Origin of the sequence: Pedobacter sp. ok626, from assembly GCF_900100435.1 — a bacterium.
Taxonomy (GTDB): Bacteria; Bacteroidota; Bacteroidia; order Sphingobacteriales; family Sphingobacteriaceae; genus Pedobacter.
Genome location: NZ_FNEX01000017.1, coordinates 1 through 115,343, shown reverse-complemented (window position 1 = coordinate 115,343; position 115,343 = coordinate 1). Strand labels below are relative to the sequence as shown.

Here is a 115,343-nt window from a genome sequence, read left to right as displayed (position 1 = left end):
TTGCTCAAGGCATTGTTTAAGCAAGAGCGAAATAGAGATAACAAATACTGAATTTACAAAAGAAATAATATAAAATTATGGTAGAGGTAAGACCAGACGAAGTATCGGCAATTATCAGGCAGCAATTGGCGGGCTTCAAATCAGAAGCAGAACTTGAAGAAGTTGGTACCGTATTGCAAGTGGGCGATGGTATTGCCCGTGTTTATGGTTTAACTAAAGTTCAATCGGGCGAGTTAGTTGAATTTGAAACAGGCTTGCAAGGAATTGTTTTAAACCTTGAAGAAGATAATGTTGGTGTGGTACTTTTGGGCCCATCTGACAAAATCAAAGAAGGTGATACTATTAAACGTACTAAGAAAATCGCCTCTATCAAAGTTGGTGAAGGTATGTTAGGTCGTGTTGTAAACACAATGGGTGAACCAATTGATGGTAAAGGACCAATCATTGGCCAAACTTATGAAATGCCAATCGAGCGTAAAGCTCCTGGTGTAATCTATCGTCAGCCAGTAACTGAGCCTTTACAAACAGGTATCAAAGCTATCGATGGTATGATTCCAATCGGTCGTGGTCAACGTGAGTTGGTTATTGGTGACCGTCAGATTGGTAAAACTGCGGTTTGTATCGATACTATCATCAACCAAAAAGAATTTTACGAAGCAGGTAACCCTGTTTACTGTATATATGTAGCTTGTGGACAAAAAGCAAGTACAGTAGCTAACATCGTTCGTACTTTAGAGGAAAACGGTGCAATGCCTTATACTGTAGTTGTTGCAGCTTCTGCTGCTGAGCCAGCTCCATTACAATTTTATGCTCCATTCTCTGGTGCAGCAATCGGTGAGTTCTTCCGTGATACGGGTAGACCAGCTTTAATTGTTTATGATGATTTGTCTAAACAAGCTGTAGCTTACCGTGAGGTTTCTCTATTGTTACGTCGTCCACCGGGTCGTGAGGCTTATCCAGGTGACGTGTTTTATCTTCACAGTCGTTTGTTAGAGCGTGCTGCAAAGATCAACTCAAACGATGAGATCGCTCAAGCAATGAATGATTTACCTGAATCATTAAAAGGTATCGTTAAAGGTGGTGGTTCATTAACTGCGCTTCCTATTATCGAAACTCAGGCTGGTGACGTTTCTGCTTATATCCCAACTAACGTAATTTCGATTACGGACGGACAGATCTTCTTAGAATCTAACTTGTTCAACGCGGGTATTCGTCCAGCTATTAACGTAGGTATCTCGGTATCACGTGTAGGTGGTAATGCTCAGATCAAATCGATGAAGAAAGTTGCTGGTACATTGAAATTAGATCAGGCTCAATACCGTGAGTTAGAGGCTTTCTCTAAATTCGGTTCTGACCTTGATGCAGCTACTAAATCAGTATTAGATAAAGGTTCACGTAACGTTGAGATCTTGAAACAAGGTCAATTCTCTCCAATGACTGTTGAGAAGCAGGTTGCGATCATTTATATCGGTACTAAAAACTTAATGCGTTCTGTTCCTGTAGATAAAGTAAGGGAATTTGAAGTGGAATATTTACAACAACTTGAGCAACGTCATCCTGAAACTTTAAGCGCTTTAAAAGCAGGTAAGTTTGATGACACGATCACAGGTGTATTGGAAACTGTAGCTAAAGAGCTTTCAAGTAAATATTAATATTAGATCTGAGATAAAAAGAGAATGGCTAATTTAAAAGAAGTAAGAATTCGTATAGCGTCAGTGCAATCTACACAGCAGATTACCAAAGCCATGAAAATGGTTTCGGCTGCTAAATTGAAACGTGCTACCAATGCTATTGTACAATTACGTCCCTATGCTACTAAATTAAAAGAGATCTTAGGAAATCTTTCAGGTAGCTTAGAAGGATCATCATCACCTTTTATACAAGAACGTGAGCCTAATAAGGTATTAATTGTAGTAGTTTCTTCTAACCGCGGTTTAGCGGGTGCGTTCAACATGAACGTAATTAAAACTACGAACAACTTAATTGCCGAAAAATACAGCGAGCAGTTGAAAAGAGGTAATGTAAGTATCGTAGCCATTGGTAAGAAAGCTCAGGATTTTTACGAGAAACGCAATTACAGCGTTATTGGCAACAATAGCGATGTATATTCTGCTCTTACTTTTGAAAATGTAACTAAAATCACTGAAAGCATTATGGCTGGATTTGAAAAGGGTGAATTTGATAGAGTGGAATTGGTTTACAATAAATTTAAAAACGCTGCTGTTCAACTTTTAACGACAGAGCAATTGTTGCCTTTGCCTAAAACGGCGCAAGAGGAAACAGCTGTAAAGGAAATGAACGTTGATTATATTCTTGAGCCTTCTCAAGAAGCGATCGTTGAGCAATTGATTCCTAAGTCGATTAAGACGCAATTGTACAAAGCGGTATTGGATTCACATGCTTCTGAACACGGAGCACGTATGACTTCAATGGATAAAGCAACTGAGAATGCTGGTGATTTGATTAAAGCGTTAAAGCTTTCTTATAACCAGGCACGTCAGGCTGCGATTACCACAGAGCTTACAGAGATTGTAAGTGGTGCGGCTGCATTGAACGGTTAATAAGCGTAAGCATAATGTATAGAGCCCTTATCAGCAATGATAAGGGCTTTTTTGTTTTATTAATATAAGTTCGGAATGATTTTTTCTTTAGGGTACTTCACAGAATAGCTAATTCTGATCTTTTGTGAACTAGCTGGTTTCATATTTAAATTCCAGGTCAGCATTCCCGATTCCTTATCTACTTCTGCACCATTTGAACTGAGTAATTCGACTTCCATATCCTTATCCGTTGATATTGGATACTGATCTTTAAGCTGTAAGCTTATCGCTTCTTTTTTGTTATTTCTTACCGTTATTTCATAGGTAAAAGTTTGTTTCTTATTACTTCCTATTGTTTTTACTCCCGTTTGCTCAGCTATTTTCTCACGTTTGATAATGATCTTTTTATCACGGCCCATACTCAACTTTAAGGTATCGGTTAAGGCATTTGGATTGATATAGGATTTTCCGATGTAGCTATTTTCGAAGATGAGGTTTGCCTCTCCAGGTAAAAGATTTAGCTTTTCGTAATCTGTAATTTCGGCCATTAAGAAAGCGTCGTTATCTACTTTAGGTACGCTATAATATTTGTATGAGGCCGGTTGAGTTGATTCTTTGAGCATTACACTATGTGGCTTGCTGTTGGAAGCAATATCATAGGGGATATCGATATCAAATACAACATTCAATTGGTTTTCAACTTGCGTGAATTGCGGCGCTGCTTGACTCATGGCGGTGACCACCACTTCTTTGAGTTCATATTTATCTACACTTCCGATCATCATCCCAGAGGCTTTTCCTTTTAGTTGTTTTGCGAATTGATTTTGGGGTGATCCAAATTGTAGAAACCAGGAAGATAATAATGGAGCGGTCCCATTTTGTGTAGGATTGCCGGTAGAAAGACTAAGCTTAACCTTTTTCCAGTCTATGCCTGTATACTGACTTATGCTGGCTTTATAAAGAATCTTTAAGGGTGAAGCTGTATTCTCCGTTCTAAGGTCGTAAAGCGCTTGCCATTGCGCATTAGGTGATAAGTAGCTCAGGTTAAAATCTGCATTAACTGGCTGTGTGGTCAAAACATTGATGATCACTTGTCCGGTTGTGCCAGATTTGTCCTGGCTCAGTTCCTGTAATTGCTTTTGCAACTTTGCAATTTTTCTTTGCCAGCTTTGCTCTGTTTCTTGCCAGGTAGCAATGCTATTGCGGAGTTCAAGTTGTTTGCTTTTATAGTAATCTGCAACTTTGATCAACTCATTTACATTTACTCCAGTATTGGTGCCGCCAACAGTCTGGTTTTTATCTAATAGCACCAATAGGTTCGCATCAACGATGCTTTTATTTTGAACTTTAACCAATTCTCTTTTGGCTACAGTCAGACTATCCTCAATGATCCGATAGGCGGGGCTATTATTGTCTTGTTTTAAGTAATCTTTGCTAAAGCTGGTGGATAGGATCGTAACACTTGGGGGAACGTTGATCTGAATACTGTTTTCATCTAGTGTATTGGCGATATTGGTAATTACTATTTCGCTCGTGCCAGTAGGGATGTTAATTCGGGCTTTATGATTCAATTCAGCACCAGCGCGATAAACAGTTGCCGATTCCAATACCGCAGGAAATAAACGGGGTGATTGCGCTTTTATGATGCTTGTGCTTAAAGCGATAAGCAAAAATAGATATATCTTTTTCATGGATCTTGTTTTTAAAAGAGATGCATGTTTGGACTATAATCCATAATTGAGCTATTATTTTTTGTTGCACCGTAACTTATTTAAAAAGTAATAGATTAAATACTACTTTTTTGGTAATTAATATTATTTTTGTCCCATAATTATAAATAGCATGGAAGAGAGACCACTACACAATACACCTAGCATGAAAAGAGCTAACGAGACTTCGATTTATACAATGATAATTTTGGGTGTCCTAATCGGTATTGTAGGTGTTTATTTGCGTTTTGCAGGTGATTCAACTACATTGTCAATTGTTTCTTGGGCAATCTTAGCGGTTGGTACTGTAGTAGCATGCAAAGGCGTATTTAAAATATTGGCTGCTTAAGCAGTAAAAAATATATTATTAAAATTGAAAGAGGCCGTATCATTAATCAAAAGATGATGCGGCTTCTATTTTTTGTAATCTTTGAGATCCGTCTTGAGTATTTGCTTACTATGCCTTTTTCTTTGAATATTTCTTAAAGTGTACAAAAAACAGCTTTTCTAAGCTGCTTTTTTCCTAATATTTTGTGCAATTGCCAATAATCCCCATTCAATTTCCACTTTTTGTTTACCTCTGAGCATGAAGCGGCGGAACCCGTGGTTCTGTTTGATATTGGCAAAAACAGGTTCTACATCATAACATCGTTTCTTTCTATGACTGATGCCCTGCTCTGTATTGAGTAGACGATGTGCTTTTTGCTTATGCCTTTGCAGGTTTTCATTAATTTCTATTAGACGGTTGCCTTTAGACTTGTGGCAAGCCCCGTTTAGCGGACAATTGTTGCAGTTTTTGGCTTGATATCTCCTGATATGCTGCTCGAATCCACTTGTAGTACGTTTTTTAACTGTTCCCACAAAGTCCATGCTTTGCCCCATTGGGCAGATGTAAGCGTCCTTTTGTTCATTGTAAAAAAGCTGATTTGTTGCAAAAGGATATTTCTGATTATAGCGTGCATTTTGTTGTTTGTCAAACATGTTAAATTTAACAAAAGACTCCACCTGTTTTTGCTCCAGCAGGGTGTAGTTCTCTTCTGATCCATAACCGGCATCAGCGGTAAGGATCTTTGGGGGACGATTGAAGCTGTTCTCATGTTGTTCCAGATGTGATTTTAAAGTTAAGATGTCTGTAGGATTGGAGTGAATGGTGTAGTTGACAATGAACTGGTTTGAAGTGGATATCTGTACATTATAAGCCGGTTTGAGCTGTCCGTTACGCATATGATCTTCTTTCATTCTCATAAAAGTTGCATCCGGATCAGTCTTACTGTAACTGTTGCGTTCAGCGAGTATTTCTTCCTGATGCTCATACTTATTAATAGTCTCGGGATAGTTTTTAGTAAGGTAACGGAGCTTTGCTTTGGTCTTTTTATCAACCTGATCATTGTTAGCCAGCACTTCATTCAGCTTATCAACTGTTGCCTGGATGCTTTCGGGACTTACGGTTTTAGCCGTAGGTGGTTCGGGCAATAAATCTTCCACCGTAGCCACACTCTGGGCATAATTCCAGATCTCATCCAGTTGCTTTTTCATCTTCGCTTTATTGGTCTGGATAGATTTTTTCCAGACAAAAGTGTACTTGTTGGCATTCGCCTCAATCTTGGTTCCATCGGTATAAACTTCATCAATACTCAACAATCCTTCTTCAGCCAGATATTTGACCACTTCTTCAAATACACTACGCAAAGCATGTTTTAAACGGGCACCCCGAAATCGGTTGATCGTATTGTGATCCGGTTTACTCATACCACTCAACCACATAAAAGGAACACTTTCCCGGCAGGCTATGGCCAGTTTTCTGCTGGAATAGGTATTGGTCACATATCCGTAGACCAATACTTTTAAAAGCAATATGGGATGATAGTTAGATGCGCCCCTGATGTGGTAGGCATTCAACAATGGTTCTACATTGATCACATTAATAATCTTGTCGACAAGTCTTACAGTATGATCTGCTGGAATCAACTCATCGAAGGTAGGCGGAAACGCCATGAGTTGATGCTGGTAATAAGGCTTAAAAACAGGTTTCTTATTGGCCATATTTCGTATTGATTATATCATAAATATATGAAAATCAGTAAGTTAATCCAAATTTAAAACCATAAAAATCAACTTAAATTACTAATAATCAAGATGATCAAACTGCAGGAAAAACAAAAGAGCCTATATCATCGATTTATGATACAGGCTCTTTTTTTGTAATATTTATGTTATCCAATTTTTTTAAGGTTACTTATTATCGCATCTGGTATTAAGGTAAAACATACAACCTTTAACAATATGAAAAAATATTTAATTTATTGCGTATTCGCAATGACGGCTTTCGGCTGCAACAATGCGTCGAAAATGGGTGAGTCTGCTGATATCCTCAACAAAATTGAGAACGGAGATACTGTAATGGAGTCGAAGATCATTAAGACGGCTGATATGAAGTTTAGAGTGAAAGATGTTCAAAGTACAAAAGAAAAGATTTCGGCAATACTAAAAACAGAAGGCGGGGCCATAGGAGAGGTTTCTATTATCAGCAATATTCAAAATACAGAAAAGGTAAAGTACAGTACAGATTCCCTGCTAGAACTGACAGCTTATCGCACAGAAGGCCTGATGGTGGCCAGAGTTCCTTCGGAAAAGTTGGATGATTTTACTAACCAGGTAGCAAGAATGGCCGTTTTTGTAGACCATCAGTCGTTGAAGTTCGACGATCAGAGCCTGAGTTATCTTACGAGCGAGTTAAAGAGTATCAATAGGGAGGAAGCCGTAGCTCAATTAGAAAAGAAAGCTAATAAAAAGAAGGAAGTCATAGCTTCGAAAGATGTAAGTAAGAGTTTGGCACTGAAAGATGAATACGTAGATCAGAAAGTGAAAAATATGTCGATAAATAGCCGGGTTCAATATAGCGACGTGACGCTCAACTTCTATCAGGACCATACGGTGAAACAGATTGTTGTTGGAAATGATAACCTTTCAGATTATCGTCCACCCTTTTTTCAACGTGTAATTATAAATCTACAGGGTGGCTGGTTTATCTTTAAAGAATTCATCTTAATGTTATTAAATATCTGGTCAATACTTGTATTGATAGCCGCTGGATATTTTGTTTACCGGTATTATAAAAGACAGAGAAAGCTTATTTAATCCGCTTTTTATTGTCACTAACAAAGGATTCCCAACCGGAGTAGGTTTTTCCCTTACCACCGGTTGGGATTTTTTGAAAAGAATGACATACTGCAACAGCAAGTCCATCTGTAGCATCTAAAAACTCTGGTGTTTCCTTAAAATTTAATAATCTTTGGAGCATAGCCGCCACCTGCTCTTTTCCGGCACTTCCGTTTCCTGTAATGGATTGCTTGATCTTCCTTGGTGCATATTCATTGATGGGAATATTTCGCGATAGTGCAGCTGCCATTGCAATTCCCTGGGCACGGCCAAGTTTTAGCATTACCTGTATATTTTTTCCGTAAAATGGGGCTTCAAGAGCTACGGTATCTGGTTTAAATTCGTCTAGTAGTTTTATTGTTTTTTCGAAAATGCGTTGTAGCTTTAAGAAGTGGTCGTCCAGATGGTCCATTCGGACAATCCCCATAGTGATCAGTTCAATTTTACTTCCTTTCTCCAGAATAACCCCGTACCCCATAATCGAGGTACCTGGATCGATCCCCATGATCACCCTTTCCTTTTTTTCAGCCAACATAGAACAATATTAAGCATATTTGCACAGAGTAAAAGCAAAAATATTGACATCCAATTATAAAAAGGTACTTTCATACATTCTAAAGGGCGCAATTGTCGTATTTGCATTTTGGTTTGTATATAGGAAACTTTCCTCCAATGAGAATTTAGCAGCGTTTAGAAATTTGCTAAAACAGATTCCGATACAAGAAATTATTCTGGTACTTGGGGTTGTTTTTTTACTGATGTTGCTGAACTGGGGATTGGAGGCTTTGAAATGGAAGCGACTAATTGCCAGAGTGGAAAGGATCAGTGTATGGCGGGCTATTGAATCTGTTTTTTGTGGTTTAACCTGGGCAGTATTTACCCCCAATCGGATTGGTGAATATGGAGGACGGGTATTTTTTCTTTCTCCTAAACGAAGGGTTATTGGGGTTGTAGCCATGGCTGTAGGTAATATCGGGCAGATGGTGCTGACCAATGTTTTTGGGGCAATCGCTTTATGCGTATTTATTTACCGTTTTGAACCTATTGATTACAGACTTTTTTATGCGCTGATTGCCTTAGCCGCAATGTTCTGTGCTTTCTTTATCATATTTTATTTCAACATCAAATGGTTGAATGGGATTTTGCTTTCTATGCGCTTTACCCGGAAGTACAAGAAGTTTTACAGCATCCTAGCCCGGTACAGCAAAAAGGAACTCTTAAATATTTTGTTGTTCTGTTTGGCGCGCTATGTCGTATTTAGCACGCAATATTTTATTCTTTTCTTTTGGCTGATACCAGAAATTCATTACCTGGATATTTTTATGATGGTAAGTATTCTGTTTTTTGTCCAATCGACGCTCCCTTCTCTTGATCTTTTTGATATAGGGGTGCGGAGTGTTACCGCCTCTTACTTTTTTAGTTATATAACAGGTCATCAAGTAGCCGTTATTGCATGTACTGCAAGTATTTGGCTCATAAATATTATAATTCCTGCTATATTAGGTTCTTATTTTGTGTTTAAACTCAATTTTTTTGGAAGTATTCAGCGTAATTAGTTATATCTCATCTGTTTTAACGGTTTTATACATCATGGTGGTCATTACTTTCATCAAAGGATGGCATAAGTTGGTGTATTTTAAACCTAAGACTACCGTTTTAAACACTAAAGTTTCTATCCTCGTGGCTGCCCGTAATGAGGCGCAAAATATCGCGAAGACAATCGAAGATTTGATTGCTCAGGATTATGATCGGGGACTAACCGAGATTATATTTATTGATGACCACTCTACTGATCAAACAGCTGCAGTTATCGATTCTTATGCATCCCAAGGTGTAAAATTGATCCGCTTAAACGAGGACCAGCCGCTTAACTCTTATAAGAAAAAGGCGATACAGACAGCGATTGCCCAGGCTACCGGGACTTTGATCATTACTACGGATGCAGATTGCAGGATGGGACCAAATTGGCTGAAGACCATCGTAAGTTTTTATGAAGAAAAGAAGTATAAAATGATTTCTTCGCCCGTGGCTTATTTCGAAGAAAAGAGCTTTTTTGAACGTGCACAAACACTGGAGTTTTTATATTTAATTGGCCTTGGTGCCTCGACGATAGGGAATAAAAGGCCCTCTACTTGTAATGGGGCTAACCTGGCTTACGAGCGGGATGCTTTTTATGAAGTGGGCGGATTTAAAGGGATTGATGATCTGGCTTCTGGTGATGATGAATTGTTGTTGCATAAAATGGCAGCGAGATTTGGGGATGCCATAGGTTTTTTAAAGCATTCGGATGCAGTGGTTTTTACGCATGCCAAAGCGACATTAAAAGAATTTATTCAGCAACGAAGGCGTTGGGCTTCTAAAAGCACGAGGTATAAAAATAAGTCGATCATTGTATTGGGTGTTTGTATCTGGTTGTTTAACCTAAGCATCCTGGTAAATATTGGTTTGGGCATTTTTGATGGCTTTTATTTCAAATTAGCTTTAGTTCAGTTGTTGGCAAAAATGGTTGTTGAATGGCTGTTTTTATACGATGTGACTGCATTTGCAAAGAGAAAGAGTCTGTTGGTGCTTTTGCCAGTATTGAATGTGTTGCATATCTTGTACATTGTGTATATCGGTATTGCGGGGAATAGTGGAAAGTACAACTGGAAAGGTAGAATGGTAAAATAATGGAGATCAATAATAGTCCTTCAAGCAAAATATGGAAGCGTTTTAAGAAAAATAAAATGGCTTTTGGAGGATTGTTATTTATTTTAACCATGAGCTTAATGGGAATTCTGGGCTATCTGATTACACCGGATAAAAGTCCGATGGCAAATACCATGCACCTACAACTCAGCAATAAAAAGCCAGGCAGATCTTTCGACTTTTTAATCATCAGCAGGAAAAACAACATTGAAAAAGTGAATTTTCTGGAATTGATGTTACATGGTCAGGAAGCCGATTTTAAAAGTATTCCGATAACTGCTTACCGTGAAGTAGGGGATAAGGTTTATGTGAGGGAATATATTGGTGATGACGAACAGGCAGAAGAGTCTGAATATCCAAAGTTATCATCTAATCAACAATATCGGCAAACGTTTTGGCTAGGTACTGATACCTATGGCCGGGATATGTTGAGCCGTTTGATTTTGGGAATTAGAGTTTCTTTGTCGGTGGGCTTAATGGCAGTCCTTATTTCTCTTTTTATTGGGGTATGTCTGGGTGCTTTAGCCGGTTATTTTGGCGGAAAAACGGATGCGTTGATCAGCTGGTTTATGAATGTGATTTGGTCATTGCCTTCTTTACTCTTGGTTATTGCCATCTCATTTGCATTAGGAAAGGGATTTTGGCAGATATTTATTGCTGTGGGTTTATCTACCTGGGTGGATGTATCGCGGCTTGTACGTGGACAGGTTATGGCTTTAAAAGAAGTTGAATTTGTAGAGGCTTCTAAGGCACTAGGCTTCTCGACTTCAAGAACGATTATCAGACATATTCTTCCCAATATTGCCGGGCCTATTCTTGTGGTGGCTTCTGCTAATTTTGCTTCTGCTATTTTGCTCGAAACAGGATTAAGTTTTCTCGGATTTGGTGCGCAACCGCCGATGCCGAGCTGGGGAAGTATGATTAAGGAGAATTATGGCTATATCATTATGGATGCCGCTTACCTTGCACTTTTACCCGGGTTAGCCATTATGCTTACGGTTTATGCATTTAATTTATTGGCTATTGGCTTGCGTGATGCTTTTGATGTTAAATCTCAAAATATATCTGTATAGCTTAGCTTCAGAATTTACTAACTTTGACCCATATGTTATTAAACTGTTTTCAGCTAGAAGTATTAGAAGCCGGATGTGATGAAGCGGGAAGAGGTTGTTTGGCAGGACCGGTATTTGCCGCTGCTGTAATTTTACCGCCCGATTTTGTTGCCGGTGAGTTGAATGATTCGAAAAAGCTGAGCCACGAACAACGTAATAAATTAAGATTGATCATAGAAAAGGAGGCTATAGCTTGGGCTGTTGCTGAAGTTGATCATATAGAAATTGACAAGATCAATATCTTGAATGCCTCTTTTTTGGCGATGCACAGGGCTATCGATAAATTGAATATTAAGCCTCAATATTTGAGTATTGATGGAAATAGGTTCAAAAAATACAAGGATATTCCACATGCTTGTATCGTAAAAGGGGATGGCAAATATTTAAATATTGCCGCTGCTTCAATCCTTGCTAAAACGCATAGGGATGAATTTATGGAGCGCATTTCGGACGAATATCCTCATTATCAATGGAAACAAAATAAGGGATATCCTACGATTGCTCACCGATCAGCCGCTCTTGAGCATGGTTTATCGCCATACCACCGTAAAACTTTTAATATTAGTGCACCACAGCTAAAGCTATTTTCGGAAATAGAGGGATAATTCGTATTTTCACGTAAATTGAAAGTCCTCATTCTGACAAATAGAGTCCCCTTTCCGCCCAATAGCGGATATCCTATAGTGGTTTACAATACCATTAAAGGCTTGGTGAAACTCGGGGCTGATGTGACGTTGTTCAGTCTCAATACCAGTAAGCATCGCATCGATATTGATGACATTTATGATCCTGTTTTTGATCAGATAAAATTTTATTCTTTTGACCTCGATACGGAAGTTAATGTATGGGGGGCAATTAGTAATATTTTTTCTGATGAGTCCTACAACGTTTCCAGATTTTTTGATGAGGATGCTGCGCGCTTGTTGGAGGACATTCTAAAAGAGACCACATTCGATATCATACAATTTGAAGGTTTGTTTGTGGTGCCTTATCTGGATATCGTAAAAGCCAATAGTGATGCGAAAGTAATTTACCGGGCACACAATATTGAGTTTGATGTTTGGGAACGTATTGCGTTGAAAGAGCCTTTTACGCCCAGAAGAAAGTATCTTCAGTTTTTAGCACGTCGCTTAAAATACTATGAAACTGAGCAGATCAATCGCTTTCACCAGGTATTTGCAATCAGTGAACCCGATAGGCAAAATATTGTAAAGTTTGGTTGCGAAACCGCTTTGGATGTTTTTCCGGTAGCACTTGATTTCGAAAAATACATTACTGATCCTTCTAAAACCAGTTTTCCTACCTTGTTCCATCTTGGCGCAATGGACTGGAGGCCAAACAAGGAGGGGCTGGCCTGGTTTCTGGATGAAATATGGCCGGATATTGAAAAGTTAAATAGTGAATTGCGCTTTTATATCGCTGGAAAGAACATGCAGCAGGAGTTTTTTGAATACGATTCGGAAAACCTAGTGGTTGAAGGTGAAATATTTGATGCGGTTGAGTTTATAAATTCCAAAGCCATTATGATTGTTCCATTGTTGTCGGGCAGTGGGATGCGGGTTAAAATTATCGAAGGAATGGCCATGCGCAAATGTGTAATTGCAACGAGTATGGCTGCCGAAGGTATCCGCTGTGAACATGGTAAAGATATATTAATTGCCGACACTGCCGATGAATTTTACCGCTCTATTTTACAATGTATCACTAACCCCAATAAGTGGCGTGAAATAGGCGAGAATGCACGTAAAACGGTAGAAAGAGACCACGATATCAATGTGATTTCTAAAAGAATGCTGAATGTCTATCAAAAATTAATTAGTGGCTAAATTTATATACCTTTGCCACGTTTTTATAGATATTATACCGTATGAAGAATACCGCACTAACCGATAAACACATTTCTTTAGGCGCCAAAATGGTGCCATTCGCAGGATACAATATGCCCGTACAGTACGAAGGCATCAATGCTGAGCACGCTACAGTTAGATCAAGTGTTGGCGTTTTTGACGTGAGTCATATGGGAGAATTTATCCTGAAAGGTGAGCAAGCTTTGGACTTGATCCAAAGGGTAACCAGCAATGATGCGTCAAAACTATACGATGGTAAGGTTCAATATTCATGTCTGCCAAACGAAGACGGTGGTATTGTTGACGATCTTTTGGTTTACCGCATTGATGAGTTAACTTATATGTTGGTAGTGAATGCTTCGAACATAGAAAAAGATTGGAACTGGATCCAAAAATTCAACACCAATGGCGTAGAGATGCACAATATTTCTGACAAGACTTCTTTGTTGGCTATTCAAGGTCCTAAAGCTGCTGAAGCATTACAGAGCTTAACTGATGTTGATTTGGCTTCGATGGAATATTACAATTTCGTAAAAGGCAGATTTGCTGGTATTGATAATGTAGTGATTTCTGCTACTGGTTATACTGGTGCTGGTGGTTTTGAAGTTTATTTCGACAATGAGCATGCTGATATGATCTGGGATGCTATTTTTGAAGCAGGTAAACCTTTTGGCATTAAACCTATTGGTTTAGGTGCGAGGGACACTTTGCGTTTGGAAATGGGTTTCTGTTTATATGGAAATGATATTGACGATACGACATCTCCTATTGCGGCGGGATTAGGTTGGATTACGAAATTCTCTAAAGTATTTACCAATTCTGAGGCGCTTTTGGCTGAAAAGGAAGCTGGTGTAGCACGTAAGCTAATTGGATTTGAGATGATTGATAGAGGTATCCCTCGTCATGATTATGAGATTGTTGATGGGGAAGGAAATGTAATTGGTAAAGTTACTTCTGGAACGCAATCACCATCTTTACAAAAAGCGATTGGAATGGGCTATATTGATAAAGCTTTGGCTAAAGAAGGCACTGAAATCTATATCAATATCCGTAATCAAGAAATTAAGGCTAAGGTAGTTAAGTTCCCATTTTATAAATAATCGTATTTTAAACTCACCTGTTTTATACCCTAATCGAAACCGATGCCTTATAAAAAAAGCATAGAAGTTTGTTTGACGCCTGCATTATTAAATCTTTACGACACTAAAGAAAGTGTTGTTGTTGTTATTGATATTTTAAGGGCGACATCGTCTATTGTTTATGGTATTGACAACGGCGCAGATGCAATTATACCAGTTGCACATGTAGAAGATTGTTTGGGTTATGCAGATCAAGGTTTTTTGCTGGCAGCAGAGCGAAATGGAGAAGTTGTTGAAGGGTTTGACTTCGGCAATTCTCCATTTTCTTATAGCAGTGATAAAGTAAAAGGAAGAACAGTTGTATTGACCACTACCAATGGAACTAAAGCCTTGCATATGGCTAATGCCCAGTCTGCCCAGGTAGTTATTGGTTCATTTCTGAATTTAAAAGCCTTGTGTGACTGGCTTAAAGTTCAGGAGAGGAATGTATTGTTGCTTTGTGCCGGATGGAAAGATAAGTTTAATCTGGAAGATACCTTATTTGCCGGCGCTGTGGTAAACGAACTGCGCCAAGACTGCAGTCATTTTTGTGATTCTTGCGTGGCCGCTGAAGATTTGTATCTCTTGGCCAAAGATGATTTGAGGAATTATCTGCATAAATCATCACATAGCCATCGCCTGGCCGAATTGAATATTGAAGAAGATGTTAAGTTTTGTTTACAGCTGAATATCTGCAATACTATACCTGTTTTGGAAGGTGATGCACTGGTTCCATTAAAGGCTTAATTCGCGTAGAACAGGATTATTTTTTATCGTTTTTAGTGTTTCTTCGTAGGCGAGCCAATAGATGGTTTCGGCCTTGGCCATATCAAAAATATTGATACTGCCCATGTCTTTGGGTTCCACCATAACGTTGCAAAATTTGGCTTTCTCCTCCATGTCTTTATTGATGGACATGATGGCTGCTCGTGTTACCAGGGAGGTGATTTTTGTAATCTTTTTTACAGGATTTAAATGATTGCAGGAGGAACCGATGATAAAATCGCAATCTTTCAGTAATGGCTCTACCGGGAAATTGTTCAAAACGCCGCCGTCCACATACATCTGATCGTTGATCATGATGGGTTTAAAAATACCGGGAATACAGCAGGATGCCTGGATTGCCCTGATCAGTGGGCCTCTATCAAAGTACTCCAGGCTGCCCTCGCTAAAATTGGTGGCAGCAATGGTAAGGGGTATTTTCAAGTCTTCAATCTTGTCATGAGGGAAATAGGATTTCAACAGATCAGCGGTATGCTCTATGTTCATTAAACCTAAATTACCAAGTGCCGGCCTTACAAAACGGAGGAGCTTCGTTTTTATAAAAATATGGAGCGCTTCTTCCGGGTCGATCCCAGCAGCATAAAATGCGCCGACTATAGAGCCCGCACTGGTTCCACTAACGTGGCTAAACTGTATTCCTGCGTTTATAAAGGCTTTTAAAACGCCTAAATGCGCGATGCCACGGATGCCCCCTCCAGATAATACGATTCCAATTTTTGTCATATAGCTAATAACGGTTAAACTATTTTGGTTTGTATTTAGATGCCTGCAGTATTTTTTGTGGATCCTTTTCGACCATCAATTGCTGTAAGGTAACTGATGGATTTTCCTTCATATATTTTCTAACGATTTGCCAGCCAGTCCAGATGCCTAATTTTGGCGCCGACTCGTTTCTTTCACCCAATCCAGGGGTAAATGGGCCTTCGCTTAAGAATACTTGTATTTTCTGGTAATCTGTTTCAAATAATAGTTCGTTCTGAAGGTAATAGCCCCAAATATCACTTTCAAAAGTCTTACACCATTCTAACTGTTTGGTGGTATAGCCTATTTTAACAGAATCAGGGACATTTTCGGCTAAAACCTGGTCCATGAAATAGAGGATTTTTCCATTATGAATCATCTTGGCCAGGAGTGTTCTGTCTTCGTCGTGTTCGGCAAAAAGTTCTTCCCTTGCATAGGTCTCGGTTAACCTTGGTACTACATATTGCGGCGTAAAACGCTTTGATAAATAAAGAGGAACACTCTCTACAATAGCTCTATAGAATTTGCTGTCTTTTCCTAAAAACATATCTAAACCGATCCCCATATAATCGTCGCCAATAGGAGTTTGTACTGCGAAGCCTGAAATAAAGGAAATGAACCTTGGTACTCGGGCTTTAGGGTAATAATATTTGATGTATTTAAAGGTTTGTGTAAGGTCTTTTTCAATAGGGGCCATGTTGCTGAAAACACTGTCGACCTCCTTGTTTAAATCAGAGTAAGCCTGATCCTTGAACAATGTGGAAAGGATTTCGTTGGGACTGTAAGTTTCATTGCCCACCATGCGGTGTATATAGTCATCGTAAAATGCGCCATACTTTTTTTGTAGCAGGTCATTCGTTTGATTAATGTCTTTGTTTTTTCCAAGGTAAAGGTCTCTGTCAAAACGATCAATTTTTACATCTAGCTGTATCGCACTTACATTAGGTTTAGTACCTTGTTTGCAGGAAAGAAAAGTTAATATAAATAGAAAAAATAGATAGCTTTGGCTGAATTTTACGTTATAGTTCATTATAAACAAATATAAACGAAGTTTATTCAAGCTTCAACACCTTAATATAAAAATACTATGAAAAGAACATTTGTCGGTCTACTGCTTTTATTTCTAACAAGTAATCTTTTTGCGCAGTTGCCTGCAATGCCTGAATATGATTTTCGACTTGGTTTGACTGCACATCCTACTATCGGTTGGATGAAAACTGAACCTGGTAAAAGCAGGGGCGTTTCTTTAGGCTTTTCTTATGGTTTACTTGCTGATTTTAATTTTGCTGAGAACTATGCTTTTGCGACAGGATTAACGATTACTACGATCAATGGAAAGAGTACTGAAATTAATGTTCCGCCTTACTATGATGGCTCGAATACACAAACTGCTTATGATTTGAAATATAAGCTTCAATACATCGAGATTCCGCTTACCGTAAAGCTTAAAACTGGTAAAATGGGCGATATAAAATGGTACGGACAGTTTGGTTTATCTAATGATTTCAATATTAGTGCTAAGCAAAGTGCTGAAGCTATTGGGAAAGCTGCCATTGATGATAAAAACATTTCTAAGCAAATCAACTTTTATAGAGCTGGATTGATAGTGGGTGCTGGTGGTGAAATCGACGTTGCTGATCATACGAGTGTTACGCTTGGGGTAACGTTGAACAATGGCTTTACTAATATTGCAGATGATAATAATCGTAAAGTGCGAAATCATTATCTTGGCCTTAATGTAGGTGTTTTCTTCTAATCAACACGACATCTTTATTACCGATCTAAAAAAAAATTATGAAACCATCATTTTTGATAGCTTCATCACCTTTAAAAAACAAACTATATACTGATGAAAATCGCGTTAGCACAACTTAACTATCATATAGGTAATTTCGAATACAATACAAATAAGATCATTGAGCACATTGAATTGGCGAAGGCCAAAGGTGCGGATTTGGTTGTATTTGCAGAATTGGCCATATGTGGTTATCCGCCACGTGATTTTTTGGAGTTTGATGAGTTTATTGAGCTTTGCGAAAAGGCTGCCGGAGAGATTGCTAAGCATTGCGTAGGTATTGCCTGCATTGTTGGCCTACCGGTTAAAAATGAAATATTAGCGGGTAAGGACTTGTACAATGCTGCTTATTTTCTGGAAGATGGGCAATTAAAACGAGTAGTTAAAAAGGCTTTGCTGCCTAATTATGATGTATTTGATGAATACCGTTATTTTGAACCGGCAAGTCATTTTGAGTGTGTCGATTTTAAAGGGATTAAGATTGCAGTAACCATTTGTGAGGATCTGTGGAATATCAATAATAATCCATTGTATATTTCTTCTCCTATGGATGAGTTGATCAGGCAAAAGCCTAAACTGATGATCAACATTGCGGCTTCGCCATTTTCTTATCTGCATGATGAAGAGCGTGTGGTTGTCCTTTCTGATAATGCGAAGCGATATAATATGCCGCTGTTGTATGTGAACCAGGTGGGTGCCCAAACCGAGATTATCTTTGATGGGGGGTCTTTGGCTTTTGATGCTAAAGGGAATCTGATTGATGAAATGCCTTATTTTGAGGAAGCGGTGCGTATTTATGAATTTGAAGACAACATCATCAAGGGACATGAACCTATGCCGCATCAGGCTGTACCTGACATAGAGCAAATCTATGAGGCCTTGGTGTTGGGTATTAAGGATTATTTTAGCAAATCGGGTTTTAGTAAAGCTGTACTTGGTTTATCTGGCGGGATTGACTCTGCTGTTGTTTGTGCATTGGCTGCACGGGCATTGGGTGCCGAAAATGTAATGGCGGTATTGATGCCTTCTAAATACTCTTCGGATCATTCTATTCAGGATGCATTAGATTTGGTTAATAACCTGGGTTGTCAACACGAAATCATTCCGATCAAGGAGGCTGCTGATGCATTTGATAGTATGATGGCACCTGCGTTTTTGGGACTTCCTTTTAACCTTACTGAAGAAAATATACAGGCCCGCTGTAGGGGAGTAATTGTAATGGCGATGTCGAACAAATTCGGTTATATTTTGCTAAACACTTCTAATAAAAGCGAGTGTGCAGTGGGATACGGGACATTGTATGGCGACATGTGTGGTGCGATAGGGGTGATTGGGGACGTTTACAAAACCCAGGTATACCAGCTTGCGCATTATATCAATAAGGATGGAATTGTGATTCCGGAAAATTCTATTGTTAAGCCACCTTCTGCCGAGCTTAGACCGGGTCAGAAAGACTCTGACTCTTTACCTGACTATGATGTACTCGATAAGATTTTGTTCCAGTATATCGAATTAAAACAGAGCTCATCCGGAATTATTGCCCAGGGGTATGATGAGGCATTGGTTAGAAGGATCATTAAGATGGTAAATTCCGCAGAATTTAAGCGTTATCAAACGCCACCAATCCTGCGGGTATCTCCTAAAGCTTTTGGTATGGGTAGAAGGATGCCTATTGTAGGTAAATATCTTTCTTAAGCTTTTTTAATCCATTTTCTGTAAGGGATAATCAAAGCCAATAGTAGGGCTGTTATGCATAAAAACTTAGCGATGATGTCGCCTGTTTTAACGTATAAAGTCAGTTCGTCATTTAGGTTAATGTCTGCCTTTAATGCGGTTCTTGTCCACCATTTGGCTTGCTCGATGACATCACCTTTTTGATTGATGAAGCATGAAATGCCGGTATTGGCCGAACGTACTACATAGCGACGGCTTTCTATGGCACGTAATTGCGCGTACATTAAGTGCTGATCTTTTCCTGATGTATTTCCCCACCAGCCATCATTGGTGATGATAGCGATGAACTGTGCACCGTTTTTAACGGCTTCTCCAATCCATTCGCCCCATAGAGATTCATAGCAAATGACAGGGGCTACACCGATGCCGCTGTAAGCGTAAAATACACCGGGTTTATCTTGCCATCCCCATCCGCCACCACTACCACCAAAACCTTCGAAAATGGGTCCCAGGATAGATAATGCAGCTGGAAAAGGCATTTTCTCTACGCCAGGAACCAACTTGGATTTATGGTAGAATTGTACGTTTGCAGAGTTCTCAACCTGCATGGCTGTATTAAAGCTGTCGAAATACACGCCGCTAGGATCTTGTTTCGCAGATACGGTTTGTTTATCGTTGTACAATTTTACGCTTTCAATTCCGGTGATGACAGTGCCATTCTTGTATTTTGAAAGAAACTGTTGTACGGTGTTGAAATCGGGGTTGCTACGGATTCTATCTTCGTCTGCATAATTAGGGATTGCAGTTTCGGGCCAGATAAAATACTCGGTATTGGGCTGCGCTATAGAGTCAGATAAATGAGTGAGTATATTCAACTGATCAGCTGCGGAAAGGCTGCCAAATTTTTGATAGGGATCGATATTTGGTTGTACAGTGACAACATTTACAGGGACCACTTTTTCTTTGTATTGGTAGTATTTTGCGAGCGACAGACCAATAGGCAATATCACTACCAAGGCCCAAAGCATCGCTGGTCTTAGTTTTAAATAGCCCTTTGCATCAGTTTTGAAGCGTTTGTAAGCTTCGAAAGCTAAAATATTACTGAGCAATATCCATACAGAACCACCGTAGACGCCAGTGTACTCATACCATTGCGCCAATTGGTGCATACCTGATAAACCATTTCCCAGTGTCATCCATGGAAATGCTAAATCCCAGCTTTGATGCAGGTATTCCATCGCTACATAAAATGAAATCAGACCAGCAGAAGCAATTTTTGTGTTGGTTACGCTCCGCAAACGGTAATACAACCAGAAAGCAAAGGTCATTAATAATGCGCCTAAGCCAAATGGAATGAGGGATACGAATGCGGATACAACAGGGTTATTTACTGCGCTGATGGCATTGTATACCCAGTAAATAGAAGCCGTATTCCAAACCAGAAAAGTTAGACCGGCAGTAAGGAAGACCTTTTTGCCTGTTTTTTCTGCTTTTCGAAGAATGATTTTATCCAGGGCAATTAAAAGAGGGACTAAGCCAACTAGAAGGAGCGGGGTGGTATAAGGAATTGGTGGCCAAGCCAGCCACATTAAAAATGCGCTTAACAAGGCCAGTGGGGCAGTATTTTTAAAGTTCATTAATCGATACTTATAAGCTATCTAATATATCTGCCTTTTTTGCTTCATATTCTTCCTGAGTAATCAGGTGTTTGTCGTACAAGCTTTTCAGTTTTCTCAATTTTAAAGTGGTCTCATCTTCAGGTTCTTCAACATGCTGAGGTGTTGCGGCTGGTTGTGAGAAGAGTGCTGCTGGTTCTTCTGAAACTGGTTCGGGTGTAACCGCATTTACAGTTACTGGTGAAGGAACAGATCTTCTTCCTTCCAGTTCTGTTTGTCTTTGCTGCTCTTTGAAATTTTCCAATTGCTCGTAAGCTGCCTGGTATAATTTGCGTGCCTGTACTTTAGGTATATACTCTGTGATGATGTTCTCGCCGTGTAAAGGCACACAGATGAATTTAGAACCAAAGATCTCTTCTTTAAAAGAAACCTCTTTCACGCTCTTCCAGGAAATGTCTTTGAAGTTCATGGTGATCCCGAAGTTACCCGGTTCGCAATAAAAAATGCGTTTATTACTTACGGCAATACAGTCAGGAAGCAAGTTTACGGCAGGTTTTTTCTGTACTGCCATATAAATGAGTTCCTCGTTGTTGGTGAGCATGTCGTTTAGTTTGCCCAATACTTTCTCAACAGCTTTTGGATCTTGTTCGTCACTTAAAAATCTATCTATTAAAATCATGATGTTTCTTTTTTATATAGGGGTATCAAAAATTGAACCCAATTAATCTTTATCGTATTTTGATTTTTTCTTTACTTCTTCTGCACCGGCGATACAAATTACAAATTCTCCTTTTAATATATTGTTTTCGAAATGTGATTTAATTTCTGCTAATGTGCCTCTAACTGTTTCTTCGTATAGTTTGGTGAGTTCGCGACTTACTGAGGCTTGTCTTTCTGCTCCTAAATACTGTGCAAATTCTTCCAGTGTTTTTAGCAAACGGTGTGGACTTTCATAAAATATCATGGTCCGCTCTTCGTCGGCCAGTTTTTTGAAACGTGTTTGCCTGCCTTTTTTTACCGGCAGGAAGCCTTCAAAAACGAATGCATCGCAGGGTAGTCCTGAATTTACCAGGGCGGGTACAAATGCTGTAGCACCGGGTAAGCATTCAACTTGTAGGTCGTGTTTTAAGGTTTCCCTCACCAGAAAAAAGCCTGGATCGGAAATGGCTGGTGTTCCTGCATCTGATATCAGCGCTACATTTTTTCCCTCTTTTAAAAAGCGGATGATTTCTGTAGTTGCCTGGTGTTCATTGTGCTGGTGATGGGAGTAGGCTTTTTTATCAATGCCAAAATGCTTTAACATAGGGGCGCTTGTGCGGGTGTCTTCTGCCAATATTACATCAGCCTCTTTTAAAATCCGTATGGCTCTGAAGGTCATATCCTCCAGATTACCAATGGGTGTAGGAACAAGAAAAAGTTTACCAGTTGTCATGTTATGCGTTCAAGGTTACTAACATCGCTTTTCGTTATCGGGGAATCATTGCATAAAACTCGCAACTCATTACTAATAACGCGTAACTCTTATTATCTTTGTTTAAAAAAATAAATAATGCTGCAAGTTAACTATATCCGCGAAAATAGAGCGAAAGTTTTGGAAGGCTTAACCCTGAGAAACTTTAAACAGCCAGAATTGGTTGATGAAATTATTAAAACCGATGAAGAAAGAAGACAAATCCAAACTTCATTAGATAATCTCTCTGCTATCGCAAATTCGAGCGCAAAACAAATTGGTGAGTTGATGCGTAACGGAAAAAAGGATGAGGCTGAGGCATTAAAAGCGGAAACAACTTCTAATAAAGAGTTGATCAAGAATTTATCTGAAGACTTCGCTGCCGCTGAAACGAAACTGCACAGCCTGATTGTACAATTGCCTAACCTGCCATATCATTTGGTTAAAGCTGGAAGTACACCGGAAGAGAATGAGATTGTTTCTGTGCATGGTGAGCCAGCCGCACTTGGTGAAAAGGCATTGCCGCACTGGGAGTTGACCGCTAAATACGATATTATAGATTTTGAGCTGGGCACAAAGATTACCGGCGCAGGATTTCCAGTTTATAAAGGTAAGGGTGCACGCTTACAGCGCGCATTGATTAATTTCTTTTTAGATCATGCTACGGCAGAAGGTTATAGAGAAATGCAGGTGCCTCACCTTGTAAACGAAGCTTCTGGTTTTGGTACTGGTCAATTGCCGGATAAGGAAGGACAAATGTATCATGTAGGTATTGACGGTTTATATTTGATCCCTACGGCAGAAGTTCCTGTTACCAATCTTTATAGGGATGTGATTTTAAAAGAAGAAGAGTTGCCGGTTAAGAATACCGCTTATACCCCTTGTTTCCGTCGTGAAGCAGGTTCATATGGTGCACACGTTCGTGGTTTAAATAGGCTTCATCAGTTTGATAAAGTAGAAATTGTACAGGTTGTTCATCCAGATCAATCTTATGAGGTACTGGAAAACATGAGTGCTTATGTTCAGTCTTTATTGCAAAAATTAGGTTTGCACTATAGAGTATTGCGCTTATGTGCTGGTGATATGGGCTTTACGGCTGCGATGACTTACGATATGGAGGTTTGGAGTGCTGCGCAACAACGTTGGCTGGAAGTGTCTTCAGTGTCTAACTTTGAAACTTATCAAAGTAACAGGCTGAAATTAAGGTTTAAAGGTGCGACTGGAAAAACTCAGCTTGCACATACTTTGAATGGAAGTGCATTAGCATTGCCACGTATTGTAGCTGCTATTTTAGAGAACAATCAAACGGAAAAAGGAATCAAGATTCCTGAAGCTTTGGTAAAATATACCGGCTTCGAATATATTGATTAAAAACACCTTTATTGTACAGTCGTTAAAATTAGGCGGCCGTTATACTGAATTGATTTTGGTATAACGGCCGCTTTTTTTATTGCATTTATATTTTTTTATTTAAAATCTTAGAACTTTATTGAGGCCTTATTTGTAGTTAAAGTGTTTATAGTGAGCTGGCTGAGAATACTTTAATCATTTTCTAATATATGAGACTACATCAATCGATTTTAATGTTTCTCCTTGGTCTACCTTGTATGATGTGCTCAGTCGCATTTGGACAAACAGGAGATAATAATAAAGTACTCAGCAACGCTTCTCTCCAGGAGATTATAAATTACGCATTAGCAAACAAGCCAGGGGTTAAACAATCCTTGATCGATGAAGAGATTGGTGAGCGGGATATTAAGTCGGCATTGTCTGGCTGGTTTCCTCAAATTAGCGGTGATGGTAGCTATAATTATAACCTGAAACAACAGGTGAGTACGCTGACCATGAATGGGGAGACTTCGCTACTAGTACTCGGTACAAAGCATACTTCTGCATTCACTTTACAGGCTGATCAAAAGTTCCTGGACGCTGGGCTAATTCAGGCTTCCAAAGCATCGAAATATTATAGACAACAGTATAAACAGAGCACAGAAAATACAAAGATTAATACCGTAATTAGCGTAAGTAAGGCTTATTTTGATGTACTGACCAGCAGGGAACAACTAAAGATCATTACTGAAAATATTGCGCGATTAGAGAAGCAGCTCAAAGATGCCAAGGCGCAATATGAAAATGGATTGGTAGACAAAACGGATTATCAACGGGCACAGATCAGTCTAAGCAATTCTAAAGCGGATAAAAAGCGGGCAGAGGAACTGATCAAGTATAAATACGCTTATCTTAAAGAGCTGGTCGGTTATGAGGGTGATAAAGAGTTTAGCTTGAACTTTGATGCGGTAAAGATGGAAAATGAAATTCTGATCGATACCAATCAAAGGGAGACTTATGAGAATAGAGTGGAATATCGGTTATTGCAAACTCAAAAGCAATTACAACGCCTCAATACCAGCTATAATAAATGGTCTTTCCTACCTAGTATCTCTGGATTTATCAATTACAATTGGAATTACCTCAACGACAATTTCAGCGACCTCTATGATAAAACCTACCCGAGCTCTTTATTTGGGCTAAAATTGAACCTACCTATTTTTCAGGGGACTAAAAGAATTCAAGAGCTTAAAAAATCGCAATTACAGGAGCAAAGGATAGATCTCGACCTGGTAAATACCAAAAATCAGATTAAAACTCAGTATGAGCAGGCGATGGCTACTTATAGGGCCAATTTGAATGATTGGAAGACGGCGGGGGCAAATGTGGAGATTTCCCGACAGGTATACCAAACGATCAAATTGCAATATGACGAAGGCATAAAAACTTATCTGGATCTGATGACTTCGGAAACAGATCTGCGTACCGCTCAGCTCAATTATTTGAATTCTCTGTACAGTCTTCTTTCTTCAAGATTGGATGTACAACAAGCATTAGGCACAATTACCGTAAACCAATAAAGTACTCAAATGAAGACGATTAATCACGTAAAACTTAGCATTGTTATTTTGGGGTCCATTTCTTTAGCGTCATGCGGTGGTGGAGATGAGGCTGCACAGCAACAGGGAGGGCCGCCTCCTGCAACACCGGTATCTGTTTATAAGGTGGTTGCTGAACCTGTTACAACGGTTGATACTTATCCCGGGGTAGTGGTGGCTCTGGATGAAGTGGAAATCAGGGCGCAGGTTGGTGGTTTTATTACTGCTATTTATGTGCGTGATGGACAAAAAGTAAGCAGAGGGCAGAAGCTCTACGAGATTGACCGGACAAAATATCTGGCTGCTTACAATTCTGCGAAAGCAAATGTACAGATGGCCCAGGCCAATCGTGATAAGGCAAAAAAAGATGCGGATCGTTATAAAAATCTGGCCGCTCAGGATGCGATAGCCAAGCAACGTGTGGATTATGCTTTAACGGATCTGGCCAATGCAGAATCGCAGGTGGCTGCGGCAAAAGCAACACTTTCTTCCGCAAATAACGATCTTCAGAATGCAGTGATTGTAGCTCCGCTAAATGGAACAATCGGGATTTCGCAAGTGAAAGTAGGTGCTTTGGTTGCGCCTTCTACCACGCTTTTAAATACCGTTTCTAAGGGCAATCCGATTGCGGTAGATATTTCTGTTAACCAGGCTGATATTCCTCATTTCCAGAAAATGAAAAATAACCCAGGGGCGATAAAAGACTCGCTCTTAACGATACAGCTCCAGGATGGCAGTTTATATACACGTCAAGGTAAGATTATAACGATAGACCGTGCGGTAGATCCTGCAACAGGAACGATAAAGGTTAGGGTAAGCTATCCGAATGAGGCTGGAAAGCTGATTGCGGGTATGACAGTAAACCTAAGAGTATTAAACAAATCTACAGAAAACGAATTGGTGATTCCGTATAAAGCAGTGATAGAGCAGTTGGGTGCCTATAATGTTTATGTGGTGGCTGACAGTAACAAGGCAGAGCAACGTATCATTCAGTTAGGTAAACAATTCGATAAAAGTGTAGTGGTGAAGGATGGGTTGAAGGTTGGAGAGTTGATTGTCGATGAAGGATCCCAAAATGTAAGGCCTGGTGCCGTGGTAAAATTTTAAAAGAATTCTAAGCTTATGATCTCAGAAGTATTTATCAGGCGCCCGGTCACGGCCATCGTTATATCCATAATAATTGTTGTTATTGGCGTTATTGTCATCACAACCTTGCCGATCAGTCAGTATCCAAGTATTGCACCGCCAACAGTAACCGTTTCTGGAGCTTATACCGGGGCTGATGCGCAAACGGTGGAGCAGACCGTAACTACTCCCATAGAAAGCCAGATCAACGGTACACCAGGAATGAAGTATTTATCTTCCAATAGTACCTCCGATGGACGTTCTTCGATTACCGTGACATTTGAGGTGGGGACGAATATCGATATCGCCGCTCTGGATGTGCAGAATAGGGTAGGTATTGCCGAACCCTCCCTGCCAGAAGCTGTTACCCGTTTAGGGGTGACCACTAAGAAAGCGAACAATGATATTTTGATGGTGGTGGGTTTGTATTCGCCGAAAGGAACTTATGACGATAAATTTATCTCAAATTATATCAACCTATATGTAAAGGATGCTTTATTACGTGTTCAGGGGGTTGGTGATGTACAGGCCTTTGGTCAGCCTTTTAGTATGCGGATTTGGCTTGATGCCAATAAATTGGCCAATTATGGCCTGACCCCAGCAAATGTATCTGCAGCTGTTCAGGAACAGAATATTAGGGTTCCTGGGGGAAGTGTAGGTGCGCCGCCACAACGAAACAATCAGACATTTGAATTTTCTGTGCTCCTTGATGGCGACTTGAATACCGTAGAACAGTTTAATAATATCGTAATCAAAACCGGGCAGGACGGTTCCGTTGTTTTCCTTAAAGACGTAGCAAGAATAGAATTGGGCGCCTTTAGTTATTCTATTAAGTCTAAAGTGAATGGAAAGGTGGCTTCCCTGATGATGATTAATCAGACTCCAGGTGGTAATGCTGTACAAACCGCAGATGGTATTCAAAAAGCATTGGAGCAATTAAAGAAATCTTTTCCAAAGGACCTGGATTATACCGTTCCTTACGAAACAGTTACTGTGGTAAAGATGTCGATTGAAGGTGTAGTACATACCTTAATTGAGGCATTAGTACTGGTTACATTGGTGGTGTTTTTCTTCCTCCAAAGTTGGCGGGCTACACTGATTCCTGTATTGGCAATTCCTGTTTCTATCATAGGTACTTTTATCTTTTTCACATTTTTCGGGTTCTCGATCAACGTATTGACCATGTTTGGTTTTGTGCTCGCGATTGGTATTGTGGTGGATGATGCTATTGTTGTGGTAGAGGCAGTGCAGCATTATATGGACCATGATGGCTTGTCTGCTCCGGAAGCGACCAGGAGAGCGATGAATGACATTACGGCGCCGGTAATTGCCATTGCCTTGATTCTAGCCGCCGTATTTATTCCGGTTGGATTTATTCCGGGAATGGTTGGACAGCTGTATCAGCAATTCGCCATTACCATTGCCGTTTCTGTATTGATTTCTGCCTTTATAGCACTTTCTCTTACCCCGGCCTTGTGTTCGATCCTGTTGACACCAATGAATTTAACTAAGGACTCGAAAGGGGTCAATAAATTCTTTTTTAAATTTAATAGGTGGTTTGCCAAGGTTACACATAACTACTCTATGGGGGTTAAAAAAGCCTTAAAATTGATTCCACTAGTGATGATTATTCTACTTTGTATTTACCTGGGAACTGGCGGTATGTTTGTGAAAAAACCAACTGGTTTTATCCCTAATGAAGATGCCGGAATCTTTTTAGTTGGTGCAAATTTACCTGAAGGTTCAGCTATGGTTCGTACAGATGCGTTTATTAAACGGATTACAGACAGTATACGCAATAATTACCCTGAAGTGGATAACATTACCTCATTAAGTGGTATCAATATCCTGAACAGGTCCTTTAAGTCTAATGCTGCTACCTTTTTTGTGCAGCTTAAAAATTGGGATGTTCGTAAAAGGGATGTGAATACAATAATGGCCGGTGTAAGTAAATCTTTTGCGGGTGATAAGGACGGTAGTGTTCTCGTGGTTTCGCCACCGGCAATCCCGGGGTTAGGGATTAGCGGTGGTTTTAGTTTGCAGATCCAGGAGAAACAGAGCGGCGACATTAAGGCGTTTGAAGCCAATGTAGGGAAATTCCTCGCTGCGGCAAATCAGCGACCCGAAATCGGCATGGCTTATACTTTGTTTAATTCCAGAACACCAAACTATAAGGTGCAGGTGGATCGGGAACAGGCAAAGAAAATGGGGGTTTCTATTGGTGCAATATATAGTACGATTTCGACTTATCTGGGCAGTAGCTATATCAATGATTTCACTAAATATGGAAGGAACTTCCGGGTGGTTAGTCAGGCCGATACCAATTATAGAACAAATATTGAAAATCTGAAGCACCTTCGGGTAATGAATGCCCAGGGTGTTCCTGTCCCGCTAAGTTCACTGGTTTCTTATAAGGTGATAGAGAATGCATCTATCATTAGTCACTATAACCTTTTCCGCTCGATAGAAATCGGGGGAGCAGCGAAGCCTGGGCGTAGTTCGGGTGATGCACTCAAAGCCTTACAGGAAGTGGCTGCGCGAACTTTACCTGCCAATTATGCGTATGATTTTTCTGGTTTGAGTTTGGAAGAAACGGAAGCGGGAAATAGTACTACAATGATTTTTTCATTGGTTATTATCTTTGTATTTCTATTACTTGCGGCCTTGTACGAAAGTTGGTCCGTTCCTTTTTCGATATTACTTTCGGTGCCGTTGGGTTTATTTGGAGCCATCCTGGCTTTAACCTTCCTGCCAAAATTAGACAATAACATTTATGCGCAAGTGGGTTTAATTACCTTGATCGGTTTGTCGGCCAAGAATGCGATTCTGATTGTTGAATTTGCTAAGGAGAGGGTAGACTGGGGAATGGAACTTATTGCGGCTACGATAGAGGCGGTAAGGTTAAGGCTTAGGCCAATTATTATGACTTCATTGGCCTTTATATTGGGTGTTATTCCGCTAATATTGTCTTCGGGTGCAGGTGCGGTTTCTCGTCAGACTATCGGCTGGACTGTAGCTGCAGGGATGCTATCGGCAACCTTATTGGCGATATTCATCGTCCCTGTATTGTTTGTTTTGATTACCAGATTTGCTTATGGTAAAAAGAAACTTGCCGAATTGCAAGCTTCCTATAAACCAGAAGATCATAAAAATACACTACATGCAGATGAGGATTAATATTGATTATAGTCTGATACTAAAAAAGCTTCCCCTAGAGGAAGCTTTTTGTTTTTAACAGGTAGATGTTAAGGTTAGTTAATAATAATACTATAGGATAAGGATTAATAATAAAATGATGATGATGATAGCACCTACTGAAAGGTAAACTCCGCCTGCACCTAATGCACGAGCTTGTGATTTTAATTCTCTCAGCTCTTTACGAAGTTCTTTTTTCTCAGCTCTGGATAAATTTGATTTATCCATATTTCTAATCTCTTCTACACGGTTAGTAATCCGTTCAACCTGAACCTTCTGTTCTGCAGTCATTTCAGTTTTCACTTTGTTGTTTTCTGCTGCACTAACTGTATTCGCACTTATTCCAAGTGTAAATATTAAGATTAACGAGTAAATTAACTTCTTCATAATGATTGGGTTTATAAGAGGTACAAAACAAAAAACCTACCAAAGTTATTTGGTAGGTTTTCCTTACATTTTAAATAAATACTGTATACTCTACAGGTCAGAATTAGAATTTGCTGATCTCAAATTCAGAATTAGAATCCTTTGATTTCAAACACTACATTCATCTGGTAGTTTAGTTTAATCTTTTTAAAATCAATCTCAGCTGGTGGCGCACCGGCCATATCTGCACTCTCCGCCTTCATCATCATTACATTTGCACGATACATTGGCTGAGGGAAAGATTCGTTGTTTATCTCCTGAATATCTATTGCACTACCAAGCTTATCTCCAAGTGCTTGTACCAGGTAAGTTGCTTTTTCTTTTGCTGCTAAAAGGGCTTTAATCTTAAGCTCTTTTTTTAAGCTTTCAATTTTCGAATAATCGTAGCTATCAATATTGGTATAAGCAATACCTTTTGGATCTACTTCATCAAGGATTGTATTCCATTTATTCAAATCGGTTACTTTTAAGCGGTATTGCTTGCTAGCCAGGTAATCCGGATTTTTCTTTTTCTGGGCTATTGCAGTATAGCTGGATAAATTAGTAACTGTTAAGTTCTCCTTTGCAATTCCAGCATTTTGTACTGCTTTAAACAACTCATTCTCTAGGGTAGTAATGTCTACTTTTTTCTTGCTGTTACCATCTTTTAGGTATTCTTTTAAAGAAATACTGATATAAATAATATCAGGTGTAACTTCAACTTCGGCAGATCCACTAACATTGATCTTCTTACGTAAATCTACTTGTTGAGCCATAGCACTTAAACTAAATAAGGCAACGATGGCAAGGCTTAATAACTTTCTCATAATATGGTATTTTTCATTTGTGTATTTGATATATAGATGGAACTTTTAGGTCAATTCCATACTCATATTTCAAAATATGATCAATTAATCTTCAACCATCTCATTATTAGGGCTTATTTCTTCAACAACTTCTTCTTTGAAGTACGATTTCTGGAAAACAAGTATTAAAATTACACCCACAGAGATGGCCGCATCAGCGATGTTAAATACCGGTCTGAAGAAGATAAAATCTTCACCACCCCAGATCGGTACCCATTTAGGGAAAACACCTTGTAGTAATGGGAAGTAGAACATATCTACAACACGGCCATGGAACAAAGTTGCATAGCCGTATATTTTACCATATAGTACGGAGTCGATAATGTTTCCCAATGCACCTGAAAAGATCAAAGCAACGTTCATAATCAGCCCTCTGTGATACTTCCTTTGAATCAGATAGCATAAGCCATAGCCAATTCCGGCGACAGCAGCAATTCTGAATAAAGATAGAGCCAGCTTGCCAAATTCGCCGCCAAACTCTAAACCAAAGGCCATTCCATTATTCTCCGTAAAATGAATAATAAACCAATTGCCGATGATCTTGAATTCTTGACCAAGGTACATGTTGGTTTTTATCCAGGTTTTTAAAAGCTGATCGGCAAGTAAAACGAAGAAGATAATTAATAAAGGTTTTGTATAGCCTTTCATTACGACTGCTTCAGTTTAGCTTCCATACTTAAAGTAGCATGAGGAACTGCACGAAGACGTTCTTTTTGGATCAATTTGCCGGTTTCTCTGCAAATGCCATAAGTTTTGTTTTCGATGCGTACCAACGCCGCTTCTAAATTCTCGATGAACTTTTTCTGACGTGCTGCCAGTTGGTTCAATTGCTCTTTTTCTAATGTAGCAGAACCATCTTCCAATGTTTTATAGGTTCCAGAAGTATCTTCAGTTCCGTTAGAGTTAGGGCTGCTCAATGAATTGGTCAGATCAAGAAATTCTTGTCTAGCCATTCTCAATTTTTCAAGAATTAGTTCTTTAAATTCTTGTAGTTCATTGTCAGAATACCTTGTTTTTTCTTTTTCCATAATAAAATTATTGTTGTGCAATCAAAATGTGTAGTTCAACATCATCGATTACTATTTTGTTTCCGTTGTCTAAAGTTTCGGTTAAGTTAATGTTATCTGCCAGAATTTCCGAGCAAATGTATGTTTTATTTTGTGCCACCGCTTCGCTGATCAGGTTATGGTTTTGTAAAGTCACGGTTATCCTGTCAGTTACTTCGAAATTAAGCTCTTTTCTTAAATTCTGGATCCTGTTGATCAATTCACGTGACAAGCCTTCTTGTTTAAGCTCTTCGGTGATTGAAACATCAAGCGCCACAGTTAAGTTACCCATGCTGGTTACTTGCCATCCGGGAATGTCCTCAGCCATAATTTCCACATCGCTCAGCTCAATTACATAATCCGTGCCGATAACTGCAAATTTTCCGATATTTTCAAAATTTGCCAGTTCTTCCTGGCTCATGTTGTTCACAGCTTCAGCAACCAGTTTCATGTCTTTTCCTACTTTAGGGCCTAAGGTTTTGAAATTTGGTTTGATTTTTTTCTTGATAAATCCCGCAGTATCAGTGATGTACTCAATCGCTTTAATGTTGGTCTCAGACAAGATTAATTCTTTTACCAGTTCTACTCTTTCTGCAAATTTATTGTCCAATACAGGGATTAAAATTTTAGCTAAAGGCTGACGAACATTGATGCTTGTCTTTTTACGCAACGATAAAACCATGGATGAAATGTCCTGTGCAAGCTGCATTCTTTCATTCAATTCTGTATCAGTTAATGATGCATCTGCTTCATCCCAAGTACTAAGGTGTACGGATTCTAAAGTGTTAAGTTTATCGTCGGCTGTTAAATTACGGAACAACCAATCTGAGAAGAAAGGCGCTACTGGTGACATCATTTGCGCAACGCTCATTAAGCAGGTATACAAGGTTTCGTAAGCTGCTTTTTTATCTGCAGTCATTTCACCTTTCCAGAAGCGGCGGCGTGATAGGCGGATATACCAGTTACTTAAATGCTCGTCAACGAATGCCTGAATAGCTCTTGTTGCTTTAGTAGGTTCATAGGCATTGTAGCTTTCATCAACTTCTGCAATTAGGGTTTGCAATAAGGATAGGATCCAACGATCTAGTTCACTGCGACGCTCTACTGGAGTCATCTCGTCTTTATTGATCTGGAACTTATCAATGTTTGCATATAGCGCGAAGAAGTTGTAGGTATTGTAAAGTGTGCCAAAAAACTTACGGCGAATCTCTGCAATTCCTTCAATATCAAATTTCAGATTATCCCATGGATTTGCATTTGATATCATGTACCAGCGTGTTGCATCTGGTCCATATTCTGCCAGTGTTTTGAATGGATCTGCGGCGTTGCCTAAACGTTTCGACATCTTTTGCCCGTTTTTATCCAATACCAGTCCATTTGAAACTACGTTTTTGTAAGCTACCTTATCAAAAACAAGTGTGCTTATCGCGTGTAGCGTATAGAACCATCCACGAGTCTGGTCAACGCCTTCAGCAATAAAGTCTGCAGGGAAGTCCTTATTTTCATCAATTCTATCTTTGTTTTCAAAAGGATAATGCAATTGCGCATATGGCATTGCACCAGAGTCGAACCACACATCAATCAGGTCAGTTTCGCGAACCATTGGTTTTCCTGATGGAGAAATTAAAGTGATTCCATCCACAACGTTTTTATGGAGATCGATCAGGTCATAATTTTCTTCCGACATGTTTCCGATTTCAAATCCTTTAAAAGGATTTTCTTTCTGGAAGCCTGCTTCAATTGATTTTTCAATGGCCTGATAGAGTTCTTCAACAGAACCGATGATCATTTCTTCTTTTTTATCCTCAGTTCTCCAGATTGGCAATGGAATTCCCCAATATCTTGAGCGGGAAAGGTTCCAGTCGTTGGCATTTTTGAGCCAGTTTCCAAAGCGACCTTCACCTGTAGATTTTGGTTTCCAGTTGATGGTCTCGTTCAGATCAAACATACGGTCTTTTACATCCGTAACTTTGATGAACCAGGAATCTAGTGGATAGTATAAAAGCGGCTCGTCAGTTCTCCAGCTGTGTGGGTAACTGTGAACATATTTTTCTACTTTGAAAGCTTTGTTTTCTTCTTTTAAGCGGATGGCGATTTCAACGTCAACAGATTTCTCAGGAACTTCGCCTTCGTTGTAATATTCGTTCTTCACATATTTTCCGGCTAAGTCGCCCATATTTGAAGTGAATTTACCTTGTAAATCTACCAAAGGTACTGCAATTCCGTTCTCATCCAGCACCAACATTGGTGGAACTTCAGGGCTTGCTTCTTTTGCAACCCGGGCATCATCCGCGCCAAAAGTTGGGGCAGTATGCACGATGCCGGTACCATCTTCTGTGGTCACAAAATCTCCTGAGATTACTCTAAAAGCATTTTCAGGGTTTTGGTAAGGAAGGGTATAGGCTAGAAGTTGTTCGTATTTAATACCAACAAGGTCAGTGCCTTTGCATGTGGTTAGTATTTGATAAGGGATTTTTTTATCGTTTGCAGCGAAGTTTTCAAAATCAGCTGCATCAGTACTTTCAAAATATCCTTTGTTGAATTGTTTTCCAACCAGGTTTTTCGCTAAAATCACATTTACCGGAAGGAAAGTATATTGGTTAAAAGTTTTTACTAAAACATAGTCGATTTTCGGGCCAACAGTTAATGCTGTATTTGATGGTAAAGTCCATGGTGTAGTGGTCCATGCCATCAGGTAGATATCGCCAAATCCCTGTAAAAATGCAGGCAATGTGTCTGCCAATGCTTTAAACTGGGCAACAATTGTAGTATCGGTAACATCTCGGTAAGCACCTGGTTGGTTTACCTCGTGCGAACTTAAGCCTGTTCCCGCTTTCGGAGAATAAGGTTGTATGGTATAGCCCTTGTAAAGGAGACCCTTATCGTAAATTTGTTTCAACAACCACCAAACCGACTCCATGTATTTTGGCTTGTAAGTTACATATGGATCTCCCATATCAACCCAGTAGCCCATTTTCTCAGTCAAGTCATTCCATACATCAGTATAACGCATTACCGTTTTTTTGCAGGCTTCGTTGTATTCTTCGATAGAGATGGTTTTACCAATATCTTCTTTGGTAATACCCAGTTCTTTCTCGGTTCCCAGTTCTACTGGTAAACCATGTGTATCCCAGCCTGCTTTACGCTTTACCTGATAGCCTTTAAGGGTTTTGTATCTGCAAAAAATATCTTTAATAGCTCTTGCCATCACATGGTGAATCCCAGGCATTCCGTTTGCCGAAGGCGGGCCTTCATAAAAAGTAAAAGGGTTCGATTCAGGACGGCTTGAAATGCTTTTTTCAAAGATGTTTTCTTCCTTCCAAAAATCAAGTATCTCTTCGCCTATTTTAGCTAATTCTAGTTGTTTAAATTCCCTATACATCAATCAAGTATCTCCAAAAATTAAGGATGCAAAGTTAAGGTTTTAGAATGAAAGATTGAAGTGTTTTTAAATGTGTCTCGGCTTATGTTTAATTATCAAGTGTATAGACTTTTCAGGTGTGTGGGAAGTTTCATGAAGTCCGTAAACTTTTTGTTGTTGTGATTGTTATGTCCCTTATAACTAGTGTTTGTTTGAAATTTCTAACCTAAAAACTATAAACATGAATTTAATTGAAATGATAAAGAATGAAATCGGCGATGATGTCGTTTCTTCTTTAAGCCAGAAGGCAGGCGTAAGCGAAGATCAGGTAAAGACTGGTCTTTCTGCAGGTATTCCGGCGGTTTTAGCTGGTATCCTAAAAAATGGGATCGGCGGTGACTCGGGGTTTCTTGGCAAAATATTATCAGGAGCTAGCGGTATGGTTGGTAAACCGGAAGATGTGCTTAATGGCGATCATGGAGATTTATTGGAAAAGGGGAAATCGTTATTAGGCGGTTTATTTGGTAATGATTCTGATGCGGTAACGGGTGCTGTTGCGTCGTCAACTGGTTTAAGTGGCCCAAAATCTGCAGGATTATTGGCGATGATTGTTCCCTTAATTACTGGTTATATTTCAAAATTGATGGCTAGTAAAGGATGGGGAATTTCTGATTTAGTGGGCAAAATTTTTGAAAGCAAAGCCGATATCGCTGCAGCTATGCCACAAGGCTTAAGTGACTCTTTAGGTTTTGCGAGTATCAAAATGCCAAACGTAAACATCCCTAAGGTAGATGTGCCAAAAGTGGAGTTGCCGAAAGTGCCGCCTGTTAATTATGGTGTAGCTCAGGAGCCCAAATCTGGTAGCATATTCAAATGGTTGATCCCGCTACTCATTATTTTGATTGGTGGTTGGTGGTTAATGGGAAAAATGGGCTGTAACAGTCCTAAAGTAGAAAATACCATTGGTGCGAATATGGATTCCTTAGGTCACACAATGGATTCGGCAACTGATGCAATGAAAGCTGATGCTATGGCCGCCAGGGAGTCCATTGAAGGTAAATTAAATGAAGCCGGAGATTTTGTTCGGGATTTAGGCGTTGTCATTGTTAAAAAACTACCCGATGGTAAAGAAATAAAAGTTGCCGAAAATTCAGTAGAAAACAAGTTGATCATGTTTATTGAAGATAAGGATAAACCAGTTGACAAAACCACCTGGTTTACTTTTGATCGCTTATATTTTGAACCTGGTAAAAGCGTTTTAAAAGCAGAATCGCAAGGACAAATAAACAATATAGATGCCATATTAATTGCTTATCCAACTGTGAAGTTGAAAATAGGTGGTTATACGGATAATACTGGTGATGCTTCAGTAAACAAAAAGATATCTGATGAGCGGGCGAACGTTGCAAAGAACGAGTTGGTGAAAATGGGAATAGATGCTAAGCGTTTAGATGCGGAAGGTTATGGTGCGGAACATCCAATTGCGAGTAATGATACGCCTGAAGGTCGGGCACAAAATCGTCGAATTGATATACGTGTAATGGAAAAATAACGTTTGATCTTTTTGAAAAGGACTGCATCATTAATCGTGGTGCGGTCTTTTTTGTATAGGGTTATTGCATATCTTTACAATGTGTCAAACCAAATAATCGAATGAAAGCTGTTGAACCCATTCAGTATCATCCTCTGGGGGATAGTGCCATTGTGATACAATTGGGCAATGAAATTTCTGAAAGTATTCAACAGCATATATCATCGATCTGTAGCTTCCTCGAAGATTACTCTTTCGAAGGCTTTGTTGAATATGTGCCTGCATTTACAACGATAACTATATTTTATGATCCATCGGTTACGGATTATGAAACTGTGCAATCCCTCTTAGAGGAGATGTTGAAGGAAATTATGGAAGGGACTGAAGAAAAGGAAACTCCAATAGTAGAAATTCCTGTTTTATATGGTGGTATACAAGGTCCGGATTTATCTTATGTAGCTACTCATGCAGGAATTTCCGAAGCTGAAGTGATCGCTTTACATACTACTGGCGAATATCTGGTATATATGATAGGTTTTGCCCCCGGTTTCCCTTATCTGGGTGGTTTGAATGAACAAATTGCTGCCCCAAGAAAGGAAATACCGCGAGGCAAAATTGCTGCGGGTGCTGTTGGTATCGCCGGTACGCAAACCGGAATTTATCCGATAGAGACACCTGGGGGATGGCAGATTATTGGGCAAACTCCTTTAAAACTGTTTGATGTAGAACGACAACCTCCCGCCTTGCTAAGGGCCGGAAATAAACTGCGTTTTGTAGCCATTAGCGAAGCTGAGTTTGAAAAAATTAAAAGGGAGTCTGATGGGGATTAAAGTGATTAAAGGAGGGTTACTCACGACAGTGCAGGACCTGGGCCGAAAAGGATACCGGAAAGACGGTATCATTGTAAGTGGGGCAATGGATACGTTGGCACTTGAAATTGGCAATCTATTGCTTGGAAATGATACGACTGAAGCTGGTCTGGAGTGTACATTACTTGGTCCGAAGTTACTTTTTGAAACAGGTCAGTTGGTGGCCATTACCGGCGGTAACCTAAATCCCATGGTGGATGATAAACCTGTAAAAATGTGGCGCCCGGTTTTTATACCAAAAGGTGCTGTATTGAGCTTTGGTTCGGCAGAAGCTGGTTGTCGCTGTTACCTGACTGTTTCTGGTGGTTTTGATTTACCAAAGGTCTTAGGAAGCCATTCCACTTATTTGAAAGCGGGCTTTGGGGGCTACAAGGGGCGGGCGTTGAAAAATGAAGATGAATTGTCATTTAAAAAAGCATATGAACCTAAGGGGGCCGTCTTTAACTGGTCGATAGGTTTGCAACTGTACCCGGAGTTTAACGATAATGAAATCAGGGTGATGAAAGGTCCGGAATACGAATTGTTTACCGGGCAAAGTGCAGGGGATTTGTTCAATGCGTATTATATGATTACTAAGGAGGCCGACCGGATGGGCTATAGACTGGAGGGGCCGGCTTTATTGTTGACTGAGCCTAAGGAGATGCTTTCTTCTGCAGTCACATTTGGAACTATACAGGTTACCTCTAATGGTTCTGCCATCTTGTTGATGGCCGATCATCAAACGACGGGAGGCTATCCCCGGGTATTACAAGTCATTACGGCCGATTTGACCAAGCTTGCGCAAATGAGAAGCGGACAACAAATCCGCTTTAAATTAGTTACTTTAGCAGAAGCCCGCCAGGCTATGCTCCATATAGAAATGCAGCTTAAACAATTAAAACAAACAATAACATTAAAACAGATATAAAGCTTATGGATAGCGGCTGGTATACAGTAGATCTAAACTGTGATATGGGTGAAAGCTATGGGGCCTATCAGATTGGTAATGATGAGGCTATTTTCCCTTATATCACCTCTGCAAATATTGCTTGTGGTTTTCATGCAGGTGATCCTGCTGTAATGAAAAAGACGGTAAGACTGGCTTTAAAATACAATGTAGCAATAGGTGCACATCCAGGCTTGCCGGATCTGCAAGGTTTTGGCCGGAGGGAGATGTCCGTTAGTGCCGAAGAAGCTTATGATATGGTGATGTATCAAATAGGGGCATTAAATGGTTTTGTTCAATCTGAAGGCGGACTGCTACACCATGTAAAGCCCCATGGGGCGCTTTATAATATGGCAGCGACCAATAAAAATCTGGCAGAAGCTATTGCAGAGGCTATTTATAAAATAAATCCCCAGCTTGTTCTGTACGGTTTGTCGGGTAGTGAGCTGATAAAGGCCGGTAGTCATATTGGTTTGAGCGTAGCGAATGAAGTGTTTGCTGATAGAACTTATCAGGATAATAGCACTTTAACATCAAGAAGATCTGCTGATGCACTGATTACGGATGAGGACCGGGCAGTAGAACAGTCCCTGCGAATGGTGAGGGAAGGGGCAGTGACGGCAGTTAGTGGCAAAAATATATCTATACAGGCTGACACAATATGCTTGCATGGGGATGGCGCACATGCGGTTACATTTGCAGCGAAAATCCACACATTGTTTAAAGAGCAAAATATAGCTTTACAAGCACCATAGTCCTATGAATGGAAAGATTGACTGGAGTGTTTTAACAGGTGCGGCCTTTTTAATGGCTACATCTGCAATTGGGCCTGGATTTTTAACGCAAACTACTGTATTTACCCAAACCTTGGGCGCTAGCTTTGGATTCGTGATTCTTACTTCTATAGTTATTGATATAGGCGTGCAGTTGAATATCTGGAGGGTTATTGCTGTTTCAGAAAAGCGTGCTCAGGATATAGCAAACTTATTGCTGCCGGGTTTGGGCAGCTTTATTTCCCTGCTTATTGTTTTCGGTGGACTAGCCTTCAATATTGGGAATGTTGCTGGGGCTGGCTTAGGCCTAAATGCGCTGTTTGGTATTCCGGTAATAACCGGTGCTTTGATATCTGCGGCAATAGCTATTGCTATTTTTATGATTAAAGAGGCAGGAAAGGCAATGGATAGGTTTGCGCAGGTGATGGGCTTCATCATGATCATTGTAATTATTTATATCGCCATCACCACTAATCCACCTGTTGCTGAGGCGGCAGTACGAACCATTCTTCCTGCGAAAATTGATCTCATGACCATCATTACGCTAGTAGGCGGTACCGTCGGCGGATACATTACTTTTTCTGGCGGACACCGTTTGCTTGATGCAGGTATAAAAGGTAAAAGTGCTTTGCCGCTGGTAAACACAAGCGCCGTAATGGGTGTTTCTGTAGCTTCATTGGTGCGGATATTTCTATTTTTAGCTTCTCTGGGTGTAATCAGCAAAGGTTTGATTATTGATCAGGGAAATCCTACAGGATCGATATTTCAATTGGCCGCAGGCAACCTGGGTTATAGGTTGTTTGGACTGGTGATGTTCTCGGCAGCTATTACTTCTGTGATTGGTTCAGCCTATACTTCGGTCTCGTTTATAAAGTCCTTTAGTCCGACAATCGCCAAAAATGAAAATAGGGTCATCATTATTTTTATTATGGTCTCTACCCTCATTTTCGCAATTGTAGGTAAGCCAGTTAGTTTGTTGATTATGGCAGGAGTAGTAAATGGCTTCATTTTGCCGGTTACGCTGGCAACAATCCTGTTTGCTTCCTATAAAACCAGAATTGTCGGCGATTACAAACATCCAATTTTGCTAACGGTATTTGGTGTACTGATCGTACTCGTTATGACCTATATGAGCATAAATGTAATGATCGGATATTTCTTGTAGGATATGGTTTGATTTTTGTGTATTGTCTTTTAGTTAAATAACCCTCGCATTATGATAAAAGTTCTAAGACTTCAAAAAGCTGTATATCTCATAGTTTTGGGCGTAATAGGAATAATTGCCTATAAAATTATGGAGGCTAATAAAGTAGAGTCGGCGGTTTATATCCTCCAGCTATCCGGTCTGTTATTTTTAATAGGAGCAATATGGATGGTGTACCCCATATTTTTTGCTAAAAAGATAAATGCTGAAGAAGTTCAGCTCGATCCTGAAAAGCATGAAGAAGATACTGATCCTGGTGTTACAACAAGCCGCCCATAAATGGGTCTGTAATAGAAACTTCTCCGGTTTCCACATGTCCTGCAAATTGTCTGCTGTATGCTTTGTGTTCAGGCGTTGCTACTGTGAAATCATACCATGAACTGCTATTTTTCAAATTCATTAAAACCTTTAATTTTTGCAAAGGTGCTAAGGTGATATATTTCGGGGGACTGTTTTTATAAACATTGTCTATAATTTCCAGCTTAAGCGCTTTGTTCCCTTTGTTTTCTAGAAACAGTTCAATATTGCCACTTGGGTTTTTACTTAAAGTGCCAGTCTTTTCATATAAGCAATTGATATTTATGGCTGGATCATTTATGCTGCCTTTAAAGCGACGGAAGAAACCATTCGGTCCATTAACGTTCAGGTCGTAATTATTATCCTTAAAGGATGCTAGTTTTAAACTGTCAATAACCTTATCCCCGGCAACAACAGCATAGTTCCAGCTTTTTCCTGCAGTACTGCTATAGATATTTGAGGTGTAAAGCAAAAATGGAGCGCCTACAGGTACAATTTTTTGTCCAAAATTTCCTTTCCCCGCTTCAAACTGAAGCTCAATGTTTTCTTTTTTTGCATCGAGGTGGCAAGACGCAAATAATTCATATGGAAGTGGGCATGCTGGTTTAGTGCCTTTTTCCTGCTGCGGCATTAATGACGAAGATAAAGGGGAGAAGGGGGGATTTGAATTGATCTTTTCTATGTCTTGTTGTGATAGTGGATTGGGCTTAACCTGAGGTGGTTTATTCCTGGCATTGGTGATATTAACCAAAACCTCTTCTTTGTTTAATAGTGGTGGCACACCCGATTGGTTTCCGACGGCAGGTCTGAAAGCCGATGTTAAATCACCACATATCGCTCTTCTCCAACTGCTGATATTATTACTTTTGATCGTTTTTCCTGTTTTTTTACTTAAAAAGTGCTCTAAAAACATCAGGCATGAAGTATGATCAAATACTTGCGAATTTACATATCCGCCTTTACTCCATGGAGAGGCAATGAGCATCGGGACCCTGTAGCCTAAGCCAATTGGGCTATCTTTTTTCAATTCATAATCTACATCGACATCAATCTTTGCGGAAACTTTTCCAGTATCGGTAGCATTCGGTTTAGGCACCACATATGGAGGTACATGATCAAAATAACCATCATTTTCATCGTAAGTAAGGATGAAAATGGTCTTTTTCCATACTTCCGGGTTTTTGGTTAAAATATCTATGGCTTCGGAAACATACCAGGTGCCATATAAAGGTGAGCTGGTATGGTCAGAGAATTTTTCTGGAGCAACCAGCCAGGATACAGTCGGTAGCTTTCCATTATCTACATCTGATCGGAATTGATGAAATATATCATGTTTGGGAATGGCAATGGTTTGGTCCTGACCGTTGTCATCTTTAAAGGTGAAAGGGGTTAGTGCCAGGTAATTCTCTGGTGCATTAATGTTTGTGGCAAATGCTTTATCTATCAGGTTCTTTTCTTTGGAAGATAGCTGATCGTATTTGGCTCTAACTTGTTCTGGGGTTAACGCTGGACTTTCTGTACTGTCGCCATTTTTTCTAAAATAAGCGGATAACTTAACGTTATAACGTTTTACATATTCAAGGGCATTATCGCCATAATTGCCTAGCCAGCTGTCTACGTCTTCACCCTTCAGGTCTGAGGTCCACAGCTCATTTTGATATATCTTCCAACTGACATCATGATCTTCTAAAAGTTCTGGAAAAGTATGCCAGTCTACATAGACGTTTTTTCTTGATTCGGCTTGTGCATTGTTTACAGCTGCGATAGCAGTTCCGTTTTGTTCAGGCCTGATGGTTCCCGACCAAAAGAACAGGCGGTTGGGTGTTGTGCCTGTTAACGACGAGCAGAAATGATGGTCGCAAATGGTAAAGGCGTCTGCCATGGCATAATAAAAAGGGACATCAGTCCGGTCATAATAGCCCAGTGACATTACACTTTTTACGGGTACCCATTTATCATAATGACCGTTATTACGTGCTGCTAATTGGTCGTTCCAGGAGTGTGGTAATCCTCCTTGCCAGGTGATTTTGGTTTTATTGATGTCGACATGGAAAGGGGCGTAGGTATTACCTGCATCATCCTTTTGCAGCCACACTTTATTGTTATCTGGAAGGGTAAAGGTTCTTGGATCGTTAAAGCCACGGATGCCTTTAAGTTTGCCAAACATATGATCAAAAGAACGATTTTCTTGCATTAAAAACACAATATGCTCGGCATCCTGAAAAGTGCTACCCGGCTCGGCGCTGATGGCCATAGCTTTTTGAATAGACATCGGAATTACATTGGGTAAACCCGCTGCACCTGATAATATTGCTGCTTTTTTAAGAAAATCCCGTCTTGAGTTCATTGGTTTTATTTGGTGTTAACAAAACCAAACTTAACAATAATCTTTATATAATAAAATGCAGTATTCATTATCAAAATATGATTTTTATGTCAGGATGATTAGCTAGATAGTGCTTTCCAAATTACATCGTAAACCTCAGTTGCAGTTTTATTTTCTGCACTTAAGGCTGGGTCAGTAATTAAAACAGGATGGAAATCTGTAGGGGTGTTTATACTGCCATGTGAACCTTTGATCAGCGTTGCATCCAGTGGAATTACATCCATAATGTATCTGAAGCCGGCTTTTTTTCGCAGTAATTTATAGGCTGCCCTTGGTTTAGATGACATAAACATTTCAACGGGATCATAACCTGGTTTTTTATGGATGTCGACACATCTGGCATAATCGGGAGCTTTGGCATCGTCCAGCCAAAAGTAATAGGTAAACCAGCTTTCTGGTTCGGCAACCAATACAAAATCTCCGGCCCGGTTGTGGTCTATGCCGTGTGTCTTTTTACCTTCCTCATCCAAAACCAGGGCAATACCTGGAGTTTGATTAAGTATCGTTTTTACCTGTTCTGTTGCACATTTATCATTGATGTAAACGTGGGCAATCTGATGATCGGCAACAACAAATGCTTTTGAAGCTCCCGCATCTAGCAACTCCAGTCCACGTTCTATACGGATTTGCAACAATCCCGCTTCCCTAAAAACACGGTTTAAATGTATAGGGGTGTTTACAGGGGTAATTCCATATTCTGAGAGAAGAATCACATTTGCGTTCTTGCTTTCATAAAAGCCAATTAATTCCTTTAGTATGGCATCTATTTCGGTTAATTCTTTGCCAATATGGTTAAAGTTTGGACCAAATTTTTGCAGACAATAGTCCAAATGCGGCAAATAGATCAGCGTTAAGGTTGGGTCGAAAATTTCATCGGTCATCATAGATGCATCGGCGATCCATTTGGATGATTTTATATTCGCGCCGGGTCCCCAAAATTGAAACAAAGGAAATTGACCTAGTTTTTCTTGTAAAATATCGCGTAACTCTGCCGGTTCTGAGTAGCAATCTGGCATTTTTCTGCCATCGGCCAGGTAATTTGGACGTGGGGTTACCGAATAGTCTGCGTTGGAGTACATATTGTACCACCAAAACATGTTTGAGCAGGTAAAGCCGGGGTTTTCTTTTTTTGCCTGATCCCAGATCTTTTCAGCTTGGACAAGCTTGTTTGATTGCTTCCAGAATTTAATTTCGGCATCGGTTTCATCATACCAACCATTACCCACGATACCGTGTTGGGAAGGTTGTTTGCCCGTTAAATAAGTGGATTGTACTGCTGTTGTTACTGCGGGCAACATAGGGGCTATGGTACTCAGCTTTTTATTTTTAATATATTGTTCTAAAAAAGGCGTATGTTTTCCAATCAGGTTTGCCGATAGGCCAACAACGTCTATAACTACAGTTTTCTTCATCTTAAATAAATTGTATCTATGCCAGGGTATCAATCACCCAGTTTAACTCATTGCTGATCGATTGGGCAATTGGTAATTTTAATTGTTCAGGTAATACCTCCCAGGTGTAGGTTTCTACTTCCAGGTGCTTGGTAAAAGGTTTGCGTTTTTGAAGCTCCAGCAGGGTGGTAATGTCATCCTGTGTAGATTGTAGCAATCCGATTTCTTTGATTGATATGGGGACATGAAAATGCGAGCGCCATTGTTCAATATTTTCGTGATCAAAATCTTCAAGGGCTTGTGGTAAATCTGGGTATCTGATTAATGAGCCATCCTTTTTTAGGGCGACTACCTGATGTAGATAGGTAGATTCATTAAATGAGGAGAAGCTGTTTTTTATGGCTGCTTTTTCTGTTAAAGATCCCTGTAGATCTGCCTTTAGTGCGGCGCTGATCTGAATTTTGCCAACACCAATTCCTTTTTGTTCCAGTTCGGTTAGTACTGCTTTATGGTTTTCGTAACCGATAGCAAAATGGCAAACATCGTAACAAAGGCAGAGGTGTTTTTTTATGTGATCTGTGGCGTCCTCCGTTGAGATGTTAAATTGTTCTGCGAGGACTGGGGCACCTAAAACCAAAAGATCATTTTCAAACCAATCGATAAATTCTCTTCCCGTTTCCAATATCCCATCTGGTTCAGGCTCTATGTCAAGATGCAATAGCTGTCCGGTTTCGTGATGAATGGTTATCAATAGGCCAATTACGGTTATGATATTTAGTGTAGCTGCCTTTTTTGCAGTGTTAAAATCTATCTCATTTTTAAACCAATGGCGGTAACTAAGGGGAGAGGTCGAAATGCCCCCGTCCATGCCTTCTGGTAGTAAAGCCTTCAGGATGTGAAACAGTCGTATCGTATAATCTACCCGATCATTGGTCGTCCAGTCTGGGCTATGTACATGTTCTTTTACAACGGTGTGATGAAAATCCCCATAAGGAAACCCATTCATGGTAAAAACATAGGCATCATTTTCTGTTAGCCATTGTTTAAATTGCTGTAAAGCATCCTCATTTCTCAATTCGCGACTGGCTTCATTAGAAAGTCTTAAGCCGAGACCTAAAGGTTGATTTGGAACAATTGTTTGTTTTATAACAGGGAAGTTTTGCTTTAGGGCATTAAAATCTTCTTCCCAGTTTTTGCCTGCATGAATGTTTGTACAATAGGTTAAATGGCCTGTGTTTACTTTCATGCTAGTGATTTATGGAGTTTAAAACCAGGTTGTTTTTTGCAAAATCGGCTACATACTCACTTGCTTTAATGAGTAGTTGATGATTCATCTCATATACTTCTTTGCCTGTGCCTAGATCTGTTAACAGTGTAATTGTTAGTTTGCCACCCAAATGTTCCTGAAATTCTGTTAATCCCTTTAAGATAGGTGATTGCGTATTGTTGATCTGGATAATAGGATCTGTGATTTCGAAAGATAGTCGTAATAATACAGTTAGTATTCGTTTCAATTTATCTTCGGTTAACAAGCCTGCCAAGAAAGAATATGTACTGTCAAGTGCGATCCCCATTGCTACAGCTTCGCCATGGAGAACCGTAAATTGACTAAGTTGTTCCTGTTTATGCGCACTCCAATGGCCAAAATCTAATGGTCGTGCCGATCCGGTTTCAAAGGGATCTGTACCTGCAATATGGTCAAGATGTAGTTTTGCACAATGTTTAATCAGGTAGTTCATACTATCTGTATGCCTTGTAGCCAGCTCATCCGCATGATCTTCTATCCAGTAAAAAAATGCTGGGTCTTTAATGAGGGCGACTTTTATAGCTTCGGAAATGCCTGAACGATAATCCCTGTCGCTTAAGGTATGTAAAAATTGTTCGTCATTAAATACGGCTGTAGGCGGGGCAAATGTGCCCAGAAAGTTTTTCTTTCCTTTATAATTGATGCCATTTTTAACGCCAATTCCAGAGTCGTTTTGAGACAATACGGTGGTAGGAATGCGGATGTGTTTAATCCCTCTGTGCGATACAGCGGCAGCATACCCGGCCAGATCCAATACAGCACCTCCGCCAATGGCCGCGATGTAGGAGTGCCTGTCTATGCCATGAACATCTACGGCATCAACCAGCTGATCAAATAGACTTGTGTCGTTTTTTGAAGCCTCACCACCCGGAACGATCATGATGTCGTTAATCAGGTTTACCTGGCGGTGTAACTCAAAATAGGCTTTGATATCGTTGGTCAGATTTGGGTGCGCGATTGCTACACCTTCATCAATAACAAAGAATATTTTTTGGCTTCCTTCTGCTGGTCTTCCTTTGAAAAAGTCGGCAAGTAGTGTATTTGTGCTTTCTAAAAGGGAATTGGTGAAATATATTTTGTAGTCAAATTTGACACTAAAAGACTGTTCTAAATAACTCATAAAAATGCGAACTAAGTAACGGCAAAAGCTTTGCCTAATAGTATGGATATGGGTAATAAAATCACGATAAATATAGCAACGTTCCATACACCAAAGGCTGCGGCCCAGGATGCATTCATTAATATTAAGGCGATAACTCCTGATTTTACGGCTTTCCCTATGTTTTTACCAACTGGAAATTGGATGGCTATAAGTAAGGGCGTAAAGATCATCAAGGTAAAGGGAACTATAAAAATAAGCGCGGAGAGGAAGTTGCCCTTGGATTGTGCAACGACCAAAATGGCAGCAATAACAACGGTATAAAGCAGTGCAGCAAAGTAAAGTGTTTTTTTACTGCCACCGTGTACTTCTCCTCTGCTGATCATGGTGATCGCAGCGATATAAATGATCGGTATAATGGCTAAGAACCACCACTGTTGTATGGCTGTAGGAATAATACTGATACCTAATAGGAGATTTAAACCACGGCACAGGCCCATATTTAGAGGGCCGAAAATGGCATTGTGTTTTAAGAATTTATTATAAATCAGGGCGCTAACCATAATAGCAACAGCAAGGTATTGAGAGTTTGAATTATAAAGTCCCGCTGCAAAAATGCCGATAAAGAAAAAGATACCGCCGAAAATTGTTGCTGCCTTTTTGGAGATCAGTCCGCTTGGAATCGGGCGTTCCGGACGCTCTTTGGCATCCAGTTCCGCGTCAAAAACATCATTGAGGATAATCCCACCACTGTAAAGCCCAATGGTGGAAATACACAACAGGATAATCGGGAGGAAAGAAATCTCTGGGCCAGTGCCCCATCCGAAAGTTCCAGGGGCCAGTTGTACAAAATAACCTGCAATGGCTATTCCTGCCATTACATCGGCGACAGCCGTAATTACATTGGCCGGACGCATTAGCCTCAGGTAACCCAATAGTTTTTTCATGGTCTGCTTATGAAATGATGATTGAATTCTTGTCTATTCTTGGTTGTTGACCACCTCGTAAGATGGAGTTGCTGGCAAACTTCTGACTCTGATCTATATTTTTAACCGTAGTAAAGTCATCTTCATTAATCTGTCCACTTTGTGCAAATGCGGTAATGGCATTGCGATAGGTAACCAGCTCAATATCGGCCAGGCTGATGCCCGATCTTTTCATTAATGCGGCGGTTTTAGGAATAGCCAAAGGATCGCTAATGCCCCAATCGGCTGCTGAATTGATCATGATTCTTTCCGATCCATATTGTTTAACCACTTCGACCATACGTTCATTTCCCATTTTTGTAAAAGGGTAAATGGTGAAGGCTGCCCAAAAGCCTCTGTCGAGCACTTCTTTTACCGTTTCCTCATTGTTATGGTCTACGATGACCATGTGTGGAGACAAACCTTGTTCAATGGCAATGTCCATGCTCCGTTGTGTTCCTTTTTTCTTGTCGCGGTGCGGGGTATGAATTTGTACCGGAAGTCCAGCTTCTAAGGCTAGGTCTAGTTGTAAGCGATAATATTTCTCCTCAGCAGGTGTCTGATCATCAAAACCGATTTCGCCAATACCGACTACACCGTCCTTAAAAATAAACTGTGGCAAGATTTCCATGACTTGTTCGGCCAGTTTTTCGTTGTTGGCTTCACGAGAATTTAATCCTATGGTACAATAGTGTTTAATGCCAAATTGCGAAGACCTGAATCTTTCCCAACCGATGAGGCTACTGTAATAGTCGGTAAAGCTATCTACACCAGTTCGTGGTTGTCCAAGCCAAAAGGCAGGTTCTATCAGGGCAACAATACCGGCATCGGCCATGGCCTGATAATCATCCGTAGTTCGGGAAGTCATGTGTACATGCGGATCAAAGAACTTCATCCCGCTGATGTCGTTCAGGTCGAGGGTAGTTTGTATTTTCTCTCCCTTGTTTCTTTCCTCAAAATTTTCGTTACAGCACATAGTTCATTTTATATTTGGGGGTTCATTTGTTGTGTCAATTGATAAATCTCTGGCGCTACGGTTCTATGCGCAGCCAGGCGCTCCTGTACATAATCCAGCAAGGTTTCGGACAATGCGGGGTTTGCTCTTTCGTAAAGTCTGTAGATTTTGCTTACGTCTTTATCCGTAAAAAAGGCTTTTAGGACCAGTTGGTTCCATGAAGGTGTGGACAGGAATTTGGCCGGGTAGGGATTGTGGTACATAATGGCTTCTAATACAGTTCCAATATTACTTCTTATTCCCTCTTCGCATCTTGCAATCCATTCTTCTGGGTAACAATAAAAGGGAAGGGCGGCATATAAAGCTACTTGCTCATTCATCTCTGCGGTAGCAAACAACCCATTAATCTTTCTTAAGTAGTTTTCTTTGTCGCCTTCCGGGATTTGCATTAAAAGCCAAACGCGACACAACTTGTCGATTGTCCAGTCGTTAAGCTCCATTCCTGATAGGTTGAACTCTGCTGTTTCATCGTTTGTTAGCTCAATAATATCCCGCCCCGTTTGTCGCGGAAGCATAGAAAAGCTCAGATTTAATTGCATTGATCTTTCTTCTGTCTTTATTAAATCGCTCTTTTTTTGAAGCCAATCCCAGGCATCGCTGCTTAGGTTTCGTTTAATGATTTTCTGGAAAAGTTCAGGCAAATTTTTTATATCTATTATCGGCATAGTTTTCTAGTTAACAGCCACAAAAAAAATAGTTAATTGCCAGTGCTCCACTAATGATCAGCAAGCCGAAAAATTCTCTAGTTTTCTCTATATAAGGTTTTGTGGCCTGCATGCTTTCTACCAGACTTGGCCTTTTATACCGCAGTATCCAGTCGCGGACGCCATCCTTAACAAAAAATAAAATTACAGCATAAACGATATAGAAGGATATGGCTGCAAGGTACACGGTAGGGTAGAAATGATTAAATACGGCAAATCCACAACAGATGGATGCAATCATATAAATTGGTACCCAAAGCCAGAAATCACTATCATTTAGGTTCACATAAGCGAATAAAATAAAGGCAATGCAAAAAATGGAGTTTAAAATACTCAGTAGCATAACAATGAAGTTTATATTTGTGTGTGTTTGTTTACTATATACAAATAAACAGATTATTAAATCGATTTAGAAGGATCGTAGCTTATTTTAGGTTTTTTATTGAGTACATTAAGAATTGCAGGTGGAGAAAGAAATCAATGCCCTAACACATGATTATACTTTAGCGAATTTTAGCATTTCGGGATTAACCATATCAGAGATATTAAAACACAGTAAAGTTGGTACGGATACAGGAGTGAAGGGCTTTTACGAACTTTCGCCTAGAGAGATTGCTGTGAACTTTGCTGTCTTTAGTGATACCGCGGTCTCTATGACTACTCAGGTGGTTACCATTACTCAAACCAGAGATCGTGTAATGCTGTCTTGCTCCTGCATGTCGGCTAACAATGGACTATGTGAATATCAGGCTAAAGTATTATATAACATCATGAACCGGCAACCGCTCCGCTTATTTTTTGATGAAAACCTGAGGTATAAAAAACTGAAAGAGTTTGCCGTTGACTATGGATTGGAAAATGAGCGGCACCTGGATGATCATTTCCAGATCGATTATGTAAAGGGTGCTCTGGAGATTGGCCCTAAAGTGAAGGCGTTATTTCCAATTAACAAAAGAACAAAGCAAGAATTGGGTGAGGCTTTATTACCTACTAAAGAATGGCCTTTATCAGCATCCGGAGGTTTAATTAAGAAGGATGTAAAAACGATAGTTGTTTTTAGTCAGCATCGGTTTTATAGTCACCTAACCGTATCTCTTTATGAAGGTTTTGCGAGTAAGGATGGTAAAATAAAGAATCCTTTAAAAGCTGTTGATCCATCAGACTTGATTTGGCGATCAGAAAATAGTAGTGAATTGAAATTCCTGAACGGGATATTAAAGTTTCAGAATAATTATAATGCAGAGGCTTCCGAATCTGATCTGGAAGGCTTAAAGGCCTTGGCTAAAAATCCATTGGGGTTGGATATCTATATGCACGATAGTAAGGTGTCGCCTAATATATCTGCGAGTTCCATCAGCCGGGTAAAACTTAAAATACTAGGTATCGATCTGATATTGTCAGTTAATGAAAAGGGTGATTTTTACGAGGTGTCGGGTAAATTATTATTGGAAGGACAATCGCTAGCTATTGAAGACCTTGTGATTAAGCATCATTATTTTATTCGATTAGATAACGACTTATACCTGATTGACAATCCTGCTTTTTTACGGGTAATCGATTTCTTTAAAAAGCATTATGATAAGATGCTGATTCATAAGTCGAAGTTTGATGAGTTTTATGAGACTATCCTTTCAAAATTGGAAGAGAAAGTTAAAATCAATTACTCTTATTTAAAACCAGCTACAAAAACACAGATCGAAGAAAAGGGTTACGATCTGGAAAACGAGCAACTGATTTATTTATCCGAGTCGGAAGATTTTGTATTGATTACCCCTGTAATGCGTTACAGTAACACCGAAATTCCGGTACTTTCCCGAAAACAGATCATTGGGAAGGATAAGTATGGGAATACATTTAAATTGCGCAGAGACGAAGAGCAAGAGCTGCAATTTGTATCCAATATTGCGAAACAACATCCTTTTTTTGAAGAGCAATTGGATGAGGAAATGAAAATGGATTGCTTTTATATGCACCGTAAACATTTTCTCGATATAGGATGGTTTTTGGATGCTTTTGAGGCATGGCGCAGTAAGGGCATTACGATTATGGGTTTCAATAAGCTGAATAATAATAATCTGAGCCAGTTTAAAGCTGACATATCCATCAAGGTGATTAGTGGTATAGATTGGTTTGAGACGGTCGCAAAGGTTGAGTATAACGGGGAGGCGATCTCTTTGAAGCACCTGCATAAGTCTATCCGTAACAAGAGTAAATTTATCAAGCTGGATGATGGAACGATGGGGATTTTGCCGGATGAGTGGGTAGAGAAATTTACCAGTTACTTTAGTGCCGGAGAGGTGGTTGATGATACGATACATACACATAAGATCAATTACAATATGATCGCTGAGTTGTACGAAGAGCAACTTTTTGATGAGGCGGTAAAAGACCAGCTGGCGATGTACCGTGGAAAGCTATCTGGGCCGGAAAGTATAACTCCTGTAAGAATACCAGATACTTTAAATGCAGAGTTACGGGGATATCAGCACGATGGGGTAAACTGGCTTAACTTCCTGGATGATTTTAACTTCGGGGCTTGTTTGGCTGATGATATGGGATTGGGTAAAACCATCCAAATCATTGCTTTTATACTTACTCAAAGGGAAAAATCGACACATAACACCAATCTGGTTGTTGTGCCAGCTTCTTTAATTTTTAACTGGCAGGCCGAGGTTGCAAAATTTGCCCCTTCTATTAAAATACGGACCATTTATGGTGCCGACAGGTTGAAAAATAGTCATGAATTTGATCAGTATGAACTTATCCTTACTTCTTATGGGACGTTATTGGCTGACATCAACTTTTTGAAGGGCTACCGGTTTAATTATGTGTTTTTAGATGAGTCGCAAACGATTAAAAACCCAGATTCGCAGCGATATAAAGCTGTACGGCTTTTGCAGTCGCGGAATAAAGTAGCTTTAACAGGTACTCCCATAGAGAACAACACTTTTGATTTATATGGTCAGTTGTCGTTTGCCTGTCCGGGCTTACTGGGGAGCAAGCAGCAGTTTAAAGAATTGTATTCTGTGCCTATTGATCAATTTAAGGAGACGAAGCGTGCAAAGGAATTGCAGCAAAGGATTAGCCCTTTTATTTTGCGGAGGACTAAAGAGCAGGTAGCGAAGGAATTGCCGGATAAAACGGAAATGGTGATTTATTGCGAAATGGGTACAGAGCAGCGAGAGGTGTATGAGGCTGCGGTACAGGACATCAAAGATTATATAGCAGGTGTTGCTGAAGATGAATTGCAGAAAAGTAGTATGCATATTTTGCAGGGCATCACGAGATTGAGACAAATTTGTAACTCTGCCGAATTGTTAAAGGATGATAAGTTTTATGGCAATGCATCATCTAAAATGGAAACATTGCTGGAGCAGATTGAAAATAAATCGCCAAATCATAAGATATTGGTTTTCTCGCAGTTTGTAGGGATGCTTGACTTGATCAGGAAGGAGCTTTATGAACGAGGGATTGCCCATGAGTACCTAACCGGACAAACCAGAAATAGAGCTGGAGCGGTGGCTTCATTTCAAGATAATCCTGAGGTACGAGTGTTCTTGATTAGTTTGAAAGCCGGTGGGGTGGGATTAAATTTGACTAAGGCCGATTATGTTTATATCGTAGATCCGTGGTGGAATCCAGCAGTAGAAAATCAAGCTATTGATCGTACTTACCGAATAGGGCAGGAAAAGAATGTGGTTGCCGTACGGTTAATTTGTCCGGATACGATTGAAGATAAGATCATGAAGTTACAAGATACCAAGAAGGATTTGGTAGATGATCTGATCAAAACGGAAACATCAATCTATAAGACACTTTCCAAAAAGGATTTGTTGGGATTGTTTTAAAAGAGCGAGGGTACAAGTACTTGTTATACCCCCGCTTTATTAATTACTCCGTAATCACAAAACTGCGTTTTTGTGTAAAGGGTCGGTTAAACATATCAGTAGCTTTTACTTCTACAATATGCTCGCCAGTGGATAGGTCGGTTGCAATTGGCCCTTTCCACAAGTGCGTGCTTTTTGCAGGGTTAGACGGCCTTCTTGCTTTTTGTTTTTTATCGGTTATGGATTTCCATGTTGCTACCTCTGCAATATAAAATGGATCAAATTCGATGCTTTGTTCCAAGTCTTTCCACTGGCTGTTATCTATCCGATATTGTACTTTGTCGTTTTTACTACCGGTGTAAAAATTCACATAGACATAGGCTAGGGAATCACTGTTCTTTTTAAGTTTTTCGGGGGCGGTAATTCTCATTTGCTCTGCAGCATCTTTACCGGCCACTTTATAATCTATTATATATTGGTTTCCCTTAAAATGAATAAATCCGTAGCCTTTTGGTGTTCCATCACGCATAGTTGAAATAGGGGTTCCGTTTTTGTCGCTGAGACCGGAGTAAAAATCACCCGAAGCGGTTCCGATATTAAAATGATGGTGTGGTTTATCCTGCAACCATTCTGTGCTTTTTACATAGAAATCCTGACGCTGCATATGGGTATGTGCGGAGATTGAGAGTGTATTGGGGAAATCCTTAATGGCATTGAATAATCTTTTCCTGGTAGCTGAACTGAAGAGGAATTCTGGTTCACTCAAGGGAATATGCATTGTGATTACAATCAAGTAGTCCTTAGGGACATGTTTCAGATCATTTTCTACAAATTTCAGTTGATCCTCCCTTAATCCGCCGTAATAGCCATGTCCGTCACGTGGGTCAGGATATTGTACATCATCGAGTACAATGAAATGTACTTTTCCATAATTGAATGCATAAGTGGTGGGGCCAAAATGAGCTTCAAAAGATTCATCAGATAACGAATCTGTTGGTGCATCTGCATTTAGATCGTGGTTACCCATCATATTGTACCAAGGAATGCCCACACGTTTTACTGCGGCAGTATATGCCGGGAACAGATCAAGCTTGTCGCCAACTTCATCGCCCATACTGATGCCAAACGACACGTCTTTAATACCTTCCACTTCCGTAATCACATCACGTACAAAGTAATCTATCTGCTCCTGGTTATACACCTGTGGATCACCAAAAATCAAAGCGGTATAGCTGTTTTTTTCTGTTGATGGTTTTAAAGCAAAATCTATAGATTTTGGTAGAGGGCCTGTAGGTGATACTCCTTTGTATTTTAAAATTGGTGAGCCTTGTGGCTTATGGATGTAATAATATTGGGGCAGATTGTCGGTATTTAGCGGCACCTGATAACCAGTTGGTTTAATTACGCTAATGATGTTGTCGTTGCTAACGGGTAACTGGTAAAAACCTTTGCTGTTGCTGAGCACAACTTCTTGTCCGTTGGTTACAGAGACGTTAGGGATACCTTTTTCTGTTTTATCTCTTTTGCCGTTTCCGTTTGCATCAGCAAATATGTAACCGGATGCAGTGGTTTGGGCGTGTAGAGAGAAGGATGTAAGTATAAGAATGAGGAAACTTAGTTGTTTCATATGGCTTGTAAATTGAAGATGAAAAATTGAACCCCGAATGATCATATATTTTATGGGTTCATTCGGGGTTCGGTTGTAGAATTAAATGAATAGTTTCAGATGCTATTTCGTTATTGTGTATTTGTAAACAGCAGTTTTCTTATCTGCAGCGGTCCTTACCACAATGTAGGGAATTCCATCTGCTGAGACTTGCATATCAAACTCGTCGATAGTGCCAGATACCACTAGCCTTTGATTGTTCCAGTTTTTAGTCTCATCATTAAAGGTTTTTACATATAAACCGAAGTTATTGGCAAAAGCAAAGTATAGTTTTCCTTTTGGATCTATAGCCAACGCATATTTCTCGGTTCCTTGACTATTGCCTGCTGAGCCTAGTTCTTCCCACAATGATGTAGCTTTATTGAATTTAAGGATACGGTTAATTCGTTCACTGGAAATAACAGTTTGATAACCTATATAGACTTCTCCTGCTGCACTCGCCGCTCCAATAACAGTAGTGAAGGCTGGTAAATTATCTGAAGTTCTAAAACCTACCGGGCCAATAGCATTCCAAGTATTGTTCTGGAATTTATACATACTCAAACTCGAATTCCTATCTAAAACTGCCATGTATGTTTTTCCATCCAAACCTTTAAATACCTGAACTCCTCCAATTAACGGGCTAGCTACTGCAGGAGTAATATTAGCCCACTGTCCAGCTGTAAAATTACTCACATAAATGGCACGTTTAGCAAAACCTGGAATCGCAGTGAATGTAGAGGCTCCTATCATAGGCTGATTGTTTTCGCCAACGGTGAATGAGAATTTATCCACTCTCATAGGACTGAAATTTTTATCGCCGACACTGGTCCATGTATCATTTACAAACTTTAATACTGTTGCCTTCTGTTCAGTACCAAAGTAATCTTTGTAACCAACATACGGTGTTCCTTCATCATCAAATGCGATATTGGTGAGGTCAGCCCTGGTTTCCGAAATTCCCGAGGCTAGGCCAAGGTATTTCCAGTCTGTTCCGGTGTAGCTAATTACGGCTACCTTTTTTTCCGTATCTGGCAAATCAACACCTTTTTCATCTTTTCCTGTCCTATTATAAACAATATATGGGTATTTAGTAAATGGATGAATGGCCATTTTTAAGCCGTTAGTAGTAGAAGTGATCATACTTTTATCCCCAATCATCCACCATTTCGGACCTATAAAGGAAAGTTGTACGTTAAAGTTTAGTGGGGCTGGTAAGCCTGTGTCCGTAAAGGTATATACCACAGGATTTCCGAAATTATTTGGTGTTACTTTGCTTTCCTGGGTTATGGCGCCTACTTTTAAGGTAGATCCAGTTGTAGTTTGAAACCTTGCTACCAATTTTGTTAAATCAATGGTTTCGTGAACGGAAATGTCAATAGTTAAGCCTCTGATTACGGCCTGATAATCTTCTTCAAGAACAGGGTTATCGGCCTTAAAGAATCCGAAAGATTGAAGGGCAATCTTCTTCTCTATCCGAACTGAATAACTTCTTGTGCTTTTGTCTTCAGCTTTTACTTTATACGATACAGGTTGACTAAAATCCTGTTCGGATATACCCGATTCTTGTACTTTAGTATTAACTTGTACAATTGTACGTGGGTTATCTATCGTAAAGCTGGCTTTTAGATGAGTAACATCAATTTCAGTTGGGAGTGCTACTATAATTTCATCACCCGAGATTACGCCTGGATATTCTGTTTCTACGTTTAATGCATCTTTAACAATGAATTTGAAAGTTTCAAATCCTTTGCCGTACATTACTTGGTCTTTTTTACAACTGCTACTAAGGCCAACCGCAATAAGCAGGAGTAGGGTTGTAATAGTTTTAATAGTCTTCATAACAATTAGTTTAGTGTCTTAAAATTTTCAGGCATTAATACCGCTTTTATACCAGGAGTATCTATCAAATACTTTTTAGCGTAATCAGCAATTATTGCCGGAGTGATTTTATTGATCATATTTTCGAAATCATTGAAATAGCTGTAGTTCTTAAAACCAAAGTAAAACTGGTTTCTTAGGGCTGAGCTCCAAAACAGGTTTTTATCTGCCTGCTTTTTGTATCCGTCAATTTGCTGTACCTTAATGTTGTTCAGGTCGCTGGCAAAATAATTAGGATTCTCGGCAACTTTTTTAACTTCAATCTGGGCTTGTTTGATTAGGAATTCCGCTGATTCAGGTGCGCAACTGAAAGAGATTCTTGCACGGATCAATGGGGAAGGAACGTTTGTTGCCGAAACAGATACACCTACGCCATATACACCTGAGTTTTCCTCGCGAAGGTTTAGGCGTAGTTTTACTTTTAAAACCTCCTGTAACATGGTTTGCACCAAGATTTCCGGGTAGTCATAGTTTACCTTATTACTTTGGTGGAAAAGGTTTACTGTGCTTTTTGGAGCGGCTCCTGCATAAACCAATATGTCTTTCGCAGAATTGCCACCTACCGGGCCTTTGTATTCAAACTTATTGTTGTAATCTCCGGCTGGTAGACCACCAATATATTGTTCTATAAAAGGTTTGATACTGTCCAGGTTAAAGCCTCCAACAATTACAAATTGAAAGTCTTTTGCAGAACCAAAACGGCTTTTGAAAATGGGTAAAATATCTTTTAAATGCGCCTCTTTATTGAGTCGCTCCGCAGACATCTCTGATGCATAATCATCATCCCCTTTTAACAATTCGCTAATGGCTTTGGTGTAGGCGTAACTTGGAGAGAGTTTATTGTTTTCAAGCTGTTCCAGTGATTGACGTTTTGCTTGTTCAAAGGTTACTGGATCGGCATTTGGGTACATCCATTTCAGGTACATCAACTGAAACATAGTTTTAGCGTCTTTCCAGTCAGCACTACTTACGACCCCTTCCCTTGAACTCGAAAGAACCAATGTAGCGGAAGCTGAGTTTCCTGTAAGGAATTGAGTCAAGGCACGGCGGCTAAAATCACCAGCCCCGCTTAAACCGGTTACTGGTTTAACAAATTGTGCTGTTACATACTGTGAAGAATCAAGTGCATAGATACCACCTTTCCTAAAACCAGATAAGGAAATATAGTTCTTCCGCTCTGCAGTAGGTTTTAGGTATACAATGGTGCCGTTTGATAAAGTCCATTTGGTCGTGCCAATAGGTGAAAGGAGCTCTTCTTTAACAACTTTTCCTGCAGATGGTTCCTGTGCGAGCAATGTAGTGGGAACGGTAATCTGATCCGACCATGGAGCAACTTGCTCGGCAGCTGCTTTCGCAAACATGGCTCCTAGCTTAGCTTGACTAGGTAGATTTGCTTTGTCCTTTTCAGGAGCTGTAAGTAGTACCACCGTATTGCCTGGTTTGTTTACTGATTTTAAGAAATTCAAAATAGTAAGCGAATCAATCTGCACTGCATATTTTAAGGAAAGCCTGTTCCGTTCTGTTTTTGCCAGCATCGTGCTACCATTATAAAACACATCATGAATTTCGTTTACATAAGCTTCAGCTTGTGTTTTGTCTTCGGCATTAATAGAACGTTTAATTGCAGCAATGTATTCATCTCTATATTTCTTTACCTCATCGCTGGTAAAGCCATAACGGAAAATTCGCTGTGCCTCGGTTAAATACTGGGAGATTCCTTCTTTAATTTTATCATGATACAATGATGCTCCACCTGAGACAATGCCATTTTTTAACACTATATTACTGACAGAGACACTACCTTCTTTGAAGTCGTTTTGTAATTGTGATATTCTACTAAAGCGACTTTTGGCTAGTGCATTGAAAAATGTTCTGGTCAGCTGCTCTTTGTAATCCTGTTCGGTTTTAATGCCACTGAATGCTTTGATCTTGTTGAAAACACTCAGCTCGATGGCATTGGCTTCTTTATCTGTAAGGATTGAAAACAAAGTATCCCTATGTTGAGGCAATTCATAATAAAGTCTTGGTGCTTTACTTTTAGCCTTATACTGGTTAAACTCGTTTTTGATATAAGACTCTACTTTTTTAGGATCGATGTCGGTTACAATGGCTATGGACATTAGATCCGGACGGTACCATTTCTCGTAAAAGTCAACAATGGTTTGGCGCTTAAAGCTTTTCAAGATATCGACTTTACCAATAGGCAAGCGCTCTGCATATCTTGATTTATTAAACAACACTGGTAAGTACTGTTCTCTTAAACGGTTTGCGGCACCCTGTTTACTGCGCCATTCTTCAATTACTACTCCGCGCTCTTTGTCTATTTCGTGACTGTCAAAAGTTACTCCAAAGGCCCAGTCGGCCATAATGTCAATAGATTTTTCCAGGTTTTTCTCATCTTCAGTATTGATACTGATTTTGTAAACGGTTTCATCAAAGCTTGTATGTGCATTCAGGTCTGCACCAAATTTTACACCTTTGGATTCCAGAAACTGAATCACATCATTTTTTGAATAATGTTTGGTCCCGTTAAATGCCATGTGTTCTATAAAGTGGGCCAAGCCTTGCTGGTCGGTCTCCTCCTGTAATGAGCCGGCATTTAAAAACAACCTTAATACGGAGTTGCCTTTCGTTTTGTCGCTTTTATAGATGTAATAGCTGAAACCGTTTTTAAGTTTCCCTTTTACCAGGTTAGGATCTTGCTGTAATTGCTGTGCATAGCTCTTGGAATTGAAAAATCCGAGTCCAGTCAGCAACAACACCATTATATTTATTCTCTTCCTCATCCTTGCTATTTATTTTTTTGTGATCACCAATTGTTTTTGAAGCTGATCAGGGCCTGGAAAACCAAGGATGAAATTTTTACTGTTGCTGATTAAACTTATGGTGAGACGGTTGTCCTTTGCTGGGTCTACAGGAATATCCTTCCAGGCAATACGAATAGGGCGTTCAAAGATTCCTTGTGGAAAAGTAAGCGTATTAGTCTTGTTTAAAAGCACAAAATCACGCCCCTCCTGAAGGCCATCGCCAAGTTTAATTTCATATTGAACATCAACAGGTTCAAATAATAACTGTGAGCTAAGGTAAACCATATAATTTACCGTATCCTTACGGTTACTTAGTACGTCAATTACACTTTTGTTTTCAAAATTGATATGGATAAATGGGGTGTCGTAGGGCACACTCTCCTTAGAACATGAAGGCATAAGGAATATTGTTAATAAAAAGGCAGAGGCCAAGAAATATGTTATGATGTGTTTCATTGTCTTAATTAGTTAAAGCCAGGATTTTGAATAATTGCTTTGTTTGCTTCAGCCTCTTTACCAGGTATCGGTAAAATAAATTTGTCGTTAGGGTAAGTAAGGCTACATACAGTGGCATTACAATCTGAACTTCGAGTCAGGTTTTCTTTACGCCTTATAAGGTCAAACAAGCGCTGGCCTTCAAAGCAAAATTCACGGTTCCTTTCATCGGCGATTTGTTTGTATAGGTCTAAACTTGAGCCATAGGTGATGGTGATTGTTTTGGTTGGGTGAGCCCTTTGAGAAATGATGCGTAAATCTTCTGCTGCTTCACCATATTTCTGTAAGTTCCATTTGGCTTCTGCACGATTTAAGTAAAGTTCTGATAAACGGATAACCTGTATGAGGGGTGGCCTAAGGGCGCTTACTGTTCCATCTGCATATTTGGTGGTAATTAATCGTCCTTTATTGTTTCCGGTTTTAGGAGTAAGAAACATGTTCTTTAAGCGGATATCCTCATCATCAAATAATAATTTTGTTTTTGAAGAAATGATATAAGAGGCATTGGTCGTGTCAGAAAATGCAGTGTAGATGCTTGATGAAGGACTTGTAAGCCCGTCATTGGTTAGCTCGAAAATACTTTCCGGTTTGGTACTGTCGTTAGCACCTAAAAGAAATACAGATTTATAATCGACTGCATTTGCAAGGTGATAACGATTGTCATTAATAACCAGGTTTGCATTGGCTATACTTTTTTCCCAATCTCCCTGATATAGGTAAACGCGAGATAGCAGCGCCAAGGCAGCCTGATAGGTAATAGCAGCATGGGTAGTATGATTTGCATGTTGCTGTAATAATGGCAAAGCATTGTTAAGATCTAAAAGAATCTGTTCGTAGGTTTGCTTCATTGTTTTTCTGGCAACTTGTTCCCCTGGACTAGGTGTTTTAGTGAGTACAGGCACGCCTAAGTGTGAGGCATCTATTGTATAATTATATGGTTGTGCATAAACTCTGCTCAAATCGAAGTGACACAATGCCCGCATAACCAAACCCTGTCCGGCAAGGGAATCGAGTGTCTTTGTTTGGTCCGGGAATTTTGTTTTTAGTTCAGGAATCGCATTTAAAACATTGTTAACATTGTTTAAAGCTTCATAAATGTTTAGCCAGATATGTCCAACGGCAAAGGCGTCATCACCGATTGCACTTTGGAAATTAAACTGTGGCAACATAACCGTAGCACTAGTTCCACGAATCACATTATCAGAAGCCACATCGGCATACATGCCAAATTCATTTTTATAATAATTGAGTATTACGTTATATGATCCGTTAATTGCCAGTTTAGCGCCATTTACGGTTTCAAATAAAGTGTTTTTTCCTGTTTTTCCAAAGGGCTCTTTTTCTAAGAACTTTTTACAGGAAGTCGATGTGAAACACACAAGGATAAGCAGGGTTAAAGTATAGCTAATTTTTTTCATCACATTTTCTTTTATAAACTAACATTTAGACCAAATGAAAGTACAAGTGGTTGTGGGTATGGGTTGAATGAGTTTTTGTAATCGTTACGATCCGATTTGCTGGAGTATGGCGTCCAGAAGCCAACATTGTCTGCTTGTAAGTAAACACTTGCACCGTCCAGATGAATACGTTTGATTAACTGCTTCGGTAAATTGTAATTCATACTAACATTGGTTAAACGTAAATTGGTTTTTTTATGTAAAAAACGAGTAGAGTTACGTCCATTGTTTTCATTGGCACCCAATACGGTTTTAGGTATATTGCTTAAATCTCCAGGCTCTTTCCAACGGTCTAGTTGGTTAGCAGACTGATTATTGTCGGCAAGATTACGGCCGTCGGATTCAGAATCACGCTGTAATGTACTGAAAGCGTAGCCACCAACATTGTAAACCAACAAAGCCGATAACGTGAAGGCTTTATACTGAAAAGTATTGGTCATACCGCCAAAAAAATCTGGGGTTGATGAACCTACCGTCACTCGGTTGGTCAAATCAAATGCTTTGGTGAGGTTACCACTGGCATCGTACCAAAGTGGGCCACCATCTCGTGGATCTACACCTGCCCAGCGTACTAAATAATAGGTGCTTGCGTCTTTTCCGACTTCTCTGATGGTCTTGTCTAATACTTTAGTATTACCGTTATATAGTTTTAGTATTTTGTTGGTATTGCGCGCAATGTTAAAAGTTGATGACCACTGAAAGTCTTTATTCTGGATATTTTGGGTGACTAAATTCATTTCAATTCCACTATTTCTTACCGATCCAATGTTTTGGTCGATACTCGTAAAACCGGTAGTGCGTGTAACATCAACTTCATCCAGCATTCCCTTGGTGGTATTTCTGTAAATATCCAGATCTAGGGATATTCTTTTAAACAAGCCTAGACTAATCCCTCCATTTATGATATAGGTAGTTTCCCAGGATAATACAGGGTTTTCGCCAGAAGCCATTATGGCGCCATCAGCTCCATTGTAACCACTGCCGATTACATTTAGATTATAAATTCCTTTCGCTTTGTACGAGCCCATTCGTGAATTACCGTTGGTGCCGTAGCTTAATTTAATTTTGGCAAAATCAATTTGTTTAATCTTCCAAAAATCTTCATTGCTAATGGTCCATGATGCACCAACGGAATTGAATGTTGCCCATTTTACGTCAGAACCAAAATCAGAATTGCCATCTCTACGGAAACTGCCTAATAAACTGTATTTTTTGGATAAGGTGTACCTGAATTGACCATAATATGAAATGCCTGTCTTCTCTTCCCCTGAAAAAGTTGGAGTGATTCTGATCGCATAATTTGGATCACGAATCTCATCGTTCTCAAATCCTATTCCCATTAGTTGATTCGACGCCCTATCGTCACTTCTTGCTTCGGCACCAAGAAGTACTGAGAAATCATGCTGGTTGATAGTTTTATCGAAATTTAAGCGTTGTTGGCTATTCCAGTTGAAAGACCTGCTTTTTGCAAATGTCGCTTTTCCCTCGTCCTTGTTGCTGAAAGAAAACATAGAACCGTAAATGTTCTCTTTGATTTTGGTATAGTCTATTCCATTGGTACTTGTAAAGCTAAGTCCTGGTAAAATCTTAATAGTACCGCCAATATTTCCGTTAATCGCATTTGCTTTTTGGGTGTTATCGTCATAGGTCGCTTCTCGTAGCTTATTGTAAAATGCGGCTACATAAGACCCATCTGGCTGGTAAGGGCTGTCTATTGGTCTATTGATGTAGTAACTGTTGCCTGGATTAAACATGTCGTTAATATTTCTGGAAACACCTAGCCTAAAAAAGAGATCGATGGATTTATTAATTTTTTGATCTAAGTTAATCCTGGCCGAAAGTCTTTGGACTTGATTTTTGATCATAATCTGTTTTTCATCATAATAGCCACCAGAGATATAATACCTGGTGTTTTTATGCGTTCCTGAGAAGGATAGATTGTGTGTAGTGGTTACCCCTGTCCGGAAAAATTCATCATACCAATCGGTATTGGTTGTGCTTAAAGTAGGTAATTCAGATTGGTCTAACGCTGTATTGTTCTTATACGATTCAGTGTATAGTTCCCTGTATTCATCCGCGTTAAGTACTTGAAACCGATTATTATTGATTAAGTTCAGTCCGGTTCTAAAACTATAGTTCAGTGATTTTTTTCCGGATTTACCTTTTTTGGTTGTAATTAAGATAACTCCATTTGATCCATCTGCCCCATAAATTGAAGTTGCTGTTGCATCTTTTAATACGACTACAGATTCAATGTCACTTGGGTTTAAATAAGTTAATGGACTGATACTCGTATTTACCCCAAGAATCGCGTTGGTTTGATTCCCCGTATTTAGAGGAATTCCATCTAAAACCCATAATGGCTCATTAGATGCACCAAAAGATGCTTCGCCTCGTATCCTTGTTTGATACCTTGATCTGCTGCTACTTGTGGTTTGATCCTGTACTTCATATTGTAAGCCAGGAACGATACCTTCCAATAATTTATCAATTCTATCTAATGGTTTTCGTTCCAGATCTTTACTGGTTACTAAGAAAGCGCTACCAATTTGGTTCTCTTTTCTCTCGGATGTACCATATGCTGTAACGATAACTTCATTAAGATCACTGGCTGTTTCCATCATTACTATATCAATTTTCTTATTTCCATTGATAGGTACTTCTTTAGTTCCGTAGCCTACCATAGAGAAAACTAGAGTGCCATTGGCAGGTGCCTGGATAGAATAAGCTCCATCGCTATTAGTCGCCACAGCTTTCTTTGTGCCTTTTATGGTAATCACTACACCTGGAAGTGCCATGTCAGATTGGCCGGTACCGTCCTTTGATTTAACAGTTCCTTTGATAAGGATTTCCTCTTGACTCGTATTTGCTCTCGCTTCAGAAATAATTACTGTTTGGTCTATGATTTTATAGTCTAGCGCTTTTCCTGTTGTTAATCGTTGTAATGCATCTCTTAGATCTACATTTTTTAATTCCAGGCTAACCTTTCCTGACTTTTTTAGTACATCAGCATCATACAAAAAAAAGAAGCCTGTTTGCTTTTTAATAGCTACGCACACGCTTTCCATATCTGCATTATGCACTGATAAGTTTACTTTTTGGGCATATCCTGAAGCTTGTGCAGCCAGGCAGCCAATTGTTAATAAGAAAATAGTTAACCTCATAACTAATAGTAGTTTTCTATTAAATGACCTACATTTTCTCGCACACTTGCCGAGAAGGATTTGTTTCATATTTTTGTATGTGTTGGTTTTGAAAAATTGGTTGAATTAGATAGCGATCAAATAAGTCCAGCCACACGCTTTGTCCGGGAACATTTGCAGTGTTTCCGGATTTTTTATGTCTGCTCTTAAGTTTTTGGGGCTAGTAAAAGTTTATTTCATGTGGTTTGGGGTTTAGTTTTTATTTATTAATGTCTACGGTTACGGTTTTGTCTTTTAGGTGATACTCTGTATTGCTAACGGTTTTTAGCATTTCCAAAACCTGACTTAAAGTTGCTTGTCTTCGTATAGTGCCACTGTATCTTTTTCGGTTTGGTTCTCCATTATAAACAATGTCTACATCATACCATCTGGAAACCTCATCCAGAATATCCTTGATCCGGTCATCCTTAAAGTAAAATACCCCCTCTTTCCAGGCTGTTGATTTGTAGGTGTCTACTGCGCGAACCGTTAGGTGTCCGTCATAGGTAAATGCTTGTTCCCCTGGTTTTATCAGGCGTTGGTTTCTTCCTTCAGAAACCTTAATGGCCCCTTCAATTAGCGTAGTCTTACTATAGGTTTGGTAAGAGCTGATATTGAAATGAGTTCCCAAGACTTCTACTTCAGTTTTGTTGAAGCTGACAATAAATGGGAGGGCTTTATTGTGTGCAACTTCAAAGTAAGCTTCACCAGTAAGTTCCACCCGTCGTTCATGCTTGTTGAAACTAGTAGGGAAACGTAAGGACGATGCGGCATTTAACCATACCAGACTTCCATCCGGCAACATCATTTTATATTCTCCAGCTTTTGGCGTTCTCAAGATGTTATAGCCATCGCTCTTGTTGATTTTTCCATTGGCGCTAAAGGCTAGAACACCATTTTTAATATCGATTGCTGCATTATCATCTTTAGCGTCTAATTGGAGATTTGCTTCGCTTAGATCAATAACCGATCCGTCGGCCAACTCAAGTACTGCCTTTTTACTCCCTGGCATAATATCCTGAACTTGGGCTATTTCACTAATCCTCTTAGATTTAAATTGCGCGCTATAAATATAAACACCTATGCCAACGCTAATGATCAATATCGCTGCGGCACTGTATTGTATTATTTTAGTCCATGCTAATCTTTTTGCTGGCGTTTGACCAATTTGTTTCGAGAGCTCTTCCCAACCATTGTTGACATCTACCGCGTTTAAATAGTTGACTTCTTGCTGCACCTTCTCTGTATTTCGAAAGGATTCAACAAGCACTTTGTTTTCAGGGAAAGCCTTGAGCCATAGTTCAAATTCTGCTTTCTCCTTGTCAGAGAGCTCGTTTTTTAGAAACTTAATAATAAGCTCTGATGTACGTTTAAAATTGTTGTGCATTTCCATAGATACCTATAAGAAACTTGAAAAATGAAAGTGGGTGAAAGAAAGTTGAATTATTTTTAAATAATTTGATTATTTCAGCAGAAACACTGAAATAATAGCAAACAAATCTGGATTTAAACGCACTTTTAATAACTGTAAGCCGCGTTTTTTCTGAGTTTTAACGGTATTAATGCTAAGGCCTAGTTCAGCGGCAATTTGAGGGTTTTTTAAACCTTCTAAATACCCCATACGGAAGATTTTTTGGCAATTGTCTGGTAAAGTAGTGATGACCTTATGCAATTCTGCGAGCACTTCCGACCTTATCATCGAGTTTAAGGCTACTGCATCCTCAGACGGATCGGACTCCTGATCGTTTAAAAAGCCATGTTCCAGTTTTTGTCTGCGTAACTTATTCAGACATGCGTTTCGAACCGAGGCATATAAAAACGCATTTACAGACGAGGTATGATGTGCGGGCCTTTCATCCATATTCCAGTAGGTTACGAAAACCTCTTGAACAATGTCTTTGGCAGCATCGTCGTCTTTTAAAAACTGAATCGCAAAATGACATAATTTGGCATAATTGTCCTTAAACAATTCTTCAAATGAATATGCCGTATGTGGTGTTTGTTCCCTCAATTCTGTTGACGATGAATGAATTGCTAAAAATAGGATTTATGGAGCGGATTAAAAAATGAATGTTCCCGTGTACATAAGGAAAGGGCTATTACTAAAGATTGGCAAGCATAGCGCTTATTTTGTTTAGTATGCCAAAATGAGACACAAGTAGGCTAATTTGATTAAGCAATCTTCATCTTATTTTTCTTCAATTGCATAAACCAAAATAATATTTATTAAACCAACCATGCAATTATGACAAATCTAAGTTTAAATCCCCACTAGGCGCATTTTTGATAGATGCCCTCGTTAGAAAAAATTGTTATTAAAGTAACGATTGTGACGAGGAAGTATAATTTATATGATTATACGAGGAGACGAACTTCTCCAAAATTTTATTTTAAATAGACACAGCTTTATTTTAAAGAATAAATATGAAAAAAACTATACTAAAAATAGTAATGAGTGTGTTTGCGATTCTGTTTACAACAGCGTCACTATATGCTCAGACAATCAAGGTTTCAGGGACTGTGACCGACGATAAGGGCGATGGGATTCCTGGAGTAAGCGTGCTGGTGAAGGGTACAAAAACTGCCGCACAGACAAATAACGAGGGTAAGTATTCGATTACAGTACCCAACGCTGAGTCCGTATTGGTGTTTACCTATATTGGTTTTGACACAAAAGAGGAAGTTGTTGGCGCCCGACGTTCCATCAGCCCCAAATTGATTCCTTCTTTATCTGACTTAGATGAAGTAATCGTAGTAGGTTACGGAACGCAAAAGAAAAGAGATGTAACAGGTGCAATTAGCTCAATTACGGCAAAAGCGATTGAAGAAAAGCAACCGATATCTATTTTTGATGCTATACAGGGTGCTGCGCCGGGTGTTAGGGTAATGACAGGCAGCGGTGCTCCGGGTGATGAAAGTGATATAACCATTCGTGGAATGTCTACGCTATCTGATAATGGAGTTAAGCCATTATATGTAGTGGATGGGGTGCCAATGAAGAATATCATGTCAATTAACCCGAAAGATGTACTGTCTATCGAGATTCTCAAGGATGCAGCGTCTGGAGCTATTTATGGTTCTCGTTCCGCAAATGGTGTTATTTTGATAACAACGAAACAGGGGGAGGACGGTAAGCCGCGAATTAATGTTGATTACTTGAGAAGTTACAGTAGTCTTTCACGTCACATTCCTCAATCAAACCGTTTGCAAAGGCAAATGTTTGACCAAAGAAGTAAGATTAGTCTTGATCCACATCCGGATGATTCTACAGCTTATAATAAAAATGCGGATAATGATTATCAATCCTTGATTACGCAAACCGCTATTCGTAATCAGTATGATGTGTCGATGAGTGGGGGAACACCAAAATTGAATTACTTTAACAGTTTACAGTATCTGGATGAGCAGGGGATTATATTGGCTAGTTTTAATAAGCGAGCAACCATGCGGACCAATTTAAAATATCAGCCATCTAAAAAAGCGAGGTTATCAACACAGCTTAGTTTTAGTTACCAAAACAAGAACAATATCAATGAGGGGAAAGTAATACAGCAGGCGCTACAACGTGGGCCGCAACAAACGCTGTTTTTGCCCAGTGGGGAGTATCTTTATGACAATGGAGGAAGAAAAAATCCTATTGCAGAGGCATATCTTCGTGAAAATCTAACCACTACTTACAGAGCGGTTATTTTTCAAGGTTTTGACTATTCCTTCACTAAGGACTTAAATTTCCATGCAGATGCATCGGCTGACGTTCAACTTTTGAGGCATACCACGTTCAATTCTAAATTGTTGGAAACAGGGACTAATCCGGCTAGTTCCGGTGCCGATGAGACTAAACTTCCAATAAGAGCACAAGGAAATGCGGTATTAAACTATAAAAAAACTATTGCAAAGGACCATAATCTTAGTGCATTGTTGGGTATGAATTTGGAAAAGAACTCGCTTGAAGAGATCAACATTTCAGGTAAGCGGTTTGTAAGCGAAAATGTGCATACTTTAAATGCTGCCGGCGAGTTGAACCTAAGTGATATTTATTCGAGAGAAGGCGGTTCTGCGCTAGTAGGTTTCTTTACCAGAGTAGGATATGACTATAAAGGTCGTTATTTATTGAACGCGACTTTAAGAAGAGACGGTTCATCTGTGTTTGGTCAGGAAAATAAATGGGGTTATTTCCCTGCTGCATCTGTTGGGTGGAGGTTCAGTGATGAGAATTTCATGAAATGGTCCAAAAAGATATTAACAGATGCTAAAGTTAGAGCTAGCTGGGGTATTACGGGTAATCAGGAGATTGGCGATTTTGATGCCGTTCAGCAGTTTATTTTTGGTACTTATTATTACAATGGGGTAAGTGGTGTCCGTACCAATACCAGGTTGGGTAACAGCAGCTTGAAATGGGAAGAGACTACGCAATCAAACATAGGTTTAGATTTGACCTTCTTTGATGGGAAATTAAGTTTTATAGGAGATTACTATGTTAAAAGAACCAAAGATTTGTTGTATGAGGCACCGCTTCCATTGGAGGTAGGTTTCCCTAACAAAGCGGTAATCAATGCTGGATCCCTTCAAAATAAAGGTATTGAATTAATGGTTTCTGGATATCCAATCCAAACTAAAGACTTTAGCTGGCAAACATCCATCAACTGGTCTAGGGTAAGAAACAAAATTCTAAGCTTGCCAGGCGGTGATTATGTAGATGACAATTGGATCGTAGCTGAGGGTAAAGAAGCGGGTAACTTTTTTGGATATAAATATCTGGGTATTTATCAATACGATCAGTCAAACGCTTATACCGATGATTACAAAACAAGATTGATTCCGCAATTCCAAAAGGATGGACAGGGTAATGTAATTGTTGGAAAGAACATGCAGGCAATTTTAACTGGCTATACGTATCCAGACGGTACACCATATAGTGGAACGCCTAAACAGTTGACTACAAATGGTAACATTTCGAAGGGTGGCGATGTAATTTGGCAAAACCAACCCGATGCAAATGGCAATTTAAACGGTAACATTGGTAATGAAGATAAGATCGTAACTGGTTTTGGACAGCCAAGATGGAGCTTAGGTTGGACCAATAACTTTACTTATAAAGGTTTTTCTGTAGCAATTTCTCTTTATGGAAATTTTGGTAACAGTATTTACAATGATAACAGAAGAAATACAGCATCTTTTGCGATCAGTAATACGACGCCAGAGCCTTATTTTATCCTGAATATGTATAAATATCCTGGGCAAATTACAGATTCATATATAGGTGGAGATAAAGCAGCTGATAACGTGCGGAAAACCAATGATTATTATCTGGAGGATGGTTCATTTATCCGTTTGCAAAATGTTCGCCTTGGTTATCAACTACCAAGAAAGCTGATTGAGCGATACCGCTTACAAAACTTCAACTTGTATGTTTACGGCAATAACCTTTTGACTTGGACAAATTATACAGGGTTTGATCCGGAAGTAAAACAAAACAGTGTGCTTAAACCGGGATTGGACAACGGACAGTATCCAAGAAAAAGAGAGATAGGTTTAGGGCTTGGTATAACATTTTAATAGAAGATCATGAAAAAGATTAGATTCACAATATTATTATTTGGGGGATTATTGATCCTGCTGACAGCTACAAGATGTAAAAAGTTTTTGCAAAATGACCCGGTTTCGACAATTACACCTGGTAGTTTCTGGAAAGATAAGTCGGATGCTGACGCATGGATGGCAGGGATATACAATTCTGTGCAGACTACCATAAACACAAATTGGTTTGACTGGGGAGAAGTTCGATCGGACAACGTGAAGGGCGCAGGTACAGGAAATGCGCAAACCAAGTTTTTAAATAATGCTTTATCAGCAAGTGATCCGGATATCGCCGGAGCAACCAATTGGACAAACCTTTATGTGACTATTTCACTATGTAATTATGGGATTAAGTATTATCCGCAAATGATGAGTCAGGACATTGGTGGGGCTACAGCAACTTATACGGATTATTTGGGTCAGTGTTATGGATTACGTGCATTAATGTATTTCTACGGTCTTCGAGTATGGGGTAAAATGCCTATTATCACAGAGCCTCTTGAAACCTACGGACAGCCAACTCAATATGGAAGATCGCCGATTGCCGATGTTAAAAAAAGAATCCTGGATGATATTGACCTGGCCTTAAAAAATATAGGAACTAATAAAACAAATAAGTATAATATGCAAAAAGCAGCAGTTTATGCTTTGCAAACAGATGTTTATATGTGGTTTCAGCAATATCCAGAAGCTTTGGTTGCGTCGCAGAATTGTATTACCGAAAGTGCATGTACATGGGTTACCAATGCGCAAAGCTGGAAGAACATGTTTACTGATCCTGCAACTTCAACAGAAACGATCTTTAATCTTTACTGGGACAATATCGAGCGTGGTGGTGGCGTGGGTGTTTGTGGAAGATTTGCATCTGGCTCAAATACAAATAACTACATGATGGCACCAAAAATCTTTCAGGAATTGTTTGATAGGATAGATCCGGTTACTTCAGCACATACTGATGGTCGTTTGACTACCAGTTTTGATATGATTACTTATTCAACTCCAGGGCTTTATAATACACTTAATGGACCATTTGGTAAATTTACTTTATTCGATCCTGCGGCAAAAAGAAGTGATGGGCAGCCTGGGGGAGCTTTTGTGTATCAGCTAAATAATGAGTGTAATGTAAAGATCCCGATCTATCGTTTTGCAGATATTATGCTGTTAAGAGCGGAAGCTTTAGCACACACCGGAAAATATCAAGATGCTTTAGATATCGTAAATAAAGTAAGAACCCGTGTTGGATATATGACTACCGCCAAGTTAACTGACTATACAGGAGATGTTGTGGCAGGCATAGAGCGTACTATTCTTACAGAACGTCAATATGAGCTAATGGGTGAAGGTAAAAGATGGTTTGACTTATGTCGCATTGGAAAGATGTATGACTTTACAAATGGTTATGCTTATTTGACTAGTGTAATGAATCCGATTTTAGGCTCAAGAACTGGTGCAAGTAAATATGAAGGTGCAAATTTGGGAAGGATTATGTTTCCAATTAATTCGGCAGCATTTAATGCCAACCCTAAATTGGTTGGTGATCAGAATCCTCCTTATGATGAGTAACCGAAGTTTGCAATACTTGAGATATTAATATAAAGCCATTTTATGCTTTACAACAGTTGGAATATAAATATATACTGATGAAAACTATTAAAAAATTAATCGCACCGGCAGTCTTAATTTCGTGTTTAGCATTTGCCGCTTGTGAAAAGCTACCGTTGCAAAAAAATGATAAGTATGTACAGTCATTTTATGATAATAAAGTAAATATGAATGTGATGGATTTTATGACATCACGTCCGGATTTGTTTTCAGGAATGCTGGCAGCGATTGAATATGTGGATAAAGATCCAAATTATAAGGATATAAAACCGCTGTATACAGCAACGGGGAATACCTATTTGTTACTCACAAATAGCGCAACAACTAACATTGAAAGCGCGAATAGCTATTTTACTAAAAATACATTTGTAGATACAGATCCTACGAGTCCCACCTTTAATTTACCTGTTAAAGGTTCTGACTGGACCCAGTATCCGGTTGATAAAGTAGCCACTTTACTTAAGTACCATGTATTAAAAGGTACTTACGACTATAAGAGCTTAAATTCGATTGGAAAATGGGTGGATACCTATGGTATAAGTCCAACAAATGATTCTGCCAAAGTATGGATTTATTTGCAAGCGAGTCGTGATGGGCTTTTGTTTATTAATAATTACGTTGGTGGAACAGGGGAGAACAGACCTCGTACGCCTGACTTACACGCAACTAATGGAGTCGTGCAAGTAATGGATCGTTATTTTACTGCACCAACAAGAAAAGATATCCTTAATAATAAATAATTATGAGAAAGTTATATCATACAGGTATATTCATGATACTTTGCATAGTTGCGGTATCATGCAAGAAAGAACCAGTTGAAATTTTAACCTTGAGTAAAGCAGGCGAAGAATTTTATTTTGGTGAGAAAGTAAAAGTTTGGGCCGGAACCGAAGGTGGGGACAATACTACAGTATCCTATAAATGGAGTGCAACGGGTGGAACATTTGATGGTTGGCGTACACAAAATTTGTTCGAAAATTTATGGATAGCACCAGCTGCCATTGGTGAATACACCGTTACCGCTACAGCCAATCGCGATGGTGGTGCCAGTAGCTCAAGGACAACAAATTTAAAAGTAACCAGGTATTTCTTTGATGAGTTTCAGAGTAAATTCACATTTGATGGAAATGGCTGGGCAAACTCAGACATCACTTTTAACCAGGTTGCGGACAATGATCCGTTAAAGAGCCGTTTTGAACTTACATCTGCAACAGTTAACAAAACAGGTGTTTTCAGAAGAGATCTGAATCTTGCTGATCTAAGAATTCCACTTTCTGTACGTGCAAAATTAGGCTGGAAATCTTTCTTTAGAGCAGGTCAACCTATCATTGTTTCTCTGTTTTTTAAGCAGCCATCGGCGAATCCGAACTACCCTTTCCTGAGAGAGATCAGATGGGAGTACTATCCAACTGTTGACCCTGCAACTACGGATAGCTATCAGATTAGATACGAGACATTTACTCCTGCATCTGGGAAGTCAACGTTTAGTACTAATACTGCTGTATTGCCAGCTCCATTGCCTTTAATAAACCCTATAAAGGGTAAAAGCACACTCTTTAAATCTGGGGATAACGTAGAAAAGAGCATTGCTTTTGCTATTGATGCGAATAATGTCTTTACTACTTATGTAGATGGTGTTCAGTGGTTTTCAAGCAATGGAATTAAAGATTGGTTAGCATACTGCAAAACTACTTATCCTGGCTTTGAAGCGCCTCTTGCAAGTCGTTTCCAGGTTGCTTATCCCGGTAGAGCTAATGCTAATGAAACTGGTACCACGGGTTTTTTAAAAAGCGTTTACATTACTAATGATGGAACGATCCTTAAATAGTTATTTGGTTTAGGTTTATGTGACCGGAAAGCTTTATGCTTTCCGGCTTTTTTTATTTGTGCCCAGCGTAGGGTGATCCGCCCAAGGGAAATTGAATGCCCAATAAAAAACGGGCTGTGTTTTTGCACAGCCCGTTTCTATATTTTTATAGGTTATTTCTTTTTGGTACCATCTTCGTTCTTATCCACTACCGGGCGTTTGGCTCCATTTGCCAATTCCCATGCGGTAAAATAAACCAATTTGGCTCTTTTGGCTAACATTGGGAAATCGATTTTACTAATTTCATCTCCTGGTTGGTGATAATCGTCGTGAACTCCATTAAAATAGAAGATCACTGGTATTCCATGTTTTGCAAAGTTGTAATGATCAGAGCGATAGTAAAAACGATTAGGGTCCGTACGGTTGTTGTACCTTTCATCAAGATTTATTTTTACGTAATCTTTATTGGCTTTTTTACCGATCCGGTCCAGATCACTGCTTAACATATCCGAACCGATGATGTAAACAAAATTGTTATCTGCAGCATGTGCTGCATCGCCACGGCCAATCATGTCAATATTTAAATCGGCAATCGTGTTTTTCAATGGGAAGATTGGATATTCCGAATACCATTCAGACCCAAGCAATCCTTTTTCTTCACCCGTTACTGTCATAAATAAGATGCTTCGCTTAGGACCTTTCCCAGCTTTTTTAGCTTTAGCAAAAGCATCAGCGATCATCAATACTCCGGTAGTACCCGAGCCATCATCATCTGCGCCGTTGTTAATTTTATCGCTGCCTTTTGCATCTGGTGTAATCCCAATATGGTCGTAATGAGCCGTAATTACCAAGACCTCATTTTTTAGTTTAGGATCTGATCCTTCTAAAAAGCCAAGTACGTTCTCGGCTCTAACTTTCGTTTCAGTCTTTTTTGCGCTAGCGCTTACTACAATTTTCAACTCCTGAGATGCAGGCTTGCCATTTCCCGCAATCTGTTTCTTTACAGCTTCAATAGAGGTTTTAGCTGGTCTAAGCAGCTGATTCGCCGTCGTAGTTCCAATGTAAATAACCGGGATACTTTGAGCGCCATTCATGCGGTCAAGATTTTCCTTGGTTTTCATCACCAGTTGCTCAGCTTGCAAATAATTTTTTAAATTATCTGGCATTGCATCAATCGAAGGGTCTATTACCAGTACCGCCTGCGCTTGATTATCAGATAAATATTTGATTTTATTGTTGATATTTCCACCAGCATTCTTTGCAGTTTCGGTAGGAGAAGGGCTTCCGGATTTGAAAATCATGACAACTTTACCGGAAACATTTAAACCCTCGTAGTCATTATATCCCTCTTTTGTAAGTCCATATCCTGCAAATAATACGCTACCTGCATTAAAAGCAAAGCCCTTATTAGATACCATAGGAGGTAAGATGTAGAAATCTTTCAGTGGTTCCGCAGGCTGGCCATCTATGGTCAATACTTGCGAAAGGCCGTAGTTTACCATATCTATTGGCTGAAAATAATCTCCCTTTACAGGGCCTTTTAAGCCTAAATTTTTAAAGTGAGCCTTGATATAGTCGGCTGCCATCCAACCACCTTTTTTACCTGTTTCCCTGCCTTCATATTCATCAGAGGCTAAAACAGAAAGATGTTTATAGGCATTGTCTTTATTAATGGTTTGACTAAACCTTATGGCTTCTTTATTCTGCGCAACCGCTGTATAGCCTATTAGCAGAACAAGCGTGGTATACAAAAATTGTCTTCTCATGAGTTTGTTCTTTAGCAGGACATTTTATTAACTCTGGTTGCATGTCTACCACCTTCAAATTCAGTAGTCAAAAATGTAGTCACCATTTCTTTTGCTACTTCCTCCGAAACAAATCTTGCGGGGATACAAATGATGTTTGCATTGTTGTGCAATCTTGCCAGTTCAGCAATTTCTTTTTGCCAGCAGATTGCTGCACGGATTTGTTGATGCTTATTGGCGGTTATAGCCACCCCATTAGCACTACCACATACCAATACCCCAAATGTATAGGCTCCACCCTCTACCGCTTCGGCAACAGGATGGGCAAAATCGGGGTAATCAACAGAATCCGCTGCGTAAGTACCAAAATCTTTAACCTCATAATCATTCAAGAATGACCTAAGGAGTTCTTTGTATTCGAAACCAGCATGATCTGAGCCTATTGCAATTTTTAATTTCTTATCTGTCGACATCTTTTAAGTTTATATTGATAATAAAATAAGGGCGTTTTAATCTTTCTTTATTTTGGCTACCCCATACTGTTCTTTATTTCTTTTGCGCTCTATATTCGCTGAGATAAAGATACTTACTTCGTATAGGATAAAGAGTGGGAATGCAACTACCAGCATCGTCATCACGTCGGCTGTTGGAGTGATCACTGCGGCGATGACAAGAATGATAACCGCTGCATATCTCCTGGTTGAACGCATAAATTTAGGCGTCATGATGCCAAATTTAGACAGAATGTAAATAACTACTGGCAACTGGAAAATAAGGCCTGAACCAATCGTTAATGTTGATACAGAAGAAAGGTATGAAGTGATGGTAAACGTATTCTGTATATCCGGACTTACTGTAAAATTGGTTAAGAAGTTAACGGATAGCGGACATACAATATAATAGCCAAACAAAATTCCAATAAAGAAGAGCGAGGAAGCGAATACAACAAAATTGCTTGCTGATTTGCGCTCATTGGCATGAAGTGCCGGTCTAACGAATAACCACAATTCAAACAATATATACGGGATGCCCAATATAATGCCGACCATTACACAGGCATTAACTTGCAGGGTAAATTGTCCTGCCATTTCGGTATTGATGATCTTTGCGTCAATATGAGTGATGCAAAAGTCGGGGCCAAATAGATTTGGCCAGGTCGCTACCATTTTGCACATCATTCTGTATGTCCAGAAATCGGGGTTTTTGGGCCCCATAATCAGATCATTAAAAATAAAGTCAGAGAACCAGAAAGCCCCAATAGTGAATATGACAATTACAAGTAACGAACGTAATAGGTGCTTTCTTAATACATCTATATGGTCAAAAAAAGACATTTCTGCCTCTAAAGCTTTTCCTTTTTCTTTTATGACCTCAATCAGGTCACGTTGTTTATTATCACTCATGTAAGTTATTTGTAAAACAAAAATACCATTCTTTTATATAGAATGGTATTTACGTTTTAAATCTAGCAAATAGTTTTTGTCTTTATTCTGAAAACTCGAAAGTCTCCATAAATTTAGTCGTAAAATTACCAGCTCTAAAGTTAGGGTCTTTCATCAGTTTTAAGTGGAATGGTATCGTGGTTTTTACACCTTCGATCACAAATTCACTTAAAGCGCGCTCCATTGTACTGATCGCCTCTTCACGTGTTTGTGCAACACAGATTAGCTTAGCAATCATAGAGTCATAGTTTGAAGGAATTTGGTAACCTGCATAAACATGCGTGTCAACCCTTACACCATGACCTCCTGGAGAATGGAAATTCGTTATTTTACCCGGAGATGGTCTGAAGTTATTAAATGGATCTTCAGCATTGATACGGCACTCAATAGCGTGCATATCTGGTAAATAGTTTTTACCAGAAATTGGAACACCTGAAGCAACTTTAATCTGCTCTTTAATTAAATCGTAGTTAATTACTTCTTCCGTTACCGGATGTTCTACCTGAATACGGGTATTCATTTCCATAAAATAGAAATTGCGGTGTTTGTCTACCAAAAATTCGATAGTACCTGCGCCTTCATATTGTACCGCAATAGCTCCCTTAATTGCGGCTTCACCCATTCTTTCACGTAATTCAGGAGTCATAAATGGAGAAGGAGCTTCCTCAACCAATTTTTGATGCCTGCGTTGAATAGAGCAGTCGCGTTCAGATAAGTGACAAGCCTTACCATATTGATCACCGATAATTTGGATTTCAATATGACGCGGATCTTCAATGTATTTTTCTAAATAAAGACCGTCATTGCCAAAAGCTGCACCAGATTCTTGTCTGGCACTATCCCATGCATTTTCAAAGTCTTCATCTTTCCAAACTACACGCATTCCACGACCACCACCACCGGCAGTAGCTTTTAGAATAACAGGGTAGCCGATTTCGTTGGCAGTAACAATGCCTTCTTTTATATTATCAACCAAGCCTTGAGAACCTGGAATAGTAGGTACACCAGCTTTTTTCATCGTCTCTTTGGCCGATGCTTTATCGCCCATAGAGTTGATTTGCTCTGGAGTAGCCCCAATAAATTTAATTCCGTAATCACGGCAAACTGATGAAAATTTAGCATTTTCAGATAAGAATCCGTAACCTGGGTGTATCGCATCTGCATTAGTTAACTCAGCAGCAGATATGATATTTGGAATGCTTAAGTAAGAATCTTTACTTGGGGGAGGGCCAATACAAACGGCTTCATCGGCAAAGCGTACGTGTAAACTCTCTCTATCAGCAGTAGAGTAAACCGCTACGGTTTTGATGCCCATTTCCTTACAGGTGCGAATAATGCGTAAAGCAATTTCGCCCCTATTGGCAATTAGTATTTTTTTAAACATATTTTCTTTCCTTTTCAGGGATTAAATTGGCTCTACTAAAAATAAAGGTTGGTCGTATTCTACTGGTGATGCATTATCAACAAGTACTTTAACAACTCTACCTGAAACTTCACTTTCAATTTCATTGAAAAGTTTCATCGCTTCAATAATGCAGATTACTTTACCTGTAGAAATTTCATCACCAACATTTACAAAAGAAGGTTTGTCAGGGCTCGCAGAACGATAGAATGTACCGATCATTGGTGATTTAACAGTGATGTACTTTGAAGTATCTTCAACAGGTGCAGATGCTTTAGTTTCTGTAGGAGCAGCTACCTGTGGGGCAGCAATAGGGGCAACAGGAGCAATCTGAGCTGGTACAGTTGCCTGAACAAAAGTAGGAGCTTGATTGGTTTTAATAGTGATTTTGAAGTCTTCCTGCTCAATAGCCACTTCGTTTACGCCCGAACGAGAAACAAATTTAATAAGTTCCTGAATTTGTTTAATATCCATTTTTTAGGTGTTATTTAGAAAAAATAGTACGTCTTTAGAACTATCTAAGTTAAGATTAATTATTTTATAAAATTAGTAGGCCCATTTTAAATAAACAGAACCCCAGGTAAAACCTCCTCCAAAAGCAGCCAATATTACATTATCGCCTTTTTTAAGTTGACTTTCCCATTCCCATAAACATAAGGGGATAGTGCCATTTGTCGTATTTCCGTAACGTTGTATGTTGATCATTACTTTCTCAGCACCCACACCCATTCTTGATGCAGTAGCATCAATGATACGTTTGTTGGCCTGATGTGGTACCAACCAGGTTACATCGTCTGAAGTCAATTGATTGCGATCCATGATATCAGCAGCAACATCAGCCATATTAGTCACAGCAAACTTGAATACCGCTTGCCCTTCCTGATAAACAACATGTTCGTTGTTATCTATCGTTTCATGTGTTGCCGGTCTTGCAGAACCACCAGCTTTTTGATGTAAATATTGTTTTCCTGAACCGTCGCTTCTTAAAATAGAATCCATTATACCCAAACCTTCTTCATTCGGTTCAAGGAGAACGGCGCCGCAACCATCACCAAAAATGATGCAAGTTGTACGATCTTGGTAATTGATGATTGATGACATTTTATCGCCACCAACAACCAGAACTTTTTTATGTTTACCGGATTCGATGAATTGAGCACCCGTCGACAAGCCGTAAATGAAGCCCGAACAAGCAGCTTGAAGATCATATCCCCAAGCATTTTTTGCACCAATTTTATCTGCTAAAATGTTAGCCGATGCCGGAAAAGGCATGTCTGGAGTTGTGGTACAGAAAATGATCAGTTCGATTTCCTCAGCACTAATCCCACGTTTTTCAAGTAATCCATTTACAGCATGGACTGCCATGTCTGATGTACCTAAACCTTCACCTTTTAATATTCTTCGCTCTTTGATACCTGTTCTGGACGTAATCCATTCATCGGTAGTGTCTACAATTGATTCAAGCTCTTTATTGGTCATTACGTAATCGGGTACATAACCATGAACAGCTGTAATCGCAGCGTGAATTTTACTCATTTTTTTAATAATTATTTAAATGCGGCTTGTATTTTTCCAACCAAGCCGGTTGTAATCATGTCCCTGGATTGCAGGATCATGTTTTTAACAGCCAATGGACTCGAAATGCCATGACCAATTACTACAGGAGCATTTACACCTAAAACAGGACTACCTCCATAATTCTCATAATTAAAGCGGTCAAAGAATTCATCTTTTAACCCTCTTTTCTTAGTAAGTACATAGAAAGACTCAGCAAGTTTAAGCATTACATTTCCTGTAAAACCATCGCAAACAATTACGTCGGCTTTATCGTTAAACAAATCCCTTCCTTCCACATTACCCACAAAATTGAAGAGATTGGTATCCTTCATTAAAGGGAATGTAGCAAGACTTAGCATATCGCCTTTTTCATCTTCCTCGCCAATATTCATCAGTGCAACTTTTGGTTTTTCAATTTGCATTACATGTTCCGCATACAAACTTCCAAGCACACCGAATTGAAGTAAGGTATCCGGCTTACAGTCGGCATTAGCGCCAACATCAAGCATTAGCCCAAGACCCCCACTCAGTTTAGGAAGAAAAGTAGTTAAACATGGTCTAATAATACCGGGGATTGTTTTTACGCTAAAAACAGCGCCAACAAGCATTGCACCAGAATTACCTGCACTAGCAAATGAATCAAGTTTACCTTCTTTAAGTAAATTGAAACCAATAGATATGCTGGAATTTGGCTTTTGAACAATAGCCTTAGTGGGATGTTCGCCCATACCAATCACCTCTTCGGTATGAATATACTCAAAGTGATCCGGATTAAAACCGCTTTCAGTTAGGATGGGCTTAATTTGCTGGGTATCTCCAATAAGCACTATGTGCTCATCCGAAGATAACAAGGGATGAGCAGCTATTGCTCCTAAAACATTTGCTTTAGGAGCATAGTCTCCGCCCATTATATCGAGACCTATTCTCATAGTAAAAAATCAGTTTGTGTACGAGGCAAAATCGCCTTTTTTTAAAGGCTCTAAGTTAAACTTTAGTGCACTTAAAACACAAACTATTTTTCAAGAAAATTAACCTATTGAGGTGTTTTCAATAACCAATTTACCGTTGTAGTACAAGTTACCATCAACGTTGTAAGCGCGGTGAGGAATGTGTATCGCACCTGTTGTCTGACAAGTAGCTAAAGAAGGAGCTTCTGCTTTGTAGTGAGTTCTTCTCTTATCTCTTCTACTCTTAGAAATCTTGCGTTTTGGATGTGCCATTGTTGATTTATTTAAATATTATTATTTTAATTTCTTTAATGCTGCCCACCTTGGGTCATCACTTTGTTGTTGTTCTTCTTCTTGTGATCCTACTGCTAAACTTTCCAGTCTTGCAATCATCTCCTGGTCGCATTTCTGACCGTCACCATTCTCTTCACAAATCTTAATATAAGGTACCGATACTGTGATGAATTCGTAAATCAGTTCCGAGATATCAAGCTCACTCTCTTTTCTACTTAAGGTGATGATCTCCAGATCATCGCTTTCTAATTCATCTTCAGCAAATTTTACAATCTGCCTTTCCTGTACGCTTATTGGTGCCTCAAACTCGGCCAAACATTTGTCGCAATCTAATACTATTGTTCCTTTTATACGGAACTGCAGCAATAGCATGGTCTCTTGTTTGTCAAGCTCAACTTCTGCTTTTAAGTTTCCTTTTTTTACTAAAGAGTATTCAAAAGCTTCAAAAAAACTGTTATCGACCTCAAAATCAAACTGATGCTTGCCAATTTTTAAGCCTGTAAATGGGATTGAAAATTGTTTTAATGGTTTCAATTGTAACAAAATTTTAGCCCGCAAATGTAGAGATTATTTTCAATGGTTGCAAATCTTTTTTAATTCGCGTCATCTTTCATATCTGCGGCAGTTTCAATTACTTTCCCTCCCGTTCTTAATTGATTGCTTAATAAAGCCTCCTGTTCTCTCCTGTTCTTCACAATATGTGTAGCTGCAAAGATAGCTTCAATGAATGAAGAAGGATCTGCCAGGTTTTTTCCAGCAATATCATATCCGGTACCATGATCCGGTGAAGTACGTACTATTTTTAAACCAGCAGAGAAATTCACACCCGTGCCAAAAGCAATGGTTTTAAAAGGAATCAAGCCCTGGTCGTGGTACATGGCCAGTATAGCATCAAACTGCTTGTGACTGCCATTTCCGAAGAAACCATCAGCAGGATAGGGGCCAAAACAAATCACGCCCTTATCAAAGGCTTCTTGGATGGCCGGCATGATAATTTGTTCTTCTTCTTTACCCAATAAACCATTATCGCCAGCATGTGGGTTTAATCCCAATACAGCGATTTTTGGTTTTTCAATCCAGAAATCTTTTTTAAGACTCTCGTTCATCAAAACCAATTTCTTAACAATCTTTTCTTTGGTGATGCTTTGCGCGATAGCTGAAACAGGGATGTGCCCCGTAACAACCCCTACACGAATGTCTTCACTAATCATAAACATCAATACATCTGTACTGTTGCTCTGTTCCTGTAAGTATTCTGTATGTCCAGGGAATTGAAAGGTTTCCGATTGGATGTTGTGTTTGTTAATCGGCGCAGTAACCAATGCATCAATTTCTCCTTTTATCAAAGCATCTGTAGCCTTTTGAAGAGATATTAGTGCATATTTTCCGCCAATCTCGTTAGAAACGCCTAAATCTATTTTTACGTCTTCTTCCCAGCAATTGATCAGGTTTGCCTTTTTCGGATTAGCCGAAGCAGGGTCGTTGATCACATTAAATGCAAAATCTGTTAATCCTAATGCTTTTCTATGATAAGAAGCAACTTTAGTATGTCCGTAAACTATTGGAGTGCAGTAGTCAAGAATGCTATTGTTCGATAAAGTTTTTAAGATTACTTCTAATCCAATCCCGTTTATATCGCCAATACTTATTCCAATTTTAATTTTATTGCTCATGCCTGAATAGAAATTTGGTGCAAATTACAGATTTTCACCTTAATGTTAGCCGGATACTAGTAAAACTTTACTTATTTTGCAGCTTTTAAGGGAGAATATATGAGTTTGGTGAAGGCAAAAAAACATTTAGGGCAACATTTTTTAACGGATAAAAATATCGCAGCAAAAATTGTAAACGGCCTTGTTCATACTGACAAATACAAACAGGTGCTTGAAGTTGGACCTGGTATGGGCATCCTATCTGATTTATTGTTGGAGCGTACGGATCTCGAAACTTACCTGATAGATATTGATGTTGAATCCTATCATTTTTTAAACCAAAAATACCCGCAGTTGGGCAACAGGCTTATCAATGGAGATTTTCTAAAGCTTGATCTTTCCGAAATATTTAAAGAGAAGTATGCCATCATCGGTAACTTTCCTTACAACATATCTTCACAAATCCTGTTTAAGATTCTTGAAAATAGAGATAGTGTGGTCGAAATGGTGGGTATGTTTCAAAAGGAAGTGGCAGAACGTTGTGCTTCAAAATCGGGTACAAAAGATTATGGGATACTAAGTGTGCTAATTCAGGCTTATTATGATATAGAGTACTTATTTAGTGTTAAGCCTGGTACATTTAATCCGCCACCAAAAGTAAATTCTGGGGTAATCAGACTGAGTAGAAACAATGTTGAAACGCTTCCTTGTGATGAGAAGTTATTTTGGCGCACAGTAAAGGCTGGTTTCAATCAGAGGAGAAAAACCCTGAGGAACTCGCTTTCTGGGGTAATTCCTAAAGACAAGATGGATATACATCCATTTTTTGATAAACGGGCAGAGCAGTTAAGCGTGGCCGATTTCATCGAATTAACCTCACACTTGTCGGAGCTTTCAAAATAATACACCCCATAACGCAAGCTATTACAACGCATGAAAGGAAAAATATTAATTGTTGATGACCTGCATCCTGCATTTAAAGAAAGTGCAACTACATTGGGTTATGAAGTACACGATAAACCTTTAATCACCAGACCTGAAACATTGGCTGTTATTGGAGATTACGTTGGGATTGCGGTACGTACAAAGTTTCTGATTGATAAAGAATTGATGGAAGCTGCGCCGAATCTCAAGTTTATTGCAAGGGCAGGAGCTGGGCTGGATAACATCGATGAACTATTCGCAAAGCAAAGGAATATAATGCTGTTAAATGCCCCTGAAGGGAATATGGATGCCGTTGGTGAGCATGCGACAGGATTGCTGTTAAGTCTGATGAATAACTTCAGAAATGCTGATACAGAAGTGCGCAATGGTATCTGGGACCGAGAAGGGAATCGTGGTTATGAGTTAAAGGGGCGTACAGTAGGCATCATTGGTTATGGTTTTATGGGCAAAAGTTTTGCTAAAAAGCTTTCAGGATTTGATGTGAATGTAATCGCTTACGATAAATATAAAACAGGTTTTACTGATGCATATGCCAGAGAGGTAAGTATGGAAGAGATTGTGAAGCATAGCGATGTGCTGAGTCTTCATATTCCCCTCACTCCCGAAACCAGACAGCTGGTTAATGAGGAATACTTACTTCATTTCCGTAAACCTATATTTTTTATCAATACGGCCAGGGGGGAAATCGTGAATACTAAAGCCGTTTTATCGGCTATTAAAAATAACAAAATAATCGCTGCGGGATTGGATGTGCTTGAAGTAGAGAAGTTTCCGGCGCTGGCGGCCCAGGATTGGTTTAATGACCTTAAGTCGTCGGGTAAAGTGATCTTAACGCCTCATGTTGGAGGTTGGACATTTGAGTCCTATCGTAAGATATCTGAAGTGTTGGCCGAAAAGTTGAGTTCTTTTTAACAGATTTATTTCATCATTCCTGCATCATTTAAGCTCAAAAATTTGTTTTTGTGCTATTACCCTATTATCTTCGTTTTAATTGAAGCAAGACTATGTAGGCTTAAAAGCCGATGTAGTCTTGTTTGTTTTTTAGAGGATTTACAATAAATAAACGAGCTATGACAGAGGTAACGTATTATACCCAAGATGGTTTAGATAAACTCAAAGAAGAGTTACAGTATTTAAAAACTACCGGGAGGCAATTGATATCAAAGGCAATTGCTGAAGCAAGAGATAAAGGTGATCTTTCTGAGAATGCCGAATATGATGCAGCTAAGGAAGCACAGGGCCTACATGAAGCAAAAATCTCCAAGTTACAGGGCACACTATCAACTGCAAGGTTGATTGATGAGTCTAAATTAGATACATCTAAAGTGCTTGCACTTTCTATCGTAAAGATAAAGAACGTTAAAAATGGCGCAACGATGTCTTACCAATTGGTTGCAGAATCAGAAGCGGATCTTAAAACGGGAAAGATCTCTGTGAAATCTCCAATTGCTAAAGGTCTATTGGGTAAATCTGTAGGTGATACCACCGAGATTGAAGTGCCTGCAGGTAAAATGGAATTCGAAATATTAGAGATCAGCAGATAAAATTAAAAATATGGCAAGCATCTTTTCAAAAATCGTAAATGGTGAAATTCCAGCACATATTGTTGCAGAGACCACCGAGTTCCTCGCATTTCTGGATGTGAATCCGTTGGTGATGGGACATGTATTGGTTATCCCTAAAAAAGAGATAGATTACATTTTTGATATGGATGAAGAAAGTTATTTCGGATTAACCCTATTTGCTAAAATAGTAGCTACAGGACTAAAAGAGGCTTTCCCATGTAAAAAGGTTGGCGTTGCTGTTATCGGATTAGAAGTGCCGCATGTGCATATTCATTTGATTCCGATGAACCACGTAAACGATATGAATTTCAGTAAGGAAAAATTGAAACCAACGCAGGAAGAACTGGCAGAAGCTGCAGCCAAAATTAAAGCGACATTGTAGTATTCTACCTGTTAGGTATAAAAAACGGAGCTAATTTATCTTAACTCCGTTTTTTTATACATTCTATTTTAGTTTCTCATTGTTCTTATGTCTATCTGCATCTCTGATGCTCTTTTTTATCAGATTCTTTTCCATTGCAGCTGTCAGGTCAATTCCAGTTTGATTGGCCAGACAGATCAATACGAATAAAACATCAGCCATTTCATCGCCCAGATCTACCGCCTCATCGCTTTTTTTGAAAGACTGTTCACCATATTTGCGCGACATGATTCGTGCCACTTCACCAACCTCCTCCATTAAAATGGCGGTATTGGTCAGTTCATTAAAATAACGGATGCCAGTTGTTTTGATCCACTGGTCTACCGTTTCCTGTGCCTCTGCTATGGTCATATTATTCTTTGTTTTTTGTATCGATCGCAATCGTTACCGGTCCATCATTTGCCAGGCTGATCTTCATATCCGCACCAAATATTCCGGTTTGTATTTCTTTGTTCAATAGTAAGGATAGTTGTTTAATCATGGCTTCATAAAGAGGAATTGCCTTATCTGGCCGAGCTGCGCGTGTAAAACCGGGCCTATTGCCTTTTTTAGTTGAGGCGAACAGCGTAAACTGGCTGATCAGCAAAATATTCCCATCAACGTCAGTCAAAGCCTTATTCATCAGGCCTTCCTCATCGCCGAACACCCTCATGTTCACTATTTTTCCAGCAAGCCATTCCAAATCCTCACAGGTATCCGCATCCTCAATACCAAGCAAAACTAAAAAGCCAAGCTCAATACTACCAGTGGTGTTTCCCTCTACAACACAACTTGCAGCCGTAACTCTCTGTATAACCGCTCTCATGATTTAAGCCCTGGTTTCATTTCCATGGAAGATACTCAGGTAACTCTCATATCTGCTCAACTCAATTTCACCATCTTCTACTGCTTTAATGACGGCACAACCAGGTTCGTTGACATGACGACAGTTGTTGAAACGGCATTTATTCATCAAAGCTCTCATTTCCCTGAAATAGTGTCCCAGTTCTTCGGGTTTGATGTCGTAGATGCCCAGTTCGCGTATTCCGGGAGTATCTATAAGGTACCCGCCGAATGGTAAGGTGTGCATTTCAGCAAAAGTAGTGGTGTGTTGTCCCTTATCACTTGCTTCAGATATTTCACCGGTTTTGATACTTCGGCCAGGTAATAAAGCATTGATTAAGCTAGATTTTCCTACACCCGAATGACCGGAAAATAAGGTCGTCTTGTCTTTTAATAGACTTTCAATCAATGGAATATTGGTGCCTTCAAGTGCCGAAACAGTATAACATGGATAGCCAATGTGCTCGTAAATGGCTTTGTATTCTTCTAAAATTGCCAACCCATCTTCATTAAACAGATCAAGTTTGTTAAAAATTAGTACCGCAGGAATATCATACGCTTCAGCCGTAGCTAAAAAGCGGTCTATAAATCCCAATGAGGTACGGGGTGATGCCAGTGTAACTACCAAAAATGCCTGATCAAGGTTTGCCGCAATGATTTGCGCCTGCTTAGATAAGTTGATGGATTTACGAATGATATAATTTCGTCTGTCGTACAGCTTGTTAATCACGCCATTCTCTGAATTGGGTTCCAATTCAAATTCCACTTGATCACCTACAGCAATAGGATTGGTGGTTTGGATACCCTGTATCCTGAACTTGCCTTTTATCCGGCAGTCGTAATCAAGCCCATTTTCGGCATGTACCTGATACCAGCTTCCTGTTGATTTTATTACTAATCCTTGCATATAATGCGTAAAGGTAAGAAAATGTTGCATTTGTTGAGTTCAGATCTGCTTGAATAGATAATGCCTACTAAATCGATCTATTAATAATTTATTTTTATAAACATTTGCTAATTAGAAAAATATAACTTTACTTTACTGCCAGTTACAAGATAGTGTAAGAAATACAATGTATAACAATTCAACCATTACTACGATTACCACAACCACCGGCATAGCACGGAGGAAGGTAAGCTAGTGGGCTGAAAATGAAAATATAACAACCACAAAAAAGCGCCTTCCTCTAACAGGGGAAGGCGCTTTTTTTTTAACCAACAACTATGAATATTTTAAAATTTGGAGGTACATCTGTCGGGTCAGCGCAAAGCATTAGCGCCCTTATGGATATACTCAAGAAAGAAAAGGGAGATGAAAACCCAATTGTTGTTCTTTCTGCAATGGGTGGAGTAACCAACACCCTATTACTTATGGCAGAAAATGCGAGAAGCGGTGCGGATTATGCTGATCAACTTAAAGCTGTAGAAGCTAAACATTTCGAAGTGATTCGTGCATTGCTTCCGGCAGGAGCCCAAAACCCAGTATTGACCAAACTGAAGATCTATTTTAACGAATTGGAAGACATTCTACAATCGGTATATACCCTTCGTGAGTTGAGTCTGCAAACCAAAGATCTGATCCTTAGCTACGGTGAGCGATGTTCAAATGTAATGGTGAGCCATATCGCACGTCAGTATTTCGCCAATTCACTTTATGTAGATGGTGCTGAACTGATTAAAACAGATAGCAATTTCGGACAAGCGAAAGTTAACACCCAGCTTACCGAAACATTGATCAGAGATTTCTATGAATCCAATAAAGATAAATTGCTTTTTGTTACCGGATTTATTTCCAGTAACCAGGATGGACGGATCACTACATTAGGTCGTGGTGGTAGCGACTATACTGCTGCCATTTGGGGAGCAGCTTTAAATGCAGAGGAAATTCAAATATGGACAGATGTGGACGGGATGCTTACCGCCGATCCGAGAATTGTTAAAAAAGCGTTTTCATTACCTGAATTAAGTTATATTGAAGCAATGGAGCTTTCTTACTTCGGTGCAAAGGTGATTTATCCGCCAACCATGACTCCGGCATTTTTAAAGAAAATACCAATTGTAATTAAAAACACTTTCAATGTAGATTTTCCAGGTACTTATATCAAACATGGCGCGCAAGCCTCTAGTTTGCCCATAAAAGGAATCTCTTCTATTGATGAAATCAGCATTTTAAATCTCTCAGGAAGTGGGATGGTAGGCAAGGCTGGATTTAGCGGAAGATTGTTTTCTCTTTTATCCAGAGAACAAGTAAACGTGGTGCTCATCACACAATCCTCATCAGAGCATAGTATCACTTTTGCCGTTAAACCTACAGATGCTTTAAAAGCATTGGCATTGATCAGCAAGGAGTTTGAACTGGAGCTGCAGGCCCGTAAACTCGAATACCCTGAGGTAGAAAACGGACTTTCAATCTTGGCTATTGTGGGCGAAAACATGAAACGTACACCTGGAATTTCAGGAAGGTTGTTTAATGCTCTAGGCAGAAATGGTGTAAACATCAGAGCTATTGCACAAGGTTCTTCAGAGTACAATATTTCCGTAATTCTGTCAAGAGCAGATTTATCTAAAGCAGTAAATGCTGTTCATGACGCCTTCTATTCGGACCTTAAAAAGACATTGAATATATTTTGCCTGGGTACTGGTAATATCGGAAAAACTTTATTCCAGCAATTGCAAAACCAAATGCCTTTCCTGGCGAAAAACAATGATCTTCAGGTAAAAGTCATGGGAGTGAGTAATACCCGTAAAATGTATTTAAACCCAGAAGGTATAGATTTAACTACCTGGGAAAGTGTGTTGGAAGAACAGGGTGAAAAAGCAGATTTGGGCGATTTTATCAAGCAAATGAAAGATATGAATCTGGCCAATTGCGTGTTTGTAGATAATACAGCTAGTCATAATCCTATTCAGTTTTATTTGGATGTGTTGCAATCCAGCATCTCAGTAGTTACCTGCAATAAGATCGGGAACTCGGCTGAGTATGATCAATACGTTGCTTTTAAAGAAGCTGCGAGAAAACATGGTGTAGATTTTTATTACGAAACTAACGTGGGTGCTGGTCTGCCAATTATCCGCACCCTAAAAGATTTAATGCTGAGCGGCGATAGGATTGCCAGTATCGAAGCCATCCTATCGGGAACAATATCTTACATCTTTAATAACTTTAAAGGCGACAGGTTATTTCACGAGGTGGTGAAGGAGGCGCAGGATTTAGGCTATACAGAACCTGATCCTAGAGACGACTTAAACGGTAAAGATTTTATGCGCAAAATGTTAATCCTTGCCCGTGATGCTGGATATGCATTGGAGGAAAAGGATGTTGCGATAGAGAGCATGCTTCCGGCCGATTGTTTAGCCGCCAGTAGCGTAGCTGATTTCTATCAGGAAATGGAAAAGAATGCCACACATTTTGAAAATCTAAAGCAGGAAGCTGCAAAAGGCAATAAGGTATTAAGATATATAGGTAAACTGGAAGACGGTAAGGTATCTATAACCCTTCAAATGGTTGATGATGCGCACCCTTTCTATATGCTTTCGGGTAGTGATAACATCATTTCTTTCACTACTGATCGATACAAAGAACGCCCATTGGTAGTTAAAGGTCCTGGTGCAGGTGCTGAAGTAACAGCAGCCGGAGTATTTGCAGACATTATAAACGTGGGTAAAAGATAATAGGTTATGAGAAAATCAGTAAAAGTTTTTGCCCCGGCAACTGTGGCGAATGTAGTATGTGGGTTTGATGTCCTTGGTTTCGCAGTAAATGAGCCAGGTGATGAGGTGATCATGCGTTTGACAGATAAACCGGGAGTGTCTCTTTTAAAAATTACCGGTGATGAAGGCCGTTTACCTTTAAATCCTGATAAGAATACAGTTAGTGCGATTGCAAAGCAATACCTGGAGCATATTGGTAGGCCCGATGCAGGTATCGAGATAGAGCTGCATAAAAAGATGCCAATAGGTAGTGGATTGGGCTCAAGTTCGGCCAGTACGGTTGCCGGTCTTTTTGCCATCAATACTTTGTTTGATAATCAGTTGACAAATAGAGAGCTTGTTCCTTTTGCGATGAAAGGGGAGGAACTAGCTTGTGGATACGGACATGCTGATAATGTGGCTCCGGCCTTATTGGGTGGTTTTGTGCTGATCAGAAGTTATAGTCCGCTAGATATCATTAGCCTGCCTTTTCCGCAGGATTTGCATGCAGCAATTGTATATCCTGAGGTAGATGTGCCCACTAAAGATGCACGTCAGATGATTCGCTCTAAAGTATATTTAAAAGATGCAGTAACGCAATGGGGTAATGTTGCCGGATTGGTAAGTGGATTATTTATGAATGATTACGACCTGATTGGGCGTAGTATGACGGATATTTTGGTTGAGCCAACTCGTTCTATTCTGATTCCTGATTTCGAAAGGCTTAGGGAATTGGCTATGGAAAGTGGAGCTATTGGCTTTGGTATTTCTGGCTCGGGACCATCTGTGTTTGCACTTACTAAAGATGCAGAAACAGCGAATCGGATTACTCAGAAATTACAACATCATCTAAAAAATATTGCCATTAATAGCCTGGCTTTTGTTTCCGAAGTAAATAAGAGAGGCCCGGTTATTTTAGACTAATAATAAAAGCGTCATGCTATAAACGACTAAACAAAATGAAATTATACAGTACCAACAACCATAACCTAAGCGTTGATTTTCCTACCGCGGTATTCAATAGCATGCCTACAGATAAAGGTCTGTACATGCCTGTGCATATTCCGCAATTGGATCAGGAATTTATCGACACAATTGATCAGTTCACTTTACCTGAAATTGCTTTTAAAGTAGCTTCAACTTTATTGCAAGATGCTATCCCAGCCAAAGACCTCAAGAGCATCATTGATGACGCTATTAATTTTGATGCCCCGGTAGTAAAACTGGCCGACAATGAATATGTTCTAGAGCTTTTTCATGGCCCGTCATTAGCCTTTAAAGATTTTGGCGCAAGATTTATGAGCCGGATCATGGCTTACTTTTTAGAAGATAACGAGAAAACCCTTGATGTATTAGTTGCTACTTCTGGCGATACCGGTGGTGCCGTAGCCTTAGGATTCTTAGGAGTGCCAAACACCCGGGTAACCATCCTCTATCCTAAAGGAAAGGTTAGCGATATACAAGAATTACAACTTTGTACCAATGGCCAGAATATACATGCTGTTGAAGTAGATGGTACGTTTGACGATTGCCAGGCGCTAGTTAAGCAAGCTTTTGCTGATGATGAACTCAATAGCAAGTTCCGTCTTACTTCTGCAAATTCCATTAACATTTCGAGGTTGATACCACAAACATTCTATTATTTCAATGCCTATGCGCAATTAAAAAAGAAAGGTAAAAAGGATGTCGTATTTGTAGTGCCAAGCGGAAATTTTGGGAATATAGCTGCTGGCTTATTAGCTTATAAAATGGGCTTGCCTGTAAAACAATTTATAGCAGCAACAAATGTGAATGATACTGTTCCCCGTTTTCTGGAAACAGGTGTATATGAAACCCGTCCTTCGGTTCAAACTTATGCTAATGCCATGGATGTTGGTGCCCCAAGTAACTGGGTGAGAATTATGGATATGTTCCACAATGATAAGGCTAACCTGCAGCAAATATTGAAAAGCTATCGGTATACGGATGAAGAAACATTGGAAGGAATGAAAGCTATATACAGTAATTTCGGTTACATCGCTTGTCCACACACTGCAATAGCCTGGAAGGCTTTACAGGAATATAGAAAAGAAACCGATAATAAAGATTTTGCAGGCGTTTTCCTATCTACCGCACATGCCTGTAAGTTTCCAGATGTTTTTCCTGAAGAGATGAAAGCTAAAATTGAAATTCCGGAACAAGTAAAAAGTTTGGCTGCAAAACAAAAACATGCTACAGCTATGGACACTGCTTTTGAATCTTTTAAAAATTACCTAACTACTTCTTACTAAAACGCATAATAGCAATATCACCCATCATAAAATTCAGGGTACTATCGCTGGTTATCGTATAATTACTTGCTTTTTTAAGCATTTCTACAAAAGTGGTCTCTCCCTCGCCGGGGCAGGCCATTTTTGTCATCATAAATGGTTTTGTGAAGTTAATCGTCGAATCGTCTGCAATCAGTTGTCCAGAGAAAGAGTTACAACTGGTGTTTCCACTAAATCTTTTCTCAGCAATGTCAAACTTAATGATTGGTTTTTTGCCTGGATACAGCCCATTGAACGCTATTCTTGGTCCTGATATATAATTCAGCTCCCAGGTTCCACCCAATTGAGATAATCCACCATTGCCTATAGTTCCGGGTTTCATGGTCGTGCAAGACACTAAAGAACTTGCAATAACCACTGTAAATAGCATCAGCCTTTTCATATAAAATTAAGTTTAAGTTATTGAATATACAAAGAGTATTCCAAAAAACAGGAAAGGCTTTTTTATCGGTTCCAACTATGCTGTCATCCTGAGTTGGTCCAGAAACTCAGGATGATAGTTTGCACTGTTAGTTGGATAGGATTTAAAAAATTGCGCGGGCAATTCTTTTTGTAGGCTCCGGATTCCCCATTGTGTAGAAATGCAATACCGGTGCACCCATTGCTTTAAGCTCATTGCATTGGTTGATCATCCACTCAATACCCACTTCTTTTACCTCTTTTTCGGACTTGCAAGCTTGTACAGCTTCACTCAATTCCAAAGGAATATCGAGGTGGAATATTTTAGGTAAACTAATTAATTGTTTACTACTGGTAATTGGCTTTAACCCCGGAATGATGGGGACATTAATCCCGTTAGCCCTGCATTTATCAACAAATTCCTGATATTTTTTATTGTCGAAGAACATCTGAGTTACGATAAAATCAGCACCAGTGTCTACTTTATGTTTCAGCCATTTGAAGTCTGTGTCCAGGTTAGGCGATTCAAAATGTTTTTCAGGATAGCCAGCAACACCGATACAGAAATCGGTTTTTTCGGCACTTTCCATATCGTCGTGCAAGTATTTACCCTTGTTCATGTCTGCTACATGTTGCAATAGTTCTGAAGCATAGGCATGGCCATTCGGTGTAGGAATAAAGCCATTATCGCTTTTACGCGCATCACCTCTTAATACCAATACGTTGTCGATACCCAAAAATTGAAGATCAATCAAAGCATTTTCTGTTTCATCTTTGGTAAAACCACCACAAATTAAATGAGGCACAGCATCAACCTTATATTTATTCATAATGGCCGCGCAGGTCGCCACTGTACTTGGACGTTTGCGGTAAGCTACTTTTTCCAATAAGCCATTTGCATGTTGTTTATAAATATAATCTTCGCGTAGATAAGTTACATCAATAAATGGCGGATTAAATTCCATTAAAGGATCTATAGCGTCAAATATTCCTTTGATACTTTGTCCTTTGATAGGCGGTAATAATTCAAATGAGAACAAGGTTTTACCCTTTGCATTATTTATATGATCTATAATTTTCATTAGTTCTAATTTTGGTTTTTTTGGGTTTGTGTTCAATAAAGGATTAGTACGCCAGGTTAGGGCTTAGCCATCTTTCGACTTCTTCAAGAGGCATATTTTTCCTTACTGCGTAATCTTCAACCTGATCTTTAGTAATTTTACCCAATCCAAAATATCTCGATTGTGGGTGCGCAAAATAAAACCCGCTTACTGCTGCAGTAGGATACATGGCATAGCTTTCCGTTAAACGAAGACCAATTTTAGCCTCAGCATCCAATAGTTCAAACAAAGTACCTTTTTCAGTGTGCTCTGGACAAGCAGGGTAACCTGGTGCCGGACGAATACCTGAATATTCTTCTTTAATCAGAGCCTCATTGTCTAAAATCTCATCTTTTGCATATCCCCAATAATCTTTCCTCACTAACTCATGCATTCTTTCCGCAAATGCCTCTGCCAACCTGTCGGCCAATGCTTTGGCCATGATGCTGTTATAGTCATCATAAACAGCCTCAAATTCAGCAACCAGCTCATCACAACCTATGCCAGTTGTTAAGGCAAAACCACCAAAATAATCAGGTACTCCAGTTTCTTTTTGAGCCACAAAATCAGAAAGTGCATAATAAGGCTGATCTGCAGTTTTTTCTGCCTGCTGGCGTAAAGTATGGATCACCACTTCTTTGCCCTCAACATTCAATACAATATCATCACCAACAGCATTTGCTGGCCAGAAACCAATTACGGCTTTAGCAGTTAATAATTTCTCATCAACTATCCTTTTTAGCAAGGTTTGTGCATCAGCAAATAATTTTTTCGCCTCATCGCCTACAACTTTATCTTCCAGTATCCTTGGGTAGCTTCCGCGAAGTTCCCAGGTTTGGAAAAATGGGGTCCAGTCAATATAGGGTACAAGCTCCTCTAGAGGATAATTTTCAAACACTTGTGTTCCTGTGAATTTGGGGGCAGGGGCTACCAGCGCCGGGTCTATTTTAAAGTTATCCTTACGTGCTTCTTCAATGGTTTTAAAACGCTTGTCGGAGCGCTTGTTTAAATGAGCCTCACGTGCTTTATCATACTCTGCCCTGATCCCAGCAATATACTCCTCTCTGGTATCCTTGTTCATCAATGTACTGGCTACAGTTACACTTCTTGAGGCATCTAAAACATGTATCGCCGGACCCGAATAGTTTGGCGCCACCTTTACGGCTGCATGGATACGAGAAGTTGTCGCTCCACCAATCATCAATGGAATGGTAAAGCCTTCACGTTCCATTTCTTTGGCAAAATGAACCATCTCATCCAATGAAGGCGTGATCAGACCACTTAAACCAATAATGTCAGCATTTATTTCTTTGGCTTTTTTAATGATATCCTGTGCAGGAACCATTACGCCCATATCTACAATTTCGAAGTTGTTACAAGCTAAAACAACACCTACAATGTTTTTTCCAATATCATGTACATCACCTTTTACAGTGGCCATTAATATTCGACCTGCAGATGAGTTCTGATCCTGATCTGGGTTGTCTAATTTTTCCTGCTCAATAAAAGGCAATAAATAAGCCACTGCTTTTTTCATTACACGGGCAGATTTTACAACCTGTGGCAAGAACATTTTTCCGGCACCAAAAAGGTCACCTACAATGTTCATCCCATCCATCAGTGGACCTTCAATTACTTGGATTGGTCTTGCATATTTCTGACGGGCTTCTTCCACATCATCGTCCAGATACTCTATAATACCTTTAACTAAAGCATGAGAAAGTCTTTCTTCAACCGGGTTTTTACGCCATTCTTCATCCCTTACAATCTCTTTTCCTTTAGATTTGATGGTATCTGCAAATTCAACCAGTCTTTCTGTCGCATCGTCCCTACGGTTCAACAATACATCTTCAACCAGTACAAGCAGTTCCGGTGGAATCTCCTGATAAACTTCAAGCATTCCGGCGTTCACAATTCCCATATCCAGACCAGCCTGAATGGCGTGGTATAAAAATGCAGAGTGCATCGCCTCCCTAACCGTATTGTTTCCTCTAAAAGAGAAGGAAATATTGGATACCCCACCACTCACTTTTGCATAAGGCAGGTTCTCTTTAATCCAGCGGGTGGCATTTATAAAATCTACCGCGTAGTTATTGTGTTCTTCCAGACCGGTTGCAACCGTTAGGATGTTTGGATCAAAAATAATGTCTTGCGGAGGAAAGCCGATCTCATCTACTAAAATATCGTATGACCTTTTACAGATCTCTTTTCTTCTTTCAAAATTATCGGCCTGTCCTTGCTCATCAAAAGCCATTACCACTACGGCAGCACCGTAAGTCATGATTTTGCGGGCACTTTCTCTGAATTTCTCTTCTCCTTCTTTAAGCGAGATAGAGTTTACAATTCCTTTACCCTGCAAGCATTTTAATCCAGCTTCAATTACAGTCCATTTGGAAGAATCGACCATGATCGGTAGCTTAGAAATATCAGGTTCGGAAGCAATCAGGTTTAAGAATTTCGTCATCGATGCTTCCGAATCGATCATCCCTTCATCCATGTTTACATCAATCACCTGTGCGCCACCTTCAACTTGTTGACGCGCAACAGTTAAAGCAGCTTCAAAATCTCCACCTAAAATTAGTTTTGAGAATTTTGGAGATCCGGTAATGTTTGTACGCTCACCAATATTTACAAAAATACTTTCAGGTGTAATCGTAACTGGCTCCAAACCACTTAAACGCATATAAGGTTCAAGATGTGGAATTGTACGAGGAGCAACATTTTTTGCTTTCGCAGCGATACAACCAATGTGATCTGGAGTAGTACCACAGCAGCCACCAACTATGTTTACAAAGCCATGCTGGATAAAATCTCCCACCAGATGAGCTGTTTCGTGCGGCATTTCATCGTAGGCGCCAAATTCGTTAGGCAAACCCGCATTTGGATAAGCCGAAACATAACAAGGCGCTTTTGCCGAAAGTTCTTCAATGTGAGGTCTCATGTCTTTCGCACCCAATGCACAGTTAAAACCGATGCTTAGCGGGTTGGCATGAATCACCGAATTTAGGAATGCTTCAGCGGTTTGCCCACTTAAAGTCCTTCCCGATGCATCGGTAATCGTGCCCGAGATCATGATCTCTATTTTACGGCCAATTTCTGCCTCATATTTTTTAATAGAAAATATCGCAGCTTTGGCATTTAAAGTATCAAAAATGGTTTCGATTAGCAGTAGATCAGCACCACCATCAACCAGTCCGCGAACCTGCTGATCGTAAGCATCAACCAGTTCATCAAAGGTAATGGCCCTAAAACCAGGATCATTCACATCTGGAGAGATAGACAAGGTTCTGTTGGTTGGCCCAACGGCTCCGGCAACAAAACATTTACGGTCGGGGTTGGCCGCCATAAATTCATCGACAGCTTCTTTAGCAATTTTAGCGCCTTCAAAGCTCATCTCATAATCCAGTTCTTCCATCTGGTAATCAGCCAGAGAAATACGTTGTGTGCTAAAAGTGTTGGTCTCAATGATATCAGTACCGGCCTTTAGGTATTCGGTATGTATCGCTTTAATGATGTCGGGACGGGTTAAGTTTAGTAAATCGTTGTTCCCCTTTACATCACATGGGTGATCTTTGAAGCGCTCGCCTCTAAAATCTTCTTCAGTTAAAACGTATCGCTGTATCATAGTGCCCATTGCACCATCAATAATTAGGATTCGTTTTTCTAATTCTTCTCTAATGTTCATTTAACAAAAAATCATATGAGCAGGTAATAAGCTATTTTTGATAGAGGCGAAAGCCTAAACAAGTGCCGAACTCATTACATACAAAGCTTATTCGGAATTCAGGTGTTGGACGAATTCAACTTATCTTTCGGGAGCCAGTAGTTCCGGTTCCAGTAGAATTTAGCACCTTGTAAGCACAGGTTGCCAAGACTTCGCAGGGTCTAATCCCTCCGTCTTTCTCTATAAGCATTACAAAGGTGCAACAAAGAAAAATCATTTCCAAAAAAACAGCGGTTAAAGCATATAAAATTGTATTAATGGGGCTGATTTTCGTGAAAATTGGAATTATATTCTGTATTTCAATGATTTACTTGCCAAGTGTTTCTATGTTAACAATAAAATTATCGACCATGAGGGCGGTCGTCAATCGCTGTCTATTTAGTAACATGCATGGTGCGTGTATTTCCTTTAATGGATTTTATTTTGCCACGCTGTGCTTCATTATCAAATGTATTGTACCAAGTTATTTTAATAGGACCAACAGATTTTAGGGTTCCCTTGAGCTCATGTATATCAAAATTATTATTGTATTTGAAGTCGATATCACCAATAGATTTTAGGGTGCCATTGATTTCATGAATATCAAAATTGTTATTGTATTTGATCACGGTTTTACCAATAGACTTTAGTCTACCCTTTTTGTCATGGATATCAAAGCTGCTGTAATAATCGAATGGAATCCCATCTATTGATTTTATTTTTCCGGATTTATCCAGGTTAAAATTATCATAATAGATGACGTTTAAGCTACCTAGGTTTTTTGACCCATAAACCGGATTGTCTTCATAATCGTCCCAGTCGTTTTGGCGGCTCCTTCTTAAAGGCTCAAGGGAAGAAATTTCTCCATCAGGATTTATTCCGATGACGAAGGTGTTAAAAGTAAGTTCAATTTTCTGAACACCTTTTTTATAATCTTCAATTTTAAAATTAGCACGGGTGAAGTCTTGCGCTTTGCTCGTTAGCCCAATGCATAACATTAAGCTAAGGATGAATATTTTTTTGTAATTCATTTGTGTAAATATTTATGGCAGTACCTAACTTTGCCACCTGTTAAACAAATAAGGCCCCCGATTTGGGAGCCCTATGTTATAGTTTAATGTTGTGATTATCTTCTGTCGCCAAATATTCTTAGCAAGTAAATGAAAATGTTTAAGAAGTCAAGATAAAGTGATAAAGCACCCATAATGGCCAATTTCTTAGTATCAGCATCTTCCATACGTGCGCCACTTTCTTCTAAACCAGCACCTATTCGTTTTAGTTTTTGAACGTCGTAAGCAGTTAAGGCTGTAAAGATAGCGATACCGATAAAGGCCATGAACAAGCTAAAGTTTGCACTTTGAATGAACATATTTACCACACTGGCGATCACTAAACCAACTACACCTATCATTAAGATTGGGCCAAATTTACTTAAATCCACATTGGTCGTATAACCCATTACGGCCATGATACCAAAGATACCAGCAGCACCAATAAAGCAGCTTAATACTGAACCTGAGGTATAAGCCAATAGAATAAAGCTTAAGCTTACTCCTGTCAATACAGAATAAAGAATGAAGACTCCTACTAACGCTCCAAAAGATAGACGGTTAAGGCCTGCACTCATCAATAAAACCAATCCAAGTGGGGAAAGCATTGCTACCCAACCTAACATGCCCATTTTACCAGTTTCCTGATTGATCAGGTAAGTCATCATTTCAGGTGTGCTCGACATATAGTAAGCTGCAAAGCTTGACAAGGTCAATGCCACAAACATCCATAAGAACACATTAGCAAAGAATTTCTTACCCACACCAGCCGTCGTCTTTTCTACAAAAACAGATTGTTGTGACCAGTCATAATTATTTTTGTTATCCATTTGTTTTAAATTTATTTAAAGGTACTAATTGTTTCTATCATACAAAAGCTATGCCCCAAGCCTTTTTGTCAGGGTTTCTTCAACTTTTTTAAAGAATTGAAGTGGTTTTAAAGTGCGCCATGCCAAATCGTCAAGCTGTCCGCCGAAGTTGATATAGTAATCAATATTATTGCTTTTGAACTCATTGATGACATGCTCCTGGAAGTTAATCCCTGTAATCCAACCATCTTCAACATCCTGAAACCATTCTTCATAATAGCTATCTTCTTCAGAAGAGTGGAAGTTCAACACGTTTTCGCCGATAAGGATAAACTTGTTGATGCCTTCATCCATCATCAATTCCAGAATTTCGCGTTTTAAGAGCATAATGTCATTGCCAATAGCATCGTTCCATTCACCTATAAACTCAATGATGGCGAAGTTTCTATCATAGTCCACATACAATACTTTGAGGTATAATGTACCTGATCCAAAATCGTCCCATTGTGGATGAATGAGGAAGTTGTACAGCTGCTTGTCAAAATAAAACTCCGAATACTCTGTGTTGTAAAAGGGCGAACGCTCATCTTCTGCTGCTATATAATCATCCCTCCAGAGATAATAAGGTTCTATTTCGTGCATATACTTGTTTTTTGTTATTCGTTATGACTTGCTCTACTGGCTTCTACAGCTTTGCGAACGCTTCCGTGACGCAATAGTAAATCTGCGGCCTTGTCGTAGTCGATGTGTAATTCATCCATGACCATTTGCGTGCCTCTGTCAACCAGTTTATGATTGGTTAACTGCATATCCACCATTTTATTGCCCTTTACCCGGCCCAATCTTATCATCACCGTGGTGCTCAGCATATTTAAAACCAACTTTTGTGCCGTGCCGGATTTCATACGGGTTGATCCTGTTAAAAATTCGGGGCCAACTACTACTTCTACCGGAAAATCGCTTTCAGCAGCAATAGGGCCACCTTCATTGCATACAATACATCCGGTAAGAATTCCTTTACTGCGTGCAGTGTTTAAGCCCGCTACAACATAAGGGGTTGTGCCCGAAGCGGCTAGACCTATCAAAGAATCTTTAGCATTGATGTTGTATTCCTGAAGGTCAATCCATGCTTGGTTCACATCGTCTTCTGCGTTTTCAACCGCTTTTCTGATGGCGGTATCACCACCAGCAATAATACCAACTACCCAATCAAAAGGAACGCCAAATGTTGGCGGACATTCTGATGCATCGACAACACCTAAACGGCCACTTGTACCTGCCCCGATGTAAAACAATCTTCCCCCATTTGCCATGCGCTCTGCTACTGCAGTTGCTAATTTCTCTATTTGTGGGATTGCTTTTTCTACAGCTTGTGGAACAAGTTTATCTTCTTCATTGATGCCTTTCAGAATTTCAAGTACCGACATCTGGTCGATATCATGGTACTTTGACTCTTGCTCGGTTACTCTTATCATATCTTTTTGTATGTATGTTTATTATTTTAGGGCTGCATTCAGCCATCCATTCTTGTTTTATTTGTAATTGTATTGCTTAGGATGGATTTATAAAACTCGTTATTTTCTTGTTAAACAAGAAATTTATGCGTAAAAACCGTATAATTTATACCTAATTCTGCAGCTTCCGTAATAATTCTATCAAAATGTTAAACAATTGCAAATGAACATAGTTTAATTTATTATTTGACTGGGTAATTTTATAACTTTACGCAGCGTTTATCTATGAAAAGGAATACCCATTTTAATGTCTTAATAGCCCTTACTTATTCGGCTACGTTAATTGTCGGAATGTTTTTGGGCTATAAATTTTTGAAAGATCAGGGGTATCAGTTTCAAAAGCCGGTGGCATTTGTCAATAACAACACTGAAAAGGTCGATGAAATCATTCATATCATCAATAAAAACTACGTTGATGAGGTAAATGCCGACTCCTTAAATCACTTACCTATAGATAGTTTGTTGCATCAGCTGGATCCGCATAGTATGTATCTTCCGGCCGATGAAGCCAGTGAACAGACCGAAGCGTTGGAAGGGAACTTTGAGGGGATTGGTGTTGAATATTATATCCTGAACGATACTTTGCTGGTTACCAACGTGGTAAAAGATGGTCCCGCTTTTAACGCTGGGATTAAGCAAGGAGATAAGATACTAAAAATAGATACAGTTACAGTAAGTGGTAAAGCCTTGCCAAGGGAGCAGATGGTCGGACGGATCAGGGGTAAAAAGGGGACTGCTGTAAAGTTGACCATCCTTCATCCTAGAGATACCCAGCAAATGGTTTTCTTTGTTAACCGTAGCCGTGTAAAAGTGAGCAGTATCGACGCAGCCTACCTGTTAAACTCCGAAACGGCTTATGTCAGGATCAGTAAGTTCGGTGCAGATACAGACAAAGATTTTATAGAAGCTATAAGGTCCCTGAAGTCCAAAGGCATGAAAAAGCTGATACTTGATTTAAGAGATAATGGAGGTGGTTATCTGAGTGCTGCTACTGGTTTAGCCAACCAGATTTTGCAAGAGAACAAGCTGATTGTATATACAGAAGGAAAGCACGAACCCCGTACGGACTATACCACTTCAGGTGGGGGAGAGTTCGAACAAGGTAAGCTTGCCGTATTAATTAATGAAAATTCGGCTTCTGCCAGCGAGATTCTTGCAGGTGCTGTACAGGATTGGGGTAGAGGGGTGATCATCGGCCGCCGTTCTTTTGGTAAAGGGCTGGTTCAGGAGCAATTTCCTTTTGGTGATGGCTCTGCTTTAAACCTTACCATAGCACGTTATTACACTCCTTCGGGTAGAAGTATTCAGAAATCCTATAAAAAAGGCTATAGGGCTTATAAGAATGAGATTGACGACCGTTTTAATGATGGTGAGTTGACCACTGATAATACATATAGTGCAAAAGACACAGTAAAGAGTAAAAACCTTGCAAGAGGCGGGATACAGCCTGATATTTATGTAAAACTAGATACCACGGGGTATAATAGGTTCTACAGTAAGCTGATTTCTAAAAAGATATTGTTTGATTTTGTGTATGACATACTGGCCAAGAGGTATAATGCGAGTTATTTAGATCAAAATATGTCTACGTTTTCGATTAGTGATGTCGATTATAAGGACTTATTAAAGTATATCCAGAATAGGGATGTTGTGATCGATCAGAAGCAGTTGAGCGCTTCAAAATCACTCATTTGTAATGAAATTAAACTGCTTTTATACAAGTATCACTTAGGTGATGCCGGTTATTACAAGGCATTAAACCTAAGTGATCCAATGGTAAAGCAAGCTGTTGCCAGCTTGCAGTAGTAAAACTCTTTTTATTTCTGTCTGAAATAGATTTGAATTGGCACTCCGCTGAAATCAAAGTTCTCACGTAGCTTATTCTCAATGAAACGTTTATACGGTTCTTTAATGTATTGAGGAAGGTTACAGAAGAAGGCGAACATCGGAGATGTACCACTGATCTGAGTGATGTATTTGATTTTAATGTATTTTCCTTTCAATGCAGGAGGTGGGTATTTTTCAATGATTGGCAACATTACATCATTTAATTTTGATGTAGGGATTTTCTTGCCTCTGTTTTTGAATACCTCCAGCGCTGCTTCAATAGCCTGGAATATACGTTGTTTGTTAACAACTGAAGTGAAGATGATAGGAATGTCAGTAAACGGTTGTAGTTTTTGGCGGATTTGATCTTCAAATACATTTACTGTTTTACTGTTCTTCTCTACTAAATCCCATTTGTTAACCAGGATAACGATTCCTTTCTTGTTTTTCTCTGCAAGGTGGAAAATGTTCACGTCCTGAGACTCCAAACCTTCCATTGCATCAATCATCAGGATCACTACATCGGCTTCTTCCAGCGCCTTAATGGTACGCATTACCGAGTAAAATTCTATGTTTTCTTTTACCTTGGTTTTTTTACGTAAACCTGCAGTATCAATAAACATAAACTCGTGACCGAATTGATTATAGTGGATATGGATCGAATCCCTTGTAGTACCTGCAATAGGAGTCACAATATTTCTTTCTTTACCAATTAGTGCGTTGATTAAAGAGGATTTTCCAACATTTGGTCTTCCTACGATAGTCAGCTTAGGTAATGCATTTTCTTCCTCAGGGAGATCTTCGAAGTGTTTGATCACCTCGTCTAATAAATCTCCTGTCCCTGATCCTGTCATAGAGGATATTGGGTGGATCTCTCCAAGACCAAAGCTATAAAATACAGCAGCCTCATTTTGTAACTGGGTATTGTCTACCTTATTTACAACAATGTATACTGGTTTTTTACTGCGTCTCAGCAATTGAGCAATCTCATCATCCAGATCGGTAATGCCTGTAGTTACGTCAACCATAAATAAAAGCACAGTGGCTTCTTCGATGGCAATAACTACTTGCTCGCGGATGGCAGTTTCAAATACATCTTCTGAATTGGCTACATAACCGCCAGTATCGATCACTGTAAATTGTTTATCTGTCCACTCTGCTGATCCGTAATGACGATCGCGCGTTACCCCGCTGAAATCATCAACAATAGCTTTACGACTCTCAGTTAAGCGGTTAAAAAGGGTAGATTTGCCTACGTTAGGTCTTCCGACAATTGCAATAATGTTTGCCATGGGTGTTTTATACGAATATTTTAAAAGCCACAAAGATACACAATCCTGTGGATATGCTTGATTTTAGTTTTTGGGTAAGAAATTTTAGTCGTAACCGAAGCTTTTCAGGTAGTTCTTTTTACTACGCCAATCTGGAATTACTTTAACAAATGTCTCCAGGAAAACTTTCTGATCCAGAAATTTCTCGATGTCCTTGCGTGCTTCCATTCCAACTTTTTTAAGCATTGTTCCGCCTGTTCCGATAAGAATGTTTTTTTGTGAATCGCGTTCAACTACAATCTCGGCAGTAATGCGCACCATTGGTCCATTTTTACTTTGTTCTTCTTTAAAGGCAGTAACGATAACCTCAGTACTGTAAGGGATTTCTTTTTTATAATTGAAGAATATTTTTTCTCTTATAATTTCCGAAACGAAGAAGCGCTGGCTACGGTCGGTTAATTCTTCCTTGTCATAATAAGCTGGATGCTCGGGGATATAGTCCAATATCATCGGCAAAATACCTTCGAGATTATATTTGTGCAGGGCCGAGATGGCATATATATGTTTAGGATTTAACTTTTCCTGCCAGTACGCGAATTTCTCATCTACTTGTTCCTGTGTAGAGTTGTCGATTTTATTCAATAGCACTACCAATGGGATTTCCGTATTGATGATTTTTTCTAATACATCATTCTCATCATGTGTCTCATTAATATCTGTGACAAACAAAATCAGATCTGCATCAGTTAACGCTCCTTTTACCGAACTCATCATAGAATCTTGCAAACCATACAGTGGTTTTATGATGCCGGGCGTGTCCGAAAAAACAATTTGATAGCTTTCTTCGTTCACAATTCCTAAAATGCGGTGACGGGTAGTCTGTGCTTTTGGAGTAATGATAGAAAGCTTTTCGCCTACCAGGGCGTTCATTAGGGTGGATTTGCCCACATTGGGCTTACCTATTATGCTTACAAAACCTGCTTTATGTGACATGAAAATATTTTTTAAAATAAATTTGCATTGCAAAGGAACGAATTATATCTTTGCATTCCAATTCGGAGGAAGAGTTAAGGATTTAACAAACACTAAAGAAATTGTATATAGTGCGGGGTGGAGCAGTTGGTAGCTCGTCGGGCTCATAACCCGAAGGTCATCAGTTCGAGTCTGGTCCCCGCTACCAAAAGGTTCGCAGCTTTTATAAGCTGAGGCAATCTTAAATGGCCCGTTCGTCTAGGGGTGAGGACGCCAGATTTTCATTCTGGAAACAGGGGTTCGATTCCCCTACGGGCTACGGAAGCCAATTACCGAGATGTTGAACGGTTAATAAGAGGCAAAGACATTTACAAACGGAGTTTTGTAAACATATAGTGCGGGGTGGAGCAGTTGGTAGCTCGTCGGGCTCATAACCCGAAGGTCATCAGTTCGAGTCTGGTCCCCGCTACCCAAAGGTAAGGCATAAGCAGCAATGTGAGTCGCTTTACTAAATGGCCCGCTCGTCTACCGGTTAGGACGCCAGATTTTCATTCTGGAAATAGGGGTTCGATTCCCCTGCGGGCTACGAAAAGCTCATCGAAAGATGAGCTTTTTTGCGTTTGAAGCTTTTTTGTCGGTATTTTTAAAGATGAAGCCGCAGTCAATTTATAAATGAGAAAGGATATTGATCAGGTTCCCAAAAGGGTCACGAGTGTAGAACCGCCTGACTCCCCAAGGTTCATTTGTCAGTTCATATATTATTGGAAAGCCCGCTTTCTTTATCCTTTTAAAGGCCTCATCTACATCATCCACTTCGATAGATAAATCCGGTGTCGTTGTACCAGATCCCCCTTGTGAGGCAAAGCTGATTTGGATATTCATTGACGTTTCATGAGATCCGTATGTTCTGATCCAGCCATGATCCATCAATTGCTCAAGTCCTAAAATATCCTGGTAAAAGATCTTTGCCAATGCTACATCTGGCGTATTAACATTCATTACTATGCGTTTAACTTTCATAAATGGGAGTTTTGTTTCTTCTAGCGCTACTTGGTAACTTTTGAAAGCTCAAGTACTTTTTCATATTCTGCCTTGTCTAAAGATACCTTATGTTTCGCTCTGGTTCTAGTTAAAGGTAATTTAATTCACGGTACATTAACGGATGTTAACCGGACACTGCTCGGCTCAACCCGGGTAGTGTCCGAGTAACATCCGGGTAACTGCCGGGTATAAGCCGGGTAAGTAGAGTTAACTATAAGGTAACTTTTCTGTAATAGCCTGAGCGTTTTAAGTTCTAATGCTCAGCTTTTTCTTTTTTTGTATAGATCCAGTAAAAATCTTTATTATTGCCATCTGTATTTAATACATTTTAACGTACAGGGGAATCAATTAATGGCTAAAGCTCATATCAATGAAACAAATTTGCTGTCTGAAGCAGCAGAGGGGAATGAGCGCTCTTTTACTGAACTGTTTTATTGGTATTATAAACCTTTAGGGAAATTCGTGTTTAAAATGACGGATTCTCAGGAAATTACTGAGGAAATTGTACAAGATGCCTTTGTGAAAATCTGGTTGAGACGGGAAACGTTAAAGCACATCGATAGTTTTGGTGCCTATATGTTTGCCATTTGCAGGAATGAAACTTTTGCAGCGATGAAAAAAATAGCAGCCGAAAAAGTTTTCAAAACAGACTTCGAAAAGTACCTCAGCATGGAAGGCGAAATTGATCTGCTCGATAATCCAACAGAAGAATACAGGTCCCTGATTATTGCTGCGGTGGCGAAGTTGCCAACACAACAGCAAAAGGTGTACACCATGAGCCGTTACGATCGTTTAAAATATGAAGAGATTGCTACACATCTAGGGATTACTGTAGTTACAGTTAAGAAACACATTCAACTTGCTGTACAGTTTATTCACAAGGATGTCGCTTCCAAAAAGCTAAATGCAGGTTTAATCCTTGTGTTAACCACTCCTTTAATATTAAGCTAATATTTTTTTAACTTTTTTTAATTCTCGTTACTACTTTTTAGACCTGCCAGGACTCTATCTAATTAAAGGTGGTAATTAGCCCGGTTTAATTGTAAAAAATGGAGGAAAGGTTTAGCTATTTATTTGATCAGTTTGCTAAAAGACAGGCGACTCCGTCTGAACGTGAAGAGTTCTTTGCACAGGTGAGTAGTGGTGAATATGACGCGTACTTACAGCAGCTAATGAGGGATACTTATGAACAGGATAACCTTGCGGATCTGCCAGATGACCAAATCGGTGATTGGTACTTGCCCGGGGCTGATCAGAGAATCGTAGCAGCGGTGTTTAGTTCAAGACCAACAGCAACTGTTGATAAAAAGGCTTATTTTACTCGCTTGTGGTCACGTATAGCTGCTGCGGCAGCAATTCTTTTGGTGGTTGGAGCAGCGTGCTACTTATATATCGCCCAATCAAATAATAGCTTACTAAATACCGTTGCATACAATGATATTGCTCCAGGACGAAATTCAGCTACACTTACTTTAGGCAATGGTCGTAAGATTCTATTGTCTGCCGTTACGCAAGGGGAGTTGGCTAAAGATGCCGGAGTGAGCATTACAAAAGATGCAGAAGGGCAAATTAGCTATGAAATAAAAGAAATACCTTTCGCAAAAGGAAGAGCTGCCGAAGACGGAGAAATGGGCGAAACAAATACGCTTTCTACTGCAAACGGTCAAACTTACCAAGTACGTCTCCCTGATGGTACTGCTGTTTGGCTGAACGCGGCATCATCAATTACTTATCCGGTGTCTTTTAACACGCATAAAGGTAGACAGGTTCAGCTTAATGGAGAAGCTTATTTTGAGGTCGCCAAGGATAAAGCACAGCCATTTATTGTACAAAGTGCCGGACAGGAAGTGGAAGTGTTGGGGACGCATTTTAATATCAACAGTTACGCAGATGAAAGTAGCATAAGGACTACGCTACTTGAGGGAGCGGTAAAAGTTACCAATCTTAAATCTAAAACATCAAATTTCTTAAAACCTAATCAGCAAGCAATTTTAACTGGTGCTAATCAAATAGAAGTGAGAGACCTAGATGCGCAAACATCAATATCATGGAAGAAGGGGGAATTTACGTTTGACAGGGAAGAGATCAGCAGTATTATGCGCAAGGTTGCTAGGTGGTATAACGTACAAGTAGTTTATAAGGACAATTTAAATGGCGTTAAATTAACCGGGAGCGTATCCAGATTTGAAAATATTTCTAAGCTTTTAAAAATGCTCGAAAATACAGAGGAAGTGAATTTTGAGATTGATGGCAATAAGGTTGTCGTAAAGAGATAGCTCCTTTTAAAGAAAAAATTAACCAACTAAACCAACGAACATGAGAAAACTTTACGAAAGATAAATTAAACAGCAGAGGGGGCTTGACGGTCTGATTTCACAGCGCTATAAAGAAAAACCGTAAAGTGGTTCGAAGCACTTTACGGCCAATAATTTGAGTCAACCCTTCCAGAATTACTGGAAAAACAATTAGTTATCAACTTATCATCTTAACCCAAACTAAACAAAAGTATGAATTTAAATGCTTTTTACCTAGGTATGTCACGTTTGTGGCTTCCGCCAAAATTATCAAAAAAACTATTTATGCGAGTTAAATTGATCATAGTTCTTATGACCAGTTGCTTATTGCAAGTGGGGGCAGCTGGTTTTGCCCAAACCATCACTTTATCGGCAAAAAATACTACGCTGGAGCAGGTGATGAAGAAGATTAAATTGCAAAGTGGTCTGGCTGTACTTTATGGCAGCGATTTGCTGGATCAGGCCAAAGTTGTGAATGTGAATTTAAAGAATGTTCAATTGACGGCGGCGCTTGATGAGATTTTTAAAAGTCAGTCCTTAACCTATGAGGTTCATGAGAAGACCATTGTAATTACACGAAAAAAGCCTTCTTATGTAGATCGGATTTTGGCTGCCTTTAATGCTATAGATATTAAAGGGCATGTAACCAATGCTCAAAACAACAGCCTTGCATCTGTTAATGTAAGTATAAAGGGGAGTAAAAAAAAGTACGGTTACTGGCCAGAACGGTGAATTCTCGTTAAATGTGCCAAATGAAGGGGTTACTCTTGTATTTTCTTGTGTAGGTTATGTGACCCGTGAGTTACCCGCAAAAGGAAATATGCAGGTGACCTTGGAAGTCGAAACCAACAAGTTAAATGAAATGGTGGTAGTTGGATATGGTAGCGTTCGTAGAAAAGATTTGACTGGCTCAGTTGCTTCAGTAGATGTGTCGGAATTTAAAAATGTCCCCTTTGCAACTATAGATCAGGCTTTAACTGGTAAAGCAGCGGGTGTACAGGTTGTACAACCTGACGGATCACCTGGCGGAGCCGCCAAGATCAGAATTAGGGGTGGAACCTCTTTATTGGGCGGAAATGACCCGTTATACATTATCGACGGAGTGCAGATGCAGGTTCAGAATAGATACTTGAAGAGCGCGGCAGAGATTATTAGCCCTGTTGAGAATTTTGGCGGCGGTTATGCCGGTGATAATCCGGCTAACACGGTTTCTGGCTCTTTTGCCAGGGGATTAAATAGCCTTGGGGGCTTAAATATCAATGATATTGAAAGCATTGATATTTTAAAAGATGCTTCCGCGACAGCGATCTATGGATCAAAAGCAGCCAATGGTGTAGTAATTATTAATACCAAAAAAGGTAAACTGAATCAAAAGCCGGTTTTTGAAGCCAATTATTACACAGGTGTAAGTAAACCAATCAAAGAAAAGCTTTTAAGTAGAGATCAATACATCATGATTATTAAAGAAGCTGCTAAAAATCTAAATGATGTCAAAGCAGGTTTAAATGATCCGATTACCTATCCGCCAGATCCTGTTGCCACAGATATTTTAACAAATCCAGATTTTATGGGAACGGCCAATACGGATTGGCTTGATCTTGTGCTCCGTAATGGTGTAAATACAAATGCTGATATTTCTGTAAGAGGCGGTGGCGCTAGTTCGCGTTATTACACTTCCTTATCCTATAATAAAAACAATGGGGTAGTTTTAGGAACAGATTTCAGTAAGATTGCCGGTAAAATAAATCTCGACAATGAAATAACTAGTAAACTCCGTATTATTACCAATTTGGATTATGGCGTAACGACCAATAACATCTCAAACGGGGTGTATACGCAGGCACTTTTTGCCCCGCCAACAGTTAAGCCATATAATGCAGATGGAAGTCCAAGGATTATAACAGCAGAGGACAATGGGACGATGGATTTTGAAGGATTTCAGAATCCTTTATTCTTGCTTAAAGGAGTGAACCGGGGAAATACCCTTTCTTTAATCGGATCATTGGCCTTGGAATATGATATTCTGAAAGATTTGAAATTCAGAAGTACAGTTTCTGCGAATTATAACAACTATCGTCAGAACAATTATGTGCCAAGTACAGTTTTGATTAGTGATAAGAATAATGGCAATTTTCCTGGAAGTTCTAACAACGGTATCGCTACCCAGGCGCAATCGCAGCATACTGATATCTTTTATGAAAATACGGTTACCTGGAATAAACAATTTAATGAAAATAATAGGTTAAGTTTATTGGCTGGTACTTCATGGCAGATTACCAAAAGCAATTCTTTTTCGGCGAGTGGTCAGGGCTTTCCTGATGATGAATATTTAAACAATCTTTCTTCAGCGGCTTTAACACTGCCTTCTACAGGAGTTTCTGGTCAAAGTTCTTTGCTCAGTTTTTACTTACGTGCCAATTATAGCTTGTTTGAAAAATATTTATTCACCTTCACTGGGCGTTCTGATGCTTCTTCCAAATTTCCTAAGAAAAATAGGGTTGGTTATTTCCCATCGGGAGGTGTAGGTTGGCGTATTTCACGGGAGAACTTTTTAAAAGATGTAAAATGGATTGATGAGATTAAATTAAGGGCAAGTGCAGGTTATACCGGCACTCAAAATATTGCCGATAATCTTTTTTATACGCTCTATTCACCGATATCTTACAATGGGTTAAATGGATTAGTGCCATCGCAATTGGGCAATGAAGGGCTCAAATGGGAATCAACATTACAGAAAGATGCAGGCATAGATTTTCAGTTTTTTAATTCGCGCTTAAGCGGTGGGATTGGTTATTATGAAAAATCAACAACGGGTGTCTTGTTTCCTACAACCGTCGATAGAACTTCAGGTTTTTCGGGCGTAACCGCCAATATCGCAGACATCAGAAATCGTGGACTTGAGGTTACATTGGGGGCTGAATTTATCCGCAACAAAAATCTACAATGGTCTGGTACTTTTAACATTTCAGGGAATAGATCTAAAGTACTTGCCCTTTCAAATGATTTCGCTGATCCATCTAACCCAAAAGTATATAGATATGGCAATACCGTGCTAAAAGTAGGGGAGCCATTGGGTTTACTTTATGGGAATGTTTTTGAGGGCTTGTATAGAACGCAACAGGAAGTAGATGATTTCAAAAGTAAATATCCTAATTACATTAATTTAACACCCTATATAGGTGTTGGCGACGCCAGATACGTATTGGATCCGATTAGAAGTGGAAGCTATCTTTTTAATAAACAAGAAATTATTGGACATGCAGAGCCTAAATATTACGGAGGATATACCAACAGCCTAACCTACAAGAATTTTAGTCTTATTGCTTTGGCTACCTTTTCTTATGGAGGTGATATTTTTTATCTCGCAGATATACAAAATCAGAACACACTTTTACGGACGAATAAAGGGGTTAGAATATTAGACAGATGGACTCCAGAGAATCCTAACTCAAACAGACCCAGACTAATTTTAGGGGAGTCCGATTTGACTACAGCAGAATCGGCAAGCAATAATGTTTATGATGCTTCTTTTATTAAGTTAAAGTCGGTTACCCTAAATTACCAATTTCCAAAAGTCTTGATGGATAAGTTAAAACTGACCAGTGCTTCTGTGTATGTTTCTGCTACAAACCTTTTTACAATTACAAATTATCCCGGGGCTGATCCAGAGGTGAGTAATGATCCGTATAGTTTAATTGGTGGATACAGTGACACCGGTAGTTATCCTACGGTAAGGCAGTTTAGTTTAGGACTTCGTTTTGGATTTTAACTGCGGAGCATTAGTGAATGCGAATAAAAAGAAATGGGAAATAATGAAAAATAGAAGATCATGAAATATATATATAAATATTTAGTGCTGGGCGTGGTTCTTACAACCTTTTGTGCCTGCGAAAAGGAACTGGGTGCTTTACCCAAAAATGATAAAGTTGATGCCAATACGATTCTTGATCAGGGGACGGCTCAGATTGCGCTGAATGGGGCCTATTACTATTTTGCAAATGCAGTTATGGCTAAAACCAGGTGGCAGTCGCACCAGGTGGCACCTGCCGAATTAGCGGGTTATATGGGCTATGGCTTTGGTGCTTTCGGAGCGGAATGGAGCAATAAAAATACCAGTATTCAGAGTTACTACTGGGAAGAATCTTATAAGTTAATTAATGCCATAAATGGAGTGGTAACTGGGGTGAATAAATTGCCGGGCAATAAATTTACAGGTACACGGAAAAAGGAAATCATTGCCGAAGCCCGCTTTTTAAGAGCTTATGGACATTTTAAGATATTAACATTTTACGGCGAATGGTATAAAGCGGATAGTCCATATGGAGTATTGCTTAGAGATGAACTATCCACGATTAGTAATATCGCTAAACCAAGAAGTACAGTAAAAGATAGTTACGATTTTATTTTGGCAGATCTGGATGATGCCATTGCAAATGGCCCGGAAGAAAAGTCCGGCGTTTATGCAACTAAATGGGCTGCCATGGCCTTAAAAATGCGTGTTTTAATGAGCCGTGGTAAGGCGGCAGACTATACCACACTGATTGGGTTGGCAGATGAAATTATCGACGAAGGGCCATTTACTTTGGAACCTAATGCCAGGGATATTTTTCAGAAAAATGGATTAAATAGTTCTGAAGTTATTTTGGGACTTAAACCGCAGGCTGGACAAGAGCTGGATTACAATGCCAAAAGCTGGCAATATTGGCCCGGACATTCGGCTTTGTATGTTGCAACGCCAATGTTGAAAGTGCTTTATGACAACGATCCACGTCAGGCTTGGGTAATAGGACCTAAAAGAGGGACTACTACTGTAAGCTATTTTCTAAATAAGTACATTGCAGTAGGAGGGGTTCCCACGCAGGTTTCAGAAACGGATTATGCGCTACGCTTAACAGAGGTTTATTTGTTAAAAGCCGAAGCAATTGCTCGTTCGGGGGGGAGTTTAGCCACAGCCAAAACAGTAGTACACGAGGTGCAGGAGAAGGCCGGAATTACCAATGTTGTAAACACTATTCCTTATCTTTCTGTAGAAAATGCAAATACGCCTTCCGATCTGTTGATGGAGATTTATAAGGAAACTGTAAAAAGTCTGATTGCAGAAGATGGCATGGAGTGGATGGCACTGCTTAGATTGCCTTTCGCTACGGTAAAGCAAATAAAGCCAACTATTATCAGTGAACAGTTGTACATACTACCAATACCCAAGGATACATTTTTATACAATCCTTTATTTGGCGATCAAAATCCAGGTTATATTAAGAACTAAATCATGATAAAGAAATTAAAATTTATAACGTTGCTGCTGTTGTGCGCTAGTATTGGCGTATATGCGCAGACAGCTATTGTTTTAGGCAATATTTCTGGTCTGAAAGAAAGCAAAATTGTCTTTTACTATTTTAAAGATGGCAAGTCTGTTGCCGATACAGTGAAAGTAAAAGATGGTCAATTTAAGTGGGTTGTAAAGATGCCGGAGGCACAAAAAGTAAGTGTGGTGCTATTTGATGATTATTACCAGTTCTTTGTAGAGAGTGGAAACATTAAAATTACAGGTGGGAAAACCATCGAGGAACTTAAAGTAACGGGTTCTAAAACTCAGGACGAATACAAAGCTCATGATCAGACTTTGTTGGATTTGAACAATCAGCGATCTTCTTTGTATGACAAGTGGGGGAAGGTAAGTGATGAAGAGCAAGCAGTACTAGAGGCAAAGATTGAGGATTTGGGAAAGCAGCGCAAGCTGCGGAATACTCAATACATCATCGAACATCCTAAAAGTGCAGTTAGCATCAGTCTTGTTTCTGATAAAACAAGTGTAGGGAACTATGAGGATGCGATTTATGCTTACGAAAAATTAGACCAGTCTGCCCGAAACAGTATGATTGGTAAACAAATCGCAGAAAGGCTGACTGTGTTAAAAAGAAGTGCCATAGGCGCACCCATGTTAAATTTTACACAGAATGATACAGAAGGGAGGCCTGTTCAATTTGCAGCATTTAAAGGTAAATATGTGCTAGTAGACTTTTGGGCAAGTTGGTGTGGACCATGCAGGGCCGAAAATCCTAATGTGTTAAAAGTTTACAATCAGTATAAAGATAAAAATTTTACTGTCGTTGGTATCTCCCTGGACGATAAAATAGAGTCCTGGAAAAAGGCGATTAAAGATGATAAAATGCCATGGACTCAGGTTTCAGATTTGAAAGGATGGAAAAATGAAATTGCCACTTATTTTGGTATTAAGGGCATCCCAAATACGCTGTTAATCGACCCAAAAGGCAATATCATTGCCGTTGGTTTGAGAGGAGAAACATTGGTTAAAGCACTAGGTAAATTCCTATAGATTGCATATGCAAGTTGAGAAGCTGTCTCAAAAGTGAGGCAGCTTCTTTTTTTTGATGTGAAATTTTTGTAATTTAAAGTCATGTCAGGAAAAGTAGTTTTTAAGCCCTATGATCCGGATCAGGCGACATTTTTACCTTATAGCCTGGAAGAGTTAGTGCCTTTAGGCCATCCGGTTCGGATCGTTAAACAGGTTGTCGATCAGGTAGATGTTAAACCGATCAACCGTAAATATAAAGGAGGCGGAGCCTCCAGCTTCCATCCCCGTTTGATGTTGAAACTGTTGGTCTATGGTTACCTGAGTAATACGTATTCCTCCCGTAAGCTGGAAGAGC

The 115,343-nt window shown here is 39.5% G+C and carries 96 protein-coding genes, 4 tRNA genes and 1 riboswitch (1 of these 101 running past the window's edge); of the genes, 48 read left to right on the top strand and 52 right to left on the bottom strand.

The window, feature by feature from the left end:
• The 3 genes in view from atpH to atpG are tightly spaced (at most 57 nt apart) and all read left to right on the top strand, a layout consistent with a single transcriptional unit that may run on beyond the window.
• Positions 1-20, top strand: partial view of an ATP synthase F1 subunit delta gene (atpH, locus tag BLS35_RS21570; protein ID WP_090785452.1) — the 3' portion only. 529 nt of this gene lie to the left of the window's left edge; 20 of the gene's 549 nt are visible here — the last part of the coding sequence; its start codon lies off the left edge, out of view; its stop codon occupies positions 18-20.
• 57 nt (positions 21-77) lie between these two features.
• A complete protein-coding gene (gene atpA / locus BLS35_RS21565) occupies positions 78-1,652 on the top strand; it encodes a F0F1 ATP synthase subunit alpha (protein ID WP_090785450.1) in 1,575 nt (524 codons plus the stop codon).
• A 24-nt stretch (positions 1,653-1,676) separates the two neighbouring features.
• Entirely contained in the window at positions 1,677-2,561 is an 885-nt protein-coding gene (gene atpG / locus BLS35_RS21560; protein ID WP_090785446.1) for an ATP synthase F1 subunit gamma, read from the top strand.
• A gap of 59 nt (positions 2,562-2,620) precedes the next feature.
• Here the strand turns inward: atpG and BLS35_RS21555 are convergent, their stop codons facing one another.
• Positions 2,621-4,231: a DUF4139 domain-containing protein gene (locus BLS35_RS21555; protein WP_090785445.1), complete on the bottom strand. Its 1,611-nt coding sequence runs from the start codon at positions 4,229-4,231 to the stop codon at positions 2,621-2,623.
• A gap of 151 nt (positions 4,232-4,382) precedes the next feature.
• On the opposite strand from BLS35_RS21555, the gene BLS35_RS21550 reads away from it, so the two are divergent.
• Positions 4,383-4,598, top strand: coding sequence for a hypothetical protein (locus BLS35_RS21550; protein ID WP_090785443.1), 216 nt, complete (start codon positions 4,383-4,385; stop codon positions 4,596-4,598).
• Between the two features lie 158 nt (positions 4,599-4,756).
• Here BLS35_RS21550 and BLS35_RS21545 read toward each other — a convergent pair whose 3' ends face one another.
• Positions 4,757-6,292: an IS1182 family transposase gene (locus BLS35_RS21545; protein WP_090785441.1), complete on the bottom strand. Its 1,536-nt coding sequence runs from the start codon at positions 6,290-6,292 to the stop codon at positions 4,757-4,759.
• A 240-nt stretch (positions 6,293-6,532) separates the two neighbouring features.
• On the opposite strand from BLS35_RS21545, the gene BLS35_RS21540 reads away from it, so the two are divergent.
• Positions 6,533-7,387 (top strand): DUF4349 domain-containing protein, encoded by an 855-nt coding sequence (locus tag BLS35_RS21540; RefSeq protein WP_090785439.1) that lies wholly within the window; start codon positions 6,533-6,535, stop codon positions 7,385-7,387.
• Here the strand turns inward: BLS35_RS21540 and ruvC are convergent.
• Positions 7,380-7,943 (bottom strand): crossover junction endodeoxyribonuclease RuvC, encoded by a 564-nt coding sequence (gene ruvC, locus BLS35_RS21535; protein ID WP_090785436.1) that lies wholly within the window; start codon positions 7,941-7,943, stop codon positions 7,380-7,382. The genes BLS35_RS21540 and ruvC overlap by 8 nt on opposite strands.
• 19 nt (positions 7,944-7,962) lie before the next feature.
• Between ruvC and BLS35_RS21530 the strand changes: the two genes are divergently transcribed.
• From BLS35_RS21530 to BLS35_RS21500, 7 genes are read left to right on the top strand one after another with little or no spacing between them, the layout of a single operon-like run.
• Positions 7,963-8,964: a lysylphosphatidylglycerol synthase transmembrane domain-containing protein gene (locus BLS35_RS21530; RefSeq protein WP_254779026.1), complete on the top strand. Its 1,002-nt coding sequence runs from the start codon at positions 7,963-7,965 to the stop codon at positions 8,962-8,964.
• A 34-nt stretch (positions 8,965-8,998) separates the two neighbouring features.
• Positions 8,999-10,078 (top strand): glycosyltransferase family 2 protein, encoded by a 1,080-nt coding sequence (locus BLS35_RS21525; protein WP_090785561.1) that lies wholly within the window; start codon positions 8,999-9,001, stop codon positions 10,076-10,078.
• Complete coding sequence (locus BLS35_RS21520; RefSeq protein WP_090785428.1) at positions 10,078-11,169, top strand: ABC transporter permease; 1,092 nt, start codon at positions 10,078-10,080, stop codon at positions 11,167-11,169. Before BLS35_RS21525 ends, BLS35_RS21520 begins: the two co-directional genes overlap by 1 nt.
• 32 nt (positions 11,170-11,201) lie before the next feature.
• Positions 11,202-11,813 carry a ribonuclease HII gene (locus tag BLS35_RS21515; protein ID WP_090785425.1) on the top strand — a complete coding sequence of 204 codons (612 nt, stop codon included), beginning with the start codon at positions 11,202-11,204 and terminating at the stop codon, positions 11,811-11,813.
• A gap of 18 nt (positions 11,814-11,831) precedes the next feature.
• Positions 11,832-13,034 (top strand): glycosyltransferase, encoded by a 1,203-nt coding sequence (locus BLS35_RS21510; protein WP_090785422.1) that lies wholly within the window; start codon positions 11,832-11,834, stop codon positions 13,032-13,034.
• 41 nt (positions 13,035-13,075) lie between these two features.
• The gene (gcvT, locus tag BLS35_RS21505) at positions 13,076-14,155 is read left to right on the top strand and encodes a glycine cleavage system aminomethyltransferase GcvT (protein ID WP_090785419.1); all 1,080 of its coding nucleotides are present in this window, start codon (positions 13,076-13,078) and stop codon (positions 14,153-14,155) included.
• 42 nt (positions 14,156-14,197) lie between these two features.
• The gene (locus BLS35_RS21500) at positions 14,198-14,920 is read left to right on the top strand and encodes a 2-phosphosulfolactate phosphatase (RefSeq protein WP_090785415.1); all 723 of its coding nucleotides are present in this window, start codon (positions 14,198-14,200) and stop codon (positions 14,918-14,920) included.
• On the opposite strand, the gene BLS35_RS21495 is transcribed toward BLS35_RS21500, so the two are convergent.
• Both BLS35_RS21495 and gldB read right to left on the bottom strand, forming a co-directional pair.
• Positions 14,909-15,679: a patatin-like phospholipase family protein gene (locus BLS35_RS21495; protein ID WP_090785413.1), complete on the bottom strand. Its 771-nt coding sequence runs from the start codon at positions 15,677-15,679 to the stop codon at positions 14,909-14,911. The genes BLS35_RS21500 and BLS35_RS21495 overlap by 12 nt on opposite strands.
• A gap of 19 nt (positions 15,680-15,698) precedes the next feature.
• Positions 15,699-16,727, bottom strand: a complete 1,029-nt coding sequence (gldB, locus tag BLS35_RS21490; protein ID WP_090785411.1) for a gliding motility lipoprotein GldB — start codon at positions 16,725-16,727, stop codon at positions 15,699-15,701.
• A 57-nt stretch (positions 16,728-16,784) separates the two neighbouring features.
• Here gldB and BLS35_RS21485 point away from each other — a divergent pair, with 57 nt between their 5' ends.
• Together BLS35_RS21485 and BLS35_RS21480 are read left to right on the top strand one after the other, a co-directional pair.
• Positions 16,785-17,453, top strand: coding sequence for a porin family protein (locus BLS35_RS21485; protein WP_090785409.1), 669 nt, complete (start codon positions 16,785-16,787; stop codon positions 17,451-17,453).
• A 93-nt stretch (positions 17,454-17,546) separates the two neighbouring features.
• On the top strand, positions 17,547-19,187 hold the full coding sequence (locus BLS35_RS21480; protein WP_090785407.1) for an NAD+ synthase: 1,641 nt from the start codon (positions 17,547-17,549) through the stop codon (positions 19,185-19,187).
• Here the strand turns inward: BLS35_RS21480 and lnt are convergent.
• From lnt to rsmI, 3 genes are read right to left on the bottom strand one after another with little or no spacing between them, the layout of a single operon-like run.
• Positions 19,184-20,803 carry an apolipoprotein N-acyltransferase gene (lnt, locus tag BLS35_RS21475; protein WP_090785405.1) on the bottom strand — a complete coding sequence of 540 codons (1,620 nt, stop codon included), beginning with the start codon at positions 20,801-20,803 and terminating at the stop codon, positions 19,184-19,186. The genes BLS35_RS21480 and lnt overlap by 4 nt on opposite strands.
• A 10-nt stretch (positions 20,804-20,813) precedes the next feature.
• Positions 20,814-21,461: a PH domain-containing protein gene (locus BLS35_RS21470; protein WP_090785402.1), complete on the bottom strand. Its 648-nt coding sequence runs from the start codon at positions 21,459-21,461 to the stop codon at positions 20,814-20,816.
• A 42-nt stretch (positions 21,462-21,503) separates the two neighbouring features.
• The gene (gene rsmI / locus BLS35_RS21465; RefSeq protein WP_090785400.1) at positions 21,504-22,214 is read right to left on the bottom strand and encodes a 16S rRNA (cytidine(1402)-2'-O)-methyltransferase; all 711 of its coding nucleotides are present in this window, start codon (positions 22,212-22,214) and stop codon (positions 21,504-21,506) included.
• 117 nt (positions 22,215-22,331) lie between these two features.
• Here rsmI and serS point away from each other — a divergent pair, with 117 nt between their 5' ends.
• The 4 genes from serS to BLS35_RS21445 all read left to right on the top strand — a co-directional run bounded on the left by serS (position 22,332) and on the right by BLS35_RS21445 (position 29,461).
• Entirely contained in the window at positions 22,332-23,603 is a 1,272-nt protein-coding gene (serS, locus tag BLS35_RS21460) for a serine--tRNA ligase (protein ID WP_090785397.1), read from the top strand.
• Between the two features lie 236 nt (positions 23,604-23,839).
• Positions 23,840-25,141, top strand: coding sequence for a TolC family protein (locus BLS35_RS21455; protein WP_254779023.1), 1,302 nt, complete (start codon positions 23,840-23,842; stop codon positions 25,139-25,141).
• A gap of 9 nt (positions 25,142-25,150) precedes the next feature.
• Positions 25,151-26,266 carry an efflux RND transporter periplasmic adaptor subunit gene (locus tag BLS35_RS21450; RefSeq protein WP_090785393.1) on the top strand — a complete coding sequence of 372 codons (1,116 nt, stop codon included), beginning with the start codon at positions 25,151-25,153 and terminating at the stop codon, positions 26,264-26,266.
• Positions 26,267-26,281: 15 nt separating this feature from the next.
• A complete protein-coding gene (locus BLS35_RS21445; RefSeq protein ID WP_090785389.1) occupies positions 26,282-29,461 on the top strand; it encodes an efflux RND transporter permease subunit in 3,180 nt (1,059 codons plus the stop codon).
• A 90-nt stretch (positions 29,462-29,551) separates the two neighbouring features.
• Here the strand turns inward: BLS35_RS21445 and BLS35_RS21440 are convergent, their stop codons facing one another.
• The 5 genes from BLS35_RS21440 to ileS form a co-directional block, all read right to left on the bottom strand.
• Complete coding sequence (locus BLS35_RS21440; protein WP_090785386.1) at positions 29,552-29,866, bottom strand: hypothetical protein; 315 nt, start codon at positions 29,864-29,866, stop codon at positions 29,552-29,554.
• Between the two features lie 131 nt (positions 29,867-29,997).
• The gene (locus BLS35_RS21435; RefSeq protein WP_090785383.1) at positions 29,998-30,711 is read right to left on the bottom strand and encodes an SIMPL domain-containing protein; all 714 of its coding nucleotides are present in this window, start codon (positions 30,709-30,711) and stop codon (positions 29,998-30,000) included.
• Positions 30,712-30,795: 84 nt separating this feature from the next.
• Positions 30,796-31,398, bottom strand: a complete 603-nt coding sequence (locus BLS35_RS21430) for a lipoprotein signal peptidase (protein ID WP_090785379.1) — start codon at positions 31,396-31,398, stop codon at positions 30,796-30,798.
• Positions 31,398-31,778, bottom strand: a complete 381-nt coding sequence (locus BLS35_RS21425) for a TraR/DksA family transcriptional regulator (protein ID WP_090785375.1) — start codon at positions 31,776-31,778, stop codon at positions 31,398-31,400. The genes BLS35_RS21430 and BLS35_RS21425 overlap by 1 nt, the downstream gene beginning before the upstream one ends.
• A gap of 7 nt (positions 31,779-31,785) precedes the next feature.
• The gene (gene ileS, locus BLS35_RS21420) at positions 31,786-35,178 is read right to left on the bottom strand and encodes an isoleucine--tRNA ligase (RefSeq protein WP_090785372.1); all 3,393 of its coding nucleotides are present in this window, start codon (positions 35,176-35,178) and stop codon (positions 31,786-31,788) included.
• A 220-nt stretch (positions 35,179-35,398) separates the two neighbouring features.
• Between ileS and BLS35_RS21415 the strand changes: the two genes are divergently transcribed.
• The 6 genes from BLS35_RS21415 (at position 35,399) to BLS35_RS21390 (ending at position 40,738) form a co-directional block, all read left to right on the top strand.
• On the top strand, positions 35,399-36,709 hold the full coding sequence (locus BLS35_RS21415; RefSeq protein ID WP_165973369.1) for an OmpA family protein: 1,311 nt from the start codon (positions 35,399-35,401) through the stop codon (positions 36,707-36,709).
• A gap of 101 nt (positions 36,710-36,810) precedes the next feature.
• Positions 36,811-37,518, top strand: coding sequence for a 5-oxoprolinase subunit PxpB (gene pxpB, locus BLS35_RS21410; protein ID WP_090785370.1), 708 nt, complete (start codon positions 36,811-36,813; stop codon positions 37,516-37,518).
• A complete protein-coding gene (locus BLS35_RS21405; protein ID WP_207909147.1) occupies positions 37,484-38,464 on the top strand; it encodes a 5-oxoprolinase subunit C family protein in 981 nt (326 codons plus the stop codon). Before pxpB ends, BLS35_RS21405 begins: the two co-directional genes overlap by 35 nt.
• Before the next feature lie 5 nt (positions 38,465-38,469).
• On the top strand, positions 38,470-39,237 hold the full coding sequence (pxpA, locus tag BLS35_RS21400) for a 5-oxoprolinase subunit PxpA (RefSeq protein ID WP_090785364.1): 768 nt from the start codon (positions 38,470-38,472) through the stop codon (positions 39,235-39,237).
• Between the two features lie 4 nt (positions 39,238-39,241).
• Positions 39,242-40,420: an NRAMP family divalent metal transporter gene (locus tag BLS35_RS21395; RefSeq protein ID WP_090785362.1), complete on the top strand. Its 1,179-nt coding sequence runs from the start codon at positions 39,242-39,244 to the stop codon at positions 40,418-40,420.
• Positions 40,421-40,471: 51 nt separating this feature from the next.
• Positions 40,472-40,738 (top strand): isoleucyl-tRNA synthetase, encoded by a 267-nt coding sequence (locus tag BLS35_RS21390; RefSeq protein WP_090785359.1) that lies wholly within the window; start codon positions 40,472-40,474, stop codon positions 40,736-40,738.
• On the opposite strand, the gene BLS35_RS21385 is transcribed toward BLS35_RS21390, so the two are convergent.
• The 8 genes from BLS35_RS21385 to BLS35_RS21350 all read right to left on the bottom strand — a co-directional run bounded on the left by BLS35_RS21385 (position 40,719) and on the right by BLS35_RS21350 (position 49,965).
• Positions 40,719-43,103, bottom strand: a complete 2,385-nt coding sequence (locus tag BLS35_RS21385; RefSeq protein WP_090785356.1) for a phosphocholine-specific phospholipase C — start codon at positions 43,101-43,103, stop codon at positions 40,719-40,721. The two genes, BLS35_RS21390 and BLS35_RS21385, sit on opposite strands and share 20 nt — an antisense overlap.
• A 98-nt stretch (positions 43,104-43,201) precedes the next feature.
• Positions 43,202-44,554, bottom strand: a complete 1,353-nt coding sequence (locus BLS35_RS21380) for an alkaline phosphatase family protein (protein ID WP_090785353.1) — start codon at positions 44,552-44,554, stop codon at positions 43,202-43,204.
• Positions 44,555-44,570: 16 nt separating this feature from the next.
• Complete coding sequence (eboE, locus tag BLS35_RS21375; RefSeq protein WP_090785350.1) at positions 44,571-45,779, bottom strand: metabolite traffic protein EboE; 1,209 nt, start codon at positions 45,777-45,779, stop codon at positions 44,571-44,573.
• A gap of 1 nt (position 45,780) precedes the next feature.
• On the bottom strand, positions 45,781-46,959 hold the full coding sequence (locus tag BLS35_RS21370) for a 3-dehydroquinate synthase (RefSeq protein ID WP_090785347.1): 1,179 nt from the start codon (positions 46,957-46,959) through the stop codon (positions 45,781-45,783).
• Between the two features lie 11 nt (positions 46,960-46,970).
• Positions 46,971-47,885: a UbiA-like protein EboC gene (gene eboC, locus BLS35_RS21365; RefSeq protein WP_090785344.1), complete on the bottom strand. Its 915-nt coding sequence runs from the start codon at positions 47,883-47,885 to the stop codon at positions 46,971-46,973.
• Between the two features lie 7 nt (positions 47,886-47,892).
• Positions 47,893-48,879: a TatD family hydrolase gene (locus tag BLS35_RS21360; RefSeq protein ID WP_090785342.1), complete on the bottom strand. Its 987-nt coding sequence runs from the start codon at positions 48,877-48,879 to the stop codon at positions 47,893-47,895.
• A gap of 8 nt (positions 48,880-48,887) precedes the next feature.
• On the bottom strand, positions 48,888-49,583 hold the full coding sequence (locus tag BLS35_RS21355) for an EboA domain-containing protein (protein ID WP_090785340.1): 696 nt from the start codon (positions 49,581-49,583) through the stop codon (positions 48,888-48,890).
• 10 nt (positions 49,584-49,593) lie between these two features.
• Positions 49,594-49,965, bottom strand: coding sequence for a transmembrane 220 family protein (locus BLS35_RS21350; RefSeq protein WP_090785338.1), 372 nt, complete (start codon positions 49,963-49,965; stop codon positions 49,594-49,596).
• Between the two features lie 121 nt (positions 49,966-50,086).
• Here BLS35_RS21350 and BLS35_RS21345 point away from each other — a divergent pair, with 121 nt between their 5' ends.
• Positions 50,087-53,470 (top strand): DEAD/DEAH box helicase, encoded by a 3,384-nt coding sequence (locus tag BLS35_RS21345; RefSeq protein WP_254779021.1) that lies wholly within the window; start codon positions 50,087-50,089, stop codon positions 53,468-53,470.
• A 43-nt stretch (positions 53,471-53,513) separates the two neighbouring features.
• On the opposite strand, the gene BLS35_RS21340 is transcribed toward BLS35_RS21345, so the two are convergent.
• The 8 genes from BLS35_RS21340 to BLS35_RS21305 all read right to left on the bottom strand — a co-directional run bounded on the left by BLS35_RS21340 (position 53,514) and on the right by BLS35_RS21305 (position 66,927).
• Positions 53,514-55,076 carry a calcineurin-like phosphoesterase C-terminal domain-containing protein gene (locus BLS35_RS21340; protein WP_090785334.1) on the bottom strand — a complete coding sequence of 521 codons (1,563 nt, stop codon included), beginning with the start codon at positions 55,074-55,076 and terminating at the stop codon, positions 53,514-53,516.
• A gap of 102 nt (positions 55,077-55,178) precedes the next feature.
• On the bottom strand, positions 55,179-56,936 hold the full coding sequence (locus BLS35_RS21335; RefSeq protein WP_090785332.1) for a hypothetical protein: 1,758 nt from the start codon (positions 56,934-56,936) through the stop codon (positions 55,179-55,181).
• 5 nt (positions 56,937-56,941) lie between these two features.
• Positions 56,942-59,761 (bottom strand): M16 family metallopeptidase, encoded by a 2,820-nt coding sequence (locus tag BLS35_RS21330; RefSeq protein WP_254779019.1) that lies wholly within the window; start codon positions 59,759-59,761, stop codon positions 56,942-56,944.
• A gap of 9 nt (positions 59,762-59,770) precedes the next feature.
• Positions 59,771-60,238, bottom strand: coding sequence for a hypothetical protein (locus tag BLS35_RS21325; protein ID WP_090785323.1), 468 nt, complete (start codon positions 60,236-60,238; stop codon positions 59,771-59,773).
• A gap of 8 nt (positions 60,239-60,246) precedes the next feature.
• The gene (locus tag BLS35_RS21320) at positions 60,247-61,695 is read right to left on the bottom strand and encodes a RagB/SusD family nutrient uptake outer membrane protein (protein WP_090785321.1); all 1,449 of its coding nucleotides are present in this window, start codon (positions 61,693-61,695) and stop codon (positions 60,247-60,249) included.
• Between the two features lie 11 nt (positions 61,696-61,706).
• Positions 61,707-64,898, bottom strand: a complete 3,192-nt coding sequence (locus BLS35_RS21315; RefSeq protein WP_165973368.1) for a SusC/RagA family TonB-linked outer membrane protein — start codon at positions 64,896-64,898, stop codon at positions 61,707-61,709.
• 238 nt (positions 64,899-65,136) lie between these two features.
• On the bottom strand, positions 65,137-66,309 hold the full coding sequence (locus tag BLS35_RS21310; RefSeq protein WP_090785317.1) for a FecR family protein: 1,173 nt from the start codon (positions 66,307-66,309) through the stop codon (positions 65,137-65,139).
• A gap of 69 nt (positions 66,310-66,378) precedes the next feature.
• On the bottom strand, positions 66,379-66,927 hold the full coding sequence (locus tag BLS35_RS21305) for an RNA polymerase sigma-70 factor (protein ID WP_165973367.1): 549 nt from the start codon (positions 66,925-66,927) through the stop codon (positions 66,379-66,381).
• A gap of 413 nt (positions 66,928-67,340) precedes the next feature.
• On the opposite strand from BLS35_RS21305, the gene BLS35_RS21300 reads away from it, so the two are divergent.
• The 4 genes from BLS35_RS21300 (at position 67,341) to BLS35_RS21285 (ending at position 73,923) form a co-directional block, all read left to right on the top strand.
• Positions 67,341-70,472, top strand: coding sequence for a SusC/RagA family TonB-linked outer membrane protein (locus BLS35_RS21300; protein WP_090785313.1), 3,132 nt, complete (start codon positions 67,341-67,343; stop codon positions 70,470-70,472).
• A gap of 9 nt (positions 70,473-70,481) precedes the next feature.
• On the top strand, positions 70,482-72,056 hold the full coding sequence (locus BLS35_RS21295) for a RagB/SusD family nutrient uptake outer membrane protein (protein WP_090785311.1): 1,575 nt from the start codon (positions 70,482-70,484) through the stop codon (positions 72,054-72,056).
• A 77-nt stretch (positions 72,057-72,133) separates the two neighbouring features.
• Positions 72,134-72,835, top strand: a complete 702-nt coding sequence (locus BLS35_RS21290; protein WP_090785307.1) for a fasciclin domain-containing protein — start codon at positions 72,134-72,136, stop codon at positions 72,833-72,835.
• A gap of 2 nt (positions 72,836-72,837) precedes the next feature.
• Positions 72,838-73,923, top strand: coding sequence for a hypothetical protein (locus BLS35_RS21285; RefSeq protein WP_132226039.1), 1,086 nt, complete (start codon positions 72,838-72,840; stop codon positions 73,921-73,923).
• A 152-nt stretch (positions 73,924-74,075) separates the two neighbouring features.
• Here the strand turns inward: BLS35_RS21285 and BLS35_RS21280 are convergent, their stop codons facing one another.
• From BLS35_RS21280 to pdxA, 10 genes are all read right to left on the bottom strand, one after another.
• The gene (locus BLS35_RS21280) at positions 74,076-75,668 is read right to left on the bottom strand and encodes a M28 family peptidase (protein WP_090785300.1); all 1,593 of its coding nucleotides are present in this window, start codon (positions 75,666-75,668) and stop codon (positions 74,076-74,078) included.
• 11 nt (positions 75,669-75,679) lie between these two features.
• The gene (gene rpiB / locus BLS35_RS21275) at positions 75,680-76,120 is read right to left on the bottom strand and encodes a ribose 5-phosphate isomerase B (RefSeq protein WP_090785296.1); all 441 of its coding nucleotides are present in this window, start codon (positions 76,118-76,120) and stop codon (positions 75,680-75,682) included.
• Positions 76,121-76,156: 36 nt separating this feature from the next.
• Positions 76,157-77,050, bottom strand: coding sequence for a twin-arginine translocase subunit TatC (tatC, locus tag BLS35_RS21270; RefSeq protein WP_090785292.1), 894 nt, complete (start codon positions 77,048-77,050; stop codon positions 76,157-76,159).
• Positions 77,051-77,132: 82 nt separating this feature from the next.
• The gene (gene accC / locus BLS35_RS21265; protein WP_090785288.1) at positions 77,133-78,473 is read right to left on the bottom strand and encodes an acetyl-CoA carboxylase biotin carboxylase subunit; all 1,341 of its coding nucleotides are present in this window, start codon (positions 78,471-78,473) and stop codon (positions 77,133-77,135) included.
• Between the two features lie 21 nt (positions 78,474-78,494).
• Positions 78,495-78,965 carry an acetyl-CoA carboxylase biotin carboxyl carrier protein gene (gene accB, locus BLS35_RS21260; RefSeq protein ID WP_090785286.1) on the bottom strand — a complete coding sequence of 157 codons (471 nt, stop codon included), beginning with the start codon at positions 78,963-78,965 and terminating at the stop codon, positions 78,495-78,497.
• A 72-nt stretch (positions 78,966-79,037) separates the two neighbouring features.
• A complete protein-coding gene (locus BLS35_RS21255) occupies positions 79,038-80,027 on the bottom strand; it encodes a beta-ketoacyl-ACP synthase III (RefSeq protein WP_090785285.1) in 990 nt (329 codons plus the stop codon).
• 11 nt (positions 80,028-80,038) lie between these two features.
• The gene (plsX, locus tag BLS35_RS21250) at positions 80,039-80,977 is read right to left on the bottom strand and encodes a phosphate acyltransferase PlsX (protein WP_090785281.1); all 939 of its coding nucleotides are present in this window, start codon (positions 80,975-80,977) and stop codon (positions 80,039-80,041) included.
• Positions 80,978-81,076: 99 nt separating this feature from the next.
• On the bottom strand, positions 81,077-81,268 hold the full coding sequence (rpmF, locus tag BLS35_RS21245) for a 50S ribosomal protein L32 (RefSeq protein WP_084288924.1): 192 nt from the start codon (positions 81,266-81,268) through the stop codon (positions 81,077-81,079).
• A 21-nt stretch (positions 81,269-81,289) separates the two neighbouring features.
• Complete coding sequence (locus BLS35_RS21240; protein WP_090785559.1) at positions 81,290-81,823, bottom strand: YceD family protein; 534 nt, start codon at positions 81,821-81,823, stop codon at positions 81,290-81,292.
• A 59-nt stretch (positions 81,824-81,882) separates the two neighbouring features.
• The gene (gene pdxA / locus BLS35_RS21235; RefSeq protein ID WP_090785277.1) at positions 81,883-82,962 is read right to left on the bottom strand and encodes a 4-hydroxythreonine-4-phosphate dehydrogenase PdxA; all 1,080 of its coding nucleotides are present in this window, start codon (positions 82,960-82,962) and stop codon (positions 81,883-81,885) included.
• A 99-nt stretch (positions 82,963-83,061) separates the two neighbouring features.
• Between pdxA and rsmA the strand changes: the two genes are divergently transcribed.
• The 4 genes from rsmA to BLS35_RS21215 all read left to right on the top strand — a co-directional run bounded on the left by rsmA (position 83,062) and on the right by BLS35_RS21215 (position 85,833).
• Positions 83,062-83,844 (top strand): 16S rRNA (adenine(1518)-N(6)/adenine(1519)-N(6))-dimethyltransferase RsmA, encoded by a 783-nt coding sequence (gene rsmA, locus BLS35_RS21230; RefSeq protein ID WP_090785274.1) that lies wholly within the window; start codon positions 83,062-83,064, stop codon positions 83,842-83,844.
• A 30-nt stretch (positions 83,845-83,874) separates the two neighbouring features.
• On the top strand, positions 83,875-84,798 hold the full coding sequence (locus tag BLS35_RS21225) for a 2-hydroxyacid dehydrogenase (protein WP_090785271.1): 924 nt from the start codon (positions 83,875-83,877) through the stop codon (positions 84,796-84,798).
• Between the two features lie 158 nt (positions 84,799-84,956).
• Entirely contained in the window at positions 84,957-85,430 is a 474-nt protein-coding gene (gene greA, locus BLS35_RS21220) for a transcription elongation factor GreA (protein ID WP_090785267.1), read from the top strand.
• Between the two features lie 10 nt (positions 85,431-85,440).
• On the top strand, positions 85,441-85,833 hold the full coding sequence (locus BLS35_RS21215; RefSeq protein WP_090785263.1) for an HIT family protein: 393 nt from the start codon (positions 85,441-85,443) through the stop codon (positions 85,831-85,833).
• A 63-nt stretch (positions 85,834-85,896) separates the two neighbouring features.
• Here BLS35_RS21215 and BLS35_RS21210 read toward each other — a convergent pair whose 3' ends face one another.
• Genes BLS35_RS21210 through rsgA form a run of 3 tightly spaced genes read right to left on the bottom strand, consistent with a single transcriptional unit; the run spans position 85,897 to position 87,601 of the window.
• Complete coding sequence (locus BLS35_RS21210) at positions 85,897-86,223, bottom strand: nucleotide pyrophosphohydrolase (RefSeq protein ID WP_090785259.1); 327 nt, start codon at positions 86,221-86,223, stop codon at positions 85,897-85,899.
• 1 nt (position 86,224) lies between these two features.
• The gene (gene dtd, locus BLS35_RS21205; RefSeq protein WP_090785256.1) at positions 86,225-86,677 is read right to left on the bottom strand and encodes a D-aminoacyl-tRNA deacylase; all 453 of its coding nucleotides are present in this window, start codon (positions 86,675-86,677) and stop codon (positions 86,225-86,227) included.
• Positions 86,678-86,680: 3 nt separating this feature from the next.
• Complete coding sequence (gene rsgA / locus BLS35_RS21200) at positions 86,681-87,601, bottom strand: ribosome small subunit-dependent GTPase A (protein WP_090785252.1); 921 nt, start codon at positions 87,599-87,601, stop codon at positions 86,681-86,683.
• A 317-nt stretch (positions 87,602-87,918) separates the two neighbouring features.
• Here rsgA and thrA point away from each other — a divergent pair, with 317 nt between their 5' ends.
• The 3 genes from thrA to thrC are packed head-to-tail and all read left to right on the top strand — an operon-like array spanning position 87,919 to position 92,654.
• Positions 87,919-90,366 carry a bifunctional aspartate kinase/homoserine dehydrogenase I gene (thrA, locus tag BLS35_RS21195; protein WP_090785249.1) on the top strand — a complete coding sequence of 816 codons (2,448 nt, stop codon included), beginning with the start codon at positions 87,919-87,921 and terminating at the stop codon, positions 90,364-90,366.
• Positions 90,367-90,372: 6 nt separating this feature from the next.
• Entirely contained in the window at positions 90,373-91,308 is a 936-nt protein-coding gene (locus tag BLS35_RS21190; RefSeq protein WP_090785247.1) for a homoserine kinase, read from the top strand.
• Between the two features lie 35 nt (positions 91,309-91,343).
• Positions 91,344-92,654 (top strand): threonine synthase, encoded by a 1,311-nt coding sequence (thrC, locus tag BLS35_RS21185; RefSeq protein ID WP_090785246.1) that lies wholly within the window; start codon positions 91,344-91,346, stop codon positions 92,652-92,654.
• Here thrC and BLS35_RS21180 read toward each other — a convergent pair.
• The 7 genes from BLS35_RS21180 to murQ all read right to left on the bottom strand — a co-directional run bounded on the left by BLS35_RS21180 (position 92,641) and on the right by murQ (position 101,228).
• The gene (locus BLS35_RS21180; RefSeq protein WP_090785245.1) at positions 92,641-93,075 is read right to left on the bottom strand and encodes an META domain-containing protein; all 435 of its coding nucleotides are present in this window, start codon (positions 93,073-93,075) and stop codon (positions 92,641-92,643) included. The two genes, thrC and BLS35_RS21180, sit on opposite strands and share 14 nt — an antisense overlap.
• A 142-nt stretch (positions 93,076-93,217) precedes the next feature.
• Positions 93,218-94,174, bottom strand: a complete 957-nt coding sequence (gene metF, locus BLS35_RS21175; protein ID WP_090785242.1) for a methylenetetrahydrofolate reductase [NAD(P)H] — start codon at positions 94,172-94,174, stop codon at positions 93,218-93,220.
• A gap of 43 nt (positions 94,175-94,217) precedes the next feature.
• A complete protein-coding gene (gene metH / locus BLS35_RS21170; protein ID WP_090785240.1) occupies positions 94,218-97,877 on the bottom strand; it encodes a methionine synthase in 3,660 nt (1,219 codons plus the stop codon).
• A gap of 117 nt (positions 97,878-97,994) precedes the next feature.
• A riboswitch (SAM riboswitch) is annotated at positions 97,995-98,105 on the bottom strand.
• Positions 98,106-98,290: 185 nt separating this feature from the next.
• Complete coding sequence (locus BLS35_RS21165; protein WP_090785237.1) at positions 98,291-98,926, bottom strand: hypothetical protein; 636 nt, start codon at positions 98,924-98,926, stop codon at positions 98,291-98,293.
• 95 nt (positions 98,927-99,021) lie between these two features.
• Positions 99,022-99,774 (bottom strand): Bax inhibitor-1/YccA family protein, encoded by a 753-nt coding sequence (locus BLS35_RS21160; protein WP_090785235.1) that lies wholly within the window; start codon positions 99,772-99,774, stop codon positions 99,022-99,024.
• Positions 99,775-99,822: 48 nt separating this feature from the next.
• Entirely contained in the window at positions 99,823-100,395 is a 573-nt protein-coding gene (locus BLS35_RS21155; RefSeq protein WP_090785234.1) for a hypothetical protein, read from the bottom strand.
• A gap of 14 nt (positions 100,396-100,409) precedes the next feature.
• Positions 100,410-101,228, bottom strand: coding sequence for an N-acetylmuramic acid 6-phosphate etherase (gene murQ, locus BLS35_RS21150; RefSeq protein WP_090785233.1), 819 nt, complete (start codon positions 101,226-101,228; stop codon positions 100,410-100,412).
• A gap of 264 nt (positions 101,229-101,492) precedes the next feature.
• Here murQ and BLS35_RS21145 point away from each other — a divergent pair, with 264 nt between their 5' ends.
• The gene (locus BLS35_RS21145; RefSeq protein WP_090785231.1) at positions 101,493-103,073 is read left to right on the top strand and encodes a S41 family peptidase; all 1,581 of its coding nucleotides are present in this window, start codon (positions 101,493-101,495) and stop codon (positions 103,071-103,073) included.
• 11 nt (positions 103,074-103,084) lie between these two features.
• Here BLS35_RS21145 and der read toward each other — a convergent pair whose 3' ends face one another.
• Positions 103,085-104,386, bottom strand: a complete 1,302-nt coding sequence (gene der, locus BLS35_RS21140; RefSeq protein WP_090785229.1) for a ribosome biogenesis GTPase Der — start codon at positions 104,384-104,386, stop codon at positions 103,085-103,087.
• Positions 104,387-104,470: 84 nt separating this feature from the next.
• Complete coding sequence (gene era, locus BLS35_RS21135) at positions 104,471-105,358, bottom strand: GTPase Era (protein WP_090785227.1); 888 nt, start codon at positions 105,356-105,358, stop codon at positions 104,471-104,473.
• A gap of 111 nt (positions 105,359-105,469) precedes the next feature.
• On the opposite strand from era, the gene BLS35_RS21130 reads away from it, so the two are divergent.
• The 4 genes from BLS35_RS21130 to BLS35_RS21115 all read left to right on the top strand — a co-directional run bounded on the left by BLS35_RS21130 (position 105,470) and on the right by BLS35_RS21115 (position 105,923).
• Positions 105,470-105,545 (top strand) — tRNA-Met (locus BLS35_RS21130).
• A 39-nt stretch (positions 105,546-105,584) separates the two neighbouring features.
• Positions 105,585-105,656, top strand: a tRNA-Glu gene (locus BLS35_RS21125).
• A 77-nt stretch (positions 105,657-105,733) separates the two neighbouring features.
• Positions 105,734-105,810, top strand: a tRNA-Met gene (locus BLS35_RS21120).
• 41 nt (positions 105,811-105,851) lie between these two features.
• A tRNA-Glu gene (locus BLS35_RS21115) sits at positions 105,852-105,923 on the top strand.
• Between the two features lie 80 nt (positions 105,924-106,003).
• Here the strand turns inward: BLS35_RS21115 and BLS35_RS21110 are convergent.
• Entirely contained in the window at positions 106,004-106,357 is a 354-nt protein-coding gene (locus tag BLS35_RS21110) for a VOC family protein (protein ID WP_090785226.1), read from the bottom strand.
• A 372-nt stretch (positions 106,358-106,729) separates the two neighbouring features.
• Between BLS35_RS21110 and BLS35_RS21105 the strand changes: the two genes are divergently transcribed.
• The 7 genes from BLS35_RS21105 to BLS35_RS21080 all read left to right on the top strand — a co-directional run.
• Positions 106,730-107,329, top strand: coding sequence for an RNA polymerase sigma factor (locus BLS35_RS21105; protein ID WP_090785224.1), 600 nt, complete (start codon positions 106,730-106,732; stop codon positions 107,327-107,329).
• A gap of 98 nt (positions 107,330-107,427) precedes the next feature.
• Positions 107,428-108,654: a FecR family protein gene (locus BLS35_RS21100; protein WP_090785220.1), complete on the top strand. Its 1,227-nt coding sequence runs from the start codon at positions 107,428-107,430 to the stop codon at positions 108,652-108,654.
• Between the two features lie 330 nt (positions 108,655-108,984).
• Positions 108,985-109,404: an STN domain-containing protein gene (locus tag BLS35_RS28215; protein ID WP_254779016.1), complete on the top strand. Its 420-nt coding sequence runs from the start codon at positions 108,985-108,987 to the stop codon at positions 109,402-109,404.
• Positions 109,405-109,417: 13 nt separating this feature from the next.
• On the top strand, positions 109,418-112,441 hold the full coding sequence (locus BLS35_RS21095) for a SusC/RagA family TonB-linked outer membrane protein (RefSeq protein ID WP_254779014.1): 3,024 nt from the start codon (positions 109,418-109,420) through the stop codon (positions 112,439-112,441).
• Between the two features lie 60 nt (positions 112,442-112,501).
• Positions 112,502-113,938 carry a RagB/SusD family nutrient uptake outer membrane protein gene (locus BLS35_RS21090; protein WP_090785217.1) on the top strand — a complete coding sequence of 479 codons (1,437 nt, stop codon included), beginning with the start codon at positions 112,502-112,504 and terminating at the stop codon, positions 113,936-113,938.
• 3 nt (positions 113,939-113,941) lie between these two features.
• Complete coding sequence (locus tag BLS35_RS21085) at positions 113,942-115,009, top strand: TlpA disulfide reductase family protein (protein ID WP_090785213.1); 1,068 nt, start codon at positions 113,942-113,944, stop codon at positions 115,007-115,009.
• 81 nt (positions 115,010-115,090) lie between these two features.
• Positions 115,091-115,343, top strand: a 253-nt coding sequence (locus BLS35_RS21080; RefSeq protein ID WP_175459621.1) for a transposase, incomplete at its 3' end; no start/stop codon positions are given.

Bases quoted from the DNA above. Each gene is read 5' to 3' on its own strand.
- serS (WP_090785397.1), top strand. From the start codon at position 22,332: ATGCTGCAAGTTAACTATATCCGCGAAAATAGAGCGAAAGTTTTGGAA.
- pxpB (WP_090785370.1), top strand. From the start codon at position 36,811: ATGAAAGCTGTTGAACCCATTCAGTATCATCCTCTGGGGGATAGTGCC.
- BLS35_RS21495 (WP_090785413.1), bottom strand. From the start codon at position 15,679: ATGACAAAAATTGGAATCGTATTATCTGGAGGGGGCATCCGTGGCATC.
- BLS35_RS21525 (WP_090785561.1), top strand. From the start codon at position 8,999: ATGGTGGTCATTACTTTCATCAAAGGATGGCATAAGTTGGTGTATTTT.
- BLS35_RS21520 (WP_090785428.1), top strand. From the start codon at position 10,078: ATGGAGATCAATAATAGTCCTTCAAGCAAAATATGGAAGCGTTTTAAG.
- BLS35_RS21310 (WP_090785317.1), bottom strand. From the start codon at position 66,309: ATGGAAATGCACAACAATTTTAAACGTACATCAGAGCTTATTATTAAG.
- BLS35_RS21155 (WP_090785234.1), bottom strand. From the start codon at position 100,395: ATGCACGAAATAGAACCTTATTATCTCTGGAGGGATGATTATATAGCA.
- BLS35_RS21145 (WP_090785231.1), top strand. From the start codon at position 101,493: ATGAAAAGGAATACCCATTTTAATGTCTTAATAGCCCTTACTTATTCG.
- gldB (WP_090785411.1), bottom strand. From the start codon at position 16,727: ATGAACTATAACGTAAAATTCAGCCAAAGCTATCTATTTTTTCTATTT.
- der (WP_090785229.1), bottom strand. From the start codon at position 104,386: ATGGCAAACATTATTGCAATTGTCGGAAGACCTAACGTAGGCAAATCT.
- BLS35_RS21485 (WP_090785409.1), top strand. From the start codon at position 16,785: ATGAAAAGAACATTTGTCGGTCTACTGCTTTTATTTCTAACAAGTAAT.
- BLS35_RS21425 (WP_090785375.1), bottom strand. From the start codon at position 31,778: ATGGAAAAAGAAAAAACAAGGTATTCTGACAATGAACTACAAGAATTT.
- lnt (WP_090785405.1), bottom strand. From the start codon at position 20,803: ATGAACTTTAAAAATACTGCCCCACTGGCCTTGTTAAGCGCATTTTTA.
- greA (WP_090785267.1), top strand. From the start codon at position 84,957: ATGACAGAGGTAACGTATTATACCCAAGATGGTTTAGATAAACTCAAA.
- BLS35_RS21440 (WP_090785386.1), bottom strand. From the start codon at position 29,866: ATGAAGAAGTTAATTTACTCGTTAATCTTAATATTTACACTTGGAATA.
- accB (WP_090785286.1), bottom strand. From the start codon at position 78,965: ATGGATATTAAACAAATTCAGGAACTTATTAAATTTGTTTCTCGTTCG.
- BLS35_RS21555 (WP_090785445.1), bottom strand. From the start codon at position 4,231: ATGAAAAAGATATATCTATTTTTGCTTATCGCTTTAAGCACAAGCATC.
- rsmI (WP_090785400.1), bottom strand. From the start codon at position 22,214: ATGACAACTGGTAAACTTTTTCTTGTTCCTACACCCATTGGTAATCTG.
- ileS (WP_090785372.1), bottom strand. From the start codon at position 35,178: ATGTATAGGGAATTTAAACAACTAGAATTAGCTAAAATAGGCGAAGAG.
- BLS35_RS21390 (WP_090785359.1), top strand. From the start codon at position 40,472: ATGATAAAAGTTCTAAGACTTCAAAAAGCTGTATATCTCATAGTTTTG.
- rpmF (WP_084288924.1), bottom strand. From the start codon at position 81,268: ATGGCACATCCAAAACGCAAGATTTCTAAGAGTAGAAGAGATAAGAGA.
- BLS35_RS21180 (WP_090785245.1), bottom strand. From the start codon at position 93,075: ATGAAAAGGCTGATGCTATTTACAGTGGTTATTGCAAGTTCTTTAGTG.
- BLS35_RS21210 (WP_090785259.1), bottom strand. From the start codon at position 86,223: ATGACCATAGCAGAGGCACAGGAAACGGTAGACCAGTGGATCAAAACA.
- eboE (WP_090785350.1), bottom strand. From the start codon at position 45,779: ATGAAAGTAAACACAGGCCATTTAACCTATTGTACAAACATTCATGCA.
- BLS35_RS21215 (WP_090785263.1), top strand. From the start codon at position 85,441: ATGGCAAGCATCTTTTCAAAAATCGTAAATGGTGAAATTCCAGCACAT.
- BLS35_RS21105 (WP_090785224.1), top strand. From the start codon at position 106,730: ATGGCTAAAGCTCATATCAATGAAACAAATTTGCTGTCTGAAGCAGCA.
- BLS35_RS21435 (WP_090785383.1), bottom strand. From the start codon at position 30,711: ATGAGAAAGTTATTAAGCCTTGCCATCGTTGCCTTATTTAGTTTAAGT.
- BLS35_RS21315 (WP_165973368.1), bottom strand. From the start codon at position 64,898: ATGAGGTTAACTATTTTCTTATTAACAATTGGCTGCCTGGCTGCACAA.
- BLS35_RS21430 (WP_090785379.1), bottom strand. From the start codon at position 31,398: ATGAAAGGCTATACAAAACCTTTATTAATTATCTTCTTCGTTTTACTT.
- BLS35_RS21540 (WP_090785439.1), top strand. From the start codon at position 6,533: ATGAAAAAATATTTAATTTATTGCGTATTCGCAATGACGGCTTTCGGC.
- BLS35_RS21280 (WP_090785300.1), bottom strand. From the start codon at position 75,668: ATGAGAAGACAATTTTTGTATACCACGCTTGTTCTGCTAATAGGCTAT.
- pdxA (WP_090785277.1), bottom strand. From the start codon at position 82,962: ATGAGCAATAAAATTAAAATTGGAATAAGTATTGGCGATATAAACGGG.
- BLS35_RS21335 (WP_090785332.1), bottom strand. From the start codon at position 56,936: ATGAAGACTATTAAAACTATTACAACCCTACTCCTGCTTATTGCGGTT.
- BLS35_RS21165 (WP_090785237.1), bottom strand. From the start codon at position 98,926: ATGAATTACAAAAAAATATTCATCCTTAGCTTAATGTTATGCATTGGG.
- ruvC (WP_090785436.1), bottom strand. From the start codon at position 7,943: ATGTTGGCTGAAAAAAAGGAAAGGGTGATCATGGGGATCGATCCAGGT.
- BLS35_RS21340 (WP_090785334.1), bottom strand. From the start codon at position 55,076: ATGAAACAACTAAGTTTCCTCATTCTTATACTTACATCCTTCTCTCTA.
- atpA (WP_090785450.1), top strand. From the start codon at position 78: ATGGTAGAGGTAAGACCAGACGAAGTATCGGCAATTATCAGGCAGCAA.
- metH (WP_090785240.1), bottom strand. From the start codon at position 97,877: ATGAACATTAGAGAAGAATTAGAAAAACGAATCCTAATTATTGATGGT.
- BLS35_RS21090 (WP_090785217.1), top strand. From the start codon at position 112,502: ATGAAATATATATATAAATATTTAGTGCTGGGCGTGGTTCTTACAACC.
- dtd (WP_090785256.1), bottom strand. From the start codon at position 86,677: ATGAGAGCGGTTATACAGAGAGTTACGGCTGCAAGTTGTGTTGTAGAG.
- BLS35_RS21320 (WP_090785321.1), bottom strand. From the start codon at position 61,695: ATGAAAAAAATTAGCTATACTTTAACCCTGCTTATCCTTGTGTGTTTC.
- BLS35_RS21550 (WP_090785443.1), top strand. From the start codon at position 4,383: ATGGAAGAGAGACCACTACACAATACACCTAGCATGAAAAGAGCTAAC.
- BLS35_RS21480 (WP_090785407.1), top strand. From the start codon at position 17,547: ATGAAAATCGCGTTAGCACAACTTAACTATCATATAGGTAATTTCGAA.
- murQ (WP_090785233.1), bottom strand. From the start codon at position 101,228: ATGATAAGAGTAACCGAGCAAGAGTCAAAGTACCATGATATCGACCAG.
- plsX (WP_090785281.1), bottom strand. From the start codon at position 80,977: ATGAGAATAGGTCTCGATATAATGGGCGGAGACTATGCTCCTAAAGCA.
- thrA (WP_090785249.1), top strand. From the start codon at position 87,919: ATGAATATTTTAAAATTTGGAGGTACATCTGTCGGGTCAGCGCAAAGC.
- eboC (WP_090785344.1), bottom strand. From the start codon at position 47,885: ATGAAAAAACTATTGGGTTACCTGAGGCTAATGCGTCCGGCCAATGTA.
- BLS35_RS21350 (WP_090785338.1), bottom strand. From the start codon at position 49,965: ATGCTACTGAGTATTTTAAACTCCATTTTTTGCATTGCCTTTATTTTA.
- BLS35_RS21385 (WP_090785356.1), bottom strand. From the start codon at position 43,103: ATGAACTCAAGACGGGATTTTCTTAAAAAAGCAGCAATATTATCAGGT.
- BLS35_RS21190 (WP_090785247.1), top strand. From the start codon at position 90,373: ATGAGAAAATCAGTAAAAGTTTTTGCCCCGGCAACTGTGGCGAATGTA.
- BLS35_RS21110 (WP_090785226.1), bottom strand. From the start codon at position 106,357: ATGAAAGTTAAACGCATAGTAATGAATGTTAATACGCCAGATGTAGCA.
- BLS35_RS21225 (WP_090785271.1), top strand. From the start codon at position 83,875: ATGAAAGGAAAAATATTAATTGTTGATGACCTGCATCCTGCATTTAAA.
- gcvT (WP_090785419.1), top strand. From the start codon at position 13,076: ATGAAGAATACCGCACTAACCGATAAACACATTTCTTTAGGCGCCAAA.
- metF (WP_090785242.1), bottom strand. From the start codon at position 94,174: ATGAAAATTATAGATCATATAAATAATGCAAAGGGTAAAACCTTGTTC.
- BLS35_RS21545 (WP_090785441.1), bottom strand. From the start codon at position 6,292: ATGGCCAATAAGAAACCTGTTTTTAAGCCTTATTACCAGCATCAACTC.
- BLS35_RS21085 (WP_090785213.1), top strand. From the start codon at position 113,942: ATGATAAAGAAATTAAAATTTATAACGTTGCTGCTGTTGTGCGCTAGT.
- rsgA (WP_090785252.1), bottom strand. From the start codon at position 87,601: ATGCAAGGATTAGTAATAAAATCAACAGGAAGCTGGTATCAGGTACAT.
- BLS35_RS21295 (WP_090785311.1), top strand. From the start codon at position 70,482: ATGAAAAAGATTAGATTCACAATATTATTATTTGGGGGATTATTGATC.
- BLS35_RS21100 (WP_090785220.1), top strand. From the start codon at position 107,428: ATGGAGGAAAGGTTTAGCTATTTATTTGATCAGTTTGCTAAAAGACAG.
- BLS35_RS21255 (WP_090785285.1), bottom strand. From the start codon at position 80,027: ATGAGTAAAATTCACGCTGCGATTACAGCTGTTCATGGTTATGTACCC.
- accC (WP_090785288.1), bottom strand. From the start codon at position 78,473: ATGTTTAAAAAAATACTAATTGCCAATAGGGGCGAAATTGCTTTACGC.
- BLS35_RS21330 (WP_254779019.1), bottom strand. From the start codon at position 59,761: ATGAGGAAGAGAATAAATATAATGGTGTTGTTGCTGACTGGACTCGGA.
- BLS35_RS21470 (WP_090785402.1), bottom strand. From the start codon at position 21,461: ATGATTTTAATAGATAGATTTTTAAGTGACGAACAAGATCCAAAAGCT.
- atpG (WP_090785446.1), top strand. From the start codon at position 1,677: ATGGCTAATTTAAAAGAAGTAAGAATTCGTATAGCGTCAGTGCAATCT.
- BLS35_RS21415 (WP_165973369.1), top strand. From the start codon at position 35,399: ATGAATTTAATTGAAATGATAAAGAATGAAATCGGCGATGATGTCGTT.
- BLS35_RS21325 (WP_090785323.1), bottom strand. From the start codon at position 60,238: ATGAAACACATCATAACATATTTCTTGGCCTCTGCCTTTTTATTAACA.
- tatC (WP_090785292.1), bottom strand. From the start codon at position 77,050: ATGAGTGATAATAAACAACGTGACCTGATTGAGGTCATAAAAGAAAAA.
- pxpA (WP_090785364.1), top strand. From the start codon at position 38,470: ATGGATAGCGGCTGGTATACAGTAGATCTAAACTGTGATATGGGTGAA.
- BLS35_RS21395 (WP_090785362.1), top strand. From the start codon at position 39,242: ATGAATGGAAAGATTGACTGGAGTGTTTTAACAGGTGCGGCCTTTTTA.
- BLS35_RS21355 (WP_090785340.1), bottom strand. From the start codon at position 49,583: ATGCCGATAATAGATATAAAAAATTTGCCTGAACTTTTCCAGAAAATC.
- BLS35_RS21160 (WP_090785235.1), bottom strand. From the start codon at position 99,774: ATGGATAACAAAAATAATTATGACTGGTCACAACAATCTGTTTTTGTA.
- BLS35_RS21285 (WP_132226039.1), top strand. From the start codon at position 72,838: ATGAGAAAGTTATATCATACAGGTATATTCATGATACTTTGCATAGTT.
- era (WP_090785227.1), bottom strand. From the start codon at position 105,358: ATGTCACATAAAGCAGGTTTTGTAAGCATAATAGGTAAGCCCAATGTG.
- BLS35_RS21360 (WP_090785342.1), bottom strand. From the start codon at position 48,879: ATGTGCTGTAACGAAAATTTTGAGGAAAGAAACAAGGGAGAGAAAATA.
- BLS35_RS21290 (WP_090785307.1), top strand. From the start codon at position 72,134: ATGAAAACTATTAAAAAATTAATCGCACCGGCAGTCTTAATTTCGTGT.
- BLS35_RS21300 (WP_090785313.1), top strand. From the start codon at position 67,341: ATGAAAAAAACTATACTAAAAATAGTAATGAGTGTGTTTGCGATTCTG.
- BLS35_RS21515 (WP_090785425.1), top strand. From the start codon at position 11,202: ATGTTATTAAACTGTTTTCAGCTAGAAGTATTAGAAGCCGGATGTGAT.
- BLS35_RS21380 (WP_090785353.1), bottom strand. From the start codon at position 44,554: ATGAAGAAAACTGTAGTTATAGACGTTGTTGGCCTATCGGCAAACCTG.
- thrC (WP_090785246.1), top strand. From the start codon at position 91,344: ATGAAATTATACAGTACCAACAACCATAACCTAAGCGTTGATTTTCCT.
- rpiB (WP_090785296.1), bottom strand. From the start codon at position 76,120: ATGTCGACAGATAAGAAATTAAAAATTGCAATAGGCTCAGATCATGCT.
- rsmA (WP_090785274.1), top strand. From the start codon at position 83,062: ATGAGTTTGGTGAAGGCAAAAAAACATTTAGGGCAACATTTTTTAACG.
- BLS35_RS21450 (WP_090785393.1), top strand. From the start codon at position 25,151: ATGAAGACGATTAATCACGTAAAACTTAGCATTGTTATTTTGGGGTCC.
- BLS35_RS21500 (WP_090785415.1), top strand. From the start codon at position 14,198: ATGCCTTATAAAAAAAGCATAGAAGTTTGTTTGACGCCTGCATTATTA.
- BLS35_RS21370 (WP_090785347.1), bottom strand. From the start codon at position 46,959: ATGAGTTATTTAGAACAGTCTTTTAGTGTCAAATTTGACTACAAAATA.
- BLS35_RS21455 (WP_254779023.1), top strand. From the start codon at position 23,840: ATGATGTGCTCAGTCGCATTTGGACAAACAGGAGATAATAATAAAGTA.
- BLS35_RS21445 (WP_090785389.1), top strand. From the start codon at position 26,282: ATGATCTCAGAAGTATTTATCAGGCGCCCGGTCACGGCCATCGTTATA.
- BLS35_RS28215 (WP_254779016.1), top strand. From the start codon at position 108,985: ATGACCAGTTGCTTATTGCAAGTGGGGGCAGCTGGTTTTGCCCAAACC.